The sequence below is a fragment of the Brachybacterium subflavum genome (assembly GCF_009299795.1).
Taxonomy (GTDB): domain Bacteria; phylum Actinomycetota; class Actinomycetes; order Actinomycetales; family Dermabacteraceae; genus Brachybacterium; species Brachybacterium subflavum.
Map to the genome: position 1 here is coordinate 1 of NZ_VIGP01000007.1, position 113,115 is coordinate 113,115.

Sequence of the window (113,115 nt, forward strand, 5' to 3'; positions counted from 1 at the left end):
CGATCGATATGTCCGATTCTATCCCGCGGCACCCCGGAACACCAGGCCCGAGCGAAGAATGTGGATAAACCCGCGACCATTCCCCGCCACCCGCCACTCACCCACCCCGAAGTGGATAACTCCGTGGATAAACCACCCTTGTGGAGGAACCATTCCGCACATCCGAGAACCGGCCGGCTCCCCCGGCACCGCAGGCTCCGCCCGCCCCATCCCTGCGACTCGTGACCCTGGACGCCGGATCCTCGGCGCGGACGGCTACCCTGGCCGGGACGACGGTGTGCGGCCCCTCGGCGGTCGCCGCCTCGACGGCCCCATCCCCTCTTCGTCCTCAGGAGCGTTCCCGGCGATGACCCTCTTCGGCCTCGTGCGACACGGGCAGACCGACTACAACCTGCAGGGCCTGTTCCAGGGCTCGAGCGACATCCCGCTGAACGCGACGGGTCGCGAGCAGGCGCACCACGCGCTGGACGGCGCACCGGACATCGCCTGGGACGCGGCCGTCTCCTCCCCGCTGATGCGTGCCGAGGAGACCGCGCGGATCATCGCCGAGGACCACGGCATCCCGTTCACCGGGACCGATCCGCGCCTCACGGAGATCGACTGGGGCGCGGCCGAGGGGCATGACGTCGCCGAGATGGAGGCCCGCTACCCCGGGCGCGCGTTCCCCGGACGCGAGGGGCTGCAGGCCGTCGCCGACCGCGGCTACCTCGCGCTCGACGACCTGGCCGAGCGCTTCGGCGACCGGAACGTGCTCGTGGTCGCCCACGGCACCTTCATCCGCCTGCTGCTCTCGGGCGTCACCGGGACGCACCTGCCCTCGATCCCCAACGGCGCGCTGTCCCTGCTGCGTCACGAGGGGGAGTCGTGGCAGGTGGAGATGATCGCCGGTGAGGCCGCCGAGGAACCCGCGCGCACCGCGCCGGCGGGGGCCTCGCCGCGGTTCCCGCTCTCCGAGCACCACCTGCGCCCCTACGGACTCTGAGCCCCACCACTCCCCGACCTTCCAGGAGGACACATGAGCCGCACCGCCGTGGACGCCGAGGGCGCCTGGTTCGAGCCCGAGAGGATGGCCGAGCTGCGCCGCGCCCTGCCCATCGCCTACGTGGACGTGGTTCCCGTGCGCACCGACGTCGACGGCGCGATCACGCAGGTGGGGCTGCTGCTGCGCGCATCCGGGAGCGGACGGATCATCCGCGCGATCGTCTCCGGCCGCGTGCTCGTGCACGAGACACTGCGCGAGGCCATCGCCCGGCACGTGGAGAAGGACCTCGGCACGATGGCGATGCCGCGGATCCCCGTCTCGCCCGTGCCGTTCACGGTCGCCGAGTACTTCCCGACGCCCGGCCAGTCCCTGTTCACCGACCCGCGGCAGCACGCGATCTCTCTCGCGTACATCGTGGCCGTGGACGGCGAGGCGGCCCCGCAGGAGGACGCGCTCGAGCTCACCTGGTTCGACGTCGAGGAGCTGCGCGAGGGCGAGGTGCTCTCCGAGCTCGACAACGGCCACGACGTGATCGTGCGCCGCGCCCTCGCCCACGCCGGGCTGGTCTGAGATCCCGGCCGGTCCCGCCCTGCGGGTCGGGCCCGGCCGGTCCCGCCCTGCGGGTCGGGCCCGGCCGGGCGCCCGCTCAGCGCAGCAGCTGGGCGATGTCCCCCGCGATCGCGCGGAACGCCTTGCCGCGGTGGGAGATCGCGTTCTTCTCCTCGGGGCTCAGCTCTGCCGCGGTGCGCTCCTGCCCCTCGGGCTGATCCGCCGGCACGAAGAGCGGGTCGTAGCCGAAGCCGCCCTCTCCCCGGCGCTCCGTGAGCAGGCGGCCCGGCATCTCGCCGCGCTCGACGCGCTCGGTGCCGTCGGGCGCGACCAGTGCCGCCGCGCACACGAAGCGCGCGGCGCGGTGCTCGGCGGGCACGTCGCCCATCTGGGCGAGGAGCAGGTCGTTGTTGGCCTCGTCGTCGCCGTGGCGCCCCGACCAGCGGGCGGAGAGGAAGCCGGGGCTGCCGCCGAGCACGTCGACCGCGAGACCGGAGTCGTCGGCCACCGCGATCAGGCCCGTCGCCGCGCTCACGGTGCGGGCCTTCAGCAGGGCGTTGCCCTCGAAAGTCACGCGGTCCTCGACGACGTCGGGGAGCTCGAGGCCGGCCGACGAGACGAGCATGCCCTCCTCGAATCCGGGGACGATCTGCTCGAGGATCTGCTGGAGCTCGCGGAGCTTGCCCTGGTTGTGGCTCGCGATGATGATGCGGGCCTCCGCGGGCACCTGCGTCCCGCCGGTTCCCCGGTTCTCGTCCGCCGGGCTCATCGCCGGCCCTCGAGCGCCTCGCGCTGGAGCGCCGAGAGGTCGGCGCAGCCGCCGACGGCGAGGTCCAGCAGGGTGTTCAGCTCGGCGCGGTCGAAGGGCGCGCCCTCGGCGGTGCCCTGGACCTCGACGAAGGAGCCGGAGCCGGTGACCACGACGTTCATGTCGGTCTCGGCCTTGACGTCCTCGCGGTACTCGAGGTCCAACAGCGCCTCGCCATCGACGATGCCCACGCTCACGGCGGAGACGGAGTCGGTGAGCACCTCGCGGGCGGCGGGGACGGCGGCGTGCAGCTTGCCCCAGGAGATCGCGTCGGCGAGGGCCACGTAGGCGCCGGTGATCGCGGCGGTGCGGGTGCCGCCGTCGGCCTGGAGGACGTCGCAGTCCAGCTGGATCGTGTTCTCGCCCAGGGCCTCCATGTCCACGACGGCGCGCAGGGAGCGGCCGACGAGCCGGGAGATCTCATGGGTGCGTCCGCCGATCTTGCCCTTCACGCTCTCGCGGGAGGAGCGGGTGGAGGTCGCACGCGGCAGCATCGCGTACTCCGCGGTGACCCAGCCGCTTCCCGAGCCCTTCTTCCAGCGCGGCACGCCCTCGGTGAAGGAGGCCGCGCACAGCACGCGGGTGCGGCCGAACTCGACGAGGACGCTGCCCTCGGCGTGGTCGAGCCAGTTGCGGGTGATCCTCACCTCGCGCATCTCATCGGCCGTGCGGCCGTCGACGCGGGGGCCGTCGGCGCTCGGACCGGTGCGGGGGGTCTCGGGGGTGGTCGCGCTCATGGGCCGCGCACCTCTCTCGCTGCTCGGGTGGCGGGCGGGGCCCGCGGGACGCAGTCGAGGATATCGGCCCGGGGGCCGTGCGCTCTGCACAGGAGCGGGCTCTGCACAGGAGCGCACTGCGCTCAGGGCAGCGCGCGCACGGACTCCGTCTCGACCACGAGCGCCGGGCGGGCCATGGTGATCTGCCCGTCGAAGACCGCGCGGGTCTCGGCCAGGGTGACCTCCGGGTCGGTCCAGGGGGCGATGTGGGTGAGCACGAGGCTGCGGGCGCCGACGGCGGCGGCGGCCTCCCCCGCGCGCCGACCGGTGAGGTGGACGCCCGAGAAGCGGTCGTCGCGGCCCTCGATGTAGCCGGCCTCGCACAGGAAGACGTCGGCTCCGCGCGCGAGGTCGAGCAGGCGGTCGCAGGTGTCGGTGTCGCCCGAGTAGGTCAGCACGCCGCCGCCTGCGGCGACGCGCATCCCGAAGGACTCGACGGTGTGGCGCACGGCACCGATCTCGATGCGGAACGGCCCGATCTCGATCTCCTGGCCGTCGCGGATCGGACGGTGGTCGAAGGGCAGGCAGGTGACGCCGTCCGGGACGTCGCCCTCCCGGCCCAGCACCGCGCGCAGGCGGTGGGCGAGCCCGTCGGGCGCGAAGATCGGCAGACGCGGGAGATCGCGGGAGTTGTACGCCCAGAACACCTCGAGACCGGTGAGGTCCAGGAAGTGATCGGGGTGCAGGTGGGAGATCACCACGGCGTCCAGCGTCGCCGGGTCGATGTGCGCCTGCAGGGGCCCGAAGGCGCCGCTGCCCAGGTCGATGAGCACGCGCCAGGTGCGGCCGTCCGCGTCCTCCTGCTCGAGGAGGTAGCTCGAGGCGGCGCCGGCGGGGCCGGCGAAGCTGCCGCAGCAGCCGACGACGGTCAGTCTCATGGGGTCACCACCGGGAGGGTCGCGGTCATGGTCACGGACGGGCCCAGGAAGCGCCGGGAGAGGCGCGAGAACATCGAGGGCGTGCCGTCGTGCGGCGCCGTCTCGGCGAAGACGTGCGCCGGGGGTTTCGGGTCCGTGCGCTGGATGCCGCCGGCCACGAGCTGGCGGTAGACGTCCAGGGCGGTCTCCTCGGCCGAGGAGACCAGGGTGACCTCGGATCCCATCACGTAGCTGATGGGGCCGGTGAGCATCGGGTAGTGGGTGCAGCCCAGCACGAGCGTGTCCACGCCCGCCTCCTGGACGGGCGCCAGGTACTGCTCTGCGATCCCGATGACCTCGTCGCCCTGGGTCTCGCCGCGCTCGACGAACTCGACGAAGCGCGGGCAGGCGGCGGAGGTGATCTGCAGGCTCGGGGCGGCGGCGAAGGCGTCGTCGTAGGCGCGGGAGCCCACGGTCGCCTGGGTGCCGATGATGCCGACGCGGCCGTTGCGGGTCGCGGCCACGGCGCGGCGGACGGCGGGCTGGATGACCTCGACGACGGGGACGTCGTAGCGCTCGCGGGCGTCGCGCAGCACGGCGGCGCTCGCGGTGTTGCAGGCGATCACGAGCATCTTCACGCCGCGCTCGACGAGGTCGTCCATGATCCCCAGCGCCAGGGCGCGGACCTCCGCGATGGGACGGGGGCCGTAGGGCGTGTGCGCAGTGTCCCCGATGTAGAGGAGCTCCTCGCGCGGCAGCTGGTCCAGGATCGCTCGGGCGACCGTGAGGCCCCCGACCCCGGAGTCGAAGATCCCGATCGGCGCGTTGCTCATCTGCCCCACAGTAGGCAGGATCCTTTCAGCCCTCAGTGAGGACGCACTCAGTGCGCGGGACATCACACCGTCCGCGGGGCCGCGCCGAGGGCTGGGCCCGAGGGGCGATCAGTACTCGTCGATCGCGCGCAGGAGGCTCTCCTGCAGCCACGTGAGCAGCTCGTAGACGGCCGCGACGACGTCGGCCCCGGCCACGCCATCGTCGTCCTCGAGCGGGGGCGCGTCCTCGACGCGCTCCCCGATCTGCTGGAGCATGCGCAGGGTCTCGAAGTCGCCGTCGTTCGCGATGTGGAGCCGGTCCGCCAGCACGATCCGCACGTCGTTCATGGCGCGCAGCCAGGAGGCGATGTCGCCGGCGGGGACGGTGACCTCGCCGTCGCCCGGTCCGCTGCCGTCGAGAGTGCGCACCAGGTGGGTGAGGTCCTCGATCTTCTCGGTCGCGAGGTCCTGCTGGCCCAGGCGGCGCAGCTCCTCGGCGACGGCCGCGTCGGTGCTCGCGTCGGGGAAGAGCCGGCGCACCGCGGAGTCGCGGGGCGCGCGCACCGAGGACTGCGCGAACTCGGCCTCGAGGCGCTCGAGGGGGTCCTCCGAGCCGGCGGCGGCGCGCACCGCCCCGGGCTCCTCGCGCAGGTCGAGGTCGTGCCGGATGAGCTCGGCGGTCTCCTGGGCGACCTGGCTGATGATCGCCTTCTCCTCTCCGTCCAGGCGGCAGGCGATGTCGCCTCCCGGGCGGGGGCGGAACGCGTGGGCCATCAGCCCTCCTCCGTGCGCTCGAGGGTCGCGCGCAGGCCGTAGGAGTGCATGGCCTGCACGTCGGACTCCACGCGCTCGCGCGAGCCGCGGGAGACGACGGCCCTGCCCTGCTCGTGGACCTGCTGCATGAGCTCGTGCGCGCGGGCGCGGCTGAACCCGAAGTAGGTGCGGAAGACGTGCACGACGTAGCTCATGAGGTTCACGGGGTCGTTCCAGACGACCGTCTGCCAAGGGCCGTCCTCGAAGTCCTCGGCCTGCGCGGCGCGCTCGGGGTCGAGGACGCCGACGGTGCGCGAGCCGCCGCCCGTGTCCGTGTCGATGTCGACGTCGGGATCGTGTCCGTGCACGGCGTCCTCCTTCCGGGGTCGCGTGGACCGCGTGGTCCGTCGATTCTACGAAGCGGGTGGGACGGAGCGGTCAGCCCGGTCCCAGCGACGAGCGGATCCGGTCCTCAGCGGCGGCCGACGAACCATCCGCGCACGACCGCGATCCTCTCCTCGATCTGCTCGACGCTGGCCTGCGGCACGGCGGGGCCTCCGCAGCGCGAGCGCAGGGAGTTGTGGACCTGGCCGTGCGGGGTGCCCGACTTGCGGGCCCACGCGGAGACCAGGGAGGAGAGCTCCTTGCGGAGGTCCATGAGCCGCCGGTGGTCGACGACGGGGATCGCCCGGTCCGCCTCGCTCGCGGCCCCCTCGCCCTTCTTCGAGCGGCGGGCCATCTGACTGGCCTGGCGCTCCTGCAGCAGGGTGCGCATCTGGTCGGCGTCGAGCAGGCCCGGGATGCCCAGGAACTCCTGCTCGTCCTCGCTGCCGGCGTCTCCCCCGGCGCCGTACTCGCCGCCGTCGAAGAGGACGCGGTCGAAGGACGCCTGGGACTCGAGGGCCTCGAAGGACAGCTCGAGCTGGTCGGAGGCCTGCTCGGGGCGGTTGGCCTCCTCGATCAGGTGCTCGTCGAGCCCGGTCTCCGGATCCCCCTCCTGGGGACGGAGGTCCAGGACGTGGTCGCGCTCCTCCTCCATGGCGGCCGCGTGAGCGGTGAGGATGGGCACCGAGGGCAGGAAGATGCTCGCGGTCTCGCCGCGGGTCCGCGAGCGCACGAAGCGGCCGACGGCCTGCGCGAAGAACATGGGGGTCGCGGTCGAGGTCGCGTAGACGCCGACGGCCAGGCGCGGCACGTCCACGCCCTCGGAGACCATGCGCACGGCGACCATCCAGCGGTCCTCGGAGTCCGAGAAGGCCTCGATGCGCTTGCCGGCGCCCGCGTCGTCCGAGAGGACGGTCGTGATTTCCTCGCCGGTGATGGCGTGGAGGGTCGCGGCGTAGGCGCGCGCCGTCTTCTGGTCGGTCGCGATGACCAGGCCGCCCGCGTCCGGCACGTGGCGGCGCATCTCCGTCAGGCGCTTGTCTGCCGCGGCGAGGACCGCCTGGATCCACTCGCCCTTGGGGTCCAGCGCGGTGCGCCAGGCCTGCTGGGTGATGTCCTTGGTCTCGATCGCGCCGAGCTGCGCGGAGACCTCGTCGCCGGTCTTCGTGCGCCAGTGCATGCGCCCCGAGTAGGTCATGAACATGACGGGGCGCACCACGTTGTCCCGCAGCGCGTCGGCGTAGCCGTAGGAGTAGTCGGCCTTCGAGCGCAGGAAGCCCTCGGAGTCCTCCTCGTAGACCACGAAGGGGATCTGCGAGTCGTCCGAGCGGAACGGGGTGCCCGTCAGCGCCAGGCGCCGGGCGGCGGGATCGAAGGCCTCGCGCACGCCGTCACCCCAGGTGAGGGCATCGCCGGCATGGTGGATCTCGTCGAGGATCACCAGGGTGCGCTCGGCCTCCGTGCGGGCCCGGTGCAGCATCGGGTTCATGCCGACCTGCGCGTAGGTGATCGCGACGCCCTGGAAGTGGGCGCCGTGGCGCCCCTGGGCGTTGGTGAAGTTCGGGTCCAGCGAGATCCCCACGCGCGCGGCGGAGTCCGCCCACTGCGTCTTCAGGTGCTCGGTCGGGGCGACCACGGTCACGCGGCGCACGGTGCCCTCGGCGAGGAGCATCGCGGCGATCTGCAGCGCGAAGGTGGTCTTGCCGGCGCCCGGCGTCGCGACGGCCATGAAGTCCTTCGGGGCGCGCTCGCGGTACATCGCGAGGGCCTCGGACTGCCAGGCGCGCAGCTTCGGGGCCGTGCCCCAGGCGGCGCGCTCCGGGTATGCCGGTGGGAGGGACTGCGCCGCCGCGGTCGAGGGCCGGTGCGGGTCGCTTGTCTGGGGTGTCGTCGGTGGTGTCACAGCGCGGACCACGTTACCGCCGCGCCCCGACATCCCGACGCCGGGGCACGGCGGGCGGGATGTGAGGAATCGCCGACGCGGAGGTCCTTCAGCGCCGGCCCCCGAAGAAGCCGCGGAACCCGCCGCGGCCGCCGCCCGAGCCGCCCTTGCCTCCGTCCGAGCCGGCGCCGCCGTCGTTGGGCTCGCGCAGTCCGTCGTGGATCTCCTTGCACTCCGGGCACACGGGGTACTTCTTGGGATCGCGCCCGGGCACCCACACCTTGCCGCACAGGGCGATCACGGGCGTGCCGTCGAGGGCGGCCTGGGTGATCCTGTCGCGGCGCACGTAGTGGGCGAACCGGTCGTGGTCGCCGTCGTCGGTCTTCTCCTCGCGCTCCTTGGTCTCGCGGTCCAGCACGGCGGTCGCGCCGGGCGACTGGCCGGGGTCCTCGCGGTACGGGTCGAGGCGGTCGGGATCGGAGATCGAGGGCATAGCAGGCTCCTTCGGGCTGATCGTCGTCGCTCCCGAGGGTAGTCGGCGTGGCAGGATCGGACACCCATGGAGCATCCGGCGACGAGGGGGATCACGTGAGCGCGAGGCCCGACGCCCAGCAGGAGGGCGCACGCGCCCTCGTCGAGACGCTGCTCGCCGGGGCGCACGGCAGCGGGACGCGCGGCGGGGCGAGCGCCGACGACGGATCGGCCGAGGGGCCCCGCGAGGGCGCCGTCGCGGTCGCCGCGGGGATCGACCGGGGCGACGGGAGCCCGCTGCGCATCTTCGGCGGACGCACCGCGGGCTTCGCGGCCGACGGCTCGGCGCTGCCCGAGGGCTCAGCCGAGCTCCCTGCCGAGGTCCCCGGCCCGGCTGGACCCGACGTCCCGTCGGACCCCGTCGGCCCCGGCACCCTGTTCGACATGGCCTCGGTGACCAAGGTCGTCACGGCGCTCACCGCCGCGACCCTCCTCGCCGACGGCGCCCTGGACCTCGAGGACCGGGCCGCGGACGTGCTGGATCCGGCCCTCGTGCCCGACGCGCGGATCACGGTGCGGCACCTGCTCACGCACACCGCGGGACTGCCGCCCACCATGCCGCTGTGGCGGATCGACGGCGCCCGGGAGCAGCGCCTCGCGGAGATCGGCCGCGCGGAGCTCGCCGCCGCGCCCGGCGCCGCCCACGCCTACTCGTGCATCGGCTTCATCCTGCTCGGCGAGATCCTCGCCCGCCGGACCGGCACGGACCTGCCCGCCCTCGCCCGCGAGCGCGTGCTGGACCCGGCCGGCGCGGACAGCGCGACCTGGTGGCCCGACGAGCGCGCTCGCACCCGCGCCGCGGCGACCGAGTACGCGGAGGATCCGCCCCGCGGTCTCGTGCGCGGCCAGGTGCACGACGAGACCGCCTGGTCGCTCGGCGGCGCGGGCAACGCCGGTGTGTTCGCGACCCTGGACGACGCCCTCGCGATCGCCCGCGTGCTCGCAGGGACCGCCCCCGGTCCCGCCGTCCCGGAGGACCTGCGGCGCGAGATCGGCCGCGATCAGCTGGCCGCCCCCGCGACCACGGGGGCGCCGTGGCGCCAGGGCCTCGGGGTGAGGATCGGGCAGGACCTGCCGGACGGCTCCCTCGTGCCCGGCGTGCTGGGCCATCCCGGGTTCACGGGCACAGCCCTGTGGGCGGATCCCGTCACCGGCACCGTCGCCGCCCTGCTCACCAACCGCGTGCACCCGCGTCGCGAGCGCTTCGAGGTGCTCGGCGCGCGCCGGGAGATGGCCCGGCTGGCCTTCGCCCCGGCCTCGGCTCCGGCCCGGACGTCGGCGGGACCGCGCACGTGAGCGCACGGGCCGGCGTGCTCCGCGGCCTCGCCCCGGACCGCCTGCTCGTCGCGGGCATCGCGCTGCTCGCGAACGTCGGCTTCTACCTGCCCAGCGTGCCCGAGGCCGGCCCCGCAGGGCCCGTGCGCATCGACACGATCTACCACGTGGGCGTCTTCGCGCTCACCGTCTGGGCCCTCGGGCGCCTGCTCGCCCCGCGGCAGCGGTTCCCGATCGGCTGGGTCGTCCTCGCCGCCGCGGTGCACGCCGGGCTCATCGAGATCCTGCAGGGCGCGCTGCTCCCCCACCGCTCGGCCGACCCGGGCGACGTCCTCGCCGACCTCGTCGGGACCGCGATCGGCGTGCTCGCGTGGACGGCGGAGCGGCGGCTCAGGCGCCGGGTGTCCCCAGCGAGCGCCGAGGATCCGGGGCCGCTGCCAGCAGACGCCGCGTGTACTCGTCCTGCGGATCGCTGATCACCTGCTCGGACTCCCCTCGCTCGACCACGCACCCCTCGTGCATGACGAGCACCTCGCTCGAGTAGCGGCGGGCGCTGCCCAGGTCATGGGTGATGTAGAGGACCGCGAGGTCCTCCTCGCGCCGCAGGTCGTCGATGAGGTCGAGCATCGCCTTGCGGATCGTCACGTCGAGCATCGAGACGGGCTCGTCCGCCAGCAGCACGGACGGGCCGGCGGCGAGCGCGCGCGCGAAGGAGACGCGCTGGCGCTCCCCGCCCGAGAGCTCATGGGGGAAGCGGTCCAAGTAGTGCTCGGCCGGCTCGAGGCCCACCCGCGAGAGCAGCGCCGCACTGCGCTCGCGGACCTCGTCGGCCCCGGAGGGATCCTGGTGCAGCCGCACGGCGCGGCCCAGGATGTAGCTGATCCGGCGCAGCGGGTTCAGCGAGGCGAAGGGGTCCTGGAGCGTCAGCTGGACCTGCCCGGTGTACTCGCGCGGCGAGGTGCCGCCCGAACCGCCGGCGCCGCCCGCTCCCCCGCTGCCGCCGGCCACCCGCTCGCCGTGCAGGAGGATCTCCCCGGCGGTCAGCGGCACCAGGCGCGCGAGCAGGCGGCCCAGCGTGGACTTGCCCGAGCCGCTCTGGCCCACCAGCGCGGTGACCTGCCCGCGGCGCAGCTCGAGGGAGACGTCGTCCACGGCGCGCAGGATGCGGCGGTGGCGCAGCAGCCCGCGGCGATCGCCCACGCCGTACTCCTTGACCAGGTGCCTGCCCTCGAGGACGACCTCGCCGCGCGCGGGGGCGTCAGGGGTGCTGGTGTCGGCGGCGGCGGTGCTCATGCGAGGCTCCCGAGTGCTTCGAGGGAGTCCAGGAGACTCCGGGTGTACGGGTGGCGGGCGCCGCGGTAGATCTCGGCCGCGGGCCCGTACTCGACCAGGTGCCCGCGGCGCATGACGGCGATCGAGTCGGAGATCTCCAGCAGCAGGGCGAGGTCGTGGGTGGTGAAGACGATCGCGAAGCCGTACTGCTCGCGCAGCCGCACGATCTGGTCGAGGACCTCGCGCTGGACCAGCAGGTCCAGGGCCGTGGTCGGCTCGTCCATGAAGATGACGTCCGGCTCGAGGACCAGCGCGATCGCGATCGCGACCCTCTGCTTCATCCCGCCCGAGAGCTCATGCGGATAGGCGCCCAGGCGCTCCGGGTCGATGCCCACCCGCTGCAGGTGCTCGCGCGCGAGCTCGGTGCGCCGGGCCGGGCCGAGGTCGGGCCGGTGCACGCGGATCACGTCGTCGAACTGCGAGTGGATCGTGGTCACCGGGTTCAGGGCGTTCATGGCGCTCTGGAAGACCACGGCGATCTCCGTCCAGCGGATCGCACGCAGACCGCGCGCGTCCAGGGAGAGCAGGTCCGTCCGGTCACCGGCGGCGTCGGTGTAGGACACCGACCCTCCGGCGATCCGCGCGGGCGGACGCAGCATGCGGGTGATGGCGTTGGTGAGCGTCGACTTGCCGCTGCCGGACTCCCCGGCCAGGCCCAGGATCTCCCCGCGGTGCAGGGTGAGCGTCACGTCGTCGACCGCGTGCACCGTGCCGTGCTCGGTCGGGTAGTCGACGCTCAGGTGATCGGCCTCGATGACGGGGTCGCCGGGCACGTCCGTCGGCCGGATCACCGGGTCCGCCTCCGGCACGGTGTCGGCGAGCGCGGTGCCTGTCGCCTGCGCCGGCGCCGATGGCGCCGCGGCAACCTTCGGCCCCGCCGGGCCCGTCGGACCCGTCGGCCCGGCGCTGACCGCCGCCCCGCCGGCGGCGGCATCTGCGGTGGTGGCGTCGCCGCCCGCGGCGCGGGAACCGCGCACCGCGCGATGGCGGGAGGCGCCCGTGCGCAGCCGCGGGTTCGCGTACTCGTCGATGCCGAAGTTGATGAGCGCGAGCCCCGCGCCGATCACGGCGATCGCGAGGCCCGGTGGGACGTACCACCACCAGGCTCCCGAGAGCAGCGCCTGCGCGCTCTGGGCGAAGTAGAGCATCGACCCCCAGGAGACGGTGGTCAGCGAGCCGAGCCCCAGGAAGGACAGGCCCGCCTCGGAGAGGATGCCGCCGATCACCGAGAACAGGAAGCCGGAGGCCACCAGCGGGAGCATGTTCGGCAGCACCTCGGCGAACATGATGCGGGTGCGGGACTCCCCGCTCGCCCGCGCGGCCTCGACGAACTCGCGGCCGCGCAGCGACATGGTCTGCGCGCGGATCACGCGCGCCGAGCCCGCCCAGGAGGTGATCGCGATGACCACGGCGATGGCGAACAGCCCGCGGCTGGGCAGGTAGCCCGTCAGCACGATCAGCAGCGGCATGCCCGGGATCACCAGGAACACCGCGGTGAGGATGTAGAGGAGGTCGTCGGCGACCCCGCGCAGATAGCCGCCGAGCAGGCCGATGACCACGGAGAACACCTGCGAGACGACGCCCGCGACGAGGCCCACGAGCAGGGAGACGCGGGCTCCGGTGACGAACTGCGCATAGACGTCCTGGCCGGTCTGGGTGGTGCCCATCCAGTGCTCGGCCGAGGGCGGGCGCAGCAGGTCGAAGGACGTGGCCTGCGGCGAGTACCGGGCGGTGAGCGGGCCGATCACGGCGATCAGCACGAACACCGCGACGATGATCAGCCCGGCGCGGACCTTGCCGCTGCGGGGCACGAGGCGCATGAGGGACTCTCTCGAGGTGGACATGGGTCAGGCCCCCTGCCGGGTTCGCGGGTCCAGGAACACGTAGGCCACGTCGGCCACGAGGTTCGCGGCGATCACCGCGAGGGAGATGATGAGGAACAGGCCCTGCATGAGCGGGAAGTCCTGCGCCTGCACGGCGCTGAACAGCGTGTATCCGACGCCCGGATAGTTGAAGATCACCTCGGTGAGCATGGAGCCGCCGACGACCGCTCCGAGCGACAGCGCGAAGCCCGTGATCGAGGGCAGGATCGCGTTGCGGGCGGCGTAGGTGACGAGCACTCGCCGCGGCGGCAGACCCTTGGCCTCGGCGAGGGACACGTAGTCCTCCCCCATCACGGTCACCGTCATGTTGCGCATCGAGAGCACCCAGCCGGCGAAGGAGCCGATGACGATCGTGATCGCAGGCAGCAGCGCGTGGTACAGGACGGAGCCGATGAACTCCGGCGTCCAGCCGGGGAAGAGGATCCTCTCGTAGCCGCCGGCGTTGGGGAACAGGCTCAGGTGCACCGAGAGCACGAGCACGAGGAGCAGCGCCATCCAGAAGTACGGGATCGCGTTGAGGAAGGTCAGGGCCGGCAGCACGTGGTCCGACCAGGTGCCGCGGCGCCACGCGAGGAGCACTCCCAGGGCGGTGCCCAGCAGGAAGCTCACGATCGTCGCCACGCCCACGAGCCCCAGGGTCCAGGGCAGGGCGCGGGAGATGATGTCGATGACGGGCACCGGGAAGTGGCTGATGGACGTGCCCAGGTCGCCGTGCAGCAGGTCCTTCAGGTAGTCCACGTACTGGACGGGCAGGGGGTCGTCGCTGACCCCGTAGGCCTCGGCGATCGCCTTCTTGGCCTCCGGGTCGATCGCGCCCTGCGAGCTCTCCAGCAGGAGGGTCACGGGGTCGCCGGGCATGAGCCGCGGGATGAGGAAGTTCAGGGTGAGGGCCGCCCACGCGATGAACGCGTAGAGCCCGATCTTGCGCGCGAGGTACTTCATCGCGTCCTCCGTCAGTCGGTGGTCCGGGTGAGCTCGCGCAGCACCAGGATCCTGTCGATCGGGCTGTAGGGGGCGCCGAGCGCGTAGGGGTGGTCGGGATCGGGGAATCCGGACCAGGACTCGGTGTTGTAGTTGAACCAGTTCGGGGCGGTCACCAGCGGCAGCGCCGGGAGCTTGTCCACCACGATGTCCTCGAGGCCGTCGATGCAGCGCTGCTGCTCGGCCTCGTCGTCGGTCGCGGTGAACGCGCTCAGGAGCTCGTCGGTAACGTCGTCGTACCAGCGCTGGAAGTTCGCGAGCACCGTGCCGTCCTTGCTCCTGTGCTCGCCCGAGAGCATCGAGCGGTACATGAACCAGGGGCTCGCGCCGGCGGAGACCGTGGAGAGGGTGACGTCGAAGCTGCCGGCGTTGCGCTTCTCCGTCCAGGACTCCATCGAGACGCCCTGGGGCGTGAACTTCACGCCGATCTTCTGCAGCTGCTCGTTCAGCACCTGGGTGACGCTCACCCAGTCCACGAACCCCGAGGGGATCTGCAGCGGGAACTCGAGCTTGGTGCCGTCCTCGGCGGCGCGCACGCCGTCCGCCCCGCGCCGGTAGCCGGCGTCGTCGAGGACCTTCTCCGCCTTCTCCGGGTCGAACTCGAACTCCTTCCCCCGGTACCGCTTCGAGATGTACTGCTCGAAGGTGGGGCGCGGAAGGCCGGTGGGGTGCGGCGGGCCGACGTAGCCGAGCATCGCGATGTCGGCGATCTGCTTCCGGTCGATCGCGAGCGAGATCCCGCGGCGCAGCTCGAGATCCTGCCAGAGGTCCTTCTCGAGGTTGAAGGTCAGGTTCACGACGCCCAGGCCCGGGTAGTAGTAGCCGCGGTGCTCGGGATCCTTCGCGACGAAGATCTTGTCGACGTTGGCGACGAAGCCCCCGGACCAGTCGATCTCGCCGGCCTGGAGGGCGGTGTTGAAGGTCTCCGTGGAGTAGGAGGGGTAGTAGAGCTCGGGGACCTCGAAGTCGTCGGCCGCCCAGTGCTTGTCGTTGCGGCGGAAGGTGTAGAGCTGGTCGGAGAAGCGATCGAGCATGTAGGGACCGGAGCCGACGGGCTCCGAGATCGCGTCCTTCTCGACGTCGAGGGTCTCGAAGATGTGCTTGGGGACGACGTAGGAGCCGCCCAGGGTCGGCGCGTGCGCGAAGGAGGGGCCTTCGAAGGCGACCTCGACGGTGCGCTCCCCCGTGCGCTTCGCGTCCTTGACGGGCAGCGCGGAGCCGTTGGTCGCGGGCTTGTCGCGGAGCATGAGCAGCGAGTACTCGACGTCCTCGGCGGTGAGCGGATGGTCGTCGGTGAACACGATGCCCTCGCGCACGAGGATCTCGGCGCTCGTGCCGTCCTCGCTGAAGGTGATCTTCTCGGCGACCCACGGCAGCGGCTTCTCCGGGTCCATGGCCGTGTACACCATGAGCGGCTCGAAGATGAGGCCGCTCGCGCCCTGCAGCGCCGTGGGCGAGTAGGGGTTGAAGTTGGGCTGGTAGACGGTGATGTCATTCGCGTGGATGCGCAGCGGCGGGTTCTCGGCGTCCTGCGCGCCCGGGCCGCAGGAGGACAGTCCGAGGGCGGCGAGGCCCCCGCCGCCGAGCGCCGCGCCGAGCACCGTGCGGCGCGCGGGCCCGGTGGCGCCTGCGGGCCCGGAGGCGGCTGAGGGCGGGGCGGCTGACGGGGATGGCCTGGTCATGGGCGTCCTCTCCTAGGAGGTCGGGGCGGCTGTCGACGGGACGGGCAGCGTGAACGGGGTGGTGGTCGCGAGCGGGCGGAACCCGCGCGAGAGGTAGAGGCGGTGGGCCGGGCCGCTCGCGGAGGTCCACTGGAACCAGGCGCGGCGCGCGCCCGCGCGGGCCATGCGCGCGAGGGCGGCATCGAGCAGGGCGCCGCCGACGCCGCGTCCGCGGGCGGCGGGCAGCACGCCGATGGGGCCGAACCGCTCGGGATCCGCGCCGACGACATCCCAGGCGGCGAACCCGAGGATCTCGCCCGCGCCGGGTGCATCCCCCGCATCCGACGCATCCCGCGCGAGCAGGATCGTGCCCGCGGGCCCCTCGTCCGCCCCGCGCCCGCGCGCCGCCTCCTCGGCGCGGCGCGCGACGTGGCGGCCGAGCAGCTGCGCCCAGTCCTCGGAGAGGTGACGGCGCACGGCGGCGAGCGCCTCGGGCACCTCCTCGGGCGTGCACGGGGCGATGCGCAGATCGGGAGGCCCGCCGGGGTCCGCGGTGGGGGCGGCGCACGCGAGATCCGCGAGGTCCCGCTCCATCGCGAGCGCGCTGCCCGCGGCGCGCGCTCCCCGGGCGCGGAGGAAGGCGGCCGTGCCGGGGTCGGCCGCCTCGTCGATGCCGGGGGCCGCGTAGGCCAGGGGTCGTCCGCTGATCACGAGGGACTCGGCGCCCCACCGCCGTGCGTGCGCGAGCGCCTCCTCGAGCAGGAGAGTGCCGATGCCCCGACGGCGCTGCGCGGGGTGGACCGCTCCGCACACCAGGTACGCGACGCCGTCCTCCTGGGCGACGTGCGCGAAGCCGAGCGGCCTCGTATCCACCGCGGGCTCTGCGGCGTCCTCGGCGACCAGCACGAGCGAGCTGCGCGGGTCGGGATCCGCGAGCACCAGGAGCGCGAGGACGCGCGCGGTGAGGGGAAGCGCGGTGCCCTCGGTGAGCGCGGCGAGCGCGGGCAGCTCCCCGCGGCGCAGTCCCTCGCGCACGCGGATTTCCCCGGATGCGGGGCCCGTCGGCCCCGTCACGCGGCTCGTCCTGCCGTGTCGAGGGGCTCCGGGGCGGGCGAGGCCGCGAGGATCTCGGCGAGGTCCGCGCCGTCGTCGATGCCCTCGCGCAGGGCGCTCGACCCCCAGAGCAGGTCGATGAAGGGCGGGCGTCCGGGGGCGTTGCGGCGCCAGAAGTCCCGGCCGGGGTGCTGGGCGCGCATGACGGCGAGCACGCCGTGGCCGATGCGGATCGGATCGAAGCCGCCGTCCCCGGCTCCTCCCCCGACGAGCGCGGCGGGGTCGCCCACGAGGTGGAGCTGCACGCCGGCGAGGATCTGCCCGGCGAAGTCGCCGTGGGTGGCGCGCACCTGGACCTCGCGCACGAGGACGCCGGGCAGCTCGAGCGCGCGCACGGCATCCGCGAAGCGATGGTCCGCCCAGGGTGCGCCGAGGATCTCGAAGGGCAGCGTCGTGCCGCGGCCCTCGCTCCAGGTGGTGCCCTCGACGAGTCCCGTGCCCGGGTAGAGCGCGAGCGTCGAGGTGGTCGGCATGTTGGGCGAGGGCGGCACCCAGCAGGCGGCCGAGTCGGCCCCCGGAGCCGGGGTCACCGAGAGCTCGATCGGGTCCTCGAGGTGATGGGCGGCGGCGTGGCGCGCCACGTCGCCCAGGCGTCCGCCGTGGCGCAGCGGGATGTTCATGCGGCCGACGAAGCTCGCGCAGGTCGGGTCGAGACCGGGGCCCACGGGCGCCGCCGGGAGCGGCGCCGGACGGTCGAGGACGTGGACGGGCAGTCCGAGGCGCGCGCACGCCTGCATGGCGTCGACCATCGACCAGGGGTATGTGTAGAAGCGGCAGCCGATGTCCTGCAGGTCCACCAGGAGCGCGTCGATGCCGCTGCGCTCGAGCAGGGCGACGAGGTCCTCGCCGTGCACTCCGTAGGAGGACAGCACCGGGATGCCGGTCGCAGGATCGAGCTGGTCCGCGCCGCCCTCGCCGGCCTGCTCGCTGCCCCAGTACCCGTGCTCCGGGGCGATGAGGCAGTGGGGGCGGATGCCGCTCTCCACGAGCGCGTCGACGCCGCGCCGCAGGTCCGGGGTGACGGCGGCGAAGTTGGTGAGCAGGCCGGGACGCGAGGACCCCGGGAGCTCGCTCTGGAGCATCCCGGGGTCCTCGATCAGGGCGTCGAGCCCCGACACCGTTCGGTGTGACGCAGAGAACATCCCTCGAGCGTAGAGAAGTTACCTCCGCGTGTCACCGGTTTTCGGGAAACTTGCTGCGGTCCGTCGGCCCTCGCAGGTCCCCCGGATGGGGGCGACGGGCTCAGAGGTGGATCTCCTCCGCGTAGACGGCGGGAATCGCCCCGGTGATCGTGTCGACGGTGCCGGCCTCCTCGCGGGCGACGTTCTCCACCGCGGCGGCGACGGCCTTGGTGACGCCCTCGTTGAAGACGCTGGGCACGATGTAGGTCGGGTTCAGCTCCTCGGAGGAGACGACGTCGGCCAGGGCCTTCGAGGCCGCCAGCAGCATCCGGTCGGAGACGTTCGTCGCGCGCGCGTCGAGCAGACCGCGGAACACGCCGGGGAAGGCGAGCACGTTGTTGATCTGGTTCGCGAAGTCGCTGCGGCCGGTCGCGACGACCTCGGCATGCTTGGCGGCCTCCGCCGGATCGATCTCCGGGGTCGGGTTCGCCATCGCGAAGACGATCGAGCGCTCCGCCATCCGCGAGACGTCCTCCGCGGTGAGGATGTTGCCGGCGCTCACGCCGATGAACACGTCGGCCCCGGTGATGGCGTCGCTGAGCGTCCCGGTCAGCTGCCGGGGGTTCGTGACCTCGGCGATCCAGGGCAGGCGGCCCTCGAGGTTCTCGCGGCCCTCGTGGACGATGCCGTCGATGTCCGTGACCACCACGTCGCGGGCGCCCGCGGCGCGCAGCAGGCGCAGGATCGCGGTGCCCGCGGCGCCCGCTCCCGAGAGCACGATGCGCACGTCGGCGATGCTCTTGCCGACCACGCGCAGGGCGTTGCGCAGCGCCGCGACCACGACGATCGCGGTGCCGTGCTGGTCGTCGTGGAAGACGGGGATGTCGAGCTCCTGGCGCAGGCGGTCCTCGATCTCGAAGCAGCGCGGGGCCGAGATGTCCTCGAGGTTGATGCCCGCGAAGACCGGGGCGATCGCCTTCACGTGGGAGACGATGTCCTCGACGGAGTGGGCGTCCAGGCAGATGGGGAACGCGTCGATGTCCGCGAAGCGCTTGAAGAGGGCGGCCTTGCCCTCCATGACGGGCATCGCGGCGAGTGGACCGAGGTCGCCCAGGCCCAGGATCGCGGAGCCGTCGGAGACGACCGCGACGGTGTTGCGCTTGATGGTGAGGCTGCGGGCGTCCTCGGGGTGCTCGGCGATCGCCTTCACGACGCGCGCGACGCCCGGCGTGTAGACCATCGAGAGGTCGTCGCGGTGGCGGATCGGGACCTTCGACTCGACGGTGAGCTTGCCGCCCAGGTGCGCGAGGAAGGTGCGGTCCGAGACCTTGCCGAGCTCGACCCCCTCGAGGTCCTTGAGGGCCTCGACGACCTCCATGGCGTGGTCGTTGTCCGCGGTGAGGACGGTGAGGTCCGCGCGCATCCGCTCGGGGCCGGAGGCGGAGACGTCGAGCGCGGTGACCAGGGCGCGGTGCGCCTCGATGGTCCCGGTGATGTCGCTGACCGCCGCGGAGTGGGCGGCGAACTCGAGACGGATCGTGATGGAGTAGCTGACTGATGGCGCCGGTGACATGCGGCTCATCGTAACGTCGGCGAGCGCCGCTGCGGGCCGCCCGACGCGCCCCGCGGGGCGGGGCCGGGGGCGAGTGCGCGACGGGTGTCCGTCCGCCCGTACGGAGGGGTCAGCCCTTGTACGACTTCACGTCGTCGCTGTAGCGCTCCCACAGCGACTTCGCGGCCGAGGCCTGCTCCGCGTAGCGGTCGGGGTAGGCGGACTGCTGGACCGCCTGGGCGGCCTCGCCGAGATCCCAGTCGTCGTAGTCGGGGGCGACGTCGAGCAGGCCCGGGGCGCTCGAGTGGTCCCCGAGGCCCAGGAAGGCGTCGATGGCCTTCTTCTTGTGGCGCACCTCGGCCGCGCTGCCCCAGCCCGCGGACGGGCGCTGCTGGAAGAGGCCGCCGGAGTCGAGGTCGACGGCCGGCTCGTAGTTGTACAGCCACGCCTCGACGATCGCGGTCGCGAGCACGATCTGGGTGCCGTGGGCGCTGATGTCATGGCCCTTGCAGACCGCGATGATGAAGCGCGCGTTCTCGACCTGCCAGTCGTCCATGCCGTCCAGCGCGAAGCCCTCGCGGGTCTCGGCGCGGGTCATGAACGACTCGGTCCAGTCGTCGGAGTCGGCGTCGGCTGCCATGGCCGGCGCGGCCGTGGCGAGCGCGGTCAGTCCGATGGTCCCGGCGAGGAGCAGGCGGCGGCGGGAGAGGGTCATGCGAGGCACCTTCGAGGTCTGTGGTTCCGGGATCCGGAAGGACGCCGATGACGCTAGCGAGCGCACGAAGCGCTGTGAACAGGGCGTCTGTCCGGTTCGCCCGAGTCGGACCGCCGGTCTTTGCGCGGGCATGAACTCCTTGACCCGAGGCCCACGCGCGCCCCGTGACCTCATCGTGACCGGTCGAGCGGGCGTTCAGACGCCGCCCAGCGCGCTCCGGGATCCCCTGCGGTGCGCTCCGGGTGCCGAACGCAAAAGTTGCGTATGCGATGCGCGGGCGTGGCTGCGAGCACACGGATCAGGGGTGATGCGTCACGTCCCCGCGCCCGCTCAGGCCGTCAGCGCCGCGATCGCCGCGCGCAGACGCTTGTCCGAGACCGTCTCGCGGGTGCCCAGGGTCTGCGCGAACAGGCTCACCCGGTACTCCTCCAGCAGCCACGGGATCCGCGCGGCGTCCTCCTGGGCGGCGCGGGAGCGGGACAGCTTCGCGCGAGCGCGCTCCCACAGCTGCTCGACGTCGTGGACCTGCCAGGCGAGCTTCGCGTCGCGCGGAGGGTTCTCCTCGAGCTTCTCCAGTCGGATCCCGTCGGCGCGCAGGTAGCGCACCAGGTCGCCCAGGTGCTCGACCCCCGTGCGGGAGACGAAGCGCTCCCCCACCAGGCGCGAGGCGTGCTCGCGGATCTCCGTGAGCTGCTGGAGGATCGTCAGCGAGGACACGCGTCCGAGCGACTTCGCGAGCTTCGCGTGGGCGGCGAGGGCCGCGGCGGCGTCGCGCACGGCCTGCGCCGCGACCCGGTCGTGCTCCGAGCGGACCCGCGCGAGCGCCGCGTCGAACTGCTCGCGCGTGCGCACGGCGCCCGCATCGCCCACCAGATGCGCGGTCGCGGCCGCGGAGGCGTCGGCCAGGAGGGCCGCGCTCGAGGGGTACGGGGACTGGGCGACGGCGAGCTTGGTGGGGTTCGGCAGCGCGTTCAGCACGGAGGCGAGGTCCGGGTGCAGCTCGCGGTCCACGAGGGCGATCACGCCCTCGGGGTGCGCGCTCGCCTGCTCCTCGGCGGTCGCGAGGACCTTGAGGTCCACCCGTTCGACCTGCCCGTCGGCCCCGCGCACGGCGACCAGCGCCGGGTGCCCTGTCACCTCGAGGCCCCCCACGCGGCTGCGATGCACCTCGGGGACGCCCGCCTCGGGGAAGGCTGCGAGGTCGCGGCGGGCGAGGTCCTCGCCCTGCGTGGTGACCGAGGCGTCCATGCGCTTCTTCAGCCGCTTCTGGAGGGCGGCGAGGTCGTCGCCGGTGCCGATCTCGCGGCCCTTCGCGTCGACGACCCGGAAGTGCATGCGCAGGTGCGCGGGGATGCGGGAGAGGTCGAACTCGGGGCCGTAGAGCTCGAGGTCCTGCGGGACGCCGGGGAGGGCGACGAGCTCGTCGGCCACGGCCTCGACGAAGGCCTCGCCGGCGTCGGGATCGTCGTCGTGGAGGGTCGCGGCGACGACCTTCGCCCGCTCGGGGGCGGGGACGAGATGGCGGCGCAGGGGCTTGGGCAGGGAGCGGATGAGCTCGGTGACCAGCTCCTCGCGCATGCCGGGCACGAGCCAGTCGAAGCCGCGCGGGGTGACGCGGTTGAGCACCGCGAGCGGGATCGTCGCGGTGACGCCGTCGCTGCCGCGCGCGCCGACGTCCCCGAAGGAGTAGCTGAGCGGGAGCGTCAGGTCGCCCTGCACCCAGGTGTCGGGGAAGTCGGCCTGGATCGCGGCGGTCACGGACTCGTCGGCCGCGAGCAGATCGTCCTCGGTGAGGGTGAGGAGGTCGGGCGTGAGGTGCCGCTGCTTCTTCCACCAGGCGTCGAAGTGGCGCCCGGAGACGACGTCGGCGGGGATGCGGGCGTCGTAGAAGGCGAAGACCTGTTCGTCGCCGATCAGCAGGTCGCGCCGACGGGTCTTGGCCTCGAGCTCCTCGAGCCTCTCGATGAGCGCCCGGTTGTCGCGGAAGAAGTGGTGGCGGGTGCGCCAGTCCCCCTCCACGAGAGCGTTCTGCAGGAAGATGTCGCGGGCGAGCTCGGGGTTCACGCGTCCGAAGGGCACCACGTGGTCGGCGACGACCGGGACGCCGTAGAGGGTGACCTTCTCGTGCGCCATCGCGGAGGCCTGCTTGGAGGACCAGTAGGGCTCGGAGTGCGAGCGGCGCACCACGTGCGCGCCGATCTCCTCGGCCCAGGCGGCGTCGATCTTCGCTGCGGTGCGGCCCCACAGCCGCGAGGTCTCCACGAGCTCGGCGACCATCACCAGCTCGGGGCGCTTCTTCGCGAGCGCCGAGCCCGGCCAGAGCGCGAACCGTGCGCCGCGGGCGCCGGAGTACTCGCGGCTGCGGTCGTCGTACAGGCCCACGTGCGAGAGCAGCCCTGCCAGCAGGGCCTGGTGGATGCGGGCGGGATCGCCCTCGCTCTTGTTGAGGTGCAGCCCGGCGTCCTTGGCCATGTCCTTCAGCTGCGAGTGCAGGTCCCACCACTCGCGGATGCGCAGGTAGTGGAGGTGCTCGCCGCGCACCTCCCGGCGGAAGGCGCTGCCGGAGAGCTCCCTGCGGCGCTCCTGCAGGTGGTTCCACAGGTTCAGCAGGGTCAGGTAGTCGCTGGTCTCGTCCTCGAAGCGCTTGTGCTTCTCCTTGGCCTGCTGCTCGAAGCCCAGCGGCCGCTCGCGCGGGTCCTGGATCGAGAGCCCGGCGACGATCACGAGGACCTCGCGCAGGGCGCCGAGGCGGTCGGCCTCGATGAGCATGCGCGCCATCCGCGGGTCGAGGGGGAAGCGCGCGAGCAGCCGGCCGATGTCCGTCAGGCGGCGTCCGCCCGGTGCCTGCTGGGCGGCCTCGATCGCGCGCAGCTCCTCGAGCAGGCGCACGCCGTCGGTCACGGCACGCGTGGCCGGGGGCTCCACGAAGGGGAAGGACTCCACATCGCCCAGTCCCAGCGAGGTCATCAGGAGGACGACGGAGGCGAGGTTCGTGCGCAGGATCTCGGGCTCGGTGAACTCCGGGCGGGTCTCGAAGTCCTTGCGGGAGAACAGGCGGATCGCGATGCCGGGGTGGGTGCGCCCGGAGCGGCCCGAGCGCTGGTTCGCGCTGGCCTGGGAGATCGGCTCGATGGGCAGGCGCTGCACCTTCGTGCGCTGGGAGTAGCGGGAGATGCGGGCGAGCCCGGAGTCGATGACGTAGGTGATGCCGGGGACGGTCAGCGAGGTCTCGGCGACGTTCGTCGAGAGGATGATGCGCCGGTGCGTGCCCGCGGCGCGCGGGGAGAAGATCCGCTGCTGGTCGCTCGCCGAGAGCCGGCCGAACAGGGGCAGCACCTCGGTGGGCAGGCGTCCGCGCCCTCCCGAGCCCAGGTGCTGCTCGAGGCTGTCGCGGATCTCGCGGATCTCGCGCTCGCCGGGCAGGAAGACGAGCATGTCGCCGGGCCCCTCGGCGGCGAGCTCGTCGACCGCGTCGATGATCGCCGTATCGAGGTCGCGCTCGATGGAGTGGATGTCTTCGAGCTCGTCGGCCTCGGAGGCCTCCTCGGCGGCGACCTCGGCATCGATCACGAGGGGGCGGTAGCGGACCTCGACGGGATAGGTGCGCCCGGAGACCTCGAGGACGGGCGCGGGATGCATCGTCCCGTCGGCCCCGCTGGTCGCGAAGTGCTGCGCGAAGCGCTCGGGATCGATGGTCGCCGAGGTGATGACGACCTTGAGGTCGGGGCGCTGGGGCAGGATCTGCCGCAGGTACCCGAGGATCACGTCGATGTTCAGCGAGCGCTCGTGGGCCTCGTCGATGATGATCGCGTCGTAGCGGCGCAGCAGGCGGTCCGAGCCCAGCTCGGCCAGCAGGATGCCGTCGGTCATGAGCTTCAGCCGGGCGCCGCGGGCGACCTCCTTGGTGAAGCGCACCTGGTAGCCGACGGTCCCCTCGCCGAGCTTCTCCCCCAGCTCGGAGGCGATCCGGCTCGCGACGCTGCGCGCGGCGAGCCGGCGCGGCTGCGTGTGGCCGATGACCCTGCCATTGCCGCCATAGCCGAGCTCCAGCAGCATCTTGGGGATCTGCGTGGTCTTGCCGGAGCCGGTCTCGCCGGCGATGACGACGACCTGGTTCTCGCGCAGGGCCCCGAGGATCTCCTCGCGCTGCTGGGAGACGGGGAGCTCGGCCGGATAGGTGATCGCGAGCTGCGGGGAATCGGTCCCGTTGCCGGATTCGATCGTGCGCTCGCTCATGGTGGTCCATGCTAGGCGGTGGACGCGATGGCGGTCGCCCAGATTCCCCGGGGCCGACGGCGCGCCGCGCGCACTTGCCATCTCTGCGCGCTTCGGCCCGTCATGCGCAGAATCGCGCAGAACGTCGGTACGATGACGACCGTCGACCGGCCGGCGCCGAACCCGGGTCCGGACGTCCTCAGTTGACGGATCAGAAGGGACCTCGAGGATGAGCAGCACGATGCGGGCACTGCGGAAGACCGGCCCCGCCCCCGGACTCGAGCTCGCGGAGGTGCCCGTCCCGCAGGTCGGTCCGTGGGACGTGCGCATCCGCGTCCTGCGCGCCGGGCTCTGCGGCACCGACCTGCACCTGCTCGCCTGGGACGAGTCCGCCCGCGCGATGTGCGACACGGTGCCCTTCACCCCCGGCCACGAGTTCTACGGAGAGGTCGTCGAGATCGGCGCCGAGGTCCCCGACGTGCGCGTGGGAGACCGCGTCTCCGGCGAGGGGCACGTGGTGTGCGGGGTCTGCCGCAACTGCCGCGCGGGACGGCGCCAGCTGTGCATCCGCACCCGCAGCGTCGGCGTGCAGCGCGACGGCGCCTTCGCCGAGCAGGTCGTGGTTCCCCACCAGAACGTCTGGGTGCACGAGCACGAGGGCCGCGAGGACGTGATCAGCCCCGAGCTCGGCGCCGTGTTCGATCCCTTCGGCAATGCGGTGCACACGGCGCTCAAGTTCCCCTTGGTCGGCGAGGACGTGCTGATCACCGGAGCCGGCCCCATCGGCCTGATGGCCGCCGCCGTCGCCCGCCACGCGGGTGCCCGCTTCGTCGCGATCACGGACGTGCACGAGCACCGGCTGGAGATGGCCCGCGCCGCGGGGGTCGACCTCGCCGTCAACGTCGGCGAGCGAAGGATCACGGACGTGCAGCGCGAGCTCGGCATGAAGGAGGGCTTCGACGTGGGTCTGGAGATCTCCGGGCAGCCCAGCGCCCTGCAGGAGATGATCACCAACATGAACCACGGCGGGAGGATCGCCCTGCTGGGCCTCCCCGCACGGCACTTCGAGCTGGACTGGACCACCGTGATCACCCACATGCTCACCCTGCAGGGCATCTACGGACGCGAGATGTTCGAGACCTGGAACGCGATGAGCGCGATGATCTCCACGAGCCCCGTGCTGCGCGGGAGGATCAGCGCGACCGTCACCGACGTGCTGCCGGCGACGGCATGGGAGCGGGCCTTCGAGATCGCCCGCTCGGGCAGCGGCGGCAAGGTCGTGCTGGACTGGACCGTGTTCGACGGATCCTGACGCGACCTCGTCCCTTCCAGCCCGCAGCACCGCAGCACCGCAGCACCGCAGCACCGCAGCACCGCAGCACCGCACCGATCATCGCCCGCCTGAGGAGGCACCCCTGATGTACGTCGACGTGAAGGATCAGCTCGCCGCCGAGCTCGAGGAGATCCGCGAGGCGGGCACCTTCAAGAACGAGCGCACGATCTCGACCCCGCAGTCGGCCCACATCGAGGCCGCCGCCTTCGGCGACGCCCCGGCGGAGGTCCTGAACTTCTGCGCCAACAACTACCTGGGCCTGGCCGACGACCCTCGGCTCATCGACGCCGCGAAGAGGGCGCTGGACGAGCGCGGCTTCGGCATGGCCTCGGTGCGCTTCATCTGCGGCACCGGCGACCTGCACCTCGAGCTCGAGCAGAAGGTCAGCGCGTTCCTGGGCACCGAGGCGACCATCCTGTTCTCCTCGTGCTTCGACGCCAACGGCGGCGTCTTCGAGTCGCTGTTCGGCGCGGGCGACGCGATCATCTCCGACGCGCTGAACCATGCCTCCCTCATCGACGGCATCCGGCTGTCCAAGGCCTCCCGCTACCGCTACCGCAACGCCGACATGGACGATCTGCGCGCCCAGCTCGAGGCCACCCGCACGCAGAACGACGGCGCGCCCGCTCGTCGCACGATCATCGTCACCGACGGCGTGTTCTCGATGGACGGCTACCTCGCACCGCTCGATCGCATCTGCGACCTGGCCGACGAGTACGGCGCTCTCGTCCTGGTCGACGACTCCCACGCCGTCGGCTTCATGGGCGCCACGGGCGCCGGCACCCCCGAGCACTTCGGGGTCGCGGATCGCGTCGACATCTACACGGGCACCTTCGGCAAGGCGCTCGGCGGTGCGAGCGGCGGCTACGTCTCCGGCCGCGCCGAGATCGTGGACCTGCTGCGCCAGCGGGCCCGTCCCTACCTGTTCTCCAACTCGCTCGCGCCCGCGATCGTCGCCGCGACCCTCACCGCCCTGGACCTCGTCGAGGGCAGCGCGGACCTGCGCGAGAAGCTGTTCGCCAATGCCGCGCTGTTCCGCCGCCGCATGGTCGAGGAGGGCTTCGAGCTGCTGGACGGGGAGCACGCGATCGTCCCCGTGATGTTCGGCGATGCGCGGCGCGCGGCGAAGATCGCCGACGCCATGCTCGCGCAGGGCGTCTACGTCACGGCCTTCTCCTACCCCGTGGTGCCCAAGGACCGTGCGCGCATCCGCGTGCAGCTCTCCGCGGCGCACTCCCCCGAGGACATCGAGACCTGCGTCCAGGCCTTCGTCACCGCACGCGGCGCGACCGAGGTCTGCTGAACCCGGTGGAGCGACGGGAGGACCGGCCGCCGGATGGCATCACCACGATCGCGCGCGGCGGCGCCGGGCCTCGCAGCGTCGGCGCCCTGCTGCTGGTCATCATGCTGGGCTGCGCCCTGCTGGTGCTGTGGCCCGTGCGCTCGGCGACCGTCGGCGACGCCCTCGTCGCCGCGGCCTGCGCCGTGGGCGGGATCCTCCTCGCCGGCATGCTCTGGAGGCTCCGCCTCCGGGCGACGGTCGACGACGACGGACTGCACCTGCAGGGCGGGATCCTCTTCGGGCATGCGCGGCGGATCCCCCGCTCCGAGATCCGCGCCGCCCGCTCCGGATACCACCTCGCGGGAATGGGGTTCGGATGGGGCCGACGGCACGAGGGACCTCGGGACATCGCGCTGCGGGCCGGTGGTCCCGAGGCGACGGTCCTGCTGGGGGACGGCCGGCGCGTCGCGTTCTCGACCCCTGAGCCCGAGGCGCTGGTGCGGGCGCTCAGGGCACCGTCCGACGACGTCGAGCGCTGACCTCCGGAGCCCGGCGCGCGCTCACCCCTCGCTTCTGCGAGTCCGGGAGCACTCGGACATCCCCGCGAGCATCCGCCGGGCGCTGTGCTCGAGGGCGGCGTGAGTGGTCTCCTCCGCATGCGCCGGGTGGGAGAGGATCGCCGAGGCGAATCGTGCGGCCCACGCCCGGGCGCGGAGCACGAGCGCGTCGCGGGCGTGCCCATCCGCCTCGCGCGCCCAAGCCGCACGGCGCAGATAGGCGCCGACGGCGCCGCCCGTGGGATCGAGGTGGAAGATCGCCCCGAGATCGCTCGCTGGATCGCCCGCGCAGGTGTCGCCCCAGTCGATGAGACCGAGCCGGGTCGGCCCGTCGCGCGAGGGTCCCTCCGCGGGCACCACCAGGTTCCCCGGATGCGGATCGCCGTGCAGCAGCAGGTCCGGGCCGTCCCAGACGTCCGCCTCCAGGCCCTGCTCCCACGCGACGCGCACCCTCTCCCCCGTCGGCCGGTCCAGGAGCGACCTCTCCTCGGCGACGGCCGCGCTGCGCCGCTCGAGGGGCACGCCGCGCACGTGCCCGCGGGGATGCGTCGCCGGTGCCGGCCGATGCAGCGCGGCGAGGGCGATCGCCAGGAGCTCGGCGAGCCGTGGTGCGGCCTCCGGGACGCTCCTCACGAGCTCCGCGACGACATCTCCCTCGATCCACGTGAGCAGCGCTGCGGGCCCGCCCGGTGCATCGGCCGGGACCTGCCCCAGTAGACGAGGGCGGGTGAACGGCAGAGTCTCCGGCAGCGCGTCCGCATCACCGAGCAGGGTGATCTCGTGCTCGAGGATCTCGCGCGCGATCTCCCGCTCCGGGACCCGCAGCACCACGCGCGTGCCGTCCTCGAGGGCTCCGACGTGCCACTGGCTGTTGTCCCATCCCCGGCCGAGCACGGTCGGACGTGCGGCGCGGGCGACCAGGTCGCGCGAAGTGCCCTCCTCGTACCGGATCCGGTCGAGGAGGGCGCTCACGTGCGCGGGGCCCGTCGGCCCGCTGCGGGGTGCTGCCATCGGCCCAGGGTAGATCGGAGCCCGAGGCTCGGGTCGGAGCGGGTCAGCCGCCGAGCGGCTGCTCGCTCGCCCCGGGCTCCCCGCCCGCGGCGCCCTTCGCGGCCAGCGCCTCCGCCTCGCGCCGCTCTCGCTCGGCCTGACGGGCGGCGTCGCGCGGGTAGCAGAAGTAGAACCCGCACCAGACCACGGCGTTGATCAGGTACGGGACCACGCAGAACCAGAGGAACGTGACCTGGAGGTCGCCGAAGACGTCGGCGATGATGCCGATGTTGATCGAGAGGATCGCGGTGATCCCGCCCTGGACGAACGAGAACAGGAAGGCGAAGGCCGAGGCGCCGAGCTTCTTGGGGACCACGGTCGAGACGATCGGCAGCACGCAGCCGGAGAACCCGATCGAGAACACGAGCCCCATCACGAAGGTCGCCGCGTAGATGTACACCCGGCTGGTCGAGTCGATCTGCGTGGCGAGGAAGATCGTGGCGGCGAAGCACACCAGGTAGACCTGCATCAGCATGATCCGGCCCTTGTAGCCGAAGCGCGCGGTCACCAGGTCGCCGAGGAATCCGCCCAGGAAGGCGGAGAACATCGAGCCCAGCGAGAACACGGCCATCACCAGCGCCGCCTCGGGCACGCCCATGCCGCGCACGTCGACGAGGAACTGGGTGTAGAAGCTCAGCAGGATCAGCGACGTGATGAACGGCAGCATGACGACGATCATCCAGATGGTGGGGATCCTGAACAGCTGCCCCACGTCGCGCAGGCGGAAGGTCCCGGACTCCGGATCGTCGGTGACGCTCACGGACTTCACGGCCGGCTTCGGCACCCACAGCAGGATCAGCAGGCCCGAGACGATCGAGATGGCGCCCATCGTCCACAGGGCGTAGCGCCAGCCCTCGGGATTCGAGCCGAACAGGCCGATCGCAGGGCCGATGAGGATGCCGACGCCGCCGCCGATGCCGCGGACCATGCCGTAGGCCTTGCCCCGCTCGGACTGCTTGAACAGGTCCGGCAGCATGCCGTTGAGAACGGGCTCGGAGGCGACGGTGCCCACGGCGGAGATGGCGAAGAGCACCACGAGCGCGGTGTAGCTGGTGGCGAAGCCGCTCGCGACGGTCCACAGGCCCCACACGCCGGTGACGAGCACGAGCACCCGCTTGCGGCCGAAGCGGTCGGCCGCCATCGCCCAGGTGGGCCCGAAGATCATGCGGGCGAACATCGGGATCGCGCTGAAGATCCCCAGCTGCGTGTAGCCGAGGCCGAAGGCGGCGGCGATCAGCGGGAAGAAGGTCTTGGTCAGGCCGGACTCGGAGTTGTCGACCGCCTGGGAGAACCCGAGGGCGGCGACGGCGCGGGCGCGCTTCGGGGGCTTCGGCGCCTCGGAGCTGGGCGGGGCGAGGGTGGGCAGGCCGGAGCCGTAGTAGGCGTACCCCGCGTGCTTCGTGGTGTCGTTGACGTGAGACATCGGTGTCCCCTTCGGAAGGGCCGCGACGGTGCGGCTCGGACTCGAGACAGCCTGTCGCTGTCGGAGGAGGTCGGTCCGGCCCTGTGCCGCCGTGGTGGCTGCGGGGCCGGTGCTGAGCGCTGAATCTCCCCCGGCCGACGATGCGGGCGTCACCGATTGCACGATGTTGCCGACGAGGGGGAACGACATCCCTGGTCACATGCCGCTGTTGCCGCGCGTTGTCGTGGACACGAGGTCAGCGGGAGAACGCCGATCCGCCGCGCGTCGGCCCTCGGCCGCGACGTCGTTCAGCCGAGCCGCCCGCCGAGGCGCTGCACGTAGTGGTCGGAGATCCGGTCGAGCCCGCTGAACTCGACGGTGCGTCCGGCGCGGTGGTACTGCTCGCGCACGCCGTCGAGCGCCGCGACGCTCGAGGCGTCCCACACCGTCGCGCCGCTCAGGTCGACCGTCACGTGCGAGGGGTCCGAGTCGTAGTCGAACTGCTCGACGAGGTCATTGCTCGAGGCGAAGAACAGCTGGCCGCGCACGCGGTAGCGCCCCGGGTCGACGGGATCGCGGACCACCTCGGTCATGTGGGCGACGCGCCGCGCGAAGGCCACGGCGGCCGTGATCACCCCCAGGATGACGCCGACGGCGAGGTTGTCCGTCAGCACCGTGCCGAGCACGGTCACCAGCAGCACCAGGGTCTCGCTGCGGGGCATGAGCGGCAGGGTGCGCAGCGAGTGCCAGTCGAAGGTGGTGGCGGCGACCACGAGCATCACCGCGACCAGGGCGGCCATGGGGATGCGGCCGACGGTGTCGCCGAGGGCCACGGACAGGGTGATGAGGAAGGCGCCGGCGAGGAACGAGGAGAGTCGGGTGCGGGCGCCCGCCTGCTTCACGTTGACGATGGTCTGGCCGATCATGGCGCAGCCGCCCATCCCGCCGAACACCCCGGTGATCACGTTCGCCGCGCCCTGGCCCAGGGCCTCGCGCGTCCGGGAGGTGCGGGTCCGGGTGATGTCGTCCACGAGGTTCGCCGTCAGCAGCGATTCCATGAGGCCGACGAGCGCCATCGCGACTGCGTACGGCGCGATGATCTCCAGGGTGTGCAGGGTCAGCGGCACGTGCGGGATCCCGGGCACGGGCAGGCTGTGGGGCAGGGCTCCCTGGTCGCCGACCGTCGGGACGTCGGCCCCGAGGCTGACCACCGCGAGCGTGATCAGCAGGATCGTCACGAGCGGGGCCGGGATGCGGCGGGTCAGCCGCGGGAAGAGGACGATGACGGCGACACCGGCGGCGACCAGCGGGTAGACCAGCCAGGGCACGCCGATCAGCTGCGGGAGCTGGGCGGAGAAGATGAGGATCGCGAGGGCGTCGACGAATCCGACCATCACCGATCGGGGGATGAACCGCATCAGCCTGGCCACGCCGAGGCCGCCCAGCAGCATCTGCAGCATCCCGCCCAGGATCACGGTCGCGATGAGGAAGTCCACGCCGTGGTCGCGGGCCACGGGGAAGATCACCAGTGCGATCGAGCCCGCGGCCCCGGAGACCATGGCGGGCCTCCCTCCGAGCACCGCGGTCGCGCAGGCCATCGTGAACGCCGCGTACAGCCCCATCCGCGGGTCGAGCCCGGCGACGATGGCGAAGCTCAGCGACTCGGGGATCAGCGCGAACGCGGTGACCAGCCCGCCGAGCACCTCGACCGAGAGCAGACGGGGATCGCGCAGGGCGCTCAGCACGGAGGGGGCGCGGTGGTCCGCCTGAGGGGTCGTGGGCATGGGCTCGAGTATCCCGCAGGCGGGGCCGAGAGCGCTCGTCGTGGTGACGCGCACCGCGGCGGGCCGACGGGCGAGCCGGAGCGGCCCGGGCCGGGCCGGACCGAGGAGCAACGCATGGCAAGGCGTGCGTCGGTGCTGCGGGCCGCGAGTAGCGTCGCGTCCATGGTTCCCGCGCGACGTCCCGGCGCCGCCGTCACGAAGGAGTGCACGTGTCCGACACACCCCGCCAGCAGATCGCCCAGGTCCCTCTCGCCTCCCGCGTGAAGCCGATCCTCGAGGTCGACGGGCTGCGCTTCCGCGATCTCGACGGCGACGGCAAGCTCGCGCCCTTCGAGGACTGGCGTCTGCCCTCCGCGGAGCGCGCGGCAGATCTGGTGGCGCGGATGAGCCCCGAGGAGAAGATCGGCCTCATGGTCATCAGCTCCCGCTCGATGGGGATCTCCCAGCATGACCCGGAGCTGACCAGCCACGACGGCGCTCTCGACGAGCAGTACCATCCGATCAAGCTGGACCCGCACAACTCGGCCGGGGACCCCTACGAGGGCACCACCGAGCAGATCACGCAGATGCACATGCGCCACTTCATCATGCGCGAGACGCCCACCGGATCGCGCATCGCCACCTGGATCAACGCCATGCAGGAGGTCGCCGAGACCACCCGCTTCGGCATCCCCGTGATCGTCGCCGCGAACTCGAAGAACGAGGCCGGCGGCTTCCGGATGGGCGCCACCCCCGAGGACCAGGACTTCACCCAGTGGCCGGGGACCCTGGGGCTCGGCGCGACGCGCGATGCGCAGCTCGTGCGGCGCTTCGCGGAGCTCTCGCGGCAGGAGTGGGTCGCGAGCGGCCTGCGCAAGGGCTACATGTACATGGCGGACACCGTCACCGACCCCCGCTGGTTCCGCTCCTACGGCACTTTCGGCGAGGACCCGGCGTTCAACGCCGCGGCGATCGGCGAGCTGGTGCGCGGATTCCAGGGCGAGGACGGGCTCGGGGCCGTCGGGGTCGCCCTGACCACCAAGCACTTCCCCGGCGGCGGCGCCCGCGAGAACGGCTTCGACCCGCACTACGCGGAGGGCCGCTTCAACGTCTACCCCACCCCGGGCTCCCTCGAGGACTACCACCTGCCGCCCTTCCAGGCGGCGATCGACGCCGGCACCTCGAGCGTCATGCCGTACTACGCGATCCCCTCGAAGGAGAAGTCCGCGACCCCGCAGGGCCGCCTCAGGGAGTTCGAGCAGGTCGGCTTCGCCTTCAACACCGAGGTGCTCTCCCTGCTGCGGTCGATGGGCCACACCGGCTACATCAACTCCGACTCCGGGATCCTCAACAAGATGGCCTGGGGCGTCCAGGAGCTGTCCGTGCCCGAGCGGGCGGGCGCCGCGATCTCGGCGGGCACCGACATGATCGCCGACACCAACGACGTCGGCTCGATCCGCGAGGCCTTCGTCAAGGGGCTCTTCCCCGCCGAGCGGCTCGACGAGGCGGCGCGGCTGCTGCTCGTGGAGCTGTTCGCTCTGGGACTGTTCGAGAACCCGTACGTCGACCCCGAGCGGGCCGACGAGGTCGTCGCGAACGCGGAGTTCCAGCAGGCAGCCCTCGAGGCGCACCGGCGATCGGTCGTGCTCGTGAAGAACCCCTCCCGCAGCGACTCCGCGGAGGGAGCCGGCACCGAGGGCGGCCGCCGCGTGCTGCCGCTCACCGAGCAGGGCCTCTCCGGTCGGCGCGTGTACGTGGAGATGTTCGAGGACGGCATCACCGTGAAGCGCCTGGACGCGCTGCGCGCGCGCATCGCGGGCGCGCACCCCGGGGTCTCGTTCACGACCGACTTCCATGAGGCGGACGTCGCGATCGTCCTGGCCCGCCCGTTCACGGGCGACTACTTCCGCTCGACCGGGCTGCTGGACCTCACGATCGACGAGCACTCCGGCGTGGACCTCGCCAAGACCCGCGAGATCCGCGGCAGCGTGGACACCCTGGTGGTGGGGCTGAACGCGGTGATGGCCTGGCTGCCCGGGACCCTCGAGCCCCTCGCGGACGCCTTCGTGTGCGGCTTCGACACCCGGCCCGAGACGCTCGTCGACGCGATCCTCGGCAAGTTCTCCCCCACCGGCCGCCTGCCGCTGACCTTCCCGATCTCGCAGGAGGCCATCGCCGTGGACGAGAACGGCATCTGCGCCTCGCCCAACGACGTCCCGGGCTTCGCCAAGGAGCAGCACATGGACGGCCGCCCCTACGTGTACGTCGACTCCGAGGGCGGCCGCTGGGTGAGCGGCTTCGGCCTCGAGTACGCCTGAGCACCCGGGACCCGGGCCCGGGGCTCGGGCACGAGAGAAGGCCCCCTCTCCTGCACGTGAATGCAGGTGAGGGGGCCTTCTGCGGGTGGAGACGGCGGGAATCGAACCCGCGTCCGATAGTGCTGAGCGAGGGCTTCTCCGGGCGCAGTCCGTGTTGGCGTTTTCTCAGTCCCGACGATCCCACGGACACGTCGTCGACGGACTCAGTCACTCTGAGGTGTTCACCCGACCTCGATGACGAAGGCCGGAAGCAGTGGCTCCTTCGATGATGGAACGATCCGGGTCAGGAGCACCCCCGGGGTTCCAGACTGCTCAGGCTGATCAGGCAGCGAGAGCGAAGTCAGTGCGCTTGGGTTCGGCACTTATTGGTTTCCCAGGAGCGTTGACGAGATGACCTGGGATCCTCGGCCCGCTTCCCCTCACTGGACAACTACCGTCGAAACCGATCGTCCCCGAGTGTGGGTCGCGTGAAGACGGCGACCTGGGTCGCCGAGCACTTTGCCGCTGTTCACGTATCAATCCACAGGCGCGGCGTGCCGCGCTGTGTCTCCAGTGTAGCCAGGTGTCCGCGAGGTGGCCAGCGCTTATCGCTCAGCCCACGGTGAACGCCGCCGCGCGCTCCCCCGGTCGTACGGTGAGACGGTGAGCAGCTTCGACTTCGAGGGGATGACCTTCACGATCGACCCGATGACGCTGCGCGAGAGCGTGGATGACCCGGATGCGCTCGCGCGCTGGTGCGCGGCGAATCCGCGGGACCCCCGCACCGTCGCCCATCTGCGGATCCTCGGCCGCCTCGAGGAGGCCGAGGCACTGGGCCGGGTCCTGCTCGCCGACTCCCCCGCGCATCCGGTCGCCCGGGCGGCCCTGCGCGCCCGGTTCGCCCAGGTGCTGCAGTGGCAGGGTCGCTTCGAGACGGCCGACGAGGAGTTCTCGCGCGCCGCGGAGGAGACGGGGCTCTCGGACGATCCGACCGCTCCGAGCTCGATCCTCGCGCTCGCTGCGGTGCTCCAGCACCGGGCGAAGAACCGCTTCGAGCACGCCCTGGTCGCGGAGGCCGGGGAGAGACCCCGGCTGTCGGCACGCCTCATGGACGCCGCCCGGGAGGACGCACGACGGGCGCTCACGATCCGCGAGGGCCTGCGGGCGAGCGACGATCAGATCCTCAGCAGCCGCGAGACGCTCGCGCGTCTGGAGCGCGACGGCGAGGAATAGCCGCAGGTGCGCCTGCGCCGACGCGGCACAGGGCCCCGCCTCGGGGCGCGGCTCAGACCAGTTCGCGGCGGCGCATGGCGCGCTGGGCCTCGCGCAGGTCCTGCTTCTCGCGCAGGGTCTGGCGCTTGTCCCAGTCCTTCTTGCCGCGCGCCAGGGCGATGACGACCTTGGCGTGCGAGCCCAGGAAGTACATCTCGAGCGGCACGAGCGTGAAGCCCTTCTCGCGCGTCTTGCCGGCGAGCTTGTCGATCTCGGCGCGGTGCAGCAGGAGCTTGCGTTTGCGCCGCGCGGCGTGGTTGGTCCAGGTGCCCTTGACGTAGGGGGCGATGTGCACGCCCTCCATCCACATCTGGCCGCCCTCGATGAAGCAGAAGCCGTCCACGAGAGAGGCGCCGCGATCGCGCAGCGACTTCACCTCGGTGCCGGTGAGCACGATGCCCGCCTCGTAGGTGTCGTCGATGTGGTAGTCGTGGCGGGCCTTCTTGTTCGACGCGATGAGGGCCTTCTTCGGACCGTCGGCCTGCTGCTGCTTCTTCTTCGCCGGCTTGGTGGCGGCCATGTCGCCCCTCCTCACGTCTCGCGGTTCCCGGGGCTGCGCCCCGCCTGTGCGGTACGACAGCCTATCGGCACCGCCTGCGAGCGGGCCACGGGTTTTCGCTCGGGGCGCAGACCCGGGGCGCGGGGTGGGACGGGTCAGCCGATGTAGTTCACGGGGTTCACGGCGGTGCCGTCCTCGTGGATCTCGAAGTGCAGATGGCAGCCCGTCGAGGAACCGGTGGTGCCGACGTAGGCGATCGTCTGCCCCTGCTTCACGTGCTGCCCGGCGGAGACGGCGAAGCGCTGCAGGTGGTGGTAGGAGCTCGTCATCACGTGCCCGCCGGAGGTGCCGTGGCCGACGATCAGCTTGTTGCCCGCGCTCGCGTTGGACGTGGTGGCGAGCACGGTGCCGTCCTTGGTGGCCTTCACGGCGGACCCGCAGGCCGCGGCGAAGTCCATGCCGGCGTGCAGCTTGCGGGTGTGGTAGATCGGGTGCACGCGCCATCCGAAGGGCGAGGAGCGCCGGGCGTTCGAGGGGGCGAGCCAGCCGGACTTCGAGACCGGGGTGGACAGGGCGCCCGAGGAGCCGCTCGAGCCCGAGGACTTCTTCGCGGAGGCGGCGCGACGGGCGGCCGCCTCCTTCTCCTTCTCCTCCTTGATGAGGTCGGAGATCTCGGAGTCCAGCGCCGAGCTGCGGTCCTCGAGGTCCGCCTTGTCGTCCTTGTACTTCTCCTTCTTCTTCTCGAGCGCGTCGGCCTGCTTCTTCTGGGTCGCGTAGAGGTCGTCGAGGGTGTCCTTGGCGTCCTGCGCCTTCGTCTTCGCCTTCTCCTTGCGTGCGACCGCGGCCTCGGACTCCTTCTTGAGGTCGTCGATCTCGGCACGCACGGCGTCCAGGCGGTCGGCGGCGTTCTCGGTGACGGACTGGTCGGTGCGGAGGTCGTCGAAGCGGGTGCCCTGCGCCTCCAGGGTGAGCTTGTAGTTCATCGAGCGGTCCACGGCGTCCTGAGGGTTCGCGTTGCCCACGTAGACGCTGGTGGGGTCGGGCAGCCCGCCGCCCTTGTAGGCGGACAGCGAGACCTCGTCGAGCTGCTCGCCGGAGGCGTCGACCTCCTTCTTGCCCGTGTCGACCTGGCCGCTGAGGTCGGCCTCCTCGGCCTTCGCGTCGGCGAGACGGTCCCCGATCTCCTCGTCCTCGTCCTCGGCGTCGGACAGCTCCGACTTCGCCTTCTCGAGGGCCTTCTGGGCGTCGGGGATCTTCAGCTCGGTCTCGGCGAGGTCGAGGTAGGTGTCGGCCAGGTCCGAGTTCACGTCGCTGAGCTCGATGCGCAGGTCCTCGAGCTGGTCGTCGACGCTCGCCTTCTCCTGCTCCTTCTGCTTGCGGTCCCCGTCGGCGCGCGCGGGAGCCAGCGGGGAGAGCATCATCTGGGTCGCGACGAGCGCGAGTGCCAGCACCAGCAGGGTGAGGATCCGCAGGTTCCGGGCGCGGGACGTCATGGTCACACCTTCAGGTAGCGGTTGAGCGAGACGATCGAGGAGCCGATCGCCAGTATCGCCCCGATCAGCACGAGGATCGGCGCTATCCACAGCAGGTCGGCGCTGCCCACGGTGATCAGCCCCGATCCGAGCGTCGGCGCGAGCCAGCCCTCGACCAGGAAGTGGGTGCCCGTCCACAGCAGGCCACCGGCGATGAGCGCGCCGAGGATGCCGGCGACCGCCCCCTCGAGCATGAAGGGCGTGCGGATGAAGACGTTCGAGGCCCCCACCAGGCGCATGATCGCGATCTCGCGGCGACGGTTCGCGATCGACATCCGGATCGTGGTGGCGACCAGCAGCACCGCGGCGACCAGCATGAGCACCGCGAGGCCGACGGCGAACACCGTGGTCTGGTTCAGGACGTCGATGAAGGGAGCGTAGGCGCTGAGCAGGTCGGAGACCTCGTCGACGCCGTCGCGGCCCTGGAAGAACTCCACCACCGCGTCGGACTTCGAGGAGTCGTCGAGCGTGATGTGGAAGGAGACGGGCATGTCCTTCGCGGTGAAGTCGGAGACGAAGCCCTGCCCGGAGAACTGCTCCTGGTAGATCTTCAGCGCCTCGTCCTGGTCGCGCTCGGAGTAGGAGTCGATGTACGGGGCGAGCACGTCCCCCTCCAGCGCCTCGCGCACCGACTGGACCTGCGCGTCGGTCGCGGCTCCCCCGGCGCACGTGGAGGCCGTGGAGTGCGGCGAGCACATGAAGATCGTGACCTGCGACTCCTGCACCAGCGTCGCCTTCATGTCGAAGATCTGCTTCTGCATGAGCAGCCCCGCGCCGACGAAGCTCAAGGAGACGGCGGTGACGATGACGACCGAGATCACCATGGCGATGTTCCGCCACAGTCCGCTGAGGATCTCGGAGGCGATGTACCTGCCCCTCATCGTGCGCCCTCCTCGCGGTCGGAGGCCTGCGGGAGGTCCTCGGCCAGCGCGTCCTCGGAGAAGGCCTCCTCGGCCTCGTCCAGGAGGTCGCGGGGGCGGGCGTCTGGCACGAGCTCCTCCTCGACGACGTCGGATCCTGCGGCGCCAGACCCCTCACCGGCCGTATTCGCGCCCTCGGCATCACCCTCGGACGCATCGTCACCGTCCTCGACGTTCCCGGAGATGACGCTCACGGGGGTGCGGGACTCGTAGGTGCCCTCGGCCTCGTCGCGGACGATGCGGCCGTCGACGAGCTCGACGACGCGGCGGCGCATGCGGTCCACGGCCGCGCGGTCGTGGGTGGCCATGAGCACGGTGGTCCCCCTCTCGTTGATCTGCGAGAGCAGGTCGAGGATGCCCTCGGCGGTGGCCGGGTCGAGGTTGCCGGTGGGCTCGTCGGCCAGCAGGATCGAGGGGCGGTTCACGTAGGCGCGGGCGATCGCCACGCGCTGCTGCTCACCGCCGGAGAGCTCGTGGGGCATGCGGCGGCCCTTGTCCTCGAGGCCCACCATCTCCAGCATCTCGGGCACCAGGCGGCGCACCACGCGGCGGGGCGTGCCGATCACCGCGAGCGCGAACTCGATGTTCTGGTAGGCGTTCTTGGAGGGAAGCAGGCGGAAGTCCTGGAAGACCATCCCGATCTCGCGACGCAGCGCGGGGACGCGCCAGGACGGGATACGGGCGAGATCCTTGCCCGCGACGTGCACGCTGCCGCGCGTGGGGGTGGCCTCCTTGAGCACGAGGCGCATGAGGGAGGACTTGCCGGAGCCCGAGGCCCCGACGAGGAAGGCGAACTCGCCGCGCGCGAACTCGAGGTCGATGTCCTGCAGCGCGGGCGACTGTCCTCGCAGGTACGTCTTGGAGACGTCGTCGAAGCGGATCACGGCGGCCTTGGGGGTTTCGGGGGTGCGTACCCGACAAGGCTAGGGTCGATCAGCGCCGACGCCGTGCGGGCGCGCGCAGGTGCCGGGTCAAACCTTGGTCAAGGCGTCAAGGCGTCAAGGCGTCAAGGCCTCGAGGCGTCGAGCCTCCGAGGCGCCGCCACCGGCGGCCTCTCAGGCCTCCGCCGCCTCGGCCTTCTGCTGGCCCACGCGCCAGCGGATGCCGGCCTCGATGAGCTCGTCGATCTCGCCGTCGAACACGGCGGAGGGGTTCCCCTCCTGGTGCTCGGTGCGCAGGTCCTTGACCATCTGGTACGGGTTCAGCACATAGGAGCGCATCTGGTCGCCCCAGCTGGCCTTGACATCGCCCGCGAGCTCCTTGCGCTCGGCGGCCTCCTCGGCCTTCTTCAGCAGCAGCAGCCGGGACTGCATGACGCGCAGGGCGGCCGCGCGGTTCTGGATCTGCGACTTCTCGTCCTGCATCGAGACCACGGTGCCGGTGGGCAGGTGGGTCATGCGCACGGCGGAGTCCGTCGTGTTCACGCTCTGCCCGCCGGGGCCCGAGGAGCGGAACACGTCGACCTTGAGGTCGTTGTCGGGGATCTCGATGGAGTCGGTCGACTCGATCAGCGGGATCACCTCGACCGCGGCGAAGGAGGTCTGACGGCGCCCCTGGTTGTCGAAGGGGCTGATGCGCACGAGCCGGTGGGTGCCGCCCTCGACCGAGAGGTTGCCGTAGGCGTAGGGGGCGGAGACCTCGAAGGTCACCGACTTCAGCCCGGCCTCCTCGGCGTAGGAGGTGTCCATGACCTTGGTGGGGTAGCCGTGGCGCTCGGCCCAGCGCAGGTACATGCGCAGGAGCATCTCGGCGAAGTCCGCGGCGTCGACGCCGCCGGCGCCCGCGCGGATGGTGACCACGGCGTTGCGCTCGTCGTACTCGCCGGAGAGCAGGGTGCGGACCTCGAGCTCGTCGAGGGTGCGGCGGATCGAGGTCAGCTCCTTCTCCGCCTCGTCAGCGGTCTCGGCGTCGTCCTCCTCCGCGGCGAGCTCGACCATCACCTCGAGGTCGTCGATGCGGGAGGAGAGGTCGTCGATGCGGCGCAGCTCGCTCTGCGCGTGCGAGAGGGCCGCGGAGACCTTCTGCGCGTTCTCGACGTCGTCCCAGAGGTCGGGGGCCGACGCCTGCTGCTCGAGATCGGCGATCTTCGCCTTGAGGGCGTCGAGATCCGTCACCTTCTCGATCGACCCCAGGGTCGTGCGCAGGTGCTGGATCTCTTCGGTGAAGTCGATGGTCGCCACGAGAGTCGAGTCTACGGGAGAGCGCCTGCACGCCGGGGCGGGGCGCGGGATCGGATGCGTCACCGCATCCTGGGCCGTCAGCCCTGCCCGCCCATGTCCTCGCCGATCTCCCGGCCGACGTCCTCCAGCAGGTGCGCGGTGCGACCCATCGCGTCCTCGACATCGCGAGCACGGGAGAGAAGGTCCAGGGCCAGGCCGATGCCGGCTCCCTCGAGGTCCTCCGGCGCGAGCTCGAGGGAGCCCGCGACGGCGATCACCCGGGCACCCGCGTCCGCCGCGCGGCGCGCGACCTCGGCGGGCCCCTTGCCCGAGAGGGTCTGGCGGTCGAGCCGCCCCTCCCCCGTGATGACGACGTCGGCACGCGCGAGGGCGGCGTCGAAGCCGAGCAGGTCCAGGACCGCGTCGGCCCCGGAGACGAAGTCCGCGCCGAGCGCGTAGAGCGCGAACCCGGTGCCTCCGGCGGCGCCCGCGCCGGGGCGCTCGCGCAGGGGCGACGGGGCCGACGGGCCCGTGCTCGCCTGCTCGACGGCGTCGGCCCAGCGGCTGAGGAACTCGTCGGCCGTCCGGATGTCGGCGTCGGCGAGTCCCTTCTGCGGGCCGAAGACCGCGGCGGCGCCCTCGGGCCCGAGCAGGGGGTTGGTGACGTCGCACGCCGCCTCGAGGTGCACGCCCTCGAGGGCTGCGAGAGCCGGGCCGAGATCCGCGCTCGCGACGGCCGCGAGGCCGTCATGGCCGTCGGAGATCGGGGCGCCGTCGCCGTCGAGGAGCCGGGCGCCGAGCGCTGCGAGGAGACCTGCGCCGCCATCGGTGCTCGAACTGCCGCCGAGTCCGATGACCAGGTGCGCGGCGCCTGCGGCGCGGGCGGCGAGGATCAGCTCGCCCAGTCCGCGGGTGCTCGCGCGGGCATGGTCGAGGCGCGTGCGGCCGGCTGCGTCGCCCGGCAGTCGGCGCAGCCCGGAGGTCTCGGCGAGCTCGAGGACCGCCTCGGTGCCGCTCTGGGCCCAGCGCGCGGTGATCGGCTCGCCCGTCGGCCCGGTGATCCGGGCCTCGTGCGCGGTGAAGCCGGCGGCGAGCCCGGCCTCTACGGTGCCGTCGCCTCCGTCGGCGATCGGGAGCAGCTCGGCGTGCGCATCGGGGTTCGTCGCGGCGATGCCGCGGGAGAGGGCGGCCGCGACCTCGGCGGCGCTCAGGGAGCCTTTGAACTTGTCGGGGGCGATGAGGACGGTCGGCATGCGATCTGGCTCCTTGTGGTCGGCGGCGAGGGATCCGCCGTGGTGGTGCGCTCGGGTGGATGCCCGTGCGCTCGTGCGTTCAGTCGGACCGGGCGCTCCCGCTCACGTCCAGCGGGATACTGATGACCCCCGTGCGCGTGACCCAGCCGATCAGCGGAGGATCCGTGACGGCGCCCAGTCGCACCTCGACGCTGCCGTCCTCGAGCACCCGGGCGTCCTCGACGTGGATGTCACGGGTGCGGGTCGAACCCGGCGGGTAGGACTCGAGATACTCCTCGGCCTCGCGGCGCACGTCGGACCCCTGCAGAGAGGTGGGCCCGTCCTCGTAGACGGAGTCCTCGCCATAGGCCTGCGAGGCCGCGAGGGCCGCGCCGTCGGCCGCGTTCTGCAGGCGGTTCCTCTCGAGCTGGACCCCCGTGATGGCGGTGCCCACGCCGATCACCATGAGGATCACGACGAGCACGCCGGTGGTCAGCACGGTCATCGTGCCGGTGTCCCGGCCGAGTGCGGTGCGCAGTCGCCCGAGGGGCCCTGTGCCCGCGGAGCCGACCTGTCTCCGTTGCACGCTCATGAGCCGTCACCTCGCTCCTGATCTCCTGGTCGCGAGGCCTTCGGAGCCTCGTCGGCCGCAGGGGCCTCGCCCTCTCCCTCCTTCCCGGCGCGATCTCCCGGTGCCCGGAACTGGTCGGCCTCGACGACGTGCTCGGCGCCGACGTGCACGGGGCCGTCCGCTCCGAGCATCGGTCCGAGGCCGGGGATGGGCACGCCGATCGTCACCTCCGCAGTGACCTCGCTGCCGGCCGCGGAGCACGGGTTCTTCGAGCAGTGGATGGTGACAGCGTCCTGCGAGGACAGCCCATGGTCCTCGAGGGTCATCCTCACCATGGCCTCGGTGCGGGCCTCGGCCCGGGACGCGTCCGGCTCGGTGGCGTGGATCCGGGCGGCATCGCGCGCGATCACGTCGGCGGCGAACACGGCGCCCTGCACCGACCCCAGCGAGAGCACGAGGTAGAGGGAGGGGATCAGCAGGATCACCGAGAGCGCGACGAACTCCACGAGCGCGTTGCCGTCCTCGCGGCCCAGCCGTGAGCGCAGCGCTCGCACTCCCTGTGGCACGTGGAGGGCCGATCGCTCCCGGCGCGGAGCACGGCGAACCCTGTCGCGTCCGCTCACCAGGTGTCCTCGTCGATCGCATGGCCGTCCACGTGCATCGTGCCGGCGGGGCCGAGCAGCCCGACGAGCGGGAACGAGGCGCTGACGCGGACGCGGATCACGCCGTCGCCGTCCTCGTCGGCCTCGACGCCGACCTCGTAGTCCTCGCCGAAGCGGTCGTGGACGAGCTGCGCGCCGCGCACCTCGCCGTCCGCGGGCGAGTTGCCCTCGAGCGAGGCCGTGTGCGCCGCCTGCACGGCGGCATCGGTCAGCGTGTTGCGGGTGTGCACCACCAGCGCGCACTGAATGATCGTCAGCGCGATCACGATGATCAGCACGGCGACGAGCGGGAACTCGACGACGGCGGACCCTTCGTCATCGCGCAGGCGACGTCGCAGCGCACCGGCGCGGGTGCTCAGAGCTTCCGGTTCAGGAAGGGCTCCATGGCGTTGTTGAAGATCTGCACGATCTGATCGGAGGCCACGGCCCACAGGGCGACGACGATCGCCGCTGTCATCAGCGTGATCATCACCCAGCCGGGCACGTCCCCGCGCTCGTCGGCCAGGGAGGCCCGGGAGCCCGCGGGGATCGGGCGCCGGTGGCGAGGCCCGACGCGCAGGGATGCGGGGGGCGTGCGGTGCATCGTCAGTCGGTGGATCGTCATGGTGCTCTCCTTCTGCCGCGGTGGCGCGGCGCATGGGGTCAGGGATGGGGAGGGTGGGTGGGGAGGAACAGAGGCTGGTCATGGGCGCTCACAGAGCGATGTCGAGGACGGCGAGGCCGGGGAAGATGGCGAAGACGATCACCAGCGGCAGCACGAAGAACACCACGGGGACCATCATCAGGATCTCGCGGCGGCCGGCGAGCTCCATGAGGTCTCGTTTGGAGGCCTCGCGTGCGTCCTGCGCCTGAGCACGCAGGACCTCAGCGAGCGGAGTGCCGCGCTCGATCGCTATGGAGACGCCCTCCCCGAAGCGCGCGAGCGCCTCGAGGGGTGTGCGGTCGCCGAGCTGGACGAGGGCCTGGGAGACGCTCGAGCCGGCGCGGATCTCCGCCACGGTGCGTCCGAACTCTTCCGGCAGCGCGCCGCGGCTCGAGCGCGCGACTCGTTCCATCGCCGCGACGGGGCTCTCCCCTGCTGCGACGGCGAGCGCGAGCAGGTCGGCGACCGTCGGGAACTCGCGGGCCATGCGCGCAGCGCGACGGGCCACGGTGCGCTGCAGCAGGTGGTCACGGCCGACGATCCCGATCACCCCGCCCAGCAGGACGATGAGCAGTCCGAGCAGCGGGCTGGCACCGCGCGCGCCCACGGCGAGGAAGGCCAGTCCGAGGCCGATCACGAGCCCGCCGATGCCCCACAGCACCTGTTCGACGCGGAACGCCTCGATGCCGCTCGTGCGGCCGGCCATGCGCAGCCTCTTCTCGAGCTGCTCGGAACCGCCCGTGAGGCGCTCTAGCAGGCCCAGCATGCGCTGGGCGACGGGCCCCAGGAGCGTGCGCACGAAGGTGCGTGCACCGGAGGCGGAGGACCCGTGCTCGAGCAGCGCGCTGCCGCGGTCGCGGCGCAGGTAGGGATCGATGCGGGCGGCGAGGTCGCGCCGGCGAAGCCACGGGTTGCCGACCACCACGAGGGCGAGCCCGAGGCCCGCGACCAGCCCGATCCCCGCCCCGATCAGCACGGGTGCCGCCCCGCTCATCGCAGCACCCGCTCGTCCTGCGGGAGGCGTGCGATGAGCAGCATGACGCGGTAGGCGATCACGGAGACGACGCCCGCGCAGACGATGACGACGAGCCCGGCGGTCGAGTCGTAGGCCTGCGCGGCCTGCGGCCTCGTCGACATGAGCGCGAGCACGATCCAGGGGGCCGCCAGCGCGAGCCGGGAGGCGTTCACGGTCCAGGACTGGCGGGCCTCGAGCTCGGCGCGGGTGCGGGCGTCCTCGCGCAGGAAGGCGGAGAGGGTGCGCAGCAGCACGCCGAGGTCGGTGCCGCCCACGTCGCGAGTCACCCGCAGCGCCTCGACGATGCGATCGGCGACCGGATCCGCGAGGCGGTCCTTGAGACGATCGAGACTGCTCGCGAAGTCGCCGCTGACCTGGTAGTCCCTCCCGAACTCCTCGAAGGGAGGGCGCAGCTCTTCCGGCCCTCGCCGCCCCACCTGGGCGAGCGCCTCCGGCAGGGACATGCCGGCGCGGATGGCCGAGTTCATGTGGTCCACGACCTCGGGCCAGAGCTCGCGCAGCTGGGTGCGGCGCCGGCGTGCCAGGGCGCGCAGCAGGATGGGAGGGAGCACGCTGACCACGGCGCCGATCGCGGCGGCCGGGACTGTCGCACCGGAGATCGACCAGATGAGGATCATGACGGCGAGGCCGAGGCCCACGCACATCGCGGGGACCGCGCCTGCGGGGACGGAGCCGAGTCCGACGGCGATCAGATCGTCGTGCACCCGGTCCAGCCAGCGCGAGAGCGGACCGTGCCGGGGCTCGTGCGCGGGGGACTCCCAGAAGGCGAGCCACACCAGCAGCAGACCGATGCCTGCGACGAGGCCGATGAACGCACCGTCGATCATGCGCGCTCCCTCGTCCCGAGGAGACGGCCCAGATCCAGGCCCGCGCGCTCGAAGCGCTCGGCGTGCGGCGGGTATCCCTCGCCGCGCTCGAGCCGGCCGTCGCCGCTGCGATGGAAGATGTCGGCGATCTCGACGACGCCCTCCTCCGTACGACCGGGCAGCGCGGCGATCTCGCGCACCTGCCGCTGCCCGCCCGGGAGGATGTCGAGATGGACGACGAGGTCGATGCAGCTGGCGACGGTGGGCACGACGAAGCGGCTGGAGACGTTCTCCCCCGCCAGCAGCGGGAGAGTGCACAGCTTGGTGACGGCGTCCCGCGCCGAGTTCGCGTGGATCGAGGCGAGCCCGGGTAGCCCGCTGTTCAGCGCGATGAGCATGTCGAGGCTCTCCGCCTCGCGAACCTCCCCGACGACGATGCGGCTGGGCCGCATGCGCAGAGCCTCCTTCACGAGGCGGCGCAGCGTGACCTCTCCGGTGCCCTCGAGGTTCGGCTGTCGGGTCTGCATGCCGACGACGTCCCGCAGGCGCAGGTCGAGTTCGAAGACCTCCTCGATGGTGACCACGCGCTCGCGGGGGCCTATCGCGGCGGCCAGACAGTTGAGCATGGTGGTCTTCCCTGCGCCGGTCGCGCCCGAGACGATTACATTGAGACCGGCGGCGACGGCGCCGTCGAGGAAGTCCGCGGCCTGCGGGGTGAGGGAGCCGAGCGCCACCAGGTCGCGCATGTCGTGCGCGCGGGCGACGAACTTGCGGATGTTCACCGACCAGTGCTTGCGGGAGATCGGGGGGATGAGCACGTGCAGCCGGCTGCCGTCGGGCATGAGGGCGTCCACGAACGGGGAGCTGAGGTCCAGGCGCCGACCGGAGCTCACGAGCATGCGCTCGACGATCCCGCGCACCTCGTCGTCCGTGAGGACCACGGGCGTCAGCTCGCTGCGCCCGGAGCGGGCGCAGAAGATCTCGCTGGGGGAGTTCACCCAGATCTCCTCGACCTCAGGGTCGTCGAGGAACTCCTGGAGCGGGCCGAAGCCGCCGATCCTCGCGGCGACCTCCGCGACCACGGTCTCCGCATCGCGGATCACGGGCACAGCCCCGCCGGCAGAGCGCTGGTCGTAGTCGGTGACGACCTCTCGGATGAGGGGTTCGAGCTGATCGGCGCGGGCGTCGAGGCCCCGCCGCCTGATCAGCTCCCTGGCCTCGGCCTCGATGATGGCCGCCGCTTCCATCTGGTCCCCTTCGATGATCCGTGTGCGCGACCCCCTCGGGCGCCGCACGGATGCGTGATGCACCTCGCAACGCTGGATACTGTACGGGGTCTGGGAATCCTGGGTCCGCCGATGTGGACAACTCCGGACGGCGGTGCGCGCGAACCTCCGATGTGGCCGACTCCGTTGATTCCCAGGCGGGTGTGCAGGGACCTCGCCTCACACTCGTGCCGCGCCGACCCCGTCCCTCCCTCCTCCGCGCGGCGCGATCACCGTGTTCGCGCCGGTCGTGGCGCTCTCCCGTGGCACGATGGGCGCGTCCCTTCCCCATGACACCCGCGGAGGCAACGATGGCCGAGAACCCCAGCGGCACCGCCGAGGACGAGAAGGTGCGCCTCAAGCGCCCAGCGATCATGTACATGATCAAGCGCGTCCTCAGCGAGTTCGGGCGCGACGGCGGCACCGACCAGGCCGCGAAGCTCACCTACTTCCTGGTGCTCTCGATCGCGCCGACGCTGCTCGCCGTGTTCTCCCTGGCCGCGCTGATCCTGGCTCCGATCAAGGATCAGCTGGCCAAGCTGATCACTGACGGCATCCTGAACTCCGGTCTTGCCGAGCAGCTCGGCGGTGGCGGCAAGGACGGGAAGGAGCAGCTCGGCCAACTCGTCGGCAGCGTCGTCGACTCCCTTATGGGAAGCGCGTCCGGCGGCGTCATCGCTCTGATCATCGGTGTCGCGACCGCCCTCTGGTCGGCCTCCGCCTACGTGAAGGCATTCGGGCGCACCGCCAACGACATCTACGAGATCCCTGAGGGCCGTGGCCCTGTGCGCATGAACGGCACGATGCTCGCCGTGACGGCACTGCTGGTCATCGGCCTCCTGGTCATCGGCATCTCCTTCATGCTCAACGCCACCATCGCCGAGAGCCTGCTGCGGCCGATCGCCGAGCCGCTGCACATGACCGGCTTCGTCGAGTTCCTCGTGACCTCCTTCCTGCCGCTCTGGGCATGGCTCAAGTGGCCCGTCATCGTGGTCCTGATGTTCGTGCTGGTCTCGGTGCTCTACTGGGCGGCCCCGAACATCGCCAAGCCCTTCCGGCTGATCTCCCCCGGCGGCGTCTTCGCGATCATCGGCATCGCGGTGGCCGCGGTGGTCCTCTCGATCTACATGAGCACCTTCGCGAGCTACTCGAGCTACGGCGCGATCGGCGGCGTGATGGCGATCCTGTTCGCCCTGTGGGTGATGAACATCGTGATCATCCTGGGCGCCGAGGTCGATGCCGAGTACGAGCGCGCGAAGGAGCTGCAGGCGGGCCTGCCCGCGGAGAACGGCTTCGAGGTGCCGATGCGCGGGGAGAAGGGCGCGGAGAAGAAGGAGGCGAAGTACGAGAAGGTCGTCGACGCCGGCCGCGACCTGCGCCTGCAGAACCTCCACCGCGACCAGGACTCCTACACCGGCGAGAACGCCCGCATCGTCCCGCGGAACCCCACGGGCGCGATCCCTGCCCAGGGCGACGAGGACGCCGAGGACCCCACCGCCGCGGGAGACGGCGGCGCGGACCGAGAGGAACCCTCCGGCTCCTCCGATGCGGCCGACGGCGCGGACCGCTGACCCCGTCCCCGCTCCGCCCCCGGGCGGATCCGCTGGGGCGGGCTTCCTCCCGCGGTCGGACGCCCGTTCGGTCCCGGGAACCTAGGCTCTGGCCATGACCATCTCCCCGCCTCCCGAGGGCCGGACCGCCCCCGAGCCGGTGGACCCGCCGCCGAGCCGTCTCGACGCGCCCTTCCGCTGGCTCGCGACGCACCCCCAGATCGTCGACGGCGTGCTCTTCGGCGGCATCGCCCTGCTGCTCGTGCTGGGATCGCTGCCGCTGGTGCCGTCGATGTCCGTGGACGGCTGGCTGATCTGGTCGATCCCGATGTTCATCGCCGGGGCGTTCCTGCGCACCCGCACGGGCTGGGCGACCCTGGCGATCGCGCTCCTCGCCATCGTGCACTTCCTGCTCGGGATGATCCTCGTCCTGGGCGATGTGATGATCTTCTACGCCCTGTACTGCGCGACCGTGCACGGTCGCGGGCGGGTGCCGACGCTCGCCCTGATCGGCGGCTTCGTCGGCGCACTCATGCAGGCCGTGGCCCTCGCGTTCGTGCTCGGGAACGGTGAGGTCTGGTACCTGCAGATCATCGCGAGCATCGTCGTGTTCATGTTCGGATGCGCGCTCGTGCTCGCCACCTGGGCCACCGGCCGCTACCAGAGGGTGCGCGTGGACCAGCTGCGCATGGCCCGGGAAGCGGCCGCGCAGGCCGTGCGCGAGCGCGAGCAGCGCACGCGCCTCGCCGTGGCCGACGAGCGCGCCCGCATCGCCCGCGAGATGCACGACGTGGTCGCCCACTCGCTCTCGGTCATCATCGCCCAGGCCGACGGCGGCCGCTTCGTCGCCTCCCAGGACCCCAGCAAGGCCACCGATGTGCTCGAGACGATCGGCAGCACCGGGCGGCGCGCCCTGGCCGACATGCGCAGCCTGCTGGGCGTGCTCCGCAGCGACGACGCCCAGGACCTCGGTCCCCAGCCCGGCCTCGCCTCGCTCGACGAGCTCGTGGACCAGGTGCGCGCGGCGGGCCTGCCGGTCGAGCTCGCCCAGGAGGGCGAGGTCACCGACCTGCCCGGCCCGATGGGGCTCACCCTGTACCGGGTGGTCCAGGAAGCCCTCACCAACGTCATGAAGCACGCCGGCCCCGGCGCCTCCGCCCGGGTGTCGGTGCGTCGTGACGACTCCCTGCTCTCCCTGGACGTCGAGGACGACGGGCAGGGGGTGGACCCGCAGTCCGACGGCCTCGGGCACGGCCACACCGGCATGCGCGAGCGTGTCAACATGTTCCGCGGCACCCTGCACACCGGTCCCCTGCCCGCGGGCGGGTACCGGGTGAGCGTGCGCATCCCCCTGAACGGAAGGACCCGATGATGTCACCGGAGCACACCCCCGAGCAGTCGCCGGACCCGGCCGTCGAGCCGTCGGCCGATCGCCCCCTGAGGATCGCCCTGGTGGACGACCAGCCGCTCGTGCGCGCCGGGTTCGCGATGGTCATCGACTCCCAGAGCGACCTCGAGATCGCCCTGCAGAGCGCCGACGGCGCCGAGGCGGTCGAGCAGCTGCGCTCGCATCGGGTGGACGTCGTGCTCATGGACGTGCGCATGCCGCGGCTGGACGGCATCGAGGCGACCCGGCAGATCCTCGAGGAGGCCCCGGAGGGCAGGGCGCCGAAGATCGTGGTGCTCACGACCTTCGACATCGACGACTACGTGATGGCGGCGATCCGGGCGGGCGCGAGCGGTTTCCTGCTCAAGGACGCCCAGCCCGAGGAGCTGCTCGCGGCGATCCGCACCGTGCATCGCGGGGACGCCGTGATCGCTCCGTCGGCCACACGCCGACTGATGGCTCAGATGGTGAGCACCCCGCCGCCCGAGGACCGCGACGACTCGGTCCTCGAAGCCCTCACCGAGCGCGAGCGGGAGGTGCTCGCCCTGATGGCCCGCGGCTTTTCCAACCAGGAGATCGGCGCGGAGCTCTTCGTCGCCGAGGCCACCGTGAAGACCCATGTGGGCCGCGTGCTCGCCAAGCTCCGCGCCCGCGACCGCGTGCAGGCCGTCATCATCGCCTTCGAGAGCGGGCTGGTCACGCCCGGCTCCTGATCCCGGGGCGCCCTCCGACCCCGCGTCATACCCAGGGCGGAGGGCCCCGCCCGACTGCAGTGGGGCGGCGTGCGGGGCAGGGGCGACCGGACGCTGACGACACCCCGGCCCCTGCACGAGAGGATCGTGATGTCCCGCCGCAGCCGGGATGCCGCCGCGAGGGAACCGCCCTCGCCCCGATCCACGGAGGACCTCCATGCACTCCCCCGCTCCCCACCACCGGGCCGCCGACGCGGACCCCACCTCGGCCGTCCCCTCGACCGCTCCTGCCGCGCACGCGGCGACCGCGACCGGCCCCGAGCCGTCGACGCCCGACGCCGTCCTGCGTGCGCGCGGTCTGCGCAAGTCCTACGGGAGGGGCGAGAGCGTCGTGCGGGCCCTCGACGGCGTCGACGTCGACATCGCCCGCGGAGGATTCACCGCGATCATGGGCCCCTCCGGGTCCGGGAAGTCGACGCTCCTCCACGTGCTCGCCGGCCTGGACGCGGTGGACGCAGGCTCGATCGAGATCGACGGCACCGAGATCACCGGCCTCGGCGACGACGCCCTGACCCGTCTGCGCCGCGACCGCATCGGCTTCGTCTTCCAGTCCTTCAACCTGCTGCCCATGCTCACGGCGGAGCAGAACATCCTGCTGCCGCTCGACCTCGCCGGCCGCCGCGCGGACCGCGCCTGGCTGGACACCATCACCGGCGCCTTCGGCATCGGCGACCGCCTGGACCATCTGCCCTCGCAGCTCTCGGGCGGGCAGATCCAGCGCGTGGCGATCGCGCGTGCGCTGGTCACCTCCCCCGCCGTCGTCTTCGCCGACGAGCCCACGGGCAACCTCGACTCGACGACCACCGAGGAGGTGCTGGACTTCCTGCGCGTGAGCGTCGACGAGTTCGGGCAGAGCGTCGTCATGGTCACCCACGAGCGCGACGCCGCCGAGCGCGCGGACCGCATCATCACCCTGGCCGACGGCCGGATCAGCGCCGACGAGGTGCTGCGATGAGCCGCCGCATCCGCCTCACTCCGCCCCGCAGGCACCTCGCGGCGCTCATCACCGTCGCCCTCGCCAGCGGCTTCGTCGCGATCATGCTCATCGCGGCGAACCTCATGACCACCTCCCTCTCCGCAGGGGTCGAGCAGCGCTACCAGGGGGCCGACGTCGTCATCGGCGACGAGGACCAGGACGCGGCTCCCGCCGACGGCTCCTCGTCGGATGCCGACTCCACGACGACGGTTCCCGAGGTCCCACACGCCCGCGCCGTCTGGCCCCTGTCCGAGGGGTACATGCAGCTGGACGCCGGCTCGGGCCGCACGGCCTTCCTGCAGCAGCAGAGCGATCCCCCGCACGAGGTCGAGCCGCTCGAGCTGACCGCCGGCCACGACGCGCGCTCCGCGCACGAGGTGGTCCTCGACCAGGCGGCCGCCGATCAGCTCGGCGTCGGCGTCGGCCAGAAGGTCGATATCCCCGCGGAATCCCGCGCGGACGGCAAGCCGGGCGATCTCGAGCTGACCGTCTCCGGCATCAGCGCGAGCGGCACCGCCACGGCGCTCGGCGCCACCCCCGTCGTCCACGTGAACTCCCACAACCAGGGCACGCTCATCGCTCCGGGCACCACCAGCAGGTGGCTCGCGGCGCTGGAGCCGGGCACCGATCCCGATCAGGTCGTCTCCGCCCTGGAGGACGACTCCCTCTCCGCGCTCACCGCCCAGCAGGCGATCGACGACGGCGTCTCGGACGTCATGCAGGGCTTCGACGCCCTGGCGATGGTCTTCATCGTGTTCGTGGTGATCGCCCTGGTCACGAGCGCGGTCGTGGTGGCGAACACCTTCGCCGTGACCCTCGCCCAGCGCACCCGCGCCCTCGCGCTGCTGCGCACCCTCGGCGCAACCCGCCGCCAGGTCGCCCGCACCGTGCTGCGCGAGAGCGCCCTGGTGGGCCTGGTGGGTGCGGTGATCGGCACGCTCGGCGCGCACCTGCTCGCCCAGGCGCTGCTGGCGGCCGCCGCCGGGCTGGGTCTGCTCGACGGCCTGCTGCTCGTCCCGGTCTCGGCTCTGTCGCTGATCGTGCCCGTCGTCGTCGGGGTCGCCCTCACGGTGCTCGCGGGCTTCGGACCGGTGCGCGCGGCGGTGCGCGTCGCGCCGCTGCAGGCGCTGCGTCCTGCTCCCCCGGCCCTGCACCGGCGCCTCGGGGCGCGCGGGGTCCTGAGCCTCGCGGCGGTCGCCCTGGGACTGCTGGCACTGGTCGGCGCGGTCGCAGTGTCCTTCACGGGCAGCGTGGGCCTCGGCGTGGCGGTCGGGCTCCTCGGCGGGGTCGTGAGCTTCGCCGGACTGCTCGTGGGCCTCGTGGTGCTCACGCGCCCGCTCACCCGGTTCGCGGGAGCCCTCGCCGCGAGGATCGGCGGGCTGCCGGCGCGGATCGCGGGCGCGAACACCTCGCGCAATCCGCGGCGCAGCGCGGCCACGGTTGCCGCCCTGCTCATCGGCACCACGCTGATGACGATGATGGCCGTGGGCGCGCGCACCACGGAGTCCACGCTCACCACGGAGCTCGACAGCCGCAAGCCCATCGACTCCGTCGTCACCGCCGAGAAGCTCCCCGACGACGCCCTCAGCGCGGTGTCGGAGGTGCCCGGCGTGGCCCACGCCTCCGCGACCCAGCACGGGGACGTCGAGGTCGGGGCCGACGAGCCGATGACCCTGTACGCGGCGACGCCCGCGCAGATGCGCGAGGACTCACACCGCCCCGACCTCGCCGACTCCCTCGAGGACCGCACCGTGCTGCTGGGCGAGGAGCGCGCGGAGCGCTTCGGCGTCCACGACGGCCAGGTGCTCGAGGTCGACGGGGCCGACGGCGCCACGCACGAGCTTCGCGTGAGGGTGGACTCCAACCTGCAGATGTCGATCGTCACCCCGAGCACCCTCACGGCGCTCGTCGGGAAGGACGCCCAGCCCGCCCTGTTCGCGGCCTTCGCCGAGAAGGGATCCGCCGCGCGCGAGGGCCAGGACGCCATGGGCATCGTCACCGGCATCCAGGACGCCCTCGCGCAGCACGGCGCCCCGGACGCGCAGGTCGACGCCGCCGGCGTCGAGCGCGAGAGCTACGGGCAGATCCTCACGGTGCTGCTGGGCATCACCGTCGCGCTGCTCGCGGTCGCCGTGCTCGTCGCCCTCGTCGGCGTCGCGAACACGCTGAGCCTCGGGGTGATCGAACGGACCGGGGAGAACGCCCTCCTGCGCGCCCTGGGCACCACGCGCGGCCAGATGCGCGCGATGCTCGCCTGGGAGGGACTGCTGCTGGCGCTCGTGGGAGCGACGGTCGGGATCGTGCTCGGCTCGGTCTACGGGGTCCTGGGGATCGCGACGATCCTGGGCGGGCAGTTCCCGCTGCAGGTCACCATCCCGTGGGCACAGATCGCACTGGTCCTCGGGCTCGCACTCGCGGCGGGCCTGCTGGCCTCGGTGCTGCCGGGCCGTCGGGCGGCGCGCACGGCTCCCGCGCAGGCTCTCACCTCGGCCGACGAGTAGTCGGGAGCGCCCCGGTGACCTCCGGCCCTCGCGGCGTCAGCCGCGGGGGCCGCGTCCGTTCTTCGCCTCCTCGTCGTCGAACGGGAGCGGGGTCGCGCGCACGAGGGTCAGCAGCACCACGAAGGTCGCGATCGCCAGCAGCATGCCGATCCCGCCCACGACCACGATGGCGGCGCGCAGCATGCTCGCCGCCACGAGCGCCTGGAACAGCTGCCAGGTGACGCCGAAGCCGAGCCCGAAGCGGCCGCGGCGCGAGAGCGAGAGCGCGGCCAGGCCGACCGCGATCGCGAACAGCAGGATGAACACGGCCAGGCCGATCGCGAGGGACGCGCCGACGTCCTGCGAGCCGACCCGCGTGATCATGAAGCCGCCGAGGAGGAGCAGGCACAGCGCCTCGGCGCCAAGCAGCACGGTCCCCAGGCGCCGCGCGCCCGGCCGGTCCTCCGTCGTGGCGGGACGCGGAGCGCTCCCGCGGGGCGAGGGGGGCGGAGATCCGGAGGAGGCCATGTGCTGCACTCTATCGACGCGTTCCTCGCCGAGAGCGCCCCGTAGCAGTCCCCGGGCGCTCACGGCGCTGTGGGAAGTGCCACCCAGGTCCTTCCCGTGCGCTCTTGTCCCCCACCGCGAGGCCTCCGACAATGGAGGGAACCCAGGATCGGCCGCTTCGGCATCGGTCCGCCCGTAGATCCGTATCGCCTTGCCGAAGGCGACCACCTGCCGCGCCGTGGCTCCCGAGCCGCTGCGGGGTGATCCGAAAGTGAGTAGCAGATGGATTGGCGCCACCGCGCGGAATGCCTGACCCAGGACCCCGAGCTGTTCTTCCCGATCGGGAACACGGGTCCCGCGATCACCCAGATCCAGGAGGCCAAGGCGGTGTGCCAGCGCTGCGACGTGATGACCTCCTGCCTGAAGTTCGCCCTCGAGTCCGGCCAGGACTCGGGCGTGTGGGGAGGCCTCTCCGAGGACGAGCGCCGATCCCTCAAGCGCCGCAACGCCCGCGCCCGCCGCGCCGGCTGACCGGGCGGCCGACGGACCGTCGGCCCCTCGCCGTGCCGCATCGCGCACCGCGGCTTCGAACCCCGCACCTTCGACGACGGGCGATCCCTCCGGGGGTCGCCCGTCGTCGCGTGCCAGGGTGTCGCGCGGAGAGTGTCCGGCAGGAGGCCCGCCGGCGGACGCCGCCTCAGGCGTTCGCGGCGTCCACGCTGACGGGGTCGAGGTAGACGTCGATCGTCGCCCGAGTGCCGCCCTCGGGGCGGTTCTCCCAGTCGAGCGACCCCCCGAGCTCTCCCTGCACGAGGGTCTGGGCGATGTTGGTGCCGAGCCCCGTGGGCTGTGCGGACTTCATGCCCGCCCCGTCGTCCTCGATGTGGATCACCAGGTGGCTGCCGGTGCGCTCCGCCCGGATGGTGAGGGTGCCGCCTGTCTCCGAGAGCCCGTGCTCCACGGCGTTGGTCGCGAGCTCGGTGACCACGAGCGCGAGCGGGGTGGCCTCCTCGGGGCGCACGGAACCGACCTTGCCGACGCGCTGGGTGCGCACCTCGACCTGATGCGGGTCCGTGACGTCGGCCCCCTCGCGGTGCACGGTCGCGCTCGCGGCGTCGACGGCGAGGCGCAGGCAGCGCTCGATGACCTCGTCGAAGAAGACGGCCTCCTCGCTGCCCTGCAGCATCGACTCGTGGACCAGCGCGATGGTGGCGACCCGGCGCTGCGCCTCGGCGAGCGCGTCGCGGGCCTCGTCGCTCTTCATCCGCCGCGACTGCAGGCGCAGCAGCGCGGCCACGGTCTGGAGGTTGTTCTTCACCCGGTGGTGCACCTCCCGGATGGTGGCCTCCTTGGTGATCAGCTCGCGCTCGCGGCGACGCAGCTCGCTGACGTCGCGCACCAGGATGATCGCGCCGTCGCGCTTGCCGGCGGCGGTCAGCGGGATCGCTCGCAGCGAGAGGGTCCCGCCGCGGGCCTGCATGTCCGAGCGCCAGGCCGCGCGCCCCATGAGCACGAGCGGCAGGGATTCGTCGACGGGGGCGCGCGTCTGCAGCAGCTCCGTGGTGAGCTCGGCGAGCGTGCTGCCGGTCATGTCGCCGGCGACGCCGAAGCGGTGGAAGGCCGACAGCGCGTTCGGCGACCCCCAGATCATCACGCCCTGCGCGTCGAGCTCGACGATGCCGTCGCCGACGCGCGGCGCACCGCGGCGCGGGGGGATGGGGGCTCCGGCGATCGGGTAGGCGCCCTCGCCCATCATGCGCAGAAGGCGCTCGCCCAGCTCGTGCTGGCGGGTCTCGTTGCGGCTGGGCTCGCCGGCGGGCACGGGGGCTTCGATGCTGAGCACGCCGATGGTCTGTCCCTCGTGGCGGACGGGGGCGAGCTGGCGCAGCGCCTCCTGGCCCTCCCTCATCACCACGGCGGGCTCGAAGTACGGCTCCTCGCCGTCGAGGACCGCGCGCACCAGCGGCTTCTCCTCGGGGTCCGCCTCGATCCCCACGGGATCCTCGTAGTAGACGGTGGCGCCGGTCGACGGCCGGCAGTGCGCGACGGCGAGCGCGCCGGCGGGGGTGCGGACCCACAGCACGAGGTCCGCCCGGAGCAGGTCCGACAGCAGGGCCCAGTCCCCCACCAGGAGCTGCAGCCATTCGGAGGTCTTCTCATCCATGTCCGGCACGTCGGAGAGGTACTTGGCGAGGCTCGGCATACGGCCAGGATATGTCCTGTGCACGGGTGCTCGGCGCGGGAGACCACCCCGGACTCCCGCGCGCGCCGGGCCGGCGGAGACGGGGCGGAGACGGGGCGGAGACGGGGCGGTCAGCGGACCTGCCCACCTGGCATAGTGGGAGCATGCGCCTGAGCGAGAATCTGAACCTGCCGATGCCTCCCGAGGCGGCGGCGGCGATGTACGCCGATCCCGCCTACACCCGGATCCGCGGCCGCACCCTGCACGCGGAGTCCGCGACCTCGGAGGTCGAGGGGGATCCTGCCGGTGCCTTCACCGTCACCACGCATCTGGAGCTGACCACCGAGGGCATCCCGGACATCGCCCGCTCGCTCGTGGGCAGGAGCGTGAAGATCCTCGAGGTGCAGTCCTGGCAGGCCCCCGCCGAGGCCGGTGCGCGCCAGGGCACGATCGAGCTGACCGTGCAGGGGGCGCCTGCCTCGATGCGCGGCCATCTGGAGCTGCGGCCCGCCGGGGAGAACTCCGCGGTGAGCATCGACGGGGAGTTCACAGCGAAGGTCCCGCTGCTGGGCGGCCGGCTCGAGAAGGCCGCGCTGCCGTACGTGACGAAGGTGCTGCGGGCCGAGGAGCGCTCGGCCGAGGACTACCGCAGCGGCGCCTCCGCGTAGTCGATCGCGGCGGGCAGCTCGCTCGCATCGAACCAGAGCAGCGCGGGGTCGGTGTCGTCGACCTCCGCAGCCGCGGCGTCGAGCTCGGTGGCGTGGGCGCTCGCGACCACGAGGGTGTCCTCGCGCGCGAGGCGCAGCCCGAACGCTCCGCCGTCCTCGCTCGCGTCGGCCAGGGAGGCGTCCGGCACGTCGCCGGCGAGGACCAGCGCCCGCATCCGCGGGTCGATCTGTCCCAGCGCGCTGAACACGGCGTCCTGCAGCGCGTCGTACTCGAGCTCCTCGACGTCCTCCGCCGCGCGATCGGCGCGGGCGGCGTCGGAGACGCCCCAGACGGGGCGACCCGTCTCCAGGGCGACCCGCGCGGCGCCGGAGCGCAGGGCGTCGTGATCGGCGGGTCCGACGGGCGCGAAGATCCTCATGGCGCTCATCCTCCCACGCCGGCGCCCGCGCGCTCGGGGTCCGCCCCGCCCGTGCCGGCGCCCTCCGCGTCCGGCCCGTCCGCATCGGCCGTGCTCCCCGCATCCTCCACGCCGACGTGCTCCGCGCGCACCCGGGCGGCGAGGTCCCGCAGTGCCCTGCGCAGGGGGCTGCGCGGCGCCGCCTCCGCGAGCACCGCACCGTCCCAGGCGGCGCGACGGCAGGTGGTGGCCTCCTCCGGGAGGATCGTCACGGAGGCGACGCCCATGCGCGACCGCAGCAGCTCCTCGACCCTCTCCCCGCGAGCGGGCGGCCCGGCACGGTTGATGACCACGTGCAGCGGTCCGACGCCGATCTCGTCGAGCCGCTCGCGCTCCCGGACCAGCCGCGCGATCGAGACCGGGTCGGAGGAGACCACGGCGAGCAGCACGTCGGCCCTGCGCACGGCGCTGAGGGACGCCGCGCAGCGCTGCGGGGCCGCGGTGTCGTAGCTGAGGTCCTCGTCCTCCTCGAGAGGGGCGCCGACGTCCACGACCACGGCGCCCCCGCGGTCCGCGAGGGCCTCCCAGACGTCCTCGAGGGAGCTGCGGTGGACCTCCGCCCAGCGGGCCGGCACGCCGATGCCGCTGAGCAGGTGGAGGCGTCCTCGCACCGCGGGGACGAGAGCATCGAGGGTCTCGCGGTCGAGCGTGCCGCGGGCGGCGGCGCGGCACGCGGCCACGAGCCCCGGCGACTCGTCGAGGACGCCGAGCATCTGGCTGAGGGAGGGGCCGTGGGTGTCGGCGTCCACGAGCACGGTCGACTCGCCGGCGTCGGCGAGCTCGGCCGCGAGGTTCACGGCGACGGTCGAGCGGCCCGGCGCGCCTCCCGGTCCCCAGGACACGATCAGCGGGGCCCGCTGCGGCGGCGGATCCTCGAGACCGTCGGCGGTCTCCTGCACCCACGCGTCGCCGCCGGACTCCTGCTCCGACTCGGGCCGCAGGGCCCGATCGCACGCCTCGAGCAGCTCCTCGACCTCGGCCGAGGCGTCCACGACGATCCGCAGGCCGAGCGAGGTGCGGGCCGCCGCGCCCTCCTCGCTGCGCAGTCCGACGACGCCCGCTCCGCCCCGCAGCATCTCCGCGGCGGCCTCGCGGTCCAGGCCCCGCACCGCGAGGTCGATGACCACGACGTCGCCGATGCCGGCGGCCACCACGGCCGCGGTCTCGGCGAGATCGGCGCAGCGCCGCACGATCCGCGCTCTCCCGGAGGATCCCCGGGCCATGTCGTGGACGATCCTCACCTCGTCGCGCCCGGAGGCGCAGAGCACGATGTCGATCATGAGCCGACTCCCTCGTCACCGGGAACACCGATGACGTCCATCCTGTCCCCCGACCCCAGGGCCTCGAGCACCTCGGGGAGGTCATCGGCCGGGACGAGGACCTCGACGCTCATGGACCGCATGCCCAAGGTGCTCCCCTCGAACACGCGGCGCACGGTCGCGCCGTCCACGAGCTTCTCCGCGAGGGCGTCGCTGTCCCGCTCGTCGGCCGCCGTGCGCCAGAGCTCGACCGGACGCCCCGGACTCACGGAGTCCGCGACCGCGCTGTCGACGGGGATGACGACGGGGCGCAGGTCGCCCCCGCCTCCCTGGCCGATCGCGGACACGGGCAGAAGCTCTCCGGAGTGCACGGACCGCAGGGCCGTGGAGCCCTCCGGGATGTCCCCGGGCGAGCTCGCGTAGCGCGCGGACTGGTCGCCCAGGCGGACCTCGGCAGTGGTGAACGCGTCGGGTCCGATCTCATCGCCGACCACCACCTCGTCGCGCGCGACGAGCACCGTCGTGGTCGCCGAGGCGCGCGAGGCGAGCAGGGCGCCCAGCAGCACGCTGAGGACGACCAGCAGGATGCCGACGATCAGGCGCGGATCCTTCCAGCGGGGTCGGCGCAGGCGCATGAGAGAAGGGGCAGGGGGCACGTGAGCTACCTCCGGGGAGCGGGCGGGGCCGGCGGACTCGGGGGATCCGACCCTCGAGCGAGAGGCTACGGCACTGCTCGTCCGCGCGCGGCCGACCGATCGATCCTGTGGACGACGCGGCGGCGCGCGGAGCACTGTCCGGCGTCCGCGACCGCTCGTCCACAATGCTCAGGATCCGAGGGGGCACGGGTGCGACAATGAGGCCCTTCCCCTTCCGAGGAGCCCCATGACCACGCGTTTCATCCCGCTCTCCGACGTCGCCGAGCAGCTCTCGATCTCCGCGTCCCAGGCCTATGCCCTGGTGCGCTCCGGCGAGCTGCGCGCGATCAAGGTGGGCGGTCGCGGGCAGTGGCGCGTCGAGCTCTCGGAGCTCGAGGCGTACATCGAGCGCTCCTACGCCGCCACCGAGACCTTCCTCGAGCAGGAGCGCACGGAGGCGCCGCAGTCCTCGTCGGCCCCGCACCGCGGCGACCGCTGACCTGATCAGTCCGGCCGCTGCGCGGTGATCGAGAGGATCCCCGAGAGCAGGATCGTCACCGCTCGCGTCCCGGAGGCCGGGCGCTGCTCGCCCGACGGCAGCAGACGGAGGTCCAGGGCGTCCTGACCGACGCCCGCGATCCGGCCCCGCATCTCCCCCGCCGCGGTGCTCACGTGCACGAGGGCGCGATCCCGTGCGAGCGCCCGCAGCGCCGTGCCGAGCCCCGGCGGGCGCAGTCGCGTGCGGCCGGGTTCCCGCACGCGCTCCGGCAGGCCCTCGAGCAGCACGATCGCGCCGAGCACCAGCCACGCGGAGCGGGCGTCGGCATCGGACCGCAGCCGCACCCAGTCGGCCCCGACCTCGACGACCTCTCCGCCGACGACCGCGCCGTCGCGCAGATGCGCCCTGATGTCGTGTCCCACCGCGCCGCGCAGACGATCGAGGACGAGCACCTGCGCGCGCTCGGCGCGCGTGAGCTCCTCGGTGACCGCGCGCCGCTCCTCGCTCTCGAGGTGGTCCATGCGCGATTCGAGGTCCTCGAACATCCTCTCCAGGCTCATCCGCCCACTCTAGGCGCTGCCACGAGCGCGTTTGCGCTTCACATCACATCGCGATAGATTCCCGCACATCGCTTCATTCGACAGCAAACTGCATCAAACGGCATGACCGATAACGGAGTCACGGCATCGGCGACGTGCCGGTGCGCACCGCGAGGGGACGAGATGAGCACGACGGACAGACCGAGCACGGGCATGAGGACCAGGGCGACCGGCCGGCGGGCCGCGCTGTCCACGCCCCTGATCGCCACGGCCTCGCTCGCGGCCGGCGCGATCCTGCTGCGGGCGACGGCGGCGCTCGAGGTCGAGGCGCGCTCGAGCTACGGCACCGACGCCCTCACGGCGCTCGTGCTGCTGGCGGTCGCGGCGCTCGGCGTCCTGCTGTGCGCGTATCTCGCCCTCGTCCACGCCCTCGCCGCCGTGGTGATGCTGCGCGGGGCCGACGCCGCGGGCTCGAGGGCGCTGCTCCGAGCGCTGCGCGTGCTCGCGCCGCGCCTCGCCTCCCGCGCGCTGGCGACGCTCGCCGTGACCACGGCGGCCGCCGGACTCCTCGCGGGGCCCGCGCAGGCCCAGGGCACGCCGGCAGCCGTCACGAGCGCGGCGGGACAGACGGCACCTCCCGCCTCGGCGCCCGCCGCGGCTCCGCTGATGCGCCTGCCCGGATCGCAGGATCACGCGCCCGAGCACGCGGATGCGTCACCGTCCGCGCAGCTGCCCGCCGAGCCCGACGCACCGCCGACCGAGGAACCCACGGACGGGCCCGACGACGGCGATCAGGACCTCCCCGGCCTGGGATGGGGCGACCAGGAGGGATCCGCGGAGGACCCCGGCCCCCACGCCGGATCCGAGTCCTCCGAGGCGACCGCCGGCACGGATGACAGCAGCGCGGAGGGCAGCGAGCGGCCGGACACCCTCACGGTGGTCGTGAAGGACGGCGATTCGCTCTGGTCGATCAGCGATGACCTCATGGGCGTCGGCACCGATCACCCGGGGGCGGTCTCAGAGGCCTGGCCCGAGCTCTTCGCCGCGAACGCCGACGTCGTCGGCCCCGACCCCGACCGCATCGAGCCCGGACAGGTGCTCACCGTCCCCGATACCCTCCCCACCTCCCAGGAGAACTCATGACCGCGACGGACGGCCTCGTGCCCACAGATCAGCAGCTCGTCGCGGGCGTGGATCCGCGCGACCCCGAGGACGGCCGCCGGCTGGTGGAGAGCGTGGCCCGCTGCGCCGTCGAGATCGTGCGCGACAGCCGGCCGGTGAGCACGCTGTCCCGGCTGGTCACCCCGGAGGTCTCGGCGTACCTGGCGCGGCGCGCGGCGCTCACCCGCAGGATCCGCGGCCTCACCGGGCGCACTCCCCGCGTGCGCCTGGCGATCTCCGGGACCCGCACGTGCGTGGTCACGCCCGGCGTCGTCGAGGCGAGCACCGTGGTGCGCGACGCCGACCGCGCGCGGTTCCTGGCCATGCGCTGGGAACTGCGCCACACCGGGTGGAGGGTCACCGTCCTGGAGGTCGGCTGACCCTCCCCCCGGAGGGGTCAGGAGCGCTTGGCGCGCCGTCCGCGCGAGGGACCGCCGGTGTTCCCGCCGGACCTCGTGGGCGAGTCGGAGCCGCGCGCGTTCGACGAGCCCTGCGCGCCCTTGGAGTCCTGCTTGCGCTGCTGGCGCTCGCGACGGCGGCGCTCGGCCCGCGAGAGCGAGGAGACGTCCTGGGCGCCGGAGCCCTCGGCCGAGGAGTAGCGAAGCTCGCGTGCGCTCGGCCCCTCGTCCAGGCCCTTCGCCCGCAGCGTCACGGCAGGGGTCGCATCCGCCGCGTCGGATCCGACTCCATCGTCCGCCAGGTCCTCGTCGGCCGTCCCCTCCTCGTCCGAGGCGCCCTCGGACGACACGCCGGCGGCAGTCTCGGAGGTTTCCCCCGCAGAGGTCCCGGCGAGAGCGCCGACCGCACCGGCGGCCTTGGTCACCAGGTCGGAGACCGACTGCGGGACGACGGGTGCGGGCTGGACCTGCACCTCGAGGTTGAAGATGTACCCGACGGCGTCCTCCTTGATGCCCGCGATCATGTCGCTGAACATCAGGTGGCCCTCGCGCTCGTACTCGATGAGCGGGTCGCGCTGGGCCATCGCGCGCAGTCCGATGCCCTCCTTGAGGTAGTCCATCTCGTAGAGGTGCTCGCGCCAGCGGCGGTCCATGACCGACATCAGCACGCGGCGCTGCAGCTGGTCCATCGCGTCCTCGCCGAGCTCGGCCCGACGGTTCTCGTAGGCCAGGTGCGCGTCGGAGAGGATCTCCTCGCGCAGCGTCGCGGCGTCCAGGTTCTCCTTGCCGCCGTGCTCCTCGACGAGCTCCTCCGCGGAGATCGAGACGGGATAGGTGGGACGCAGGGTGCCCCAGAGCTCCTCGAGGTCGACGTCCTCGGGCGTGACGCCGCGCGTGGCCGCGTCGACCGCACCGCCGATGACCTCGTCGATGTAGCGCCCGACGTGCTCCTCGAGGTCCTCGCCCTCGAGGATGCGGGTGCGCTCCTCGTAGATCTTCTTGCGCTGCTTGGTGAGGACGTCGTCGTACTTCAGGACGTTCTTGCGGATCTCCGCGTTGCGCGACTCGATGGACTGCTGGGCGCGCTGGATCGCGGAGGAGACCATACGGCCGGTGAGCGGGACCGACTCGTCGACTCCGCCGCGGGCCAGCAGCGTCTCGGCCGCGCCCGCGTTGAACAGTCGCATGAGGTCGTCCTGCAGCGAGAGGTAGAAGCGGGACTCGCCGGGATCGCCCTGTCGGCCGGAGCGGCCGCGCAGCTGGTTGTCGATGCGCCGGGACTCGTGGCGCTCGGTGCCCAGCACGTAGAGGCCTCCGGCCTCGACGACCTCGTCGTGCTGCGCGGAGACCTGGGACTCGGCCTCTGCGATCGCGTCGTCCCATGCCTCCTCGTAGGCCTCGGAGTCCTCCTCCGGGTCCAGGCCGCGCTCCTTGAGCGCGCGGTGGGCCATGAACTCCACGTTGCCGCCGAGCATGATGTCGGTGCCGCGGCCGGCCATGTTGGTGGCGACCGTGACCGCGCCCTTCGCGCCGGCCATGGCGACGATCGCGGCCTCCTGCGCGTGGTTCTTGGCGTTCAGGACCTCGTGCTCGACGCCCTGGGCGTTCAGCAGCTTCGCGAGGTACTCGGACTTCTCGACGCTCGTGGTGCCCACGAGCACGGGCTGACCCTGGTGGTGGCGGGAGACGATGTCCTCGACGACGGCGTCGAACTTCGCCTTCTCCGTGCGGAAGACCTTGTCGACCTGGTCCTGGCGGATCATGTCCTTGTGGGTGGGGATCGGCACCACACCGAGCTTGTAGGTGTTCATGAACTCGGCGGCCTCGGTCTCGGCCGTGCCGGTCATGCCCGACAGCTTCTCGTAGAGCTTGAAGTAGTTCTGCAGGGTGATCGTGGCGAGCGTCTGGTTCTCGGCCTTGATCGCCACGCCCTCCTTCGCCTCGATGGCCTGGTGCATGCCCTCGTTGTAGCGGCGACCGGCGAGGATGCGTCCGGTGTGCTCGTCGACGATGAGCACCTCGCCGTTGAGGACCACGTAGTCCTTGTCCTTCTTGAACAGCTCCTTCGCCTTGATGGCGTTGTTCAGGAATCCGATCAGGGGGGTGTTCAGCGACTCGTAGAGGTTGTCGATCCCCAGGTGGTCCTCGACCTTGTCGATGCCGGTCTCGAGCACGCCCACGGTGCGCTTCTTCTCGTCGACCTCGTAGTCGCGGTCGCGGCGCAGCAGCTGGACGACCTTCGCGAACTCGGCGTACCACTTGTTGGCGTCGCCCGAGGCGGGGCCCGAGATGATCAGCGGCGTCCTGGCCTCGTCGATGAGGATCGAGTCGACCTCGTCGACGATCGCGAAGAAGTGGCCGCGCTGGACGCGCTCGTCGGCGCTCAGGGCCATGTTGTCGCGCAGGTAGTCGAAGCCGAACTCGTTGTTCGTGCCGTAGGTGATGTCCGCGGCGTACTGCTCGCGGCGCTCCTCGGGCTTCTGCCCGGAGATGATGCAGCCCGTGCTCAGCCCCAGCGCGCGGAACACGCGCCCCATGATCTCGCTCTGGTAGGAGGCGAGGTAGTCGTTGACCGTGATCACGTGCACGCCCTTGCCCGCGAGGGCGTTGAGGTAGGCGGGGAGCGTGGCGACCAGGGTCTTGCCCTCACCGGTCTTCATCTCGGCGATGCGACCGCGGTGCAGCGCCGCGCCGCCCATCACCTGCACCTCGTAGGGCCGCTGGCCCAGGGTGCGGCTCGCGGCCTCGCGCACAGCGGCGAAGGCCTCGACCTGGATGTCGTCGAGGGTCTCGCCGTCCTCGAGGCGCTCGCGGAAGCGCACGGACTCCTCGCGCAGCTCCTCGTCGCTGTAGTCCTCGTAGATCGCGGCCGCGTCGTCGACGCGACGGGAGATGGTGGTGAGCCTGCGCAGCTCACGGCCTTCGCCGGCGCGCAGGATCGTGTCGAAGAGGTTGACCACTCGTGCTCCTCGGGGTGGACCGTGACCGGTCCGGTTCGTCTCGTCCGCCCGGGAGGGCGGATGGTGTTCCGGCCCGCCGGGGGCGGATCGGCAGTGCGCGGGCGCCGACGGCCCCGGAGGGCGCGGCGCCGCCCCATCCTACGTGTCCTCTCCTGCGAGCGCCGTGCCACAGGGCACACGGCGGGGCGGCGATCCGGGGCCGCCTACGACAGCATCTCCGCGAGCGCGGGGGCGAGGTCGCCGACGCCGAGCACCTCGATGCTCGTCAGTCCCTGCCAGCGCGCGGCGCGACCGAGCTCGTCGGCGAGCGCGGGAGCGATCTCCTCGACGCCCGGCACCCTCTCCCGCGCACGCATGGCGGGCAGCGGTTCGAGGTGCGCCTCGCAGACCTCGAGGACGCCGCGCCGGCGGTCGCTGCGCAGGTCGATCCGCGCGACGATCCGATCGCCCAGCAGGAAGGGCAGGGCGTAGTAGCCGTGGGTGCGCTGGGCGCGCGGCGTGTAGATGCCGATCCGGTACTCGACGTCGAAGAGGTCGCGCAGACGGGGGCGATGGAAGGCGACGGGATCGAAGGGGCTCACGAGGGCGGCCGCGGCGACCGGGGCGGGTCGTGGCGCCTCGTGGTGCAGCAGGAGGGGAAGCTCCCGGGCGCCGCGGCGCACGGTGACCTCGCGCAGCATCCCGGTGGCGAGCATGTCCCGGATGTGCGGAGCGACCTCGGCCGCGCGCAGCCGGAAGTAGTCGGCGATGTCCGCCGGGGAGGCGATCCCGAGCGCCTTCGCGGCGCGGCGGGCGAGCTCCCCCTGCGCGGCGGACGGATCCGGTCCGCTCCCCTCGTCGTCCCCGCGCTCCGGGAGGGCGATGGGGTCGGCGGCGTGATCCGGCAGCGGCGCGCCGGCCTCGACCGCATAGAGCCGCTCGAACTGGGGACTGCGGCCGACGCAGTCCACGTGGCCGGCGCGGAAGAGGTACTCGACGAGCCACTGGGTGTCCGAACGGCGCCATCCCCAGCCCTCGGCGGGCTTCTCCTCGTCGCCCACGCGGCGGGCGACGGCGGCGGCGCTGATCGGCCCGTGCGCGGCGATGACGTCGAGCACGCGGCGCATCGCCCCCGCGTCCGAGCCGGCGGCGCGGCGCACGGCGCCCCAGTCCCTGCGCGCGGCGCGCTCGCGGCGGAAGCCCAGCAGCGAGTGGACCTCGGCGGTCGTGAAGGCGGCCTCGTGCGCGAGGGCCTCCTGGACCAGACGCCCGCGGCCGGGCCGGCTCGCGCGGTCCAGGACGTCCACGTCCCAGCAGCCGCGGCGCGTGAACACGGGCATGTGATGGGCCCGGGCGAACACGCTCACGGAGTCGATCTGCAGCAGGTGGGTGCGCTCGAGGGTCCTCTCGAGGCTGCGCCGGCTCGCGGCGCGTGCGGGAAGGTCGTCGGCGCGGCGCCCGCCGATGCCCTGCGCGCGCAGAGCGATGCGGCGGGCGGATCTCCAGCTCAGTCGCTCGGCCATGGATCCGATCCTAGGAGCAGGGTGGGACGGAGCGGCCCCGCATGCGGCTCCGCCCGCCGCGGGGAGCGCGACGGGCGGAGCATGCGGGGGTCGATGTTCGGTGGTCGATGGCGCACTGCGGGGGTGCGCAGGGCGCTGCGCTCTCAGGCGCTGCGGGCGGAGAGCTCGTCCTCGGGGTCGATGTCGAGGGCGACCTCCTCCACGCGCTCGAGCTCGATGACGCCGTAGCTCCAGCCCTTGCGGCGGTAGACCACCTTGGGGTTGCCGGTCGCCTCGTCGATGAAGAGGTAGAAGTCGTGGCCCACGAGCTCCATGCGGTTCAGGGCATCGTCGATGCTCATGGGGGCGGCCTTGTGCTTCTTCTCGCGGATCACGACCGGGCTCTCGTCGGCGGCGTCGCCCGTCTCGTCCTCGTCCGCGGCTGCGACCGCGGGAGCCTCGTCGGCCGAAGCCGCGGCCACCGAGTCCTCGGGGAGCAGTGGGATCTCCCCGGTGTGACCCATGGTCCGCACGCTCTCGGCCCCGCGGCCGCGGGAGCGTCCGCGGCGGTGGTCCTTGCGGCGGTCGCGGGCGCGCCGCAGGCGCTCGAACAGCTTGCCGTAGGCGACGTCGAGCGCGCCGTAGAGGTCATCGGCCCGGGCTTCCGAGCGGATCACGGCGCCGTCGTCATGCACGGTGATCTCCACGCGGGCTGCCTGATCGGCCTGGCGGGGGTTGCTCTCCTCCGAGAGCTCCACGTCCACCCGCATGACCGCGGGTGCGAGCTGGGTGACCTTCTCGAGCTTCTCCGACAGATGGCGGTGGAAGCGCTCCGGGACGTCCATGTGGCGTCCGACGACGTTGATCTCCATGAGGTCCTCCTCATTCGAACGATCGCGGCCGATGATCAGCCCGGCCGCATTGGCTGGTCCGACTGCCACCTCCTCGTACGAGGCATCCACCCGTCCGCTGCGAGTGTGACGTACAGCATGGCACGGAATCCTGGGTGACGTCAGGGGAGCGTCCGAGTGGCGGGCAGGCGCGCCGAGGCGACCACGACCGCCCCGACGACCTCGATGCCCACTCCCCCGAGCGCCTCGGCGCTCGCCCGCAGGGTCGCGCCCGTGGTCACCACGTCGTCCACGAGGATCACCGGCGCGCCCTCGCGCCGCGTGCGCGGCAGCGTCCCGCTGCGCACGGCGAGGTGGCGACGGCGCCGCTGACGCGCCGTGCGCCCCTCCTGCCCCTCGCCGAGCGTGCCGCGAAGGATCTCCCAGGGCAGTCCCGTGCGGCGGGAGATCGCCGCGGCCAGCTCGGCGGTGTGGTCCTCCCCGCGCCGCACGCGGGAGCCGAGCCTGCTGGGCACGGGCACGAGCACGGGGCCGCGCTCTCGATAGGCCTCTCCCGCCTCGTCCGCGAGCGCCCGGGCCGCCGGGGCGAGGCCCCGCGCGAGGACCGGGACCAGGTGGGCCCTGCCGCCGTTCTTCCACGCCAGCACCAGGTCCTGGAGGGATCCCGCGTACTCGCCGAGCGCCATCACCGGCAGCAGCGCACGATGGTCCACGCCCGCGGGGGCGCCGTCCTCCCCCACGCGGACCCGGACGTCCTGCACCAGCTGCAGTGCATCGCACACCGCCTCCACCCGGCGGGCCTCGACGGCGAGCAGCTCGGCGCAGTCCTCGCACAGCAGGCGCCCCTCGCCGCCGCAGGGGCATTCGAGCGGCACGAGCAGGCCGCAGGTCTCGCGCAGGATCGCGACGAGCAGCTCCCCGGCCCTGCGGCCGGGCACCGCGGTGCGCGTGGGATCCCTCATCGGCTCAGCACAGCACCTCGGCTCCCCGCCCGCGGGGCGGGAGCGCCGACTGTGGACGACGGCCCCCTGGGGAGGACCGGCGGACGGTCCTGGTGCGGACGGGCGTCAGTAGAAGGAGGGGTCGCGGGCATCCATCTCGACGTCGCCCCAGGAGGATCCCTCGACGCGCAGCAGCCGGCCGTCGCTCGTGGTGGCCCAGACGGCGACGGTGACGCCGGTCCCCGCGACCCAGTCGACCGTGGTCGGAGGCGCGGGCAGGCGATCGCCATCCTCCTGCAGGCCCATGATCTGGGCCCGCGGCGCCGAGCTCTCCGCGTCCTCGCCCAGCAGCAGCGCGGTGGACTCGTCGTACCAGGTGGCCAAGCGCAGCGACGCGAGCGAGGTCGGAAGCTGCACGGGCTCGGCGAGCGCGCGGGGCACGCCGTGCTCGTCGCGCACCACGGCGCTCAGGTCCAGGCGCGGGGTGCCGTCGTCGCTCGAGAGCACGAGCGCGCGGGTGGCGTCGGCCGCGAGGTCGAAGGAGAGCAGCCGGCGGCCGTCGAGCCAGGTCGCGTCGACCTTCGCGTCGTCCTCGGTGCTGCGGCTGGACAGGGCGAGCAGCGCCCCCGAGCCCGTCCGGGTGGGTGCCCACACGAAGCCCGCATCATCGATCCGCGGGGGCAGCAGGTCGGGTCCGACGGCCACCTCGCGGCGGGGGACGCTGCCGTCGCTCGAGCACAGCACGACCGCGGAGCGGTCCTTGCGCAGGGCGGCCGCGAGCGGGGAGGCCTGGGACATCGCCGGGGCGTGCACGGTCTCCTTCGCGAGCGCCGGGACCATCTGCTCCGCCTTCGTCCCGGCGCCGACGTCCGCGAGGGAGACGACGCCCAGGGTGCCGGCGGCGATCGGACGATGGCCGGGGAGAGCCCGCGAGGGCCCGTCGGCGGGCGGCTCGAGATCCTTCCCCTCGCGCAGCAGCTTCACGTCCGAGAGCGCCGGCACCGAGCGCAGGGTCGCCTGGATCTGGGCGATCGCGAGATCGCGCGCGTCTGCGTCCAGCGAGGCGATGGTCCCGGGCAGCTCGAGCTGGAGCACGCCGTCGCCGCCCGCGCTCACGGACGCCGACCCCAGGTGCGCGCTCTCGGGGACGGCGGTGCGCACGGCTTTGGTGAAGGGCGCGGCGGGGCCGGACTCGAGCGCGCTGAGCGCGGAGGCCGTGACGTCGCGCGCGAAGAACCAGCGCGGATCGGGCACCAGATGGATCTGCCGGGGGTCGAGGAAGTAGAGGCGGACGGCGCGGAAGAGCAGCGAGAACGCGGAGTCGGAGAGGAAGATGCCCGCGGGCGGATCGCTGATCCTCCACTGCCCGTGCTCCTGCACGACGCCGAGCGCGACCTCGCGCGCGCTCGCGCCGCCGTAGAGGGTGCGCACGCCGGCGCGGTCGACGTGCCCCACGGCCTGCACGCTCAGGTGCACGCTCGAACGGTTCTCGACGGTGATCGCGAGCTCGGTGCCCGCCGAGTACAGGGTGACCCCCGCCGCGGGATCCCAGCTCGCGCGCGCCGAGGAGGTGAGGTACTGGCGGGCGACTCCGAAGTCGTCCTCGGGGCCGACGCCCGCGAGCACGAAGCCCGAGACGATCTGCTCGGGGCTCGCGCCGTCGGCCGGCGGCTGCGGCTGCACGTAGGGCACGTCGGAGGCCGCGGCCCCGCTCAGGCTCTCGCGGTGCACGTCGCCCGAGGTGGGGATGCGCGCGCACGCGCCGAGCGCGAGCGCCGTCCCCAGCAGGCCCGCCCCGCGCAGCACTCCGCGGCGTCCGATCTCATGCATCGTCGTCGACCTCCGCGTCCTCTCCCAGGGCCGGCAGCGCGTCGGCCCTCACCGGGATCTCCCCGGTGACCGTGCCGACGCTCGCCTGGCCGCGATCGATCCCGGTGAACGAGCGCTCGAGGGCGAGCGGGGAGCGCGCGAGCTGGGTGCCGGGTCTGCGCGGGAGGGTCAGGCGGAACACGGCGCCCTGGCCCCTGCGGCCCCAGGCCTGCAGCCAGCCTCCGTGGAGGTGGGCGTCCTCGAGGGAGATCGCCAGGCCCAGACCGGTCCCGCCCAGGGTGCGGGCGCGCGAGGGGTCGGCGCGCCAGAACCGGGCGAAGACCTGCTCGGCGTCCTCGGGGGTGAGGCCGACGCCGAAGTCCTGGACGATGACGGCGACCGCCTGGTCGTCGGCCCCCGTGCGCACGACGACGGGCCGCCCGGCCCCGTGCTCGATGGCATTGGTGAGCAGATTGCGCAGCACGCGGTCGATGCGCCGGGAGTCCACCACCGCCTCGGTCGACAGCGACGTCAGCTGGACGTCCAGCAGAGAGCCGCGCGAGCCCGCGAGGGGACGGGCGTCCTCGGCGGCGCGCATGACGAGGTCCCCGAGGTCGTGGCGGCGGGCGTCGAGCACGGCGGCCCCGGCGTCGAAGCGGGAGATCTCCAGGAGGTCCGCGAGCAGGGTGTCGAAGCGTCGCACCTGCGCGGAGAGCAGCTCCGTGGTGCGGACCACCTCGGGCGTGAAGTCCTCGCGGTGCTCGTCGAGCACGGAGGTCGCCATGCGGATCGTCGTCAGCGGGGTCCGCAGCTCGTGGGAGACGTCGGAGACGAAGCGCTGCTGGACGCGCGAGAGCTCGGTGAGGTCCTCGATCTTCTGCTCGAGGTTGCTGGCCATGGCGTTGAAGGAGCGCCCCACCTTCGCGATCTCGTCGGAGCCGGTGGCCTCGACGCGGCTGCCCAGGTCGCCCGCGGCGATCTTCTCCGCGGCGCTCGCGGCGCGCTGCAGGGGCGCGGTGACCAGACGCGCGACGACGATCGCGATGCCCATCACGAGTGCGAGCATGACGGCTCCGCCGCCCAGCAGGGCCCGCTGCACGAACTGCAGCGTCTGCTGCTCCTGGCCCAGGGAGTACAGCAGGAACAGGTCGTAGGTGCCGCTGCCGGGCACCACCACGCGGGTGCCCACGAGCAGCTGCGGCTCGGTCGCGCCCGAGTCGTCGGTGCGCCCGACGCTGCGCCACACCAGCGCGTCCGAGGTCTCGGCGACCGAGCTGCGCATGTCGGAGTCGACGAGGTCGAGCATCGCCCGGTCCGAGGCGATCGTGGAGGTCGCGCTCGTGGTGTCCACGGGCACCAGGGCCGCATCGCGCCGGGCGCCGCTGTCGGTGCTGCGCAGGCCCTGGATGAAGCTCGCGGCGGCGTCCTGCGACTGGGTCGAGGTGGCGCCCGCGGTGCCGTTCAGGGTGTCCAGCAGATCCTGGCGGATCGTCGTGGACTCCTCGAGCACCTGCACACGGCGCTGCTCGTAGAGGCCGTCGGAGATCACGGAGGAGAGGTAGGTGCCGACGCTCATCACGGAGATCGCCGCGAGCAGGATCGTCAGCGCCACCACGCGCACCGCGAGGGTCCAGCGCCGCGGATCGAACCACAGGCGCGGGTGGGCGTAGCGGCCCAGCAGGCGGCGCAGCCGCTGCCACCCCGTCCGCCCGGTCGGCCCGTGCTCGTCGCCGCGTCCGCCGGGCCCGGTCCGGTCCGCAGCGTCCATGGCGGTGATGCGCGCGCCCCGGGCGTCCAGGACGCTCAGGACGCGCCGCCCGCGCGGTAGCCCACGCCGCGCACGGTGACGACGATGCGCGGATGCTCGGGATCGATCTCGATCTTCGAGCGCAGGCGCTGGACGTGCACGTTGACCAGGCGGGTGTCGGCGCTGTGGCGGTACCCCCAGACCTCCTTGAGCAGCGTCTCGCGCGTGAAGACCTGCCAGGGCCGACGGGCCAGCTGCACGAGGAGCTCGAACTCCAGCGGGGTCAGCGGGATCTTCTCGCCGTCGCGGCGGACCTCGTGCCCGTCGACGTCGATGGACAGGTCGCCGACGCTCAGCTGCTCGGTGCTGGGCGCCTCGCTGCGCCGCACCCTCGCCTTGATGCGGGCGACGAGCTCATCGGGCTCGAAGGGCTTGGTGAGGTAGTCGTCCGCCCCCGCCTCGAGGCCCTCGACCACGTCGGCCGTGTCCGAGCGGGCGGTGAGCATGAGGATGGGGACGCCGGAGTGGCGGCGCAGGCGACGGCACACCTCGATGCCGTCCATGCCCGGGAGCATGAGGTCCAGGAGGACGAGGTCGGGGTGGAGGCGGTCGAAGGCGTCCAGCGCGGAGGCGCCGTCGGCCGTGGTGACCACGTCGAACCCCTTGCCCCGCAGCACGATGCCCACCATCTCCGCGATCGCATGATCGTCATCGACCACCAGGATGCGTGAGGACGTCGTCATGGGCTCATTGTGCCATTCGTCCCGTCCTCCGCCGTGGACCGACGTCGTCGCAGGTCTCGACCATCGTCGTATCCGCCGCGGGCACGCGGCACCGTACGGTGGGGCAGGCGCGGCGAAGCGGACGCCATGGACCATCGAGGACGACGAGAGGTGAGCGACGTGACCGGACCGAGCGGACCGTGGAGCGCTCCGGGAGCAGGCGCACCGACGACGTCCTCCCCCGCGTCGCCCGCGCCCGGGTCGCAGGAGGCACCGGGCCGTCCCGGCCCCGTGCAGCGCGAGCTCGTCCGCAGCCCGGGCCTGTTCCCGCTGCGGCCCCTGGGGGTCGGCGAGATCTTCTCCGCGGCGGTCGGGATCTACCGCCGCCGCCCGAAGCTCGTGTTCGGCGTCAGCGCGATCGTGCTGGGCATCGCCTTCGTGCTCAACCCGGTGGCCGCCGGCATCGGCATCGCGCCCACGGCCGTGCAGCTCCAGGGCATCTCCCAGGATCCCACGGCGGCGTCCTCGAGCGCCGCCGACCCGTTCGGCTCCTCGCTCGGCGACATGCTCGCGACCATCGGATCCTCCATGGTCTCGGGAGTGATCACGCTGGTGGCCATGCAGCTGGTGCTCGTGGTCCTCACCCGGGTCGCCCTCGCGGAGGCCGTCGGCTCCCGCACCGACGACGCCTCCCTGCGCGCCGCGCTGCGCTCGCACGGGCCGCGGGCCGCGCTCACGGCGATCCTCGTCTCCCTCATGGGGTTCACGGCTTTCGTGGTGATCTCCCTGATCGGCGGCCTGCCGCTGCTCGTCGTCCGCGAGGCGCACTGGTGGACGATCCTGCCGCTGCCGGTGTTCCTGGTCCTGGGACTGCTGGCCTCGCTGTGGGTGTGGGCGCGCACCGCCTTCTCGACCCCCGCGCTCGTCCTCGAGGACACGAGCGTGCTGGGCGGCGTGCGCCGCTCCTTCGCGCTCACCCGGGGCCGGCGTCTGTGGCGCGCGCTCGGGATCGCCCTGCTGCTGACGGTCTCGTACACCCTCGTGCAGCAGGTGATCGCCGGAGTCTTCGGGACCGTCGGCACGGTCCTCTACGTGATCATCCTGCTGGCCACACAGATGACGGGCCTCGTGCCGGGGATGATCCTGCTGATGGTCGTGACGATGCTCGGCTCGTACGCGGCCTCCGTGGTCGTCGTGCCGTTCTGGGCCTCCGGCCTCACCGCGCTCTACGCCGATCTGCGGATGCGCCACGAGTCCTGGGACATCGCGCTGCGGCGCGCGCAGCAGGACGCGGACGGCAGGTGAGCGCACGTGGATCCCGATGAGGCGCGACGGAAGGTCCTCGAGGAGCTCGCGCGCGGCGAGTACCACCGCGACCAGGGCTTCCTCCCCTGGCTCCTGGGGACGCTCGAGGACTGGCTGAGCTCGCTGACCGGCGGCGCGGGCGGCGCCTCCTCGGTGCTCATCGTCCTGCTCGCGGTGGTCGTCCTGCTCGCGGCGCTCTCGGCCTTCGCAGTGCTCCGCCGCAGCGGGCGGATGCGGCGCGACACCGCGCTCAGCGTGTCCTCGCGCCTGGACGCGGATCCCGTGCTGAGTGCGCAGGAGCTGCGACGACGGGCACGCGCCGCGGCCGACGAGCAACGGCCCGGCGACGCGGCGGTGCTGGGCATGCGCTCGCTCGTGCGCGATCTCCAGGAGCGCACCCTGCTCGACCTCGCCGAGGGCATGACCGCGCACGAGGCGGCCGGGGACGCCTCCCGGGCCTTCCCCGACGTGCGCACGCGCCTGCTGCGCGCCGCCCAGGTCTTCGACACCGCCGCCTACTCCCGCCATCACGTCGACGCCAAGAGCGCCGAGGACGTGGTGCGCCTGGCCGAGTACGTCGCCGAGGCGACCCCGCAGCTGCGGGAGTCGGAGCCCGCATGACGGCCCCGTCGCCCACCACGGCCACCGTCCGCGCGGACCCCGCGCGGCCCGGGCCGCGCGCCTCCACCCGCGTGCTCACGGTCGCGCTCGTCCTCGTGGTGCTCGCGGCGGTGGTCGTCGTCGCCCTGCGCGGCACCTTCCGAGACGGCCCGCTCGAGCCCGCCGCCCCCACGCCGCAGGGCTCCAAGGCCGTCGCCCGCGTCCTCGAGCGCGAGGGCACGGACCTCGAGGTCCGCCGGTACACGACCGACGCCGCGCAGGCCCTCGCCGAGGGCCGCACCGTCCTGGTCACCGATCCCTCGGCTCTCGACGGCGCTCAGCTCGACCGTCTGGCCGACGCCCGGGAGAGCGGCCACGGGCACCTGGTGCTCGTGCGCCCGAGCTTCTTCGTCCTCGCGCGCCTGGCCCCGGGCATCCGGCCCGCCGGGGCGCTGGAGGAGACCACGACCCTGAGCGCCGACGGCTCCTGCGCGGCGGCGTCCCTGAAGGCCCGCGAGATCCGCGTGGGCCCGGCCGAGGACGTCGCGAAGGCCGCGACCCTCTACCGGGCAGGGGACGGCTTCGACACCTGCTTCCGCCGGGGCGACGGCGCGGCCGTGGTCACCGGCCAGGGCGTCACGGTGCTGGGCTCGGCGACGCTGCTGACCAACGCGGGCGCTGGCGACCTCGACAACGCGGCGGTCGCCCTGAACGCCCTCGGCGGCGACGCGGGCCCCGCCCTCACCTGGTATGTCCCCTCTCCGACGGATCCGCTCGCCGCGCAGCACCCCTCCCTCCTCGACCGTCTGCCGGACTTCGCGCTGCCCCTGGCCCTGTGGGGATGCGCGATCGTCCTCGCCGTCCTCCTCGCCGTCTCGCGCCGGCTCGGCCCGGTCGTCGTGGAGCCGCTTCCCGTGAGCGTGCGCGCTCGCGAGCTGACCGTGGGCCGGGCCCACCTGCTCCATCGCGCCGACGCCCGCGACGCCGCGGCCCGCGCGCTGCGGGCGAGGACCGCCGTGCGACTGGCCTCCCGGCTCGGTGTGCGCCGCGAGGGCCGCCTGGACGCGCTGATCGCGGCGCTCGCACCCCACACCGCCCTCATGCCCGAGCAGATGCGGACGCTGCTGGGCCCCACCCCCGTGCGCAGCGACCAGGAGCTGCTGCGCCTGAGCGAAGACCTCGACGACCTCGAGAAGGAGATCGACCGATGAGCGCCCTCCCCGATCAGCCGACGCCGCCCTCAGCCGTCCCGGCGGAGTCCGGGCCCGAGAGCCCGCGCGAGCGCCTGCGCGCCCTGAGCGACGAGATCCACAAGGCGGTGGTGGGCCAGGACGCGGCCGTCACCAGCCTGGTGGTCGCGCTGCTGTGCCGCGGCCACGTGCTGCTCGAGGGCGTGCCGGGCGTCGCCAAGACCCTGCTCGTGCGCTCTCTCGCCGAGGCCCTCGACGTGGACATGCGCCGCGTCCAGTTCACGCCGGACATGATGCCCGGCGACGTCACCGGCTCCCTGGTCTACGACAACTCGACCTCGGACCTCGTCTTCCGCGAGGGCCCCGTGTTCACGAACCTGCTGCTGGCCGACGAGATCAACCGCACGCCCCCGAAGACCCAGTCGGCGCTGCTCGAGGCGATGGAGGAGCGGCAGGTGACGATCGACGGCAGACCGCGCGCCCTCCCGGATCCGTTCATGGTGGTCGCCACACAGAACCCCATCGAGTTCGACGGCACCTACGCCCTGCCGGAGGCGCAGCTTGACCGCTTCCTCCTCAAGGCCGTGCTGCCGCTGCCCGAGCGCGAGCAGGAGGTGGACGTGCTGCGCCGCCACGCGGAGGGCTTCGACACCCGCGACCTCGCCGCGGCGGGGCTGCGCACGGTCGCCGATCCCGCCTCCCTGCGCACCGCCCAGGAGGAGGTGCGCCAGGTGCGCGCCGAGCAGAGCGTGCTCGAGTACGTGGTGGACGTGTGCCGCGCCACCCGGCGCTCACCGAGCCTGTCCCTCGGCGTCTCCCCGCGCGGGGCGATCGCGCTGCTGCGCACGGCGAGCGCCTGGGCGTACCTCACGGGCCGCGACTTCGTGACGCCCGACGACGTGAAGACCATGGCCCCGGCGACCCTCTCCCACCGCGTGCGCCTGACCACCGAGGCCGAGCTCGAGGGCTCGCAGGTGCAGGCGGTGCTCGCCGCGACGCTGGCCGGCGTGCCGGTCCCCCGCTGAGGAGCCGGACGTGAGGGACCTGCCCGCCCTGAGGATGCGCGGCGCCCTGCTGGGCGTCGTCGGCGCGCTGCCGATCGTGCTCGTCCCGCACTGGGCGACCGTGCTGGCGTGCGCGCTCGTGTGGGCCGGGCTGCTGGTGCTCGACCTCCTGCTCACACCCTCGCCCAAGACCCTGCTGGTGCGGCGGCGCTCCCCCGGGCAGGTGCGGCTCGGCGAGGAGGGCACGGGCCGACTGCTGGTGACGAATCCCGGTGAGCGCGGCGTCGACGTCCGCCTGCGCGACGCCTGGAACCCGACGGCGGGCCTCCGCACACAGCGCGCCGCACTCGCGATCCCCGCGCAGGAGCGTCGGGCCGTGGACCAGGCCTTCCTCCCCACCCGGCGCGGTCGGCACACGAGCCGCGCGCTCGTGCTCGCCGTCCGCGGCAGGCTGGGTCTCGTCGAGCGCCGCGCGACGCGGCACGCGCCCGGGGAGCTGCTGGCCCTGCACGCCTTCGGCTCGCGCCGCCATCTGCCCTCGCGCACGCGCCGGCTGCGGGAGATCGAGGGCCTCGCGGCGGTCCACCAGCGCGGTCAGGGCACGGAGTTCGACTCCCTGCGGGACTTCGTGGACGGCGACGACGTGCGCTCGATCGACTGGCGGGCGACCGCCCGCCGCCGCAGCGTCGTGGTGCGCACCTGGCGGCCCGAGCGCGACCGTCACGTGCTGATCGTCGTGGACACCTCGCGGACGTCGGCGGGCCGGGTGGGCGATGCCCCGCGGCTGGACTCCGCGCTCGATGCCACGCTGCTGCTCACGGCGCTCGCCGCGCAGGCCGGGGACCGGGTGGACGTGCTGTGCGCCGACCGCGTCCCGCACGTGCAGGTGCACGGCGGCAGCGCCCGCACGCTGCTGCACGACGTGGTCGCGGCGACCGCGCCGGTCGAGCCGGCCCTCGTCGAGACCGACTGGGAGATGGTCGCCTCGGAGATCCGCCGACGGGCGCGACGCGGGGCCCTCGTCGTCCTCCTCGCCCCGATCGAGCCGGGAGCCGCGGGCCAGGGCCTGCTGCCCGTCGCCTCCCGGATCGCCGCCGATCATCCGCTGATCGTCGGCTCGGTGGCGGATCCCGCGCTCGCGGGCATGGCGCGCGAGCGCGGGAGCATCGGTGCGGTCTACCGGGCCGCGTCGGCCGAGCAGGAGAGCATCGAGCGCGAGGGCACCGCACGTGCGCTCGAGCGCTGCGGGGCGCACGTCGTGGACGTCGTCCCCGACGACCTCCCGCAGGCGGTCGCCGATCAGTACCTCGCCCTCAAGGCGGCCGGCAGGCTCTGACCCGCGTGCCGGCGGCGCTCAGGCGGCGACGGCCACCTGGTCCCCCACGACCTCCTCGGGGAGGTCGCCGGTGATCCCGGCGCGGGACACCCGGCGTCCGCGCACGATCATCACCGCGAGGAACGCGGCCCAGGCGAGGACGCCGATGCCGATGCGCACGGCGGCGGGAAGGGAGCTGGGCGTCACGAAGGCCTCGATCACCCCGGAGACCAGCAGCACGGCCACGAGCCCCACGCCCACCGTGATCATGGCGCGGGCCGCGCGTGCGAGCGCCCACGCACGCGGCAGCGGTCCGGGGCGCACCCACGCCCAGAACAGGCGCAGTCCGGCGCCCGCGCCCACGCAGATCGCCGTGAGCTCGAGCAGTCCGTGCGGCACCAGGTACACCAGCAGCGTGCCGAAGTGCCCGTGCGCGGCGAGGACCCCGCCGGAGAGCCCGATGTTCAGACCGTTGCTGAGCAGCATCCACGCCGGCCACACGCCGGTCACGCCGAGCACCACGGACTGCAGGGCGATCCAGGCGTTGTTCGTCCACACGCTCGCCGCGAAGCCGCTCGCCTCGCCCTGGAAGTAGTAGCCGACGAAGTCGTGCTGGGCGAGCCGGCGCTGCTCCGCCTCGGTGAGCACGGCGGAGCGGGCCGACGGGTCCAGGCCGAACCACAGCCCGGACGCCAGTGCGGTGACGAGCAGCAGCGCGGCGCATCCGGCGACCCACCAGCGGGCCTCGTGCAGGGCGGCGGGCAGGTCCTCCCAGAGCATGTCCCGCACGCGCCGCCAGAGGGGCACCCGGGCCCCGGTGATCCGCAGCCGCGCGCGCTGCAGCAGGACGGACAGGCGCGCGGTGAGCACCGGATCGGGGTTCGTCGAGCGCACCGCGGACAGGTGCGTCGCGGTGCGCCGGTACAGCGCGATCAGCTCGTCGATGCCCGCGGCGTCCAGGTCGCGGGCGCGGGTGAGCACCCCGAGGCGGTCCCAGTCCTCGCGGTGCACGGCGATGAAGGCGTCGGTGTCCACCTCGCCAGCGTAGGCGAGGCGCGCGGAGCGCACGTGCGACGAAAGTCGAGGCGCCGCGGTGCGCTCGTCGACCACCGGGTGAGGCCTCCCGCGGCCGCCGATGGGAGACTGGGCGCATGTCCATGGCAGCGGGTCCGACGAGCGGGAGCGCCCCGAGCGCGATGCGCGATGCGATCGTCACCGGCGAGGCCGTCCACCTGGACCTGCGCCCCGCCTCCTTCGCGACCCGTCTGCTGTCCTATCTGGTCGACGGCGCCGTCATGCTTGCCCTCAGCATCGGGTCGACGGTGGGCGTCGTCGCCCTCGCCTCCCGCACGGGGCTGGACGCCGGCTTCGTGCAGGCCGCCATGGTCCTCGTGAGCGTGCTCGCCTTCCTCGGCTACCCGGTGCTCACCGAGCTGCTGATGGGCGGACGCAGCCTGGGGCGCCTGGCGACGGGCACCCGTGTGGTGCGCGAGGACGGAGGCCCGGTGCATGCGCGCCAGAGCCTGCTGCGGGCGCTCATGGGGATGCTCGAGATCTGGTCGACGACGGGCGCGATCGCCCTGGTCACCGCGCTCGTCGACCGCCGATCCCGACGGCTCGGCGACATGCTCGCCGGCACCATGGTGATCCAGGAGCGCATGCGCGCCCCCCGCCCGGTGCGCGAGCGCATGCCCGAGGAGCTGCAGGCCTGGGCCGCCGGGGCGGACGTGGGCCGACTGCCCCTGCCGCTGCTGCAGGACGTGCGCTCGTTCCTGCCCCGCGCGCACTCGCTGAATCCGGAGTCGCGCCGCGAGATCGCCCGGGACCTGCTGCAGCGCACCATGTCCTCGGTGACGCCGGCTCCCCCTCCGGGGACCGATCCCGAGATGTTCCTGCGGGCAGTGCTCGCCGAGCGCTCCCGGCGCGACGAGGAGAAGCTGCGCGCCGCCGCCGAGCGCGAGCGCGAGCTCGCGGCCGACGTGCGCGCAGTGCCCTTCGCGCAGTAGCCGCCGTCGCGGCGCGGGAGGGCGCAGAGGTCAGTCGCGCCCGGCGATGAGCACGGGGATGCCGCCGCGGATGCGGAACTCGTGCCCCTGCTCGGCGCAGCGCAGCACGTCGGCCGCGCCGTCCTGCGAGGCTGCGTCGGAGAGCTCCGCCCCGCACCGGGGGCAGCGCAGGATCCGGCGCAGCCACGCCGGCCCGTCGAATCCGGCCTCGCTGCTCATCGCGACCCCGCCCCCGCTCTCGTCCTCGTGCACCGTGTCGTCGTGCATCGTGTCGTCGTGCACCGTGTCGTTGCCCGTGCCCTCGTCGATCATCCCGAGCACCTCGTCGCGCACAGCCCGCATGGTGTCCTCGTCGGCCGCCTCGACGTTCAGCCGCAGCGCCTGCTGGGTGTTGGAGGAGCGCAGGGAGAACCACCACTGCTCCCCGTCCGCTCCCCAGTGCCGCACGGTCAGCCCGTCGAGCTCGTCGATCTCGACCCCCTCGCGCGGGGCGAAGGCCGCGCAGACCGCCTCGCGCACCGCCGCAGCAGATGCGGGACGGCGATTGATCTCCCCGCTCGCGGCATAGGGCGTGTGCACTGCGACCAGCGCAGACATGACCTCCGTGCTCTCGGCGAGGACTGCGAGCACGTGCAGGGCCGCGAGCATGCCGGAGTCGGCGCGGAAGAACCCGCGGAAGTAGTAGTGGGCGGAGTGCTCGCCGCCGAACACGGCGTCCTCGCGCTCCATGATCGCCTTGATGAGCGAGTGCCCGACGGGAGTCACCGTGAAGCGTCCGCCCGCGGCCTCGACGGCCTCGGCGACGTGCCGCGAGGAGACGACGTTCGCGACGACCGTCGGGGCCTCCTCGCCCCGGGCGCGGGCCCGGGCGATCTCGCGCTCGGCGATCAGCGCCGTCACGGCCGAGGGCGGCACCGGGGCGCCGGTCTCGTCGACCACGGTGCAACGGTCCGCGTCGCCGTCGAAGGCGAGGCCCAGGTCCGCGCCCTCCTCGCGCACCCGCGCGGCCAGATCGGTGAGGTTCGCGGGATCGGTCGGATCCGCGGGGTGGTGCGGGAAGGTGCCGTCGAGCTCGAGATGCAGCCCGATCACCTCGACGCTCGGCAGATGCGCGGCGACGGCGGGCACCGTGAGCCCCGCCATCCCGCTGCCGGCGTCGACGACGACCTTCAGCCGGCGGGTGCTCGGCACGGGGGCGAGCCTCAGCACGGTCGCGACATAGTCCTCGAGGGTGTCGAGCTCCTGGAGACGCCCGCCCGGGATCTCGGGGATCTCCCCCTCCTCGAGGAGCTGTTCGGCGCGCACGCGCAGGTCGCCGATGCCGGTGTCGCGGCTGATCGGGCGCGCACCGGGCAGGCACAGCTTGATGCCGTTGTCCTGACCGGGGTTGTGGGAGGCGGTGATCATGGCGCCCGCCGCCCGGTACAGGCCCGAGGCGCAGTACAGCTGGTCGGTCGCGCTCAGCCCGGCGAGGCCCACGGTGGCTCCGCGGCGCACCGCCCCCTCGGCGAAGGCGCGTGCGAGCTGCGGGGAGCTCACGCGCATATCGTGGCCGAGGATCAGGTCCTTGGCCTCGAGGCTGTCTGCGAACGCGGCGCCGAAGGCCCGCGCGACGTCCTCGTCCAGGGTCACGCCGGCGACGCCGCGCACGTCGTTGGCCAGGACGATCGGTCGCAGATCGCGCTCAGTCATCGCTCGACCTCACGACGTGCAGGTGACGCTCGGCGCGAGGCGACTCGGGGCGGCCGCTGGCGCGCGCGGCGTCGCGGGCGGCCGGCGGGGCACCGGCGGCGTCCGCCGCCTCGCGCGGGTCGACCGCCGCGGCGAGCGCCACGAGGTCGTCGACGGCATCGGCGCTGCCCGCGACCCGCAGCATGGTCCAGCCGCGCGGCGGCGTCATCCGCGACGCGTGCTCCTCGCAGAGGTCGTAGGCGTTCGGGTCGGCGGTGCGGGCGAGCGGTCCCACCACGAGCGTCGAGTCCTCGTACACGAAGGTCAGGGAGCTGACGGCGGGACGGGTGCAGCCGGTCTTCGAGCAGTCGCGATGAGGCACGTCCTCGAGTGTACGCAGTGGGCGAGCCGGGCCGCGGCCCGCGACACGAGCGCGTTAGAGTGCGATGCATGACGGGTCAGCGAGTTCTCGGCGGCGCCCCGGGCCCGGTGGGCCGCTCCCGCGGACGGCGCCGTGACAGGCACGGACGCGGACTGCGCGGGGACCTGCTGCCTGCTCACCTGCCCGGTCACCTCTCCCGGCGCGAGCTCTTCGAGGACACCGTGCTCGACGCGGCCCGCGCGCTCGTGGAGCGATACCCGCGGCGCCTCGAGCATCTCGAGGTCGCGGTCGAGGAGGTACCGCTCACGGATCCGGCGCCGTGGGAGGAGAGCGCGGTCGCGCTCGGCCGGGCGTTCCCCGCGGACCGCGACCATCCGCCGCGCGCGGTGCTGTTCCGTCGGCCGATCCAGACCCGCTGCTCCCTGCCCGGGGATCTCGAACTGCTGGTGCGCCAGGTCCTGGCCGACCAGATCGCCTCCCTGCTGCACCTGGACCCCGAGGACGTGGACCCCGAGGCCTGGGGCGAGGGCTAGCAGCGCCCCTCAGTCCAGGCGCACCGTCGTCCCCGAGCCGCCGGTCGAGGCGGAGACCACGGGCACGGAGGTCAGCAGGGGCCCCGCCTTCGCGTCCGACTCGGTCTGGATCCAGCCGGCGTGGACCGCATCGGGGTCGTCCGGGATCACGACGAGTCCGGCGATGCCGCCCTTCGTGCCCGTGAGGTCTCCTGCGGGGATGTCGGTCGCGCTGTCGCCGGCGAGGTCGAGCTCGACGCTCTCCCCCGCGCCGCCGTCGGCCCCGACGGGGATGACGGTGGCGTGGGTGTCGGCGGTCGCGGCCAGGGAGAGGGCGCCGTGGGCGCCGTCTGCCGGAAGGGCGATCACCCCGGAGTCGCGCAGCGCCGGAGCGGCCTGGGCGACCGCGAGGTCGGAGGGCTTGCCGATCGTCTTGCCGAGCTTCTTCTCGGAGCGCACGCGCGAGCGGACCGCGGCGCTCACCTTCTGGTCGGACTCCGCGGTGATCGCGAAGTCCCCGGCGATGCCCTCGACGGGGACGGTCGTGACGGATCCCGCGGGCACGGTGACCTCGTCGTCGAGCCGGGACACGTCCACGGGGCCCTCGGCGTCATGGGCGGCGAGCTGCACGTGCGCGTCCGCGCCCGACTCGTTCATCAGCACCACCTGCGCGCTCGTGCCCTTCCCGATGCGCACGCCGGGGATCACGGAGGTGCGGGAGGCCTCGGGCAGGTCGGAGAGGATCTCGCCGCCCAGCGGGGTGAGACCGTCGCGCTCGGTGTCCTGCAGGGACATGGCCAGCGGCGCGCCGACGGTGCTCACGCTCACGCCGATCACCTCCTGGTCGGGGACGATCGACTCGAGCAGCACGCGCTCCTCCTTCCCCGGGGCCACCACGACCTGTGAGCGGCCGCCCATGTCGGCGGGGCCGTCGGCCGTCCAGACCTGGATCGAGGCCGTCGCGGGCCGGTCGGTGGTGCTGCGCAGCAGCAGGGAGGCGCTCGCGCCGCTCGCGGTGGAGGCGCCGAGGAAGGTCGCCTGCGTGGAGGCGCCGGTGCAGCGGGTCGCGCTGAGGGAGCGGAAGTCGCCGGTGTCCGTGGTCGTGGACTGCACGGCGTCCGCGACGACCTGCTGATCCTGCGATCCGCGCACCGTGACCTGCGGGCCGTTCGAGATCGAGGAGATGGTCTGGGCGCTCGCGCCCACGTCGCCCGTCGAGGTGTCGATGCCGAGGTCCTCGCCCGTGGCGTCGGCGCCGGTGATCGACGGCGCGAGCGGGTTGCCGTCCGCGTCCTGCCTCGTGCTCGAGGCGGCGACGCGGCCGAAGAGCAGCGAGGAGTCCGCGTCCAGGCCCAGGGTGCGCACGCCCACGCGCCCGTTCGGCCCCGTCGAGGAGAGCTTCTCGTCCCCCGTGCTCCCCTGCAGCTCCTTCGGGACCTGGACGGGACCGGGGCACACGAGCGCGGCGGCGCTCGGCGAGGACGTGGTCTCGGCGCGCTCGACCGAGCGGTCCGGGGACCCGTCGGAGAGAGGGCCGACGAGCGCGCCGACCCCGAGCACCAGGATCGGCACCACGCTCGCGAGGGCCAGTGCGGGCCGCATCGATCGGGTCACAGGGCACCACTCTCCTGGCTCTCCTGCCAGGGCTCCTCGCCCCGACGCCGCCCGGGGCCGGCGCGCCAGGGCACGGCGACCACGGCGGTGATCAGCACGGTCACGGCCAGCACGATCGCGAGCACGAGGCGCCAGGGGTCCTGGCGGTGGATCTCGAGGTGCCCCGAGTCGCCGGCGGGGACGGTGAACCCCTGGGCCCAGCCGTCGACGGTGACGGGTGCGAGCGCCTCGCCGTCGAGCGTCGCCTCCCAGCCGCTCTCGCGGCGCTCCGAGAGCACCACGATGCGCTCGCCCTGTGCGGAGGCCACATCGCCCTCGGCGTCGAGCACTCCGCTCTCGAGGGCGGTCTCGTCGTCGGCCGACGGGTCATCCCCTGCAGGGCGGATCACGGCGCGGGAACCGGCGTCGACCACTCGCCACATGCCGCCGCCGCTGCCCTCGGTGACCTTCTCGAGCTGCGGGGAGGCGTCGAGGGCGTCCGTGAGGGCCTGCGCGTCCTGCGAGGACCCGGGCACGACGACGTAGCCGACGCCGAGGGTGCGCAGGCGCACGGGATCGCTCGCGGCGTCGGCCGTGAGCAGCTCGCCGGTCGCCACGCGCAGCGCGTTCGAGGCGGCATCCTCGTCGACGGCGGTTCCCGAGCCCGCCGCGACGAGGTCGCGCGCGGCGACGGAGCCGGAGTCCTGCTGGACGGTGGGGCCGCCGTCGACCACGAGGTGGGCGTCGACCGAGTCGTCGCCGCCCTGGGAGAGCACGAGGACGCGTCCGCGCGTCTCGGAGGTCCCGAGGTCGCTCGCGGCCTGCGGCACCTCGTCGCTCTGCGTGCGGTGCACCTGCAGCGCGTCGGGCAGGCTGAGGGTCCAGCCGATCGTGGCGACGAGGCAGCAGGCGGCCACGAGCCCGGCGATCGCGACGGTCGCGCCGCGGCGCGCACCGGATTCGCGGCCGCTGCGACGCGCCAGGGCGTCGCAGGTCGCCGCGCAGCCCACGAGCAGGGAGAGCAGGGCGAGGCTCAGCACCCCGCCGATCGGTGCGCTCAGCAGGCTCTCGGCCCCGGTCTCCGTGGGCACGGCGCGTGCGAGCAGCGCCGTCGCCATGGCGAGAGCGGCGAGCACGATCGCGTACCGCCCCGCGCGGCCCGCGTCGGCCCGCTGGAAGGGGGCGAGCAGCGCGCCCACCATCACCGGGGCCATCAGCAGCACGGGCAGCGCCCCTGCCGCGGACGCGCCGAGAAGGCCCTCGAGCGCCGTCCAGGAGGGTGCGGGCGCAGGCCACAGGGCGAGCAGCTCGAGGCCCGAGGGGGCCTCGGCCGAGGCGGGGACCCCGGCGACGTGCAGCAGCGCGGCGGGATGGGCGATGAAGACGCCGAGGTAGGGCAGCTGCAGGGCGAGCGAGGGCACGAGCACCCAGATGAGTCGCCGCCGCCGGCCCGGCACGAAGGGTGCGAGCAGGGCGAGGGCGAGGCCGACGAGGATCACGAGCACCGGCTGCACGGCGCCGATCACGAGCAGCACCAGACCCGCGGCGGCGGCCGCGGAGACGCTGGCCTGGGAGACCTTGTGCACCAGCCCGATGGCGCGGCCCACCGCGAGGGCGAGCAGGGGCAGCAGCAGGTGGACGAGCACGAGAGGCCAGGCGCCGGAGCCCAGGGAGGCGAGGAGGGGCGGGCCGACGGCCCAGGCCACGGCCAGGGCCAGGCGCGCGCCCACCGCGCGGGTGAGGGCGCCGGCCGCCCACCAGGCGCCCATGGCGGCCAGCGGCACCGCGAGGACGAGCAGCACTCCCAGCGCGCTCTCGGGCAGGGGGAGCGGGGCGATCAGCCGCAGCAGGGCGTCGCCCGGCCCGCGTGCTCCCAGTCCGCCGTCGCCGCCGGGCACCCAGCTCGACCAGGCGACCTGCGTGCGCTCCCGCCAGTCGTCGGCGAGGGTCTGCAGCTGCGGGCCCGCGAGATGACCGCGCGCGAGCAGCGGGCGTGCGCCCACGATCCCGGCGATCAGCGCGAGCGCCGCGAGGATGATCGTCCACACGCCGTGACGGCCGAAGTCCGCGTCGTCGGAGCCGTGGGTGGTGCCGGCGATCCCCCAGGTGGTGCGGCGGATCCGACGGGCGCGCTCGTCGTCGGCGAACAGGCGCGTCCAGATCGCCTCGAGGCGGCGGCGCAGCGCCTCCGTGCGCGGAAGATAGAGGGGAGCGAGGCGCCGCCGGGGCACCAGCGCCCTGCGGGAGGCCCGCGCGCCGCGGGCGATGACGCCGGGCGCCCGCCGGTAGGCGGCGAGGGTCCCGCGGAGCTCTGCGAGGGCGAGCCGGGGCGCCTGTGCGGCCACCTGCCCGAGCATCCGTGCCAGGGTCCCCAGCGGCATGCTCAGCAGAAGGGTGAGCACGACGCCCAGCAGCGGGCGGTGCTTCAGCAGCAGGAGCATCTGCCCGCGCCGGTGCTCGCGCAGCAGGGCGGGGGCGGGAGCCTCGCGGTGCGGGGCCAGCACCCGCGCGTCGGGAGCGACCTCGACCCGCTCGCCGCCGCGCCAGACCCTCTGACCGAGGTCGATCTCGGCGAAGGGCGAGCCGAGCGCGGGGTCGGTGCCGCCGAGTCTCGCGAGGGTGCTCTCGCGCACCAGCAGGCCGGGCAGTGCGACCCCGAGCACGTCGTGCCGCCAGTCGGACTGCCCCTGGTCGATCTCGCCGGGCTCGACGCCGGTGACGATGCGGCCGCTGTGGGTGAGGGTGACGCCCACGTCCACGAGCACGTCGGCGTCGTCGGCGGTGGGCCGGGAGGTGCTCGTGCCGTCGTCGCCGCCTGACGCCGCGGGCCGCAGGCGCTTGGAGCCGATGAGCGCGGCCGTGGGCGAGGCCTCGGCGGCATCCACGAGGGCGCGCAGGGAGGCGCGGCCGGGCAGCGCGTCCTCGGTGAGCAGCCAGAACCAGCTCTCGGAATCGGCGGAGGCGCGGCGCCTGCCGGCCGGCGGCGCGGCGATCGCCGAGCCGCCCTCGCGCAGGCGGGTCGGGATCTGCGCCGTCTCCTCGGCCTCGCGCACGAGCCCCCGCTCGTGCGCGTCGCGGTCGATGGGGCGCATGTGACCGCCGGCGCGCGGGGCGGCCTCGGAGACGTCCTTCTGCCGGACGTTCGTGAGCACCCCGCTGGACAGGGACGTCGTGATCTCGCGGACGGCGCTCGCGAGCCCCGCGCCGGCGGCGATCCTCAGCACCTCGTCGATCGTGCCGTCCGCCGCGAGCGCGGCGACCTGGGCCTCGCGCTCCTCGCCGAGCTGCCCGCGGGCGATCACCGCGACACGATCGGCCGCCCTCTCCTGGGCGGAGAGGGCGGCGAGGGCGGTCGAGAGGGATTCGGGGTCGTCGCGTCCGCCGAGCAGGAGGACGGCGGTGACGTCGCGCGAAGTCACAGGCGGCGGGGCTGGGTCACGGGGCCGCTCAGACGGCGCGGCGCTTGAGCTTGCGCCGCTCGCGCTCGGAGAGGCCGCCCCAGATGCCGAAGCGCTCGTCGTTCTCGAGGGCGTACTCGAGGCACTCGGCACGCACCTCGCAGGAGACGCACACCTTCTTCGCCTCGCGCGTGGACCCGCCCTTCTCGGGGAAGAAGGCCTCGGGGTCCGTCTGTGCGCACAGTGCACGCTCCTGCCACGAGACCTCGGCCTCTTCGCCGTCGGCCACCAGCTGCAGGAGGGAGAATTCCTCCGACTGCGCATCATCCTCGTCGCGCGTGCGTTCCATCGGCACAGTTCCTTCCTCAGGGGGACGCTTCACGTCGTGAGGTCGCTCCATGGCGACCGACGGGGTTCGGGACGAGGCGGGGGGGGAGCCGCCGGGATACAGCCTAAAATACACCCGTGTAACTCGGCTCCGTCAAGCCGGTGCACGCCCGCGACCAGGAGATGCGATGACCACGACCCCTCCCGTCGAGCCCGTGGGGCCCGCCTGCCCGTCCGCTTCGTCCGGTCTGCGGGTGCTGCCGGTCGTCGGACTCGGAGAGGTGCGTGCAGGGGACGACGTCGCCGCGCTCCTCCTCGGCGCCCTCGAGGCCTCCGGGACCCCCTTGGCCGACGACGACGTGCTGTGCGTGTCGACCAAGATCATCTCGAAGACCAGGGATCTTGTCATCCCCGCCGAGGCCAAGCAGGGGGCGATCGCGGAGCAGAGCGTGCGCCTCGTCGCCCGCCGACGCCATCTGCGCACCACCACCTCGATCGTCGAGGTCCCGGCCGGCCCGGTGATGGCCGCCGCCGGCATCGACGGCTCGAACTCCCCCGGCGGCCTCCTGCTCCTGCCCGGGGACCCGGACACCGAGGCCGAGGACCTGCGCGCGGCGCTCGCGCGCGCCACGGGCAGGCGGCTGGGGGTGGTGCTCTCGGACACCTCCTCGCGCATCTGGCGGGTGGGCGTCGGCGACATCGCGCTCGGCGCGGCGGGGCTGCGCGCGCTCGAGGACCTGCGCGGGAGCACGGATGCCGACGGCCGACCCCTCCACGTCACCGTGCGAGCGCTGGCCGACGAGATCGCCGCGGCGGCGGACCTCGTCAAGGGAAAGGCCGGCGGTGTGCCGGCGGTCGTCGTCCGCGGCCTCCGCGGCGTCGTCGTCGATCCGGCCGACGCCGTGCCCGCGCGCGCTCTCAGCCGCACCGGGGAGGACGACTGGTTCCGGCGCCCGAGCCTCGAGTCCGTCTGGCAGGCCCTCGGCGTCGCGGCCGAGGACGAGCCGGTCGCGGCGATGGACCCGGAGTCCGACGCGCTGCGCCTGCACCGGGCGATCGAGATCGCGCGCACGCCTGCCCCGACGGTCCCCGCCGTCGACCCCGATCGCCCCTCCTCTCCGCCCTCCGCGCCTCTCCTCGAGGACGAGGGCCCCGGCCCGACCGGGCGGCTCGCGCTGGTGGTGCGCCCGCACGACGACCGGGGCGGATCCTGGGCGGCGGCCGGGGCGTTCGCCGAGCGCCTGCGCGCCGCGATCGGCGCAGAGTCCATCGCCCGCGAACTGCCCGTCGACGTGCGCATCGAGGGGCCCCGCGCGAGGATGGAGCCATGACCTCCTCCCCTCCCCCTCTGCCCTCCCTCCAGGCGCTGCTCTCCTCCCTCGAGGCGCTCGGCCCGCGGCCCGCCCTGGTCTGGTACGGGGAGCAGAGCCGGATCGAGCTCTCCGGCCACGTCCTGGCGAACTGGGTGATCAAGACCGTGGGCCACCTCGATGCGGAGGTCATGCTCGAGCGCGACGACCTCGTGCTGCTCGACCTCCCTCCGCACTGGAAGCGCCTCGTGCTCGCCCTCGCCGCCTGGGGCCTGGGCGCACGCGTCGCGATCGGCGACGGTGCGGGCACCGACCCCGCGCTCCCCTCCGACGGGGAGGTGCGCGTCCTGGCCACGGACCGCCCCGGCTCCGCGGCGCGCGCCGACGACGCCGACGAGGTCCTCGCCCTGGACGCGCGCTCCCTCTCCCTCCGCTTCGACGGCGAGCTGCCGCCGCTCGTCCACGACTGGGCCCAGGAGGTCCGCGCGCACCCCGATCACCTCTCGGTGCCGCTCGGCACCTGGGCGGGTCCCGAACCCTCCCCGCTGCCGACCTCCCTCACCGAGGCCTCGGGATCCCGTCTCCTGGTCGTGGACGACGGCCTCGCCGACTCGTCTGTGCTGCTCGCGGCACTGCTCGACGGCCGCGGGATCGTCGGCCCGGCGGAGTCGGTCACGCCCCACCAGGCCCAGCAGGAGGATGCGCGCGAGGCATAGAGGCACCTCCTCGGGTCAGCTGCCCCGCAGACTCAGGGCCCGCCGCTCCTCCCCACATCCTCGTCGTCCACAGCCTCCGCACTGGTGTCCGGAATGTCCCACCGCCCCCTCGCCACCCGGCAGGGATCTGACAGATCTGGCAGCAGGTGACGTTCCCGCGGGAACGTCTGCGACAGACGCTGGTACGCATTCAGCGGGCCCCTTCGATGTGTCTGCCGCGACTCCTCCCCTACGGAACCGCTGCGAGATCGTGGGGGCCGGGCCGCTCGAGGCCGCCACGGCGCAGCGGCTGACCTGCACGGGGCTGCTCGCGCTGCTGGTCACCGATGAGAACGGGGAGATCCTGCACCTCGGACGCACCCGTCGACTCGCCTCCCGCGCACAGCGCCGAGCCCTGCGCGTCGCCCAGCGCATGTGCGGCTTCCCCGGGTGCCATCAGACGAAGCACCTCGATGCCCACCACCTCGTGCCCTGGTCGCACGGCGGCGACACGGACATCGAGAACCTCGTGCTGCTGTGCCGGCGTCATCACGTCCTCGTCCATGAGGGCGGGCTGACGATCCGGCCGGCGCGATCATCGGCGCCGCACGCTCCGGCCGATGGCCCGCGCTTCGAGGTGGTCGACTCCGCGGGCACCCCGGTCCAGGTGCACTGGCCACAGGTGCTCGAGCACGCGGTCATCGTCCCGCTGGAGCCCGAGCACCCACTCGTGCGCGACGGCGAGAGCGGGCCGCGCTACCAGCGGGGCGAGGGGGACACGAGGATCGCGCCGACCACCGCCGGGTTCGGCTTCCGCCTGAGGGACGTCGTCGATGCGCTGTATGAGTCCGGCACCGGGGACGGACAGGACGACCTGGACCCCGACCCCGACGAGTGAGCGGCTCTCAGGCGACGGACTCGCTCGCCGACGTGCCGTCGGACTGCGAGGGCGTCGATCCCTCCGTCGAGCCCGAATCCTTCTGGGTGCCCTTCTCCTTCACACCCTGCTTCCTCTCGGGAGCAGGGTTCGCGGCGAAGGTCCTCTCCCAGGCCTCGAAGGAGGTGAGCCCCGCGGCGGCCCGGCGGTACTGGCGGCGCAGGTCGTTCCAGTGGCGGTAGAGATCCGCGTGGGTGCGGAGGCTGCGCGCGAACATCTCCCGCACGTGAGCGGGACGGCGCTTGTACCAGGCGAGCTTCGTGCCGTCGGCGTTGGAGACCACGGCGCTGTCGAAGTGGCTGAGCGTCCACCACTTCGCGTCCAGGTGCGGGATCTCGGCCTGCGGGTGCAGCCGGGAGGTCTCGCGCGGCGGGGCGAACATCTGGCGGGCCATCGTGCGCGCGGCCCACAGCGGCAGCCGGGAACGGCGCGGCGGCGCGAACCCGCGACCCTTGCGCGGCGGCTTCGCCATCCGCACGGCCGGGAACTGCTGGGCGTCGGTGAGCGTCGCGGAGTCGTCGTACTGCTCGGCCATCGCGCGCAGCTCCGGGAGCTTGGTCCCGATCTGGTCGTGCAGCCCGCCGGGCCCGCGCAGCACGTCCTCCTGCGCCATCAGCCGCGCGGTCTCCGTGAAGTACTGCATCGAGATCATGTGCTTGAAGTCGATGCTCTGCGACTCGGTGATCACATGGCCGCCGCGCTCGTAGACCGAGTGCAGCAGCGCGGTGATGAGGCGATTGCGCTCATGGAAGTAGACCTGCCAGTCCAGGGCATCGCTCTTGTCGGTCCAGGTGATGTGCCAGACCGCCGCGCCGGGCAGGGACACCGTCGGGTAGCCGGCGGCCTTCGCCCGGAGCCCGTACTCGGCGTCGTCCCACTTGATGAACACCGGCAGGCTGAGGCCGATCGCGCGCACGGTCTCGGTGGGGATCAGGCAGGTCCACCAGCCGTTGTAGTCGACGTCGGCGCGGCGGTGCAGCCACGGCGTCGAGCGCAGCGGCTCGAAGCCGAAGTCGTGTCCGAGGCGTCCGCCGGGGCTGACGACGCGAGGCTGGATCGCCCAGGGGTCGACGCCCTCGCCGAAGGCGTGCAGCACCGAGCGGTTGTTGAGGTCGAACATGTGGGCGCCCACGAGCATGGGCGTGGTCGCGAAGTCCGCGAAGGTCAGCATGCGCAGCAGCGACTCGGGTTCGATGTCGATGTCGTCGTCGCAGTTGATGACGTAGGTGGAGCGTCCGTTGGTCGCCGCCTCGTACATGCCGCGCGAGAAGCCGCCGGAGCCGCCGATGTTGCCCTGCTCGATGAGCTGCAGCTGCTCGCCCATGGCCGCCTGCAGCGGCCCGAGCTCCTCGTGGTCGCTGAGACGGTCGGTCCCCTGGTCGACGACGTACATGACGTCCAGCCGCTCCCGCAGGTCCTGGTCACGGCTGATCAGCCCGATGTTGTCCAGGCAGTAGGAGACCTTGTTCATCGTGGTCATGCCGATGGAGAAGGTGCCCTCGGTGCGGGCGATGTCGGCGTCGGCCGTCCATTGGGCGTTCACGACGGCGACCGGGTCGGCCCCCGCGATGACGTCGAACCAGTACCAGCCGCCGTCGCCGAAGGCCGTGAGCGGCAGCTCGAAGACCGACTCGGTGCTCTCGCGCACCGTGCGGAACTCGTGGCGCTGGATCGCCCCGCGCGCGTTCGAGCGGTAGACGATGACCTGGCCGCTGCCGGAGGTGCTCACGGTCAGCCGCACGGAGCGCACCGGTGTCCAGCGCCGCCAGTAGCCGGCCGGGAAGGCGTTGAAGTAGGTGCCGAAGGAGCGCACCGAGTGCGGGCCCACCTCGATGCTGTGGCGCGCGCTGAGCTCGTCGACGTCCGTCGTCAGGTTCTCCGCGCTCGGAGCGGAGGCCTCGTGGGTCTCCTCCTCCTCGCCGCCGAGGCCGAACGAGGCCGTCGAGATGCCCGAGCGGGCCGTGTGGGCCTCGACGTACAGGGGCACGATGTCCGGCGTCGGCACGAGCGGCATGATGAGCCGCTGGATCACACGCTGCGGGGTCGACGGGGTGCTCGCGCCGTCGGCCTCCGCGGAGGAGGGCAGGGCTGTCGCAGGGGTGCTGGTGATGCTCACTGTGGGGGTCCTCCCGGCCGGCCGCTCAGGGGCGCGGCTGATCGTTCACTGGCGAAGCAGGTCGGCCAGCTTGTTGTCCACGAGGCTCAGGGCAGAGCCGATCGCCATGTGCATATCGAGGTACTTGTAGGTGCCCAGGCGACCGCCGAACAGGGTGCCCGGCTCGGCGTCCGCCATCTCCCGGTAGGCCAGCAGGGTCTCGCGGTCCGTCCCCGAGTTCACCGGGTAGTAGGGCTCGTCCTCGCGCGCCGCGAAGCGGGAGTACTCGCGCTGGATGACGGTGCGGTCCGCGGGGTAGTCGCGCTCGGGGTGGAAGTGGCGCGGCTCGATGATGCGGGTGAAGGGGATGTCCGCGTCGGCGTAGTTCATGACCGACGTGCCCTGGAAATCGCCCGTGCTCTCGAGGTGCTCGGTCTCCAGGTCGATGGTGCGCCACTTGAGGTCGCCCAGCTCGTAGTCGAAGTAGCGGTCGACGGGGCCCGTGTAGATCACCGGGAGCTGCCCGCGCACGGCGTCGCGGTGGTACTCCTGCGCCGGGTCGAAGTAGTCCGTGCCCAGCCGCACCTCGATGTTCGGGTGGTCGGCCATGCGCTCGAGCCAGGCCGTGTACCCCTGGGCCGGCAGGCCCTCGTGGGTGTCGTTGAAGTAGCGGTTGTCGTAGGTGTAGCGCACGGGCAGGCGGGAGATGATCCCCGCCGGCAGGTCCTTCGGGTCCGTCTGCCACTGCTTGCCGGTGTAGTTCTTGATGAACGCCTCGTAGAGGGGCCGGCCGATGAGCGAGATCCCCTTCTCGTCGAGGTTCTCGGGGTCGGTGCCCGCGAGCTCGCCGGCCTGCTCGGCGATCAGCGCCCGCGCCTCGTCGGGCGAGTAGGAGGCGCCGAAGAACTGGTTGATCGTGCCCAGGTTGATCGGCAGCGGATACACCACGCCCTGGTGGTTCGTATAGACCTTGTGGACGTAGCCGGTGAACTCCGTGAAGCGGTTGACGTACTCCCACACGCGCTCGTTCGAGGTGTGGAAGAGGTGCGCCCCGTACTTGTGGATCTCGATCCCGGTGGTCTCGTCGACCTCCGAGTAGGCATTGCCCCCGATGTGGTCGCGGCGGTCGATGATGACGACCTTCGCGCCGTGCTCGACGGCTGCGCGCTCGGCGACCGTCAGTCCGAAGAGGCCGGAGCCGACGATCAGCAGGTCAGGAGACGCCACGGGGATACCTTTCGACGGGTGCTCGATGGCGACCACCCTAGCCCAGCGCCGCGGCGCGTCTGCGCACTTCAGAGCCCTGGTCAGGGCATCGTGTGCGCGCTCCACCGGACGCTCACGGAGGCGTCACCGCCCGGCCGATCCGATGTCACTCGGCGTTCACCCGGCGCCGGGTGGGGAGAGGCCCGGGTCACGTCAGCGCATCCGCTCGACGAGCAGGCGGTACCCCAGACGGCGCATCCAGCCGGGCGCGAAGCGGTAGGCCGCGCGGCGGGCGAGGTTCGCAGCAGCCCCCACCGGCGCGGTGACGCCGTCGCGAAGGAAGGTGCGCTGCAGGCGCAGATCCGAGCGGAACATGCGGAGGCCGCCGCGGCGGGCGAAGAGGTGCTCGTCGACCCGGTAGTCCACGAGCACCTCGGGGAGGTTCGCGCTGCGCGCGCCCCCCAGCAGCATGCGCTCCCAGAGCCAGTAGTCCTCGAGGTGGTCGAGCTCCAGGTAGCCGCCGACGGCGAGCGCCGTGTCGCGGCGCATCATCACCGCCGGGTGCTGGAAGGGGCTGTGGCGCGGGAGGTAGGCGAGGATCTCGGCGTGCGCGAGCGGACGTGTGCGCAGGGGGCCGGCGCCGACGGGCACCGCGTCGGAGAACTCCTGGAGGGTGCCGCTGAGCAGGTCGAGGCCGCCGTCCCGCATCGCGCCGACCTGCAGGGCGAGGCGCTCGGGGCGGCAGAGGTCGTCGGCGTCGGCGCGGGCCACGAGGTCCGTGGCCGCGGCCTCGAGGCCGCGCTGGAGGGTGAGGGCGAGGCCCTGGTGGGCGTCGGCGCGGAGCACGCGGGCAGGACCGTGCTCGCCGGACTCGATCGCGGCGACGACGGCGTCGAGCTCGGGGGTCAGCGGTCCGTCGATGCTCAGCAGCAGCTCGGCCGGCGCGAGGGTCTGCCGCGTGGTGGCGGAGGCGACCGCCGCCGCGAAGCGGTCCGCCCTGTCGCCGCGCCAGACGGGCATGAGCACGGTGACGTCGTGGGCGACGGGCCGGTCCGACGGGACGGGATGGTCCGACGGGACGGGATGGTCCGACGGGGAGGGCGCGCTCATCGCCCGGCGGACCTCTCCACGCGGGCGATCGAGGAGGCCGCCCCGGGGTCACGGTCCAGGACCCGGGCGCCCGGACGGGGTCCGCCGCGCAGGGCATCGCGCAGACCGCGGGCGCCGACGCGCGCGAGCTCGGGGTGGCGCACGAGCTGGCGCAGCCATCCGCGCACGGTGCTGCCGCCGTACATCGCGCGCTCCCAGAGGGTGAACGACCGGGTGCGGGTGAGCGCCCAGAGGCGGTTGCGGACGTCGTAGTAGAAGCGGTCGCCCGGGGAGGCCTGCGCGTTGGCGAAGACCTTCGTGCGGTGCTCGACGACGGAGCCGGGCACGTGGATGCCGCGCCCGCGGCGCAGCAGGCGGCCCGTGTGCTCGAAGTCGTCGGACCAGATGAAGTAGTCGGCGTTGGGGAGGCCCAGGCGGCGCACGTCATCGGCCCGCAGCAGCACGGAGACATAGCTCGCGGTGCGGATCGGGTACCCGCCGGCGGCCTGCGCGTCGCCCCGCTCCTGCGCGCTCGCGCCCACGCGCAGTCGCGGCAGGTTCATGGGGTGGGCCCGCCCGTCGGTCCACACGGCCCGCGAGCTGAGCACGGACAGGCGCGCCGGAGAGGCGTCGATCGCGTCCGTGAGGGCCGCCAGGGCGCCCGGCCGCGGGATGGTGTCGTCGTCCATGAGCCACACCCAGTCGGCGCGGTGCTCCTCGAGCGCGCGGGCGATGCCGGTCGCGAAGCCGCCCGCGCCGCCGACGTTCTCGTGCAGGTGCACCACATCGGCCCCGATCGGATGGGAGTCGGCCACGCTCCCCGAGGCGTCGGTCGAGGCGTTGTCCACGACCACGACCGCGTCGGGCCGACGGTCCTGCGCCGTGAGGGCATCGAGGCAGGACTCGAGCAGCGCGGCGCGGTTGTACGTGACGACGACCGCGACGACTCTCACACCGCCGTTCGCGGCATCTCGCGTGATGGGGGCGTCCTGCACGGGGTCTCCTCCGGGTCTGCGGGCGAAGGGCAGGTCACGGGGGCGCCTCCGCGTGCGTCGAAGTCTACGGAGAGCTCCCCGTGTTCACCCAGCCGTCCGCCCGCGCGCCGCGAACACGTCACGTCCGCGCCGCGCAGCCGCTGGGCGCTCGGAGATCCCGGGGCTAGTCTGTCGGGCACGCGCGCCGACCCCGCTTCCCCCCGTCGGCGCACACGACGGAAGGATCCTGCCCGTGGACGACCGGGACGAACGCTCGGCACGCCCCTCCGACCAGGAGGACCCGTTCGAGGAAGCCCCTCGCGCTGATCCCGCCCGCGGCGGATCCGCGCGCCCTCGCACACCGCGACCGGGCGCACCGCGCCGCCCCACCCCGCGCTCGCGGGCCCGGGCCGGCAGCAGCGTCCAGGCCGTCGGCCCCGCCTCGGGCGGACGCACCCGGCAGCCCGAGCAGGCCACGCGCGCCCTCCCGGCGGGCGAGAGGGCGCCGCAGGGCCCCTCCGGACAGGAGGGCTCCTCCCCCGCCTCCCCGCCCCGCCCGTCCTCCCGCCAGGGCGCCCCGGTGCGCCACCACGAGGGCGCAGGCGCCGCGGGCGCCGACGCGGCCGTCCCGCCGTCGGGTCCCCAGGGGCCGGACCAGCCCGGCGGTCCGCAGCGACCGGGCGGCCCCCGTCGGCGCTCCCGCGTCCCCCGGCCGATGCGGCTGGGCATGACCCTCGTCGCCCTCGTGCTCGTGATCGTGCTGGGCTGGGGCGCCGGCCTCGCCCTCTGGGCGAACTCGCGGATCGAGCACGTCGACGCGCTCTCGGGCGCGGCGGACACCCCGGGCACGACGTACCTCATCGCGGGCTCGGACGCCCGCGGCGGCAAGAGCGTCGCCGACGACGGCACCGAGGGCGGGCGCGCAGACACGATGATGCTCCTGCACCGCGCCGCCAATGGGAAGTCCTATCTGGTCTCCCTGCCCCGCGACACCCTCGTGGACATCCCGGGGCACGGGAAGTACAAGCTCAACGCCGCCTACTCCTTCGGCGGTCCGCAGCTCATGGTCAAGACCGTGGAGGAGTTCACGGGGATGACCATCGACCACTACGTCGAGGTCGGCTTCGACGGCGTCACGGACACCGTGGACGCCGTGGGGCACGTGAACCTGTGCATCGACAAGGACGTGGACGACGAGAAGTCCGGGCTGAAGATGGCCGAGGGCTGCCACGACGTGGGCGGCGAGCAGGCGCTCGCCTTCGTGAGGGCCCGATACTTCGATCCCACGGCCGACATCGGCCGCCAGGCCCGCCAGCAGCAGTTCGTCGCCGCGCTCATGGACCGCGTGACCTCGCCGGCGGTGCTGCTGAACCCCTTCGCCCAGGCGAAGCTCGCCGGCGCCGGCTCGGGCGCCCTGCTCACCGACGACCACACGGGCCTCGTGGACCTGGGGCGGGCGGGGCTGGCCATGCGCCGCTCGATGAAGGACGGCACGAACCTGTCGATCCCGATCGTCACCGAGAACTACCAGACCAACAACTCGGGCGTCGCGATCCTCACCGACGAGACCGAGACGAAGCAGTTCTTCTCCTCGGTCGCGGACGGCACCGCGACCGCGAAGTCCGGGGACTGAGCGAGGCGGGGCAGGGCCGGGGCCGGGGTCAGCGGAAGAGCATGTCGATGACGATGTTCACCGAGTTGAGCATCGACTGGCCCTTCTGCTTCGAGTAGTCGGTGTAGAGGATGTGGACCGGGTGCTCGCGCACGCTCAGGCGCAGCCTCCCGATCTCCTCGACGATCTCGGAGGCGTGCGCCATCCGGTTCTGCTCGATGGTGATGCGGCGGCAGGCGCTGCGGCCCATCACGCGCAGGCCGTTGTGGGCGTCGGTGAGCTTCACTCCCGTGGTGAGGTTCGTGTAGCGCACGGCCGCGCGCAGCACGAGGCGCTTGAGCAGCCCGGGGCGCGTGCGCTGGTCGAGGAAGCGGGAGCCCAGCACGAGGTCCACGTCCTCGCTCTCGCGCAGGCCGATCATCGACGCGGCGTCGTCGACCTGGTGCTGGCCGTCGGCGTCGAAGGTCACGACCTGGCGCATCGCGGGATCGCGCAGCGCATAGTCGATGCCGGTCTTCAGGGCGGCGCCCTGGCCCATGTTGAAGGGGTGGCGCACCACGGCCGCCCCGGCCTCGGCCGCGATCTCCGCGGAGCCGTCGCGACTGCCGTCGTCCACGCACACCACGAGCGGATAGCGGCGGCGCAGCTCGGTGACCACCTCTCCGATGACCTGGGCCTCGTTGAACAGCGGGATGACGAACCACGTCGAGGTGACGCCCGGGTCCGCCTGCTCGACGGTCCCGTCGGGGGACTCGCTCATCCACTTCCTCCCGGGACGACGTCCGCGCTGAGTGCGCTCAGGCCCAGGACGATACCCTGTCCACCGGGGACGATCCCGCGCTCGCGCGCCGGGCGCGCCCCGTCCAGACAGCACGTCACATCCACGCGCCCGCGCGCGGGAGGAAGCAGGTACCGGTGAACACAGCCGTCGTCGCACTCGGGAAGATCGGGCTGCCGCTCGCCGTGCAGTTCGCCGAGGCCGGGAGCCGGGTCGTCGGCGTCGACGTGAACCCGCACCAGGTCGAGGCGATCAACGACGCCCGCGAGCCCTTCCCCGGCGAGGCGCATCTCGCCGAAAAGCTCGCCGAGCTCGTCCCCTCCGGCCGCCTGCGCGCGACCACCGACTACGCCGAGGCGATCCCCCAGGCCGACACGGTGGTGCTCGTGGTCCCGCTGTTCGTGGACGAGGAGACCTCCGAGCCGGACTTCGGATGGATGGACGACGCGACCCGCTCGCTCGCCCAGCACCTCACCCCGGGGACGACCGTCATCTACGAGACGACGCTGCCCGTGGGGACGCTGCGCGGCCGCTTCACCCCGATGATCGAGGAGGTCTCCGGCCTCACCCAGGGGAAGGACTTCTTCATGGTCTTCTCCCCAGAGCGCGTGCTCACCGGGCGCGTGTTCGCGGACCTGCGCAAGTACCCGAAGCTGATCGGCGCGATCGACGACGAGGGCACGCGCCGTGCGCGCGAGTTCTACGAGTCGATGCTCACCTTCGACGAGCGCCCCGATCTCGCGCGTCCCAACGGCGTGTGGGACCTGGGCTCCCCCGAGGCGGCCGAGCTCGCGAAGCTCGCCGAGACCACCTACCGCGACGTGAACATCGCGCTGGCCAACGAGTTCGCCCTGTTCGCGCAGGACAACGGCATCGACGTCTACAAGGTGATCGAGGCCTCCAACTCCCAGCCCTACTCGCACATCCACCAGCCCGGCATCGCCGTGGGCGGGCACTGCATCCCCGTCTACCCGCGGCTGTACCTCTCGACCGATCCTCATGCCGAGACCGTGCGCACGGCCCGCGCCCTGAACGCCTCCGTGCCGGCGCGCCTCGTGCAGCGTGCGGAGGAGCTGCTCGGATCACTCGCGGGCCTGCGCGCCGTGGTGCTCGGCGCGTCGTACCGGGCGGGCGTCAAGGAGACCGCGTTCTCGGGCGTCTTCCCGGTCGTCGCGGAGCTGCAGCGGCGCGGCGCGCAGGTGAGCGTGCAGGACCCGTTCTACTCCGACGAGGAGCTCTGCTCCTACGGCTGGGCCGCCTGGCACCGCGGCGAGGACGCGGACCTGGTGATCGTGCAGACGAACCACCCCGAGTACCGGGAGCTCGCCGCGGCCGACGTCCCGGGCGTCCGCCTGGTCATCGACGGGCGCGACATCACCACCGCCGAGAACTGGCAGGGCACGCCCCGCCTCGTCCTCGGCGACGGGTCCGCCTCGACCCACGACGCGCCCGCCGACAGGGGCTGACGTGATGGGCGCGATGGGGTCGACGCTCGTCATCCAGATCCTGCTGATCCTCGGGATCCTGGGGATCACGTTCTGGCTGTTCCGCACGCGCGGGGCCCGCCAGCTCGCGGTGCGGCGCCTGCTGATCCTCGGCTTCGCGCTGTTCGCCGTCGCCGCCGTCGTCTCCCCCCGCCTGCTCACCCGCGTCGCCCATCTGGTGGGCGTGGGCCGCGGCGCCGACCTGCTGCTGTACGCGACCGTGATCGTGCTGCTGGGCGTCATCGCCCTGCAGGAGGTCCGCGCGAAGAACGAGGAGAAGCGCATCACCTACCTCGCCCGCCGGATCGCCCTGGACGAGGCCGAGCAGCCGGTCGCCTACCGCGAGCGCACGCAGAGCGGCGCATGACCGACCTCCTGCTCCTGGTGGTCGCGGGGATCGTGGTCCTCGCCGCGGCCGTCGTCCCCGGCTTCCTCGCCGTGCGCGTGCTCGGCGGCGGCCGCCTGCTCGCCCTCGCCCTGGCCCCCGCCCTCGGCGCCGCGATCGCCGGCGTGGGCGCGGCGATCGCGGGGAAGGCCGGCGTGCCCTGGTCGCTCGCGACCTTCGGGGTGCTCTCCGCGCTCATGATCCTGATCGGGCTGCTCGCCCGCCGCTTCGGCCTGCGCCTGCCGGCGACCGTGCTCGACGGGCGCCCGCTGGTCGACGGGGCCGATCCTCCCGACCGGCCCGCACCCCGGCGCCGTGTCCCGGGAGGCCCCTGGTGGATCCTCGGCGCGGTGCTCGTCGCGCTCGTCCCGATCGCCTATGCGGCGGGAGGGGCCGATCGGGTGCTCGAGCGCTGGGACACCCTCTACCACCTCTCCGCCCTCGAGCGGATCCGGGAGACGGGCGACGCGTCGTCCCTGGTGATCGGCACGGTCGCGAGCACCACCGGGCAGCCGAACCCCTACCCCGGCGGCTTCCACGCGCTCGCGTCCCTGGTCCCGCTGGTGCCGATCCCGGTGCTGCTGAACGCCGCGTGCCTGGTGCTCGCGGTGGTGCCGTGGGTGACAGGGATGGCACTTCTCGCCCGCGCCCTGTGGCCCGCGGTGACCTGGGGGCCGTTCGCCGCGAGCATCGTCGGCCTGCTCGCGCCCGCGGCCCCGTGGAACGAGTGGATTCATCTCTCGGCGATCCCGAACATGGTGGGCTTCGCGATGCTGCCCGGCGTCACCGCGGCAATCGTCGCGCTGTGGGGCGCGCTGATGAAGGAGGCCACGGGCGATGGCGCGGGCGACGGGCCGGCGCCCGGCCACGGCATCCCCGGGCGGCCGGTGCTGCGGCACCTGGCCTCCGTGCTCGCGCTCGGCGGGGCCGGGCTCGGCCTCGCGCTCATGCACCCGAACGTGGCCGTCACGGCCCTGCTGCTGATCGCCGCCCTGAGCGCGGTGACCGCCCTCCCTCACGCGCGGCGCCGCCCCTGGCTGCTCGCCGTGCCGGTCGCGGCGCTGGTGCCCGTCGGCCTGCTGTCCTGGACTCCCCTCGCCGCAGTCGTCACGGACTTCGGGGGCGGGCTCAAGGTCTCGTGGTGGACGGGGCTGGGCGAGCTGCTGCTGGGCCTGCTCACGGTCTGGCCGATGGCGCTCGGCGTGGTGCTCGCGCTGCTGTGGTGGCCGGGCCTCGTGGCCTCCTGGCGCAGCCCGCAGCGCTGGCTGGTGGTCGCCTGGGTCGTGATGGGCGTGCTCTACTTCGACTCCGCGATCGACTCCCCGCTGAACCTCTCGACCCTCTACTACCGCGGCCAGGACCGACTCTCGATGCCGGTCACGATGCTCACCAGCGTGCTCGTGATCCCCGGCCTGCGCGCCTGGTCCCGCGTGATCGCCCCGCACGGGGAGAGGATCCCGCGCTGGGGCGCCGCCGTGCTGACGGCGCTGGCCGTGGTCGCGGCCGCGAGCTCGGTGCCCACCCGCATCGACAACGCCCAGCTGAACCTGGCCTGGACCTCCGAGGGACGCGGCCGCTTCCTCCAGCAGGACGAGGTGGACGCCTGGGCGAAGGCCGCTCCCGACATGGACACGAGCAGGAAGGTGCTCGCGAGCCCGTTCTCCGGCGCCTCCCACATGTACGCGATCCACGGCCAGCACGTGTACTACCCCGTCGCGGGCATGGCCCTGACCTCGCAGGACAGGGCGCTGCTCTACGCCATCTCCGGGTCGGACGGCCCCGTGCCGCTCGCGGAGCAGTGCCGGATGCTCGAGGACGCGAACGTCGGCTACATCTACAAGGAGTACACGACCTACTCGTGGTCCTCCACGTTCGACCTGGTCAACCGCGCCTCCCAGGACCTGGGCACCACCGTGTTCACGACCGACCACTCGCAGCTGATCCGCGTCGACTGCGGCTCCGGCTCCTGAGAGAGGACCCGGCTCCCCCGGCATGACCTCCTCCGACCCCTCGCCCGACTCGGCTCGATCCGCCCCGGCGCGCGAGTACCTGCCCCTCCTCGACGTCCTGCGGATCGCCGCGATCCTCGGCGTCGTGCTCGTGCACGTGGTGGGAGGCGGCGTCGAGGCCGGGACCGTCGGGATCGGCGTGACGGCGCTGGACATGGCGGCCTCCGCCGCCGTCCCCGTCTTCCTCATGATGACCGGCGCCCTGAACCTGCATCCCGCCGCCCACCGGCGCGGACCGGGCGCCTTCTGGCGGCGGCGCGCGGTGCGCGTGGTGCCCGCCCTCGTGGTGTGGTCGGCGGTGTACATGCTGCTCATCGACCCGCTCGCGGGGGCCGACATCTCGCCCGGCATCGCGCTCGACGAGATCATCACCGGCAAGACGGCAGTCCACCTGTACTTCCTGTGGGCGGTCCTCGGGCTCTACGCCCTCGCGCCCGTCATCGCGGCGTTCCTCCACCAGCACGGGGCGCACGAGGGCCGGCGGGCCTGGTGGATGGGCATCCTGGGCTGCGTCTGGACCGCGCTCGCCTTCGCCGTGCCCTTCCTCACCGCCGGACCGACGGCCGGAGGGGCCTTCGACGGGCTCTCCCCGCACAGGCCGCTCGAGGCGGGCGCGCTCACCTTCGGACTCGCCTTCGCGGGCTTCTTCGTGATCGGAAGGGCAGCCCTCGTCGCACCTCCGGGCCGTCGCACGGGGGCATGGCTGCTCGCCCTGAGCCCCTTGTGCGTCCTCGCGCTCACAGCCGTCTACGAGGCGGACCGGGGCGGGGCGGGGGCCGGATCGGGCTCGGCGGCCGACGCATGGATCGCAGTGCTCGGCTCCGGCTACACTTCGCCGCTGGTCATGGTGTATGCGATCGCCCTGTTCGCGGGCATGGCCGCGCTCGCGCTGCCGTGGCGGGTCGGACCGCGCGCCCAGCACGTGCTGCGCACGCTCGGCGACGCGACCTTCGGCGTGTTCCTCGCGCACTTCGCGATCCTCGTGCTGCTGCGGCAGCTGCCGTGGATGGGCGACGGCGACGCGCTGGGTCAGATGGCGGTCGCGTACGTCATCGTGGTGCCGGTGTCCTTCGCGATCTCCCTGCTCGCGCAGAGGATCCCCGGGGTGCGCCTGGTGTTCTAAGTCCTGCTGTTCCCGCGCGCCACCTCGAGGACGGCCTCGGCGGCGCGCTCGGCGGCGCCCTGCAGGGAGGCGTGCTCCAGGGTCCAGGTGCGCAGGTGCTCGGGCGTCGGCCGGTCCTCCCCTGCGAGCGCGGCGAGCATCGAGGCGGCGACGGCGGCGGGGTCGTAGGCGCTCGCCCAGCCCAGCTGCGCATCGCGCACCCGCTCGAAGGCGGCGCCCTCTCCCGCGTGGATCACGGGCGTGCCCGAGGCCGTGGCCGCGTAGATCTTCGTGGGCAGGGCGAACTCGTAGCCCAGGCCCGGGGTGATCGAGCTCAGCCCGGCGACCGCGCCGCGCAGCGCGCGGGACATGTCCGCGGGGGCGAGTCGGCCCCGGAACTCGACGCCCGCGATGCCCTCGTCGGCCACCTTCTGCGCGAGGGCCTCCTTGCCGCTGCCCTCGCTGAAGAACAGCAGGCGGGCGCCCGGGTGCTCGGCGCGCACGCGCGCGAAGGCCTCGACGAAGACGTCGGCCCCCTGCCATTCGGAGACCGTCCCGCCGTAGACGAAGTACGGGCCGGCCGCGGTCTCCTCGTCCGGCTGCGGGCCCTCGGGGGTGAAGACGTCGGTGTCGATGCCGTTGCCGACCATGGTGAGCGACGGACGGCGGCCGATGAGGGCGGCGACGCGGTCGTCGACCCCCGGGGAGATCGTGAGGACCTTCGCGGCGCGCTTCCAGGTCGTGGTCTCCATGATCCGCACGGCGGTGCGGATCGGAGCGGGGACGCCCTCGACGCTCTCGGTCGCGTCCGACCATACATCGGCCGCGTAGAAGACCGTCGGGACCCGCCGCAGCACGCCGACCACGGTCGCGACCAGGCCGGTCGTGGGCGGCGGCTCGGCGATGACCACATCGGGTCGGCGTCGCAGCAGCAGGCGCAGGGCGAGCGGCACGTCGAAGCTCATGTAGCAGAGGTAGCCGCGCACCTGCTGCTGGTGGTCGCGCTTGACGGGGAAGCGGGAGACGCGGCGGACCCGGTCCGTCCCGGTGACGCCGCGCGGGGGGCGGGTGGTGAGCACGGTGACCTCGGCGCCCGCCTCCTCGAGGGCGCGCACGAGGGCCTCCTCGCGGAAGGCGGCAGCGACGGCCTCGGGGGTGAAGACGCGGGTCGCCAGGACGATGCGGGGCGGGAAGCTTCCGCGCGGCCGGCTCATCGGGTGCGCTCGCGCAGGGCGTCGACGACGCGCTCGGCGGCGTGCCCGTCGCCGTAGTGGTCGGGGCGATCGGAGGCGGGGCGGGGACGCTCCAGGGCCCGCGCGATGCCCGCCGGGTCGGGGACCAGCTGGTTCCAGCCGTCCTCGAGGGTCTCGACCCACTCGGTCTCGGTGCGCACGGTGACGCAGGGGGTGCCCAGCAGGTACGCCTCCTTCTGCAGGCCGCCGGAGTCGGTGACGACGGAGCGCGCGCGGGAGACGGCCGCGATCAGATCCGGATACGCGAGCGGCTCCCCCACGTGCACGCTGCCGCCCTCGAGAGCGAGGCCCGCCTCGCGGGCCTTCGCGGCCAGACGGGGGTGGGCGAGCAGGGCGATCGGCAGGGGCGCATCGCGCAGGGCGGAGAGGATCGCGGCGAGGCGCTCGGGGTCATCGGTGTTGTCGGCCCGGTGGATGGTGGCGACCGCGAACTCGCCCGCGGGGTCGATGCCCGTGGGCAGGCGCAGCGGCTGGTCGGCGACGGAGGCGGCGACCCGCAGGCAGACGTCGGTCATCACGTCGCCCACCACGAGGGTGCGAGACCCCAGGCCCTCGCCCTCGAGGTGCTCGCGCGCGACCTCGGTGGGCGCCAGCAGCAGATCGGCCGCATGGTCGGTGAGCACGCGGTTGTGCTCCTCGGGCATGCGACGGTTGAAGGAGCGCAGGCCTGCCTCGAGGTGGGCGACCTTCACGTGCATCTTCACCGCGGCGAGGGTTCCCGCGAGCGTCGAGTTGGTGTCGCCGTAGACGAGCACCCAGTCCGGCTGCTGCTGCTCGAGCACCTCGTCCATCGCCGCGAGCATCGCGCCCGTCTGGCGGCCGTGGCTGCCCGATCCCGCGCCCAGGTTCACGTCGGGGGCGGGGATGCGCAGGTCGGCGAAGAAGACGTCGCTCATGGCGGCGTCGTAGTGCTGCCCGGTGTGGACGATGACGTGCTGGACGTCGTCCCGCTGCGCGGCGGCGTCGGCGACCGCCGCGAGCTTCACGAACTGCGGGCGTGCGCCCACCACGGACAGGATCTTCATCGGGCTGGTTCTCCTGGGGGCTCGGGGACGATCGCGCAGGTACAGTGTGCCCGACCCACGATATTCGTCCCAGGAGCGCCATGCCCGAGCCTGCCCCCGCGCCGCGCATCGCGGTCCTCGTGCACAACGATGCCGCGAACGACGCGCGGGTCCTCAAGGAGTCGGCGTCGCTGCGCGCGGCGGGCATGGACGTGCGCATCATCGCCGTGGAGCGCCGGCTGAAGGGGCACGCGGCGGGCATCACGCAGCTGCCGGGCGGGGTCTGTCTCGAGCGCGTCCCCGAGTTCGCCCTGGAGCGGATCGCCCCGCAGCTCACGCGGCTGACGCGACGCGGCGGGGATGCGAGCGCGGCGGAGCCGGTGCCCGCCGACGTCCCCTCGCCGTCGGCCCCCGCTCGTCCCCGGGGCCTCGCCGCCCGCGCGTCGGCCCATGCGCGCCGGGTCGGGACCGCCGTCGCCGGTGACCTCGGCCGGCGCGCGTACCGCACGATCGAGCTGGGCACCTACTGGTGGCGCTCGGCACGTGCGGCCCGTGTTTTCGCGCCCGAGGTGGTCCACGCGAACGACACGAACACGCTGGTCCCCGCGCTCGCCGTGCAGCTCCTCGCCCGGCGCGAGGGCCGCCGGGTGCGGATCGTCTTCGACTCCCACGAGCTCTGGCGCCACCGCAACGTGGGCGAGCGCCGCCTGCTCGCCCCGCTGCTCGAGGCGCTGATCGAGCACGTCGCGGTCCCGCGGGCGGACGCCGTGATCACCGTCTCCCCCTCGATCGCCGACTGGCTCCAGCGCACCTACGACCTGCGCTCGCGTCCGCTGCTGGTGCGCAACGTGCCCGCCGCCGGGCCGGTCCCCGAGCGGGCGCAGGGCGTGCTGCGCGAGCGCGCGGGCCTGGCCGAGGACGACCTCGTGATCGCCTACGGCGGCCGGCTCACCACGGCGCGAGGCATCGAGGAGACCATCGCCGCGCTCCCCCATCTGGATGCACGCGTGCACTTCGTGCTGCTCGGCTACGGGGAGGCGGACTATGAGCGCTCGATCCTCGCCGCCGCCCGGGCGGCCGGGGTCCAGGACCGCGTGCATCTGGTGGGCGCCGTCGCTCCCGCGGAGGTGTCCGCAGCGCTGGCCGACGGGGACGTCGCGGTCGTGCACGTGCAGCCCGTGTGCCTGTCCTACCGCTTCGCCCTGCCCAACAAGCTCTTCGAGTCGATCCGCGCGGGCCTGCCGATCGCCGCGGCCGATCTCCCGGACATGCGGGCCGTGGTCGAGGAGCTGGGCGTCGGGGAGGTCTTCGAGGGCTCGGACCCCGTCGAGCTCGCCGCCGCCCTGCAGCGCATCCTCGCCTCCCCGGAGGACTATCGGGAGCGGGCCCGCGAGGCCGCACCGGACCTCACCTGGGAGGACGAGGCCACGGGCCTGCTCGAGGCCTACCGTCTGGTGCTCACCGGGGAGGACGCATGAGAGCGACGCTGCTGACCACGTGGTTCCCCACGCGGGAGGCGCCCTCGCGGGGGTCCTTCGTGGTGCGCGATGCCCTCGCGATCGCCGAGCACGCCGATGTCCGGCTCGTGCACCTGGTGCCGCCCGTCGACGACGACGGCACCCGCCGGCTCGTCCACGCGGGCCTGGACGTGCTGCGGATCCCCATGGATCCGCGCCGTCCCGACCGGGTGCTGCGCGCCGCCCGGGCGCTCGGCCCAGCGCTCGAGAGGGCCGACGTGGTCCACTCGATGGCGTTCTCGACGCTGCTGCCGCTCGCGCTGCGCCGGCCGCGCGCGCCCTGGCTGCACACCGAGCACTGGTCGGCGCTCACCACGCCCGAGACGCTGCCGGCCCCCGCGCGGATCGCTCTGCCGGCCCTCTCCCGCCTGCTCGCGAGGCCGGATCGGGCGACGGCCGTGTGCGAGTACCTCGCCGAGCCGCTGCGCGCCGTGCGCGGCCACCGTCCCACCGACGTCGTCCCGTGCATCGTGGATCCCGGTCCCCTGGTCCCCCGCCGCGATCGGTCCGACGGATCCCTGAGCCTGGTCTCCACGGGCGGGCTCATCGACCGCAAGGACCCGCTGGTCGCAGTGCGCACCGTCGCCGAGCTGACGAGCCGCGGCATCGACGCGCACCTCACCTGGCTCGGGGAGGGCCCGCTGCGGGAGGCGACGCTCGCCCTCGCCGCCGAGCTCGGCATCGCGGGCCGGATCGCGCTGCCGGGCACGACGAGCGCGGAGGGCGTGCGCGAGGCCCTCGGCCGCGCCGACCTGTTCTTCGGGCCGACGCGGGCCGACAACTTCTTCGTCTCGGCCGCCGAGGCGATCGTCGCCGGTCGCCCCGTGGTGCTCGGCGCGACGGGCGGGCAGGGCGAGTACGTCGAGCCCTCCGTCGGCTCCCTCATCGACGCGCAGGATCCCGTGCGCTACGCCGACGCGATCCTCGATGTCGACGCCCGCACGCGGGAGCTGAGCAGCGAGGACATCGCCGCGACCATCGGCACGCGCTTCTCGACCCGGGCCGTCGGCGCCGCCTACGCCGCGCAGTACACGCGGCTGCTGGACGAGGCCGCCGGAGATGCGGGCGGCGGGCTCGAGAGGGCGGGGCTGGGGCGATGAGGCCCGTCGACGTCGTCATCGCCTGCCACACGCCCGAGCGTCCCGTCGGCCGCGCCGTCGCGTCGATCCTCGAGGGCAACGCCGAGCACGCGAACGTCGTGGTCGTCGCCCACAACCGACCCGCCGACGAGATCCGCGGGGCGATCCGCCCCGAGCACCGCGAACGGGTGAGGATCCTCGAGCACCGCGACGCCTTCCGCTCCGCCTCCGGTCCGTTCAACGCGGGCATGCGCGACGCCGGTGAACGGGACGACGGGGATCAGGACCGCGCGCCGTTCGTCGCGATCATGGGTTCGGACGACACGCTCGCGCCCGGCGCCGTCGCCTCCTGGCTCGCCGTGCAGGAGCGGACGGGCGCCGAGTTCGTCATCACCCGGCTCGCGCTCGGCGCCGCCGAACATGGGGTGCCCACCCCCGCGGTGCGGATGCTGCGCGGGGGTCTCGCGGACCTCGCCCGGGATCGTCTCGCCTACCGCTCGGCGCCGCTCGGGCTCATGAGCAGGGCGATGCTCGCGCGCACCGGGGCGCACCTCGTGGAGGGCGCGACCGTGGGCGGCGACGTGGGCATGGTGACGCGGCTGATGGCGACCGTGCCCACGGCCTACGACCGCTTCGGCCCGCCGTACGTGATCGGCGAGGACGCCGGTGACCGCGTCACCTACGTGATCCGGCCGATGCGCGAGCAGCTCGGCTTCTTCCCCGACCTGCTCGAGGCCGACTGGTTCGCGGCGCTCCCCCGCTCTGCGCGCCGTGCGATCGGCACGAAGCTGCTGCGCATCCACGTGTTCGGGGCCGTCTTCTACCGCCAGGACGCCGAGATCTGGACGCACGAGGAGCGCGAGGTGCTCGCGGAGATCTCGGCCGACGTGCTGCGCCGCGCGTCCGGCTGCGAGCGTCCGCTCTCGCGGGCCGACCGCCGCCTGCTCGATGCGTGCCTGGATCCCGGGATCGGGGCCGACGACCTCATGGCCGCCGCGCGCGACCGGCGCCGGCACGGGCGCCCCGCGACGCTGCTGCCCCGCGAGATCACCCAGGTCCTCTCGCGCGAGGCGCCGCCGCGGTTCATGGCCGCGTCGCTCGCCGTGCAGATGCTGCCGCGGGTGCGGCGGGGCTGAGCGAGCTCCTCACTCCCCCACGATGGCCGCGATCGCCTTCTCCCACGTCCGCACCTGCTGCTCGGCGCTGAGCTCGACCGCCGCAGCGTCGCTCGCGCGCTTCCAGGCGTCGACCGTCTCCGGTGTCAGGCCCGCGATCTCCGCGTGCATCGCCGCGTCGTCGGCCGCCGGGAGCACAGCGCCGAGGCCGTGCGCGCGCACGAGGCCCGCCATGTCCGGAGAAGGGCCGACGATCACGCCGGTCCGACCCTGCACGGCCTCGAAGAGCTTGTTGGGCAAGGAGTGCTCGAGGTTGAAGGTGGTGCTGGGGAAGACGACGAGGGAGACGTCGTACTCGGCGACCGTGTCCACGAGCTGCGCGAAGGGCACCGGATCGCGCAGCTCCACGCCGGGGATCTCCTCGGCGAGCTGCGCGAGGCGCTCGATGTACCCGGGCTCGCTGGGCATCAGCATGAGGTCGAGCGTCGCGCGGCCCTCGAGGCCCCGCATCGCCTCGATCATCGACTCGAGGTGGCGGTTCGCGCGGGCCACACCCGTGTGCAGCAGGCGGATCGGCTCCTGCGTCGGCCGCACCGGCAGGTCCCGGAGGGCGGAGGCGTTGGTGACGACCTCGACCTCGATCCCGAAGCGCTGCGCGTACTCGCGGGCGAGACCGGGTGAGACCGTCGTCACCGAGGCGACGCGCGGCAGGCACGTGCGGCACAGCCAGCGCTGGTAGGGCGCGACGAACCAGCGCCAGCTGCGCTGGTGCTCCTTCTCGCGGGGCGCGTACTCGTGCAGGTCGGCGTGGACCCCGCGCCTCGGTGCGAGCCAGAGGGCGAGCGGCAGGGTGTTCGTGTCGTTGGCCAGGACCGCGTCCATCGTGCCCCGTCGGCCCTCGAGCAGGTCGTGGGCGGCGCGCACCGCGCTCATGTCCCAGTAGGCGCCGCGGAAGCGTCGCGTGAGCAGGTGCTGCTTGGAGTCGGGCCAGGCCCGCGTGTCCTCGGGGATCTCGACGTGGGCGACGTCGGGGTGCGGGCTCGGCCCGAAGCCGACGGTGGTGACGTCGCAGCGCGGTGCGAACAGGGCGATCTGCCGCTGCACGCGCGGGTCGCTCACCAGGCGCGAGAAGGAGAGGATCATGAGGCTCGGGCTCATCGGGCGCTCCCCTCCCGCGCGCTCGCGTCGCCGGCGCCGTCGTCGAGGCCGTCCTCGACGTCCCGGGCGACCTTCTCCTGCACCCCGCCGCGCACGAGGCCGGCGAGCGCGGCCTGCTCGGCGAAGGCGGGGACGGCGCCCACGACCTCGTCGAATGTGCCCTGGGCGAGCACCTCGCCCTCCTGCATGTAGAAGACGACGTCGCAGTGCTGGATGGTGGCCAGGCGGTGGGCGATCGTGATCGTGGTGACCTCCTCGCCGAGGTCGCGGATGCCCGCGGTGACGGCGGCCTCCGTGGACGTGTCCAGGGCGCTCGTGGCCTCGTCGAGCACGAGCACCTGGGGTCCTGCATACAGGCCGCGCGCGATGCCGAGGCGCTGTCGCTGCCCGCCGGAGAGCGTGGTGCCGCGCTCCCCCACGGTGCCGTGGATGCCGCCGGGCCGCTCCTCGATGGTCGCCAGAAGCTGTGCGCGGGAGAGGGCCTCGTGGACGCGGCCCTCGTCCACGTCCGCGGGATCCCAGGTCAGGGCAACGTTCTCGGCGACGCTCACATCGAACAGGGCGACCTCCTGGGGCACGTACCCGACCTGGGCGCGCCACTGGCGCATGACGGTCGTGATGTCCTGCCCTCCCACGAGGATCCGACCGCCGGTGGGGGTGATCAGTCCCAGCAGCAGGTCGACCATCGTGGACTTGCCGGCCCCCGAGGTGCCGACGAAGGCGGCCGAGGAGCCGGCGGGGATCCGCAGGGACACGCCGCACACGGCGGGCTCCTCGCGGCTGGGGTACACGAAGCTGACGTCCTCGAGGACGATGTCGCGGTGGCCGGGCGCGAGCTGCGCGGAGTCCGGCCGCTCCGTGCGGGAGACGTTCTCCCGCGCCTGCTCGATGTCATCGATGATGTAGTCGGAGAACGCCGCGTTGGTGAGGATCCGGTTCTGCGTGGACTGGAAGCGCGTCAGCGAGGGCACCAGGCGGAAGCCCGCGACGCCGAACAGGGCGACCGAGGACAGCGCGCCCGTCGGCCCGCCGGAGAGGTAGCCGACGCCGCCGACGACGACGAAGCCGCCCACCAGCCCGGCCTCGAGCACGAAGCGCGGCATCTGGTTGTAGTACTGGGCGAAGGCGCGGGTCTCGGAGGCCAGGTCACGGCGGTCGGCGACGATGCCTTCGACCTCCTTCTCGTTGCCCTTGAGGGTGATCTCCTTGAGCGCGGAGAGCACCTCGCCGAGCAGGCGGACCACGCGGATCGAGTTGTCGCGGTTCACGGCGCCGTTCCTCACGGCGAGCGGCGAGATCACGCGCGACATGACGAGGGCGACGAGCCCCAGGTAGATCGTGGTCGCGAGCGCGAGCTTCCAGTCCATGACGAACAGGCCCACCGTGATCACGGAGATCGTCGCGAACTCGCTGACCACGGTCATCGAGGGCATGAGGACGTTCGCGACGACGGCCGCGACGCCCGAGTCGACCATGCGGATGATCTCCTGGCTCGAGCGGGAGGTGCGGTCCACCCACGGGGAGGCCATGTAGGAGCGGAAGAGCATCTGGCCGATGGCGACCTCGTGCTTGGCGAAGCGCTTGGTGGCCTCGCGGATCGTCAGCAGGTTCAGGACGCTCTTGATGATCGTGAGCACGACGAACACGGCGACCAGCCAGACGACCTGCCCGAAGCCCTCGAAGCGCCAGCCGACCACGGGGATGACCACGACCTCCTTGCCGCCCAGGAGGGCCTGGAGGGCGATGGCCATGGCGCCGAGGGCGACGACGTCGAGCAGCGCGAGCAGGCTCATGATGATCGCGAAGGTCGACAGGAACCTCCGGGACTCGCGCGGGAGCACGGACAGCGTGCGCAGCACGGTCTGGACGGTGCGCTTCACAGGGGCCTTCCTTCGCGGGGGACGGGCGGGCGGACCGCGCCGGGTGCGCTCACGCTACCGTGCGGGCACCGTGAGAATGCTGCGCCGGGCGTCAGCACAGGGGCTCGATCTCGTAGAGGGCGTAGGGCCCCTCGCGGTCCACGAGGCGCAGCTTGGAGCGCGGGATCTTCGCGAGGCCCTCCCACAGCACGGACTGCTCGGGGGCGATCTCCTCGCCGGACTCCGCGGAGGTGTCGACATAGAGGTGGGTGGGGCCGACCTTGTGCACAGAGGTGCACACCTTCGGATCGCGGTCGGCCTTGTAGGCGTAGCGGGCGACGCGGCGCGAGTCCAGCGACTGCGGCTCGGCGAGGGTGGGGAACACGGTCTCGACGCCGCCCATCGACCAGTACAGGCCCTCGCCGTCGCGCGGGTTGCCGATCACCACGGCGTCCTCGGGCAGCGCGGCGGCCGTGCGCTCGATGAAGTCGCGCTCCTCGGGTGTCGCGTAGGAGGCGATCTGGACGCCGTAGTCGGTGTAGGCGAGGGAGCCGGCGAAGGGCAGGCGCCCGGGCAGCACGGCCGCCACGAGGGCGACGAGCGCGAGGACCGCGAGGGCCGACGTCCCGCGCGGGGACCGACGGCCCTCCCCCGCGGCGTCCGTGTCCCGCGTCCACAGCGCGTCGACCCCGATGCCCGCGAGGGCGACGAGGGCGCACATGAGCA

At 73.0% G+C, this 113,115-nt stretch carries 99 protein-coding genes and 1 other RNA gene (1 of these 100 only partly in view); 37 read left to right on the top strand and 63 right to left on the bottom strand.

Annotated elements, in window-relative coordinates; all coding sequences use genetic code 11:
- The first annotated feature begins 346 nt into the window (after positions 1–346).
- Both FHG10_RS15745 and FHG10_RS15750 read left to right on the top strand, forming a co-directional pair.
- Positions 347–982: a histidine phosphatase family protein gene (locus FHG10_RS15745; RefSeq protein ID WP_152354322.1), complete on the top strand. Its 636-nt coding sequence runs from the start codon at positions 347–349 to the stop codon at positions 980–982.
- Positions 983–1,015: 33 nt separating this feature from the next.
- On the top strand, positions 1,016–1,552 hold the full coding sequence (locus FHG10_RS15750) for a DUF4916 domain-containing protein (protein ID WP_152354323.1): 537 nt from the start codon (positions 1,016–1,018) through the stop codon (positions 1,550–1,552).
- A 76-nt stretch (positions 1,553–1,628) separates the two neighbouring features.
- On the opposite strand, the gene rdgB is transcribed toward FHG10_RS15750, so the two are convergent.
- The 8 genes from rdgB to FHG10_RS15790 form a co-directional block, all read right to left on the bottom strand.
- A complete protein-coding gene (gene rdgB / locus FHG10_RS15755) occupies positions 1,629–2,300 on the bottom strand; it encodes an RdgB/HAM1 family non-canonical purine NTP pyrophosphatase (protein ID WP_152354324.1) in 672 nt (223 codons plus the stop codon).
- Complete coding sequence (gene rph / locus FHG10_RS15760; protein WP_152354325.1) at positions 2,297–3,076, bottom strand: ribonuclease PH; 780 nt, start codon at positions 3,074–3,076, stop codon at positions 2,297–2,299. The genes rdgB and rph overlap by 4 nt, the downstream gene beginning before the upstream one ends.
- A 122-nt stretch (positions 3,077–3,198) precedes the next feature.
- Entirely contained in the window at positions 3,199–3,993 is a 795-nt protein-coding gene (locus FHG10_RS15765; protein ID WP_152354326.1) for an MBL fold metallo-hydrolase, read from the bottom strand.
- The gene (gene murI, locus FHG10_RS15770) at positions 3,990–4,805 is read right to left on the bottom strand and encodes a glutamate racemase (protein ID WP_152354327.1); all 816 of its coding nucleotides are present in this window, start codon (positions 4,803–4,805) and stop codon (positions 3,990–3,992) included. Before murI ends, FHG10_RS15765 begins: the two co-directional genes overlap by 4 nt.
- Positions 4,806–4,913: 108 nt before the next feature.
- Positions 4,914–5,558 carry a DUF2017 family protein gene (locus FHG10_RS15775; protein ID WP_152354328.1) on the bottom strand — a complete coding sequence of 215 codons (645 nt, stop codon included), beginning with the start codon at positions 5,556–5,558 and terminating at the stop codon, positions 4,914–4,916.
- Positions 5,558–5,905: an ATP-dependent Clp protease adapter ClpS gene (clpS, locus tag FHG10_RS15780; RefSeq protein ID WP_152354329.1), complete on the bottom strand. Its 348-nt coding sequence runs from the start codon at positions 5,903–5,905 to the stop codon at positions 5,558–5,560. Before clpS ends, FHG10_RS15775 begins: the two co-directional genes overlap by 1 nt.
- Before the next feature lie 104 nt (positions 5,906–6,009).
- Positions 6,010–7,857 (bottom strand): DEAD/DEAH box helicase, encoded by a 1,848-nt coding sequence (locus tag FHG10_RS15785; protein WP_152354330.1) that lies wholly within the window; start codon positions 7,855–7,857, stop codon positions 6,010–6,012.
- Between the two features lie 55 nt (positions 7,858–7,912).
- Complete coding sequence (locus tag FHG10_RS15790) at positions 7,913–8,296, bottom strand: DUF3039 domain-containing protein (protein ID WP_152354331.1); 384 nt, start codon at positions 8,294–8,296, stop codon at positions 7,913–7,915.
- Positions 8,297–8,391: 95 nt separating this feature from the next.
- On the opposite strand from FHG10_RS15790, the gene FHG10_RS15795 reads away from it, so the two are divergent.
- Positions 8,392–9,630: a serine hydrolase domain-containing protein gene (locus FHG10_RS15795; RefSeq protein WP_152354332.1), complete on the top strand. Its 1,239-nt coding sequence runs from the start codon at positions 8,392–8,394 to the stop codon at positions 9,628–9,630.
- Positions 9,627–10,085, top strand: a complete 459-nt coding sequence (locus FHG10_RS18065; protein WP_193636357.1) for a VanZ family protein — start codon at positions 9,627–9,629, stop codon at positions 10,083–10,085. The genes FHG10_RS15795 and FHG10_RS18065 overlap by 4 nt, the downstream gene beginning before the upstream one ends.
- Here FHG10_RS18065 and FHG10_RS15805 read toward each other — a convergent pair.
- The 9 genes from FHG10_RS15805 to hrpA form a co-directional block, all read right to left on the bottom strand.
- Positions 10,000–10,902: an ABC transporter ATP-binding protein gene (locus FHG10_RS15805; RefSeq protein WP_152354333.1), complete on the bottom strand. Its 903-nt coding sequence runs from the start codon at positions 10,900–10,902 to the stop codon at positions 10,000–10,002. The genes FHG10_RS18065 and FHG10_RS15805 overlap by 86 nt on opposite strands.
- The gene (locus tag FHG10_RS15810; protein ID WP_152354334.1) at positions 10,899–12,785 is read right to left on the bottom strand and encodes a dipeptide/oligopeptide/nickel ABC transporter permease/ATP-binding protein; all 1,887 of its coding nucleotides are present in this window, start codon (positions 12,783–12,785) and stop codon (positions 10,899–10,901) included. The genes FHG10_RS15805 and FHG10_RS15810 overlap by 4 nt, the downstream gene beginning before the upstream one ends.
- 3 nt (positions 12,786–12,788) lie before the next feature.
- Complete coding sequence (locus FHG10_RS15815) at positions 12,789–13,766, bottom strand: ABC transporter permease (RefSeq protein ID WP_152354335.1); 978 nt, start codon at positions 13,764–13,766, stop codon at positions 12,789–12,791.
- Between the two features lie 11 nt (positions 13,767–13,777).
- On the bottom strand, positions 13,778–15,487 hold the full coding sequence (locus tag FHG10_RS15820) for an ABC transporter substrate-binding protein (protein WP_152354336.1): 1,710 nt from the start codon (positions 15,485–15,487) through the stop codon (positions 13,778–13,780).
- 12 nt (positions 15,488–15,499) lie between these two features.
- Positions 15,500–16,501, bottom strand: a complete 1,002-nt coding sequence (locus FHG10_RS18070) for a GNAT family N-acetyltransferase (protein ID WP_193636358.1) — start codon at positions 16,499–16,501, stop codon at positions 15,500–15,502.
- Between the two features lie 35 nt (positions 16,502–16,536).
- The gene (locus FHG10_RS15835; protein WP_152354337.1) at positions 16,537–17,721 is read right to left on the bottom strand and encodes an exo-beta-N-acetylmuramidase NamZ family protein; all 1,185 of its coding nucleotides are present in this window, start codon (positions 17,719–17,721) and stop codon (positions 16,537–16,539) included.
- A 100-nt stretch (positions 17,722–17,821) separates the two neighbouring features.
- Entirely contained in the window at positions 17,822–19,273 is a 1,452-nt protein-coding gene (locus tag FHG10_RS15840) for an NAD-dependent malic enzyme (protein WP_152354338.1), read from the bottom strand.
- Positions 19,274–19,382: 109 nt separating this feature from the next.
- Positions 19,383–19,967: a hypothetical protein gene (locus FHG10_RS15845; RefSeq protein ID WP_152354339.1), complete on the bottom strand. Its 585-nt coding sequence runs from the start codon at positions 19,965–19,967 to the stop codon at positions 19,383–19,385.
- A gap of 330 nt (positions 19,968–20,297) precedes the next feature.
- Complete coding sequence (gene hrpA / locus FHG10_RS15850) at positions 20,298–24,203, bottom strand: ATP-dependent RNA helicase HrpA (RefSeq protein WP_152354340.1); 3,906 nt, start codon at positions 24,201–24,203, stop codon at positions 20,298–20,300.
- Positions 24,204–24,423: 220 nt separating this feature from the next.
- On the opposite strand from hrpA, the gene tdh reads away from it, so the two are divergent.
- The 3 genes from tdh to FHG10_RS15865 all read left to right on the top strand — a co-directional run bounded on the left by tdh (position 24,424) and on the right by FHG10_RS15865 (position 27,336).
- Positions 24,424–25,494: an L-threonine 3-dehydrogenase gene (gene tdh, locus FHG10_RS15855; RefSeq protein ID WP_152354460.1), complete on the top strand. Its 1,071-nt coding sequence runs from the start codon at positions 24,424–24,426 to the stop codon at positions 25,492–25,494.
- 106 nt (positions 25,495–25,600) lie between these two features.
- Complete coding sequence (locus FHG10_RS15860; RefSeq protein WP_152354341.1) at positions 25,601–26,818, top strand: glycine C-acetyltransferase; 1,218 nt, start codon at positions 25,601–25,603, stop codon at positions 26,816–26,818.
- A 5-nt stretch (positions 26,819–26,823) separates the two neighbouring features.
- On the top strand, positions 26,824–27,336 hold the full coding sequence (locus tag FHG10_RS15865; RefSeq protein WP_152354342.1) for a YdbT family protein: 513 nt from the start codon (positions 26,824–26,826) through the stop codon (positions 27,334–27,336).
- Between the two features lie 21 nt (positions 27,337–27,357).
- Here FHG10_RS15865 and FHG10_RS15870 read toward each other — a convergent pair whose 3' ends face one another.
- The 3 genes from FHG10_RS15870 to FHG10_RS15880 form a co-directional block, all read right to left on the bottom strand.
- Entirely contained in the window at positions 27,358–28,365 is a 1,008-nt protein-coding gene (locus FHG10_RS15870) for a phosphotransferase (protein WP_152354343.1), read from the bottom strand.
- Between the two features lie 43 nt (positions 28,366–28,408).
- Complete coding sequence (locus FHG10_RS15875; RefSeq protein WP_193636359.1) at positions 28,409–29,827, bottom strand: MFS transporter; 1,419 nt, start codon at positions 29,825–29,827, stop codon at positions 28,409–28,411.
- A gap of 287 nt (positions 29,828–30,114) precedes the next feature.
- Entirely contained in the window at positions 30,115–31,590 is a 1,476-nt protein-coding gene (locus tag FHG10_RS15880; RefSeq protein ID WP_152354345.1) for a SulP family inorganic anion transporter, read from the bottom strand.
- 209 nt (positions 31,591–31,799) lie between these two features.
- Here FHG10_RS15880 and FHG10_RS15885 point away from each other — a divergent pair, with 209 nt between their 5' ends.
- Positions 31,800–33,887 (top strand): glycoside hydrolase family 3 protein, encoded by a 2,088-nt coding sequence (locus FHG10_RS15885; protein ID WP_227488317.1) that lies wholly within the window; start codon positions 31,800–31,802, stop codon positions 33,885–33,887.
- A gap of 83 nt (positions 33,888–33,970) precedes the next feature.
- On the opposite strand, the gene ssrA is transcribed toward FHG10_RS15885, so the two are convergent.
- Positions 33,971–34,341, bottom strand: a transfer-messenger RNA (tmRNA) gene (gene ssrA, locus FHG10_RS15890).
- 188 nt (positions 34,342–34,529) lie between these two features.
- Between ssrA and FHG10_RS15895 the strand changes: the two genes are divergently transcribed.
- A complete protein-coding gene (locus tag FHG10_RS15895) occupies positions 34,530–35,099 on the top strand; it encodes a hypothetical protein (RefSeq protein ID WP_152354346.1) in 570 nt (189 codons plus the stop codon).
- A gap of 52 nt (positions 35,100–35,151) precedes the next feature.
- Here FHG10_RS15895 and smpB read toward each other — a convergent pair whose 3' ends face one another.
- The 13 genes from smpB to FHG10_RS15960 all read right to left on the bottom strand — a co-directional run bounded on the left by smpB (position 35,152) and on the right by FHG10_RS15960 (position 46,445).
- Positions 35,152–35,658, bottom strand: a complete 507-nt coding sequence (smpB, locus tag FHG10_RS15900; RefSeq protein WP_152354347.1) for an SsrA-binding protein SmpB — start codon at positions 35,656–35,658, stop codon at positions 35,152–35,154.
- A 134-nt stretch (positions 35,659–35,792) separates the two neighbouring features.
- Complete coding sequence (locus FHG10_RS15905; RefSeq protein WP_152354348.1) at positions 35,793–37,130, bottom strand: M23 family metallopeptidase; 1,338 nt, start codon at positions 37,128–37,130, stop codon at positions 35,793–35,795.
- 2 nt (positions 37,131–37,132) lie between these two features.
- Positions 37,133–38,050, bottom strand: coding sequence for a permease-like cell division protein FtsX (ftsX, locus tag FHG10_RS15910; RefSeq protein ID WP_152354349.1), 918 nt, complete (start codon positions 38,048–38,050; stop codon positions 37,133–37,135).
- Positions 38,047–38,973, bottom strand: a complete 927-nt coding sequence (ftsE, locus tag FHG10_RS15915; RefSeq protein ID WP_152354350.1) for a cell division ATP-binding protein FtsE — start codon at positions 38,971–38,973, stop codon at positions 38,047–38,049. The genes ftsX and ftsE overlap by 4 nt, the downstream gene beginning before the upstream one ends.
- 171 nt (positions 38,974–39,144) lie before the next feature.
- Positions 39,145–40,269 carry a peptide chain release factor 2 gene (gene prfB / locus FHG10_RS15920; RefSeq protein ID WP_152354351.1) on the bottom strand — a complete coding sequence of 375 codons (1,125 nt, stop codon included), beginning with the start codon at positions 40,267–40,269 and terminating at the stop codon, positions 39,145–39,147.
- A gap of 77 nt (positions 40,270–40,346) precedes the next feature.
- The gene (locus tag FHG10_RS15925; RefSeq protein WP_152354352.1) at positions 40,347–41,501 is read right to left on the bottom strand and encodes a glycerate kinase; all 1,155 of its coding nucleotides are present in this window, start codon (positions 41,499–41,501) and stop codon (positions 40,347–40,349) included.
- A 79-nt stretch (positions 41,502–41,580) separates the two neighbouring features.
- Positions 41,581–42,072 (bottom strand): pilus assembly protein TadG-related protein, encoded by a 492-nt coding sequence (locus FHG10_RS15930; RefSeq protein WP_152354353.1) that lies wholly within the window; start codon positions 42,070–42,072, stop codon positions 41,581–41,583.
- Complete coding sequence (locus tag FHG10_RS15935; RefSeq protein WP_227488318.1) at positions 42,069–42,674, bottom strand: TadE/TadG family type IV pilus assembly protein; 606 nt, start codon at positions 42,672–42,674, stop codon at positions 42,069–42,071. Before FHG10_RS15935 ends, FHG10_RS15930 begins: the two co-directional genes overlap by 4 nt.
- On the bottom strand, positions 42,671–43,072 hold the full coding sequence (locus tag FHG10_RS15940) for a TadE family protein (protein WP_193636363.1): 402 nt from the start codon (positions 43,070–43,072) through the stop codon (positions 42,671–42,673). The genes FHG10_RS15935 and FHG10_RS15940 overlap by 4 nt, the downstream gene beginning before the upstream one ends.
- Positions 43,069–43,317, bottom strand: a complete 249-nt coding sequence (locus tag FHG10_RS15945) for a hypothetical protein (RefSeq protein ID WP_152354354.1) — start codon at positions 43,315–43,317, stop codon at positions 43,069–43,071. Before FHG10_RS15945 ends, FHG10_RS15940 begins: the two co-directional genes overlap by 4 nt.
- Positions 43,318–43,405: 88 nt before the next feature.
- Positions 43,406–44,350, bottom strand: a complete 945-nt coding sequence (locus FHG10_RS15950) for a type II secretion system F family protein (protein WP_152354355.1) — start codon at positions 44,348–44,350, stop codon at positions 43,406–43,408.
- Positions 44,347–45,219 (bottom strand): type II secretion system F family protein, encoded by an 873-nt coding sequence (locus tag FHG10_RS15955; protein ID WP_152354356.1) that lies wholly within the window; start codon positions 45,217–45,219, stop codon positions 44,347–44,349. Before FHG10_RS15955 ends, FHG10_RS15950 begins: the two co-directional genes overlap by 4 nt.
- Positions 45,216–46,445, bottom strand: coding sequence for a CpaF family protein (locus tag FHG10_RS15960; protein WP_152354357.1), 1,230 nt, complete (start codon positions 46,443–46,445; stop codon positions 45,216–45,218). The genes FHG10_RS15955 and FHG10_RS15960 overlap by 4 nt, the downstream gene beginning before the upstream one ends.
- Positions 46,446–46,774: 329 nt before the next feature.
- Here FHG10_RS15960 and FHG10_RS15965 point away from each other — a divergent pair, with 329 nt between their 5' ends.
- From FHG10_RS15965 to FHG10_RS15985, 5 genes are all read left to right on the top strand, one after another.
- Positions 46,775–48,034, top strand: a complete 1,260-nt coding sequence (locus FHG10_RS15965; protein WP_152354358.1) for a YihY/virulence factor BrkB family protein — start codon at positions 46,775–46,777, stop codon at positions 48,032–48,034.
- A gap of 94 nt (positions 48,035–48,128) precedes the next feature.
- The gene (locus tag FHG10_RS15970) at positions 48,129–49,385 is read left to right on the top strand and encodes a sensor histidine kinase (protein ID WP_152354359.1); all 1,257 of its coding nucleotides are present in this window, start codon (positions 48,129–48,131) and stop codon (positions 49,383–49,385) included.
- A complete protein-coding gene (locus FHG10_RS15975; RefSeq protein ID WP_152354360.1) occupies positions 49,385–50,113 on the top strand; it encodes a response regulator in 729 nt (242 codons plus the stop codon). Before FHG10_RS15970 ends, FHG10_RS15975 begins: the two co-directional genes overlap by 1 nt.
- A 196-nt stretch (positions 50,114–50,309) precedes the next feature.
- Positions 50,310–51,107, top strand: a complete 798-nt coding sequence (locus tag FHG10_RS15980; protein ID WP_152354361.1) for an ABC transporter ATP-binding protein — start codon at positions 50,310–50,312, stop codon at positions 51,105–51,107.
- Complete coding sequence (locus tag FHG10_RS15985; protein WP_152354362.1) at positions 51,104–53,629, top strand: FtsX-like permease family protein; 2,526 nt, start codon at positions 51,104–51,106, stop codon at positions 53,627–53,629. Before FHG10_RS15980 ends, FHG10_RS15985 begins: the two co-directional genes overlap by 4 nt.
- Before the next feature lie 36 nt (positions 53,630–53,665).
- Here the strand turns inward: FHG10_RS15985 and FHG10_RS15990 are convergent, their stop codons facing one another.
- Complete coding sequence (locus FHG10_RS15990; protein ID WP_152354363.1) at positions 53,666–54,136, bottom strand: hypothetical protein; 471 nt, start codon at positions 54,134–54,136, stop codon at positions 53,666–53,668.
- Between the two features lie 261 nt (positions 54,137–54,397).
- Here FHG10_RS15990 and FHG10_RS15995 point away from each other — a divergent pair, with 261 nt between their 5' ends.
- Entirely contained in the window at positions 54,398–54,646 is a 249-nt protein-coding gene (locus FHG10_RS15995) for a WhiB family transcriptional regulator (RefSeq protein ID WP_152354364.1), read from the top strand.
- Positions 54,647–54,812: 166 nt separating this feature from the next.
- On the opposite strand, the gene FHG10_RS16000 is transcribed toward FHG10_RS15995, so the two are convergent.
- Complete coding sequence (locus tag FHG10_RS16000; RefSeq protein ID WP_152354365.1) at positions 54,813–56,318, bottom strand: sensor histidine kinase; 1,506 nt, start codon at positions 56,316–56,318, stop codon at positions 54,813–54,815.
- A gap of 143 nt (positions 56,319–56,461) precedes the next feature.
- Between FHG10_RS16000 and FHG10_RS16005 the strand changes: the two genes are divergently transcribed.
- Positions 56,462–56,965 carry a DUF2505 domain-containing protein gene (locus FHG10_RS16005; protein WP_152354366.1) on the top strand — a complete coding sequence of 168 codons (504 nt, stop codon included), beginning with the start codon at positions 56,462–56,464 and terminating at the stop codon, positions 56,963–56,965.
- On the opposite strand, the gene FHG10_RS16010 is transcribed toward FHG10_RS16005, so the two are convergent.
- The 3 genes from FHG10_RS16010 to FHG10_RS16020 are packed head-to-tail and all read right to left on the bottom strand — an operon-like array spanning position 56,941 to position 59,338.
- The gene (locus FHG10_RS16010) at positions 56,941–57,384 is read right to left on the bottom strand and encodes a DUF6912 family protein (protein ID WP_152354367.1); all 444 of its coding nucleotides are present in this window, start codon (positions 57,382–57,384) and stop codon (positions 56,941–56,943) included. The genes FHG10_RS16005 and FHG10_RS16010 overlap by 25 nt on opposite strands.
- 5 nt (positions 57,385–57,389) lie before the next feature.
- Positions 57,390–58,703 (bottom strand): AAA family ATPase, encoded by a 1,314-nt coding sequence (locus FHG10_RS16015; protein WP_152354368.1) that lies wholly within the window; start codon positions 58,701–58,703, stop codon positions 57,390–57,392.
- Complete coding sequence (locus FHG10_RS16020) at positions 58,700–59,338, bottom strand: SAF domain-containing protein (protein WP_227488320.1); 639 nt, start codon at positions 59,336–59,338, stop codon at positions 58,700–58,702. Before FHG10_RS16020 ends, FHG10_RS16015 begins: the two co-directional genes overlap by 4 nt.
- Before the next feature lie 226 nt (positions 59,339–59,564).
- Here FHG10_RS16020 and FHG10_RS16025 point away from each other — a divergent pair, with 226 nt between their 5' ends.
- The gene (locus tag FHG10_RS16025; protein WP_152354369.1) at positions 59,565–59,816 is read left to right on the top strand and encodes a helix-turn-helix transcriptional regulator; all 252 of its coding nucleotides are present in this window, start codon (positions 59,565–59,567) and stop codon (positions 59,814–59,816) included.
- Positions 59,817–59,821: 5 nt separating this feature from the next.
- Here the strand turns inward: FHG10_RS16025 and FHG10_RS16030 are convergent, their stop codons facing one another.
- Positions 59,822–60,376 carry a hypothetical protein gene (locus tag FHG10_RS16030; RefSeq protein ID WP_152354370.1) on the bottom strand — a complete coding sequence of 185 codons (555 nt, stop codon included), beginning with the start codon at positions 60,374–60,376 and terminating at the stop codon, positions 59,822–59,824.
- A gap of 162 nt (positions 60,377–60,538) precedes the next feature.
- Between FHG10_RS16030 and FHG10_RS18325 the strand changes: the two genes are divergently transcribed.
- Both FHG10_RS18325 and FHG10_RS16040 read left to right on the top strand, forming a co-directional pair.
- Positions 60,539–61,498: a LysM peptidoglycan-binding domain-containing protein gene (locus FHG10_RS18325; protein ID WP_227488321.1), complete on the top strand. Its 960-nt coding sequence runs from the start codon at positions 60,539–60,541 to the stop codon at positions 61,496–61,498.
- On the top strand, positions 61,495–61,896 hold the full coding sequence (locus FHG10_RS16040; protein WP_152354371.1) for an Rv3235 family protein: 402 nt from the start codon (positions 61,495–61,497) through the stop codon (positions 61,894–61,896). Before FHG10_RS18325 ends, FHG10_RS16040 begins: the two co-directional genes overlap by 4 nt.
- Positions 61,897–61,913: 17 nt before the next feature.
- Here FHG10_RS16040 and secA read toward each other — a convergent pair whose 3' ends face one another.
- The 7 genes from secA to mtrA all read right to left on the bottom strand — a co-directional run bounded on the left by secA (position 61,914) and on the right by mtrA (position 72,446).
- Positions 61,914–64,874: a preprotein translocase subunit SecA gene (gene secA, locus FHG10_RS16045; RefSeq protein WP_152354372.1), complete on the bottom strand. Its 2,961-nt coding sequence runs from the start codon at positions 64,872–64,874 to the stop codon at positions 61,914–61,916.
- A 203-nt stretch (positions 64,875–65,077) separates the two neighbouring features.
- Complete coding sequence (locus FHG10_RS16050; protein WP_152354373.1) at positions 65,078–66,376, bottom strand: winged helix-turn-helix domain-containing protein; 1,299 nt, start codon at positions 66,374–66,376, stop codon at positions 65,078–65,080.
- 143 nt (positions 66,377–66,519) lie between these two features.
- Positions 66,520–67,227, bottom strand: coding sequence for a ribosome hibernation-promoting factor, HPF/YfiA family (gene hpf / locus FHG10_RS16055; RefSeq protein WP_152354465.1), 708 nt, complete (start codon positions 67,225–67,227; stop codon positions 66,520–66,522).
- Between the two features lie 140 nt (positions 67,228–67,367).
- Entirely contained in the window at positions 67,368–68,168 is an 801-nt protein-coding gene (locus tag FHG10_RS16060) for a ComF family protein (protein ID WP_227488322.1), read from the bottom strand.
- Positions 68,169–68,273: 105 nt separating this feature from the next.
- On the bottom strand, positions 68,274–69,977 hold the full coding sequence (locus FHG10_RS16065) for a GerMN domain-containing protein (RefSeq protein WP_152354374.1): 1,704 nt from the start codon (positions 69,975–69,977) through the stop codon (positions 68,274–68,276).
- Positions 69,970–71,724, bottom strand: a complete 1,755-nt coding sequence (gene mtrB, locus FHG10_RS16070; protein WP_152354375.1) for an MtrAB system histidine kinase MtrB — start codon at positions 71,722–71,724, stop codon at positions 69,970–69,972. The genes FHG10_RS16065 and mtrB overlap by 8 nt, the downstream gene beginning before the upstream one ends.
- Positions 71,725–71,759: 35 nt before the next feature.
- The gene (gene mtrA / locus FHG10_RS16075) at positions 71,760–72,446 is read right to left on the bottom strand and encodes an MtrAB system response regulator MtrA (RefSeq protein WP_152354376.1); all 687 of its coding nucleotides are present in this window, start codon (positions 72,444–72,446) and stop codon (positions 71,760–71,762) included.
- A gap of 150 nt (positions 72,447–72,596) precedes the next feature.
- Here mtrA and FHG10_RS16080 point away from each other — a divergent pair, with 150 nt between their 5' ends.
- From FHG10_RS16080 to FHG10_RS16100, 5 genes are read left to right on the top strand one after another with little or no spacing between them, the layout of a single operon-like run.
- Entirely contained in the window at positions 72,597–73,730 is a 1,134-nt protein-coding gene (locus FHG10_RS16080; protein WP_227488323.1) for a glycerophosphodiester phosphodiesterase, read from the top strand.
- Positions 73,731–73,736: 6 nt separating this feature from the next.
- The gene (locus tag FHG10_RS16085) at positions 73,737–74,351 is read left to right on the top strand and encodes a DUF4129 domain-containing protein (RefSeq protein ID WP_152354378.1); all 615 of its coding nucleotides are present in this window, start codon (positions 73,737–73,739) and stop codon (positions 74,349–74,351) included.
- Complete coding sequence (locus FHG10_RS16090) at positions 74,348–75,541, top strand: DUF4350 domain-containing protein (protein ID WP_152354379.1); 1,194 nt, start codon at positions 74,348–74,350, stop codon at positions 75,539–75,541. Before FHG10_RS16085 ends, FHG10_RS16090 begins: the two co-directional genes overlap by 4 nt.
- Positions 75,538–76,545: an AAA family ATPase gene (locus FHG10_RS16095; RefSeq protein WP_152354380.1), complete on the top strand. Its 1,008-nt coding sequence runs from the start codon at positions 75,538–75,540 to the stop codon at positions 76,543–76,545. Before FHG10_RS16090 ends, FHG10_RS16095 begins: the two co-directional genes overlap by 4 nt.
- Before the next feature lie 10 nt (positions 76,546–76,555).
- Positions 76,556–77,860: a DUF58 domain-containing protein gene (locus tag FHG10_RS16100; RefSeq protein ID WP_227488324.1), complete on the top strand. Its 1,305-nt coding sequence runs from the start codon at positions 76,556–76,558 to the stop codon at positions 77,858–77,860.
- 18 nt (positions 77,861–77,878) lie between these two features.
- On the opposite strand, the gene FHG10_RS16105 is transcribed toward FHG10_RS16100, so the two are convergent.
- On the bottom strand, positions 77,879–78,874 hold the full coding sequence (locus FHG10_RS16105) for a stage II sporulation protein M (protein WP_152354381.1): 996 nt from the start codon (positions 78,872–78,874) through the stop codon (positions 77,879–77,881).
- A 116-nt stretch (positions 78,875–78,990) separates the two neighbouring features.
- On the opposite strand from FHG10_RS16105, the gene FHG10_RS16110 reads away from it, so the two are divergent.
- Positions 78,991–79,845 (top strand): RDD family protein, encoded by an 855-nt coding sequence (locus FHG10_RS16110; protein WP_227488325.1) that lies wholly within the window; start codon positions 78,991–78,993, stop codon positions 79,843–79,845.
- A 30-nt stretch (positions 79,846–79,875) separates the two neighbouring features.
- On the opposite strand, the gene FHG10_RS16115 is transcribed toward FHG10_RS16110, so the two are convergent.
- Together FHG10_RS16115 and FHG10_RS16120 are read right to left on the bottom strand one after the other, a co-directional pair.
- Positions 79,876–81,537 (bottom strand): phosphohexomutase domain-containing protein, encoded by a 1,662-nt coding sequence (locus FHG10_RS16115; RefSeq protein WP_152354382.1) that lies wholly within the window; start codon positions 81,535–81,537, stop codon positions 79,876–79,878.
- Positions 81,530–81,898 carry a DUF3499 domain-containing protein gene (locus tag FHG10_RS16120; RefSeq protein WP_152354383.1) on the bottom strand — a complete coding sequence of 123 codons (369 nt, stop codon included), beginning with the start codon at positions 81,896–81,898 and terminating at the stop codon, positions 81,530–81,532. Before FHG10_RS16120 ends, FHG10_RS16115 begins: the two co-directional genes overlap by 8 nt.
- Positions 81,899–81,966: 68 nt before the next feature.
- Between FHG10_RS16120 and FHG10_RS16125 the strand changes: the two genes are divergently transcribed.
- Positions 81,967–82,431 carry a metallopeptidase family protein gene (locus FHG10_RS16125; protein WP_152354384.1) on the top strand — a complete coding sequence of 155 codons (465 nt, stop codon included), beginning with the start codon at positions 81,967–81,969 and terminating at the stop codon, positions 82,429–82,431.
- Between the two features lie 9 nt (positions 82,432–82,440).
- Here the strand turns inward: FHG10_RS16125 and FHG10_RS16130 are convergent, their stop codons facing one another.
- The 3 genes from FHG10_RS16130 to FHG10_RS16140 are packed head-to-tail and all read right to left on the bottom strand — an operon-like array spanning position 82,441 to position 87,750.
- A complete protein-coding gene (locus FHG10_RS16130; RefSeq protein WP_152354385.1) occupies positions 82,441–84,024 on the bottom strand; it encodes a DUF5719 family protein in 1,584 nt (527 codons plus the stop codon).
- The gene (locus FHG10_RS16135) at positions 84,021–87,422 is read right to left on the bottom strand and encodes a hypothetical protein (protein ID WP_152354386.1); all 3,402 of its coding nucleotides are present in this window, start codon (positions 87,420–87,422) and stop codon (positions 84,021–84,023) included. The genes FHG10_RS16130 and FHG10_RS16135 overlap by 4 nt, the downstream gene beginning before the upstream one ends.
- Positions 87,423–87,450: 28 nt before the next feature.
- Complete coding sequence (locus FHG10_RS16140; protein ID WP_152354387.1) at positions 87,451–87,750, bottom strand: WhiB family transcriptional regulator; 300 nt, start codon at positions 87,748–87,750, stop codon at positions 87,451–87,453.
- Positions 87,751–87,916: 166 nt separating this feature from the next.
- Between FHG10_RS16140 and FHG10_RS16145 the strand changes: the two genes are divergently transcribed.
- The 3 genes from FHG10_RS16145 to FHG10_RS16155 all read left to right on the top strand — a co-directional run bounded on the left by FHG10_RS16145 (position 87,917) and on the right by FHG10_RS16155 (position 90,631).
- Positions 87,917–89,059 (top strand): coenzyme F420-0:L-glutamate ligase, encoded by a 1,143-nt coding sequence (locus FHG10_RS16145; protein WP_152354388.1) that lies wholly within the window; start codon positions 87,917–87,919, stop codon positions 89,057–89,059.
- Complete coding sequence (locus FHG10_RS16150; protein WP_152354389.1) at positions 89,056–89,754, top strand: TIGR03089 family protein; 699 nt, start codon at positions 89,056–89,058, stop codon at positions 89,752–89,754. Before FHG10_RS16145 ends, FHG10_RS16150 begins: the two co-directional genes overlap by 4 nt.
- Positions 89,755–90,004: 250 nt before the next feature.
- Positions 90,005–90,631: an HNH endonuclease signature motif containing protein gene (locus FHG10_RS16155; RefSeq protein WP_193636360.1), complete on the top strand. Its 627-nt coding sequence runs from the start codon at positions 90,005–90,007 to the stop codon at positions 90,629–90,631.
- Between the two features lie 7 nt (positions 90,632–90,638).
- Here FHG10_RS16155 and FHG10_RS16160 read toward each other — a convergent pair whose 3' ends face one another.
- The 4 genes from FHG10_RS16160 to FHG10_RS16175 all read right to left on the bottom strand — a co-directional run bounded on the left by FHG10_RS16160 (position 90,639) and on the right by FHG10_RS16175 (position 96,055).
- The gene (locus FHG10_RS16160; RefSeq protein ID WP_319803217.1) at positions 90,639–92,786 is read right to left on the bottom strand and encodes a glycosyltransferase; all 2,148 of its coding nucleotides are present in this window, start codon (positions 92,784–92,786) and stop codon (positions 90,639–90,641) included.
- A gap of 45 nt (positions 92,787–92,831) precedes the next feature.
- The gene (gene glf, locus FHG10_RS16165; protein WP_152354391.1) at positions 92,832–93,992 is read right to left on the bottom strand and encodes a UDP-galactopyranose mutase; all 1,161 of its coding nucleotides are present in this window, start codon (positions 93,990–93,992) and stop codon (positions 92,832–92,834) included.
- Between the two features lie 192 nt (positions 93,993–94,184).
- Entirely contained in the window at positions 94,185–95,081 is an 897-nt protein-coding gene (locus FHG10_RS16170) for a glycosyltransferase (protein ID WP_152354392.1), read from the bottom strand.
- Positions 95,078–96,055, bottom strand: coding sequence for a glycosyltransferase (locus tag FHG10_RS16175; RefSeq protein ID WP_152354393.1), 978 nt, complete (start codon positions 96,053–96,055; stop codon positions 95,078–95,080). The genes FHG10_RS16170 and FHG10_RS16175 overlap by 4 nt, the downstream gene beginning before the upstream one ends.
- A gap of 232 nt (positions 96,056–96,287) precedes the next feature.
- On the opposite strand from FHG10_RS16175, the gene FHG10_RS16180 reads away from it, so the two are divergent.
- Positions 96,288–97,667 (top strand): LCP family protein, encoded by a 1,380-nt coding sequence (locus tag FHG10_RS16180; RefSeq protein ID WP_227488326.1) that lies wholly within the window; start codon positions 96,288–96,290, stop codon positions 97,665–97,667.
- A 28-nt stretch (positions 97,668–97,695) separates the two neighbouring features.
- On the opposite strand, the gene FHG10_RS16185 is transcribed toward FHG10_RS16180, so the two are convergent.
- Complete coding sequence (locus FHG10_RS16185; protein WP_152354394.1) at positions 97,696–98,406, bottom strand: glycosyltransferase family 2 protein; 711 nt, start codon at positions 98,404–98,406, stop codon at positions 97,696–97,698.
- 155 nt (positions 98,407–98,561) lie between these two features.
- Here FHG10_RS16185 and FHG10_RS16190 point away from each other — a divergent pair, with 155 nt between their 5' ends.
- The 4 genes from FHG10_RS16190 to FHG10_RS16205 are packed head-to-tail and all read left to right on the top strand — an operon-like array spanning position 98,562 to position 103,425.
- Positions 98,562–99,890, top strand: a complete 1,329-nt coding sequence (locus tag FHG10_RS16190) for a nucleotide sugar dehydrogenase (RefSeq protein ID WP_152354395.1) — start codon at positions 98,562–98,564, stop codon at positions 99,888–99,890.
- Positions 99,891–99,894: 4 nt separating this feature from the next.
- Positions 99,895–100,275 (top strand): DUF2304 domain-containing protein, encoded by a 381-nt coding sequence (locus FHG10_RS16195; protein WP_227488327.1) that lies wholly within the window; start codon positions 99,895–99,897, stop codon positions 100,273–100,275.
- Complete coding sequence (locus FHG10_RS16200) at positions 100,272–102,263, top strand: DUF6541 family protein (protein ID WP_152354396.1); 1,992 nt, start codon at positions 100,272–100,274, stop codon at positions 102,261–102,263. Before FHG10_RS16195 ends, FHG10_RS16200 begins: the two co-directional genes overlap by 4 nt.
- A gap of 22 nt (positions 102,264–102,285) precedes the next feature.
- Positions 102,286–103,425: an acyltransferase gene (locus FHG10_RS16205; RefSeq protein ID WP_152354397.1), complete on the top strand. Its 1,140-nt coding sequence runs from the start codon at positions 102,286–102,288 to the stop codon at positions 103,423–103,425.
- Here FHG10_RS16205 and FHG10_RS16210 read toward each other — a convergent pair.
- Both FHG10_RS16210 and wecB read right to left on the bottom strand, forming a co-directional pair.
- Positions 103,422–104,618, bottom strand: a complete 1,197-nt coding sequence (locus tag FHG10_RS16210) for a glycosyltransferase (RefSeq protein WP_152354398.1) — start codon at positions 104,616–104,618, stop codon at positions 103,422–103,424. The two genes, FHG10_RS16205 and FHG10_RS16210, sit on opposite strands and share 4 nt — an antisense overlap.
- Positions 104,615–105,682: a non-hydrolyzing UDP-N-acetylglucosamine 2-epimerase gene (gene wecB, locus FHG10_RS16215; protein WP_152354399.1), complete on the bottom strand. Its 1,068-nt coding sequence runs from the start codon at positions 105,680–105,682 to the stop codon at positions 104,615–104,617. The genes FHG10_RS16210 and wecB overlap by 4 nt, the downstream gene beginning before the upstream one ends.
- An 80-nt stretch (positions 105,683–105,762) precedes the next feature.
- Here wecB and FHG10_RS16220 point away from each other — a divergent pair, with 80 nt between their 5' ends.
- Genes FHG10_RS16220 through FHG10_RS16230 form a run of 3 tightly spaced genes read left to right on the top strand, consistent with a single transcriptional unit; the run spans position 105,763 to position 109,393 of the window.
- Positions 105,763–107,139 carry a glycosyltransferase gene (locus tag FHG10_RS16220; RefSeq protein ID WP_152354400.1) on the top strand — a complete coding sequence of 459 codons (1,377 nt, stop codon included), beginning with the start codon at positions 105,763–105,765 and terminating at the stop codon, positions 107,137–107,139.
- Positions 107,136–108,278 carry a glycosyltransferase gene (locus tag FHG10_RS16225; RefSeq protein ID WP_152354401.1) on the top strand — a complete coding sequence of 381 codons (1,143 nt, stop codon included), beginning with the start codon at positions 107,136–107,138 and terminating at the stop codon, positions 108,276–108,278. Before FHG10_RS16220 ends, FHG10_RS16225 begins: the two co-directional genes overlap by 4 nt.
- Positions 108,275–109,393 (top strand): glycosyltransferase family 2 protein, encoded by a 1,119-nt coding sequence (locus FHG10_RS16230; protein WP_152354402.1) that lies wholly within the window; start codon positions 108,275–108,277, stop codon positions 109,391–109,393. The genes FHG10_RS16225 and FHG10_RS16230 overlap by 4 nt, the downstream gene beginning before the upstream one ends.
- Before the next feature lie 9 nt (positions 109,394–109,402).
- Here FHG10_RS16230 and FHG10_RS16235 read toward each other — a convergent pair whose 3' ends face one another.
- The 3 genes from FHG10_RS16235 to FHG10_RS16245 all read right to left on the bottom strand — a co-directional run.
- Entirely contained in the window at positions 109,403–110,530 is a 1,128-nt protein-coding gene (locus FHG10_RS16235; protein ID WP_152354403.1) for a glycosyltransferase family protein, read from the bottom strand.
- Positions 110,527–112,410, bottom strand: a complete 1,884-nt coding sequence (locus FHG10_RS16240; protein WP_152354404.1) for an ABC transporter ATP-binding protein — start codon at positions 112,408–112,410, stop codon at positions 110,527–110,529. The genes FHG10_RS16235 and FHG10_RS16240 overlap by 4 nt, the downstream gene beginning before the upstream one ends.
- A gap of 91 nt (positions 112,411–112,501) precedes the next feature.
- Positions 112,502–113,115 carry the end of a DUF6541 family protein gene (locus tag FHG10_RS16245; RefSeq protein ID WP_152354405.1) on the bottom strand. 1,387 nt of this gene lie beyond the right edge of the window, so 614 of the gene's 2,001 nt are visible here — the last part of the coding sequence; its start codon lies beyond the right edge, outside the window; its stop codon occupies positions 112,502–112,504.

Excerpts from the sequence above, each read along its gene's own strand:
- FHG10_RS15745 (WP_152354322.1), top strand. The coding sequence starts at position 347 with ATGACCCTCTTCGGCCTCGTGCGACACGGGCAGACCGACTACAACCTG.
- FHG10_RS15750 (WP_152354323.1), top strand. The coding sequence starts at position 1,016 with ATGAGCCGCACCGCCGTGGACGCCGAGGGCGCCTGGTTCGAGCCCGAG.
- rdgB (WP_152354324.1), bottom strand. The coding sequence starts at position 2,300 with ATGAGCCCGGCGGACGAGAACCGGGGAACCGGCGGGACGCAGGTGCCC.
- rph (WP_152354325.1), bottom strand. The coding sequence starts at position 3,076 with ATGAGCGCGACCACCCCCGAGACCCCCCGCACCGGTCCGAGCGCCGAC.
- FHG10_RS15765 (WP_152354326.1), bottom strand. The coding sequence starts at position 3,993 with ATGAGACTGACCGTCGTCGGCTGCTGCGGCAGCTTCGCCGGCCCCGCC.
- murI (WP_152354327.1), bottom strand. The coding sequence starts at position 4,805 with ATGAGCAACGCGCCGATCGGGATCTTCGACTCCGGGGTCGGGGGCCTC.
- FHG10_RS15775 (WP_152354328.1), bottom strand. The coding sequence starts at position 5,558 with ATGGCCCACGCGTTCCGCCCCCGCCCGGGAGGCGACATCGCCTGCCGC.
- FHG10_RS15785 (WP_152354330.1), bottom strand. The coding sequence starts at position 7,857 with ATGTCGGGGCGCGGCGGTAACGTGGTCCGCGCTGTGACACCACCGACG.
- FHG10_RS15790 (WP_152354331.1), bottom strand. The coding sequence starts at position 8,296 with ATGCCCTCGATCTCCGATCCCGACCGCCTCGACCCGTACCGCGAGGAC.
- FHG10_RS15805 (WP_152354333.1), bottom strand. The coding sequence starts at position 10,902 with ATGAGCACCGCCGCCGCCGACACCAGCACCCCTGACGCCCCCGCGCGC.
- FHG10_RS15810 (WP_152354334.1), bottom strand. The coding sequence starts at position 12,785 with ATGTCCACCTCGAGAGAGTCCCTCATGCGCCTCGTGCCCCGCAGCGGC.
- FHG10_RS15815 (WP_152354335.1), bottom strand. The coding sequence starts at position 13,766 with ATGAAGTACCTCGCGCGCAAGATCGGGCTCTACGCGTTCATCGCGTGG.
- FHG10_RS15820 (WP_152354336.1), bottom strand. The coding sequence starts at position 15,487 with ATGACCAGGCCATCCCCGTCAGCCGCCCCGCCCTCAGCCGCCTCCGGG.
- FHG10_RS15835 (WP_152354337.1), bottom strand. The coding sequence starts at position 17,721 with ATGTTCTCTGCGTCACACCGAACGGTGTCGGGGCTCGACGCCCTGATC.
- FHG10_RS15840 (WP_152354338.1), bottom strand. The coding sequence starts at position 19,273 with ATGTCACCGGCGCCATCAGTCAGCTACTCCATCACGATCCGTCTCGAG.
- FHG10_RS15845 (WP_152354339.1), bottom strand. The coding sequence starts at position 19,967 with ATGACCCTCTCCCGCCGCCGCCTGCTCCTCGCCGGGACCATCGGACTG.
- hrpA (WP_152354340.1), bottom strand. The coding sequence starts at position 24,203 with ATGAGCGAGCGCACGATCGAATCCGGCAACGGGACCGATTCCCCGCAG.
- tdh (WP_152354460.1), top strand. The coding sequence starts at position 24,424 with ATGCGGGCACTGCGGAAGACCGGCCCCGCCCCCGGACTCGAGCTCGCG.
- FHG10_RS15860 (WP_152354341.1), top strand. The coding sequence starts at position 25,601 with ATGTACGTCGACGTGAAGGATCAGCTCGCCGCCGAGCTCGAGGAGATC.
- FHG10_RS15870 (WP_152354343.1), bottom strand. The coding sequence starts at position 28,365 with ATGGCAGCACCCCGCAGCGGGCCGACGGGCCCCGCGCACGTGAGCGCC.
- FHG10_RS15875 (WP_193636359.1), bottom strand. The coding sequence starts at position 29,827 with ATGTCTCACGTCAACGACACCACGAAGCACGCGGGGTACGCCTACTAC.
- FHG10_RS15880 (WP_152354345.1), bottom strand. The coding sequence starts at position 31,590 with ATGCCCACGACCCCTCAGGCGGACCACCGCGCCCCCTCCGTGCTGAGC.
- smpB (WP_152354347.1), bottom strand. The coding sequence starts at position 35,658 with ATGGCCGCCACCAAGCCGGCGAAGAAGAAGCAGCAGCAGGCCGACGGT.
- FHG10_RS15905 (WP_152354348.1), bottom strand. The coding sequence starts at position 37,130 with ATGACGTCCCGCGCCCGGAACCTGCGGATCCTCACCCTGCTGGTGCTG.
- ftsX (WP_152354349.1), bottom strand. The coding sequence starts at position 38,050 with ATGAGGGGCAGGTACATCGCCTCCGAGATCCTCAGCGGACTGTGGCGG.
- FHG10_RS15925 (WP_152354352.1), bottom strand. The coding sequence starts at position 41,501 with ATGCCGACCGTCCTCATCGCCCCCGACAAGTTCAAAGGCTCCCTGAGC.
- FHG10_RS15930 (WP_152354353.1), bottom strand. The coding sequence starts at position 42,072 with ATGAGCGTGCAACGGAGACAGGTCGGCTCCGCGGGCACAGGGCCCCTC.
- FHG10_RS15945 (WP_152354354.1), bottom strand. The coding sequence starts at position 43,317 with ATGACGATCCACCGACTGACGATGCACCGCACGCCCCCCGCATCCCTG.
- FHG10_RS15950 (WP_152354355.1), bottom strand. The coding sequence starts at position 44,350 with ATGAGCGGGGCGGCACCCGTGCTGATCGGGGCGGGGATCGGGCTGGTC.
- FHG10_RS15955 (WP_152354356.1), bottom strand. The coding sequence starts at position 45,219 with ATGATCGACGGTGCGTTCATCGGCCTCGTCGCAGGCATCGGTCTGCTG.
- FHG10_RS15960 (WP_152354357.1), bottom strand. The coding sequence starts at position 46,445 with ATGGAAGCGGCGGCCATCATCGAGGCCGAGGCCAGGGAGCTGATCAGG.
- FHG10_RS15965 (WP_152354358.1), top strand. The coding sequence starts at position 46,775 with ATGGCCGAGAACCCCAGCGGCACCGCCGAGGACGAGAAGGTGCGCCTC.
- FHG10_RS15970 (WP_152354359.1), top strand. The coding sequence starts at position 48,129 with ATGACCATCTCCCCGCCTCCCGAGGGCCGGACCGCCCCCGAGCCGGTG.
- FHG10_RS15975 (WP_152354360.1), top strand. The coding sequence starts at position 49,385 with ATGTCACCGGAGCACACCCCCGAGCAGTCGCCGGACCCGGCCGTCGAG.
- FHG10_RS15980 (WP_152354361.1), top strand. The coding sequence starts at position 50,310 with ATGCACTCCCCCGCTCCCCACCACCGGGCCGCCGACGCGGACCCCACC.
- FHG10_RS15985 (WP_152354362.1), top strand. The coding sequence starts at position 51,104 with ATGAGCCGCCGCATCCGCCTCACTCCGCCCCGCAGGCACCTCGCGGCG.
- FHG10_RS15990 (WP_152354363.1), bottom strand. The coding sequence starts at position 54,136 with ATGGCCTCCTCCGGATCTCCGCCCCCCTCGCCCCGCGGGAGCGCTCCG.
- FHG10_RS15995 (WP_152354364.1), top strand. The coding sequence starts at position 54,398 with ATGGATTGGCGCCACCGCGCGGAATGCCTGACCCAGGACCCCGAGCTG.
- FHG10_RS16000 (WP_152354365.1), bottom strand. The coding sequence starts at position 56,318 with ATGCCGAGCCTCGCCAAGTACCTCTCCGACGTGCCGGACATGGATGAG.
- FHG10_RS16005 (WP_152354366.1), top strand. The coding sequence starts at position 56,462 with ATGCGCCTGAGCGAGAATCTGAACCTGCCGATGCCTCCCGAGGCGGCG.
- FHG10_RS16010 (WP_152354367.1), bottom strand. The coding sequence starts at position 57,384 with ATGAGGATCTTCGCGCCCGTCGGACCCGCCGATCACGACGCCCTGCGC.
- FHG10_RS16015 (WP_152354368.1), bottom strand. The coding sequence starts at position 58,703 with ATGATCGACATCGTGCTCTGCGCCTCCGGGCGCGACGAGGTGAGGATC.
- FHG10_RS16025 (WP_152354369.1), top strand. The coding sequence starts at position 59,565 with ATGACCACGCGTTTCATCCCGCTCTCCGACGTCGCCGAGCAGCTCTCG.
- FHG10_RS16030 (WP_152354370.1), bottom strand. The coding sequence starts at position 60,376 with ATGAGCCTGGAGAGGATGTTCGAGGACCTCGAATCGCGCATGGACCAC.
- FHG10_RS18325 (WP_227488321.1), top strand. The coding sequence starts at position 60,539 with ATGAGCACGACGGACAGACCGAGCACGGGCATGAGGACCAGGGCGACC.
- FHG10_RS16040 (WP_152354371.1), top strand. The coding sequence starts at position 61,495 with ATGACCGCGACGGACGGCCTCGTGCCCACAGATCAGCAGCTCGTCGCG.
- FHG10_RS16050 (WP_152354373.1), bottom strand. The coding sequence starts at position 66,376 with ATGGCCGAGCGACTGAGCTGGAGATCCGCCCGCCGCATCGCTCTGCGC.
- hpf (WP_152354465.1), bottom strand. The coding sequence starts at position 67,227 with ATGGAGATCAACGTCGTCGGACGCCACATGGACGTCCCGGAGCGCTTC.
- FHG10_RS16060 (WP_227488322.1), bottom strand. The coding sequence starts at position 68,168 with ATGAGGGATCCCACGCGCACCGCGGTGCCCGGCCGCAGGGCCGGGGAG.
- FHG10_RS16065 (WP_152354374.1), bottom strand. The coding sequence starts at position 69,977 with ATGCATGAGATCGGACGCCGCGGAGTGCTGCGCGGGGCGGGCCTGCTG.
- mtrB (WP_152354375.1), bottom strand. The coding sequence starts at position 71,724 with ATGGACGCTGCGGACCGGACCGGGCCCGGCGGACGCGGCGACGAGCAC.
- mtrA (WP_152354376.1), bottom strand. The coding sequence starts at position 72,446 with ATGACGACGTCCTCACGCATCCTGGTGGTCGATGACGATCATGCGATC.
- FHG10_RS16090 (WP_152354379.1), top strand. The coding sequence starts at position 74,348 with ATGACGGCCCCGTCGCCCACCACGGCCACCGTCCGCGCGGACCCCGCG.
- FHG10_RS16095 (WP_152354380.1), top strand. The coding sequence starts at position 75,538 with ATGAGCGCCCTCCCCGATCAGCCGACGCCGCCCTCAGCCGTCCCGGCG.
- FHG10_RS16110 (WP_227488325.1), top strand. The coding sequence starts at position 78,991 with ATGTCCATGGCAGCGGGTCCGACGAGCGGGAGCGCCCCGAGCGCGATG.
- FHG10_RS16115 (WP_152354382.1), bottom strand. The coding sequence starts at position 81,537 with ATGACTGAGCGCGATCTGCGACCGATCGTCCTGGCCAACGACGTGCGC.
- FHG10_RS16125 (WP_152354384.1), top strand. The coding sequence starts at position 81,967 with ATGACGGGTCAGCGAGTTCTCGGCGGCGCCCCGGGCCCGGTGGGCCGC.
- FHG10_RS16140 (WP_152354387.1), bottom strand. The coding sequence starts at position 87,750 with ATGGAACGCACGCGCGACGAGGATGATGCGCAGTCGGAGGAATTCTCC.
- FHG10_RS16145 (WP_152354388.1), top strand. The coding sequence starts at position 87,917 with ATGACCACGACCCCTCCCGTCGAGCCCGTGGGGCCCGCCTGCCCGTCC.
- FHG10_RS16150 (WP_152354389.1), top strand. The coding sequence starts at position 89,056 with ATGACCTCCTCCCCTCCCCCTCTGCCCTCCCTCCAGGCGCTGCTCTCC.
- FHG10_RS16170 (WP_152354392.1), bottom strand. The coding sequence starts at position 95,081 with ATGAGCGCGCCCTCCCCGTCGGACCATCCCGTCCCGTCGGACCATCCC.
- FHG10_RS16185 (WP_152354394.1), bottom strand. The coding sequence starts at position 98,406 with ATGAGCGAGTCCCCCGACGGGACCGTCGAGCAGGCGGACCCGGGCGTC.
- FHG10_RS16195 (WP_227488327.1), top strand. The coding sequence starts at position 99,895 with ATGGGCGCGATGGGGTCGACGCTCGTCATCCAGATCCTGCTGATCCTC.
- FHG10_RS16200 (WP_152354396.1), top strand. The coding sequence starts at position 100,272 with ATGACCGACCTCCTGCTCCTGGTGGTCGCGGGGATCGTGGTCCTCGCC.
- FHG10_RS16205 (WP_152354397.1), top strand. The coding sequence starts at position 102,286 with ATGACCTCCTCCGACCCCTCGCCCGACTCGGCTCGATCCGCCCCGGCG.
- FHG10_RS16210 (WP_152354398.1), bottom strand. The coding sequence starts at position 104,618 with ATGAGCCGGCCGCGCGGAAGCTTCCCGCCCCGCATCGTCCTGGCGACC.
- wecB (WP_152354399.1), bottom strand. The coding sequence starts at position 105,682 with ATGAAGATCCTGTCCGTGGTGGGCGCACGCCCGCAGTTCGTGAAGCTC.
- FHG10_RS16220 (WP_152354400.1), top strand. The coding sequence starts at position 105,763 with ATGCCCGAGCCTGCCCCCGCGCCGCGCATCGCGGTCCTCGTGCACAAC.
- FHG10_RS16225 (WP_152354401.1), top strand. The coding sequence starts at position 107,136 with ATGAGAGCGACGCTGCTGACCACGTGGTTCCCCACGCGGGAGGCGCCC.
- FHG10_RS16230 (WP_152354402.1), top strand. The coding sequence starts at position 108,275 with ATGAGGCCCGTCGACGTCGTCATCGCCTGCCACACGCCCGAGCGTCCC.
- FHG10_RS16235 (WP_152354403.1), bottom strand. The coding sequence starts at position 110,530 with ATGAGCCCGAGCCTCATGATCCTCTCCTTCTCGCGCCTGGTGAGCGAC.